Source organism: Periweissella fabalis (assembly GCF_012396505.1).
GTDB lineage: Bacteria > Bacillota > Bacilli > Lactobacillales > Lactobacillaceae > Periweissella > Periweissella fabalis.
Genome location: NZ_JAAXPN010000004.1, coordinates 1 through 115,343, shown reverse-complemented (window position 1 = coordinate 115,343; position 115,343 = coordinate 1). Strand labels below are relative to the sequence as shown.

The following is a 115,343-nucleotide window of genomic DNA, read 5'->3' as shown; positions in this document are numbered from 1 at the left end:
GGTTCTAATTCATGAATCCATTCATAGATTGTTGCCGAACTTTTTTATCTGATATTTACGCAATACCACTGAAATTGGAACATCATTTTGGTACTCAAGAATTGCGTCTAATTTTGTTTTTTGAGAAAAATACATAAGAAAACCCCCTCGATTGGATTTACTCCAATTCGAGGGGGTCAGTTCACCTAACATTTTTTGTGTATATTAAACTTCTTAGACATAATACAGCAGCAAAGTATTACCACTTATATGCTATAGCTCAGCTTATTTATTTGGTGTTGAATTGTTATTGCTGCTATTTGGCTCGTTTGCAGGCTGTTGTTCAGGTTCAGAGTTAGATTGTGATGAGCTTTGACTGTTTGGTTCGATGCTACTTGAAGAACTACTTGAGCTAATCGAACTACTTGAGCTACTTGAACTAATCGAACTACTTGAAGAGCTGCTTGAAGAACTACTTGAAGAGCTGCTTGAAGAACTATCTATATCAGTATCAGAACTAGATGATGATTCAACAGCATCAGAGTTAAATGTACTTGATGGTACAACAGGAGTACTGCTATCACTAAATGATGCATTAGCAATTTGCAGTTCACGTTGACCACCACGACTAATTACTTGAACGTTACTTGGTTTGTCCCAATCTTGAGAATCAACGTCTTGCATAGCATAGCCCATGATAGCTTTGTAGATATAAAGTGGAATATCAGACATATAACCAGGAGTAATATAATTACCTGGTTGATTTGGTTGATCATATCCTGTCCAAACTGAAAGGACAAAGTTACGATTGTAACCAGTAAACCATCGATCAGATACAGCACCCGCAGGAACATTAACATCATCAGAGTAACCAACAGTCCCAGTTTTACCAGCTTCAAAAGTGCCTGGCACATGTGCTAATTGACCTGTTCCATTTTGACCTGTCATGACGGTTTTAAGCATATCAGTAAGCATATAAGCTGTAGATGGTTGCATAACTCGTTTTGAAGAAGAGGATACATCGACGGTTTTACCATCTTGAGTAACAATTTTTTGAATAAATTCAGGCGTATGATAAATCCCATTATTACTAAACGAACCATAAATACTAGCTTCTTGAAGTGTTGAAATATCAATACCTAGTGCAGAAGATGCATATAATGGATTGTTTAAACCAAATCGTTTGATAAATGATTTCGCACGATTAAGGCCAACGGTTTGTAAAGCTTCAACTGCTGGAACGTTACGTGATTCTGCTAAAGCATTTCTAATAGTCATTGGACCAACATAATTTGGTTCAAAGTCATGAACCTGGGTATTAGTACCTGGATAGAAATACTTTCTATCTACAACGGTTCGGTATGTTGGCCAGTTTAGGTATTCAATTGCTGGACCATAATCTAAGAAAGGTTTAACAGTAGAACCAGCTGAGCGATTAGTTTGATTAGCACGGTTCAAACCAAGAGCAGCAGTTTGTTGCCGACCACCAATTTGGGCAATTACATGACCGTTATTAGGATCAGTCATTGTTAGCCCAACTTGAAGATTAGCATTTGGGAAATTAACATAATCATTAGTATTAACGACATTATAAGCTTGTTTTTGTAAATCAAGATTTAAATAAGTATGAACTTTAAGGCCATCAGTTTCTGGTTTATATCCCATTTTGGTTAATTCAGCAAGAACTGATTGTGCATATGCATCGACAATTTGCTGAGTAGCAGGTTGTGTTGCACCACCAATCGTTGGATGCTTTTTCAAAAGGCCATCAGTAACAGGTACTTGTTTAAATTGTTGTGCTTGTGTAGCACTTAGCTTGTTATTACTTACCAATGCATCTAGGACAGTGTCACGTCTTTCCTTAGCAAGGTTTGGGTTGACGTAAGGATCATAGCGTACTGGAGATTGAGGCATCCCAGCTAGAAGTGCGTATTGGGGAATTGATAGTTGGTTAAGCTGCTTACCAAAGTAATAACGAGCAGCCGTCTTCATCCCATAGACACCTTCACCCATGTAAACTTTATTAATATAAAAAGTTAAAATTTGATTTTTTGAATAATGCTTTGAAACTTGCATTGCAAGCCATGCTTCTTGAGCTTTTCGTTTAATTGTCCGATCAGATGCCGCAGTAGAAAAGACCGATAATTTAACTAATTGTTGTGTTAAAGTCGATCCACCTTGGAGACCTAATGAAGACCCTGTTATATTGGCAAAAGTAGCACCTGCAATTCGACGAATATCAATACCACCATGTTGATAAAAACGACGATCTTCAATTGCAACAACAGATTCCTTTAATTGATCCGGTATTTGGCTAGCAGTTGCATAGTTGCGTTTCTGTGACCCCATTGTCCAAATAACATGGCCGTTAGCATCTAAAAATTCTGTTGAATTACTAGATGCTAACTTGGCCTGGGTAATGACAGGAGCTGAACTTACATAATAAAAGAAAAGTAAGGTTCCAGCAACAAGCCCGATATTGAGTAAAGCAAATAATGAAATTAAAACTTTCTCCCAAGTTGCAAGTGGACGTCTTTTTTTATTAGACTGCTTGTTTTTACGAACAGTAGGTTTTTTTTTACTAGCCATTCGTGATTGTGTTTGTTGTTCCGACATATTTTTGCTCCTAAGTCTTAGTTAGATAAGCAAGGTAGACTAATTAATTTGCTGTGCAATTAATTCATCTACCGCTTTGAGATAAGGTAATTCAGGAATTAATCCCGAAGAAATAGTAAAACCATGTTCCTTAATATATTGATAAGGAATTGATTTACGGCCACCAGATTGACTTTGTTGCCAAAAAGTAATAAGGTCACTGGCAGGTAATACGAAAGATTCATTGTACACCGCAAACTTGATGATTACAAAGCCAATTCCATTTTGCTTAATAATAGCATCTAAATGTTTCACCTGATGCTCATGGAAATTAGCCAGTGGGATAGCTGATTTATTTTGCGTTTCTTTAGCATCAAAGTCAATATAAAATCCTCGATAAATCCCATTATAATCGGTTGTAGATGCTTGTGCAAAATATGCTTCGTTAATTTTAGCCGCAGAGCGTTTTGGATAAGCAACGTTAACAATATTAATTGGTGTTGGTTTTTTATGAATAACTGCAATACCACGACTTAAATAAAAGGTATTAGCTGCATTAATCGTTTCCTCAAGAGTCATTCCTCGTTTACTATGAGTAATAACTTGTGGTGAAGAATTTGAACTTTTAGGTGCGGCAAATATATTGCCATTAGGATACTTAATCATCATTCGCCCCATTTCTAATTATACCTATACCCGATTTATTATACCAAATTTACAACTAACATGTTAAATGGCAATATGCCATAATTAAATATTAAAGAACTTAGTGATTGGAGACAACTTATGACTAGACTGTGGGTAACAGGTTATCGTGCTTATGAATTAGGCATTTTTAAAAAAGACGATCCAAAAATCAAAATAATTAAATATGCTCTGAAAGCTGAATTAATTAGGCAATTTGAACAAGGTGTAGACTGGGTAATAACTGGTCCACAATTAGGAATTGAACAGTGGACTATCGAAGTTGTCAATGAATTAAAGCAAGATTATGCGGTTAAAATAGCAATGATGGCTCCATATTTAAATATTGAAAAAAATTGGAATGACGAGAAAAAAGGGCAGTTAGCAAAATTAAAAACTCAAGTCGATTATTATGCTAGTGTCTCAATGCAAGAGTATCAAAATCCAAGTCAATTAAAAGGTTATCAAAAATTTATGGTGAATCACACAGATTGTGCATTAATGATATATGATCCGGAATTTGAAGGTAAAACTAAACATGATTACGCTCTTATAACCAATTTACAAATCTCAAAAAATTATACTTGGCAAACGGTTTCATTTGATGATTTGCAAGAATTTGCTATTGCTTTTGGCGAGGAGCAAGAAAGTGATAAGAATTATTAATATTAATAGCATTTTTTAGCTAAATTTGCTAACATAAAATAGAACTGAATACGGAGGATTAATGAGATTAATGGAAAATTTGCGATTAACTCCACAAGATATTGTACGAAAGGAATTTAAGCCAAAACGTATGGGTGGTGGCTTTGATCCTACAGACGTTGATACTTTTTTGGATGAAATTATTAAGGATTACGATACTTTCAATAAAATTCAGAATGAACTAGAAGACGAAAATCGTCGCTTACGTTCACAAATTGAAGAATTAAACAAACAGTTAGCAGTGGCAGGGTCACAAAAGACAGTTACGCCACAAGCAACTGGGACAACAAATATGGATATTCTTAAACGATTAAGTAACTTAGAACGTCGAGTGTTTGGGGCGCAAGTTGATGAACAACAAAACAGTGGTTCACATTTAATTTAGTTTGTGCTATAATGTTTATTACCGTGTGAATTTCTAGTAATCGCGCATAAGTTAACTTATGTGAGGAAAGTCCATGCTCGCACAAGCTGCGATGCTTGTAGTGTTTGTGCTCGGCGAAAAAATAAACCGGGGCACCATTTATGGTGACGGCGGAAAAAACGGCTAAGGCTTTGGCTATGCCCAAGTATTCCTGAAAGTGCCACAGTGACGATGCTGATTTGGAAACGAATCAGGTGGAACGCGGTAAACCCCTCAAGCGGGAAACCCAAACATATGGTAGGGGAGCTCGGCCTAGTGAATTGAAACGATGGTCGTGTTAGTAATAATAATTACTAGAAGATAGATGATTACTACTTGCTTAATTATGCATGAAGTTAAGTGAGAACATAACGTGGCTTACAGAAATTCACATCCATGCAGCTCGCTTCGGCGGGCTTTTTTTTGTGGTAAAATAGATTTATCAAATAAATCAAATAGGAATGTAAATAAATGAATGACAAAAAATTTAATTTAATGGCGACAGCAGCGGCTGGGATTGAGGCACTAGTTGGTAAAGAATTACGTGATTTAGGCTATGATGTTGAGGTTGAAAACGGTCGCGTTCGATTTCAAGGAACAGTAAAAGATATTATTCGGACTAATCTTTGGTTACGAACAGCCGATCGAATCAAAATAGTTGTTACTGAATTTGATGCAGTTACTTTTGATGAACTTTTCGAGCAGACTAAAGCTTACAAATGGGATGAATTATTGCCATTTGATGCTGAATTTCCTGTACAAGGCCGTTCACGCAATTCTGTTCTTCACAGCGTGCCAACAGCGCAAGCGATTGTTAAAAAAGCGATTGCAAGTCAGTTGTCAGAAGAATATCATGTGCGGACAATGTTACCTGAATCAGGTTCATTATTTCAATTAGAAGTAATGATTAACAAAGATCACGTCATGATTACCCTTGATACAACAGGTGATTCACTCTTCAAGCGAGGCTATCGGACGGAAAAAGGGGGGGCACCATTAAAAGAAAATATGGCTGCTGCATTAGTAACTTTAGCCCATTGGTACCCTGATCAACCATTTGTGGATCCCGTCTGTGGTTCAGGAACGATTCCAATCGAAGCCGCACTTATTGCCCGTAATATTGCCCCAGGATTTAACCGTGATTTTGCGATTGAAAAATGGGATTGGGTTGATAAACAAATTAGTGAAGATTTACGGGCAGAAGCTGATGAAGCTGCCGATTATGATATTGAACTTGATATTACAGGATACGATATTGATGAAAATATGATCGCAATTGCTAAATCTAATGCTCTTGAGGCAGGATTAGCACAAGACATTACCTTCAAGCAGTTGGCGGCCAAAGATTGGCATACTGACAAGAAAAATGGTATTTTAGTCGCTAATCCACCATATGGTGAACGACTTCTTGATGCTGATGCAGTCCATCAACTTTATAAAGAGATGGGTCAAGTATATCGACCAATGCAGACATGGAGTAAATATATTTTGACTAGTGATTTAGAATTTGAGAAATATTATGGTGAACGTGCAACTAAAAAACGTAAATTATATAATGGTGCTTTACGGACTGACTTTTTCCAATATTGGGGCAAAAAAGAACGCAATTAAAATTTAATAGTTAACTTAAAAAAAGCGCAGAAAATTTTTTTCTGTGCTTTTTTGTCGTTATAAAAAATAGATGCGTACATTATATGAGTATAAAAAATAATAAAGGAGAACTATATATGAGCACAGTGCAAACATTTTTTAAACAAATCATTACAGAGTATTTAGAAACTAACCTTAGTGATATTTATTTTGTGCCATTAGCATCTGGAGAATATCAATTAATGATTAGAACATCCACTAAAGTCATTAAAAAAAATATACTTTCAACTGCGATGGGTTCACAATTAATCACCTATTTAAAATTTTTGGCGAATCTAGATGTTACAGAACGACGACGACCACAGACGGGACATTTTACATTATCGGATTTTGAACAAATTAATTTTCGCATTTCAACTGTGGGTGATTATCAACAAAGAGAAACTTTAGTATGCCGTTTTATTTATGAAAGTCATGCTTTAGAGCCCAGTTATTTTTTCCCTGAACAATTTAATAGGCTTATCAAAAGAACTGAACAACCCGGATTACACATTTTAGCTGGCCCAATGGGAAGTGGTAAAACAACTACAATGTATGGATTAGCACAAGCACTTGTTGAACGAAATAAAATTGTTTTGACAATTGAAGATCCTGTTGAAATTAATAATCCTAATCTAATTCAACTTCAAGTTAATGATACAGCTAATATGACGTATGCTAATTTAATAAAAAGTGGATTAAGACATCGACCAGACGTTTTTGTTATTGGTGAAATTCGTGATACACAAACCGCCCAAGCAACAATACACGCAGCATTAAGTGGTCATACAGTGTTAACTACAATTCATGCCTTATCAGCAGATAATGTGAATATGCGTTTATTAGAAATGGGTGTTAATAGGGCATATTTATCAGCCAGTTTGCAATCAATAACATATCAACGTCTATTACCTGATTTAAAATCTAACTTACGTGCGTTACAAGTACAAATTTATGGACACGATATTTGGGAAAATACAGGAGAAAAATGGCATGAAAAATTGGTGGAGGCATTGGCCGCAAATAAGATTACCACAACAACTTTTGCAAACTTCAAAACGCTTGACGCTTAAAGAACAAGTAATATTCTTTGAATTGACAGCAGATTTATTGGCCGCAGGATTTCAGTTACAAAATGCCTTAGCATTCATGACAAAATTAAAGGGAAAACGATATAAAAGTGTAGTTGAGACAATGCATAGGGACATGGCTAATGGTCAAAGTTTCGCTAACAGTATTGAGCCATTTGTTGAAATGGAGATAAGTTGGCAGCTTGAGCTTGCTGAGGCACATGGATCGTTGGCTAATACAATATCGATTATTGCCCAAAATTTACAGCAAAGATTTATCCAGCGTCGTAAATTAAAGCAATTGATGCAGTATCCGGTAGTCTTAATTGTATTGTTGATTGCTATTGGATTTTTCTTGCGCTTTTATTTTATTGAACAATTAATAAAGTTAAAAGGGGATACGATTGATGAAATGCCCATGATGCATACAGATATCTTAGTCATTACACTCTTAATTTGCTCACTAATGATGATAATTGGCTATTATTGGCTTCGCCGCTTATCAGTGCCACAAAAAATGAAGCTTTATATAAAATTACCAATTGTGAACCATATTATAAAAGAACAAGTTAGTTATCAAATAAGCTTTACAATGGCATTGCTATTACAAGCTGGACATTCATATCAAGAAATTAGCGAGTTATTTTTAAAACTACCTAATACAGTGCTACTTCACCATATTGGGGTAACTATTCAGCAAAAGAGTAATGCTGGTGAAAATATGGCAAGTTTTATTAGTGAAGTACCATATATTCCAAAGGAGTTTGCATTATTTTTTACCCGTGGCAAAACAAATATTGAAGTTGGAAATGATTTGTTGGCATACAGCAAAGTTAGTTTTCAAAGATTAATTAAAAAATATGAGCGTTTATTAGCGATGATCCAACCAATAATGTTTATTTCAATTGCAATTGGCATAGTTAGTATGTATGCAGCTATGCTATTACCAATGTATAAAATGATAGGAGAATTTAAATGAATCCAATAAATTACACACATATAAAGCGTTCTCGAGCATTTACATTACTTGAAATGACAGTAGTATTATTAATAATCGGCTTATTATTGTTACTAGTTATTCCGAATGTAAGTAAAATTAGAGATAGTGCTAGTAACTGACAAACAACGGCGATGGTAAAAATGATTCAGACACAAGTTGACTTATATGTAGCTGAAAATGGTGAAAAAATCGTCACAATGGATGATTTGGTACAACAAAATTATTTAACAGATGAACAAGAAAGGCAAGCTAGCAGTGCTAAAATTTCAATTGATAATAATAATCATGTTATGGGGCCGGCAAAAAGACCATGAAAAAGCCGGCCGTAACACTAATAGAAATGGTAGTTGTTTTAATAATTATTGCGGGGGTTAGCTTTTTTAATTATTATATCCAGCCAAAGAACGTTAAAAATGAGCAGATTCGTTTTTGGCAAACTTTAGATTTAGAAATTCGGAATGCTCAAACTCAGGCTAAAATTAATAATTATATAAATACAATTATTTTTACCCGTAAGCAAATGATAATTACAGATAATAAAATCTACGAGAAAATAATTAAATATCCCGCTACAATACAGTTGGAAAATCCGCAACCAGTAACCTTACTATTTAGTAAGCAAAATACAAATCTTGAAGTTGTAACTTTTAGTGTTATGGAAAATGGTAGAAAAAAAGAGTATCAACTCAATTTTGGGTTAGAATGGGGGGCTTATAAATTTGAACCTATACCGGCCGGCTTATATCATGATTGAATCAATGATGACATTGATTATCATTATTGTGACCATTACATGGTATCTTACTACCCATGTGCAGATGATTGAACAAATTAAGCAACAAGAGGGACACTTACAATCATTGAGGATAGAAAAAGAGCAAAGCGATGAGAAATTATACACGTATTTACAAACACAGACCAGGGTTCACACTAATTGAAGCTTGTATTGGCCTAATAATTATTGGCTTTATAATTATGATTGTAGATTTTGCAATACCAACGATAAAAAAACATCCTACTTTAAATAATCCCATTAATTTAACGTGGCAAAATATGATTTGGTCACTTGAAGAAACAAATAACGCATTTAAATGGATTGAAATAATAGATGGTGGCAAAAGTTTAAAATTAACACGCTCAGTATCATCTCGAAAAGAATATGTGTTAAAGATGACTAAGAGTACAAACGCACTGTATTTAAGTGGTGAAAATGGCGGTTATATGCCAATTGTTTTTAACGTTAAGCAAGTTATGTTCCAAGAGCGTCAACATCGTATTTGGATAAAGGTAGTCTATAAAGACGGAGGAAGTAATGAAGCTTATCTGCTACTTGAAAAGCAACGGCCGTAAGCCTGGATTTGCACTTGGAATATTAGGGATAGTCTTATTTATCCTTGCTAGTGTTCAATTATGGCAAGTCTATAACTATCAAAAACAAATTCAATTATATAAAGAAATTTCGCTAGCGTATAAAATGAAAATTGCAGAAAATGAAATCAAAATACAAATTTTATCTGGTAGTCAGCAACGTGAATTCAGCATTAAAAAAATGGATATCAAAGTGGTGAATGAAACAATTATTTTTAATATTAATAAAGCTGATCGCATTGAACACAAATTTATTCTACCACAGAGGATAGAACCATAGATTGTATGCTCTTTATGTGGTAAACTATCGAATGTAACAATTAAGTTTAAGTCAATTAAAAATTAATAAAGATAGGAGGTGCGTAATTGGAGCAAGCACAAGTCGAAGAATTATATCGAGTACTTGATCAAGCAAGTCAATTACTAGCAGAGGATTTAGATAGCTCATATCTTGAGGCGCTAATTGAAATTTGTGAAAATATTTTACAAAAAACAATTCAGGTTGAAAATAATCAACCGTCACCTAATGTCGCTGAACGTTTAAAAACGTTACTTAATGGAATAAACCTTGACAAATATAGTGCTGATGATATTCGGCGAGGGATTGGTTTAGCTTACTTAAGGGCGGTTCAAGTCGATAATATTCAAGCTACGCACCATCAAACACCTGATTCAATTGCGACTTTAGTTACTTATATTGTAGCTAAAATAGTTAAGCCAAATGTAAAGGTTGATGTGTTAGATCCGGTTGTTGGAATCGGTAATTTATTAGCAATGGTCGTAAATTATCTAAAAGAATCTAACCAGTTGGCAAGTGTTAATGGTGTTGAAATTGATGATACCTTATTGGCATTAACTGGCATAAGTTTTGATTTGCAACATATCACTAATAATTTAATCGAAGGGGATGCCCGTGATGTTGAATTACCAGTAGCTGATATTATAGTAGCTGACATTCCATTATTACATCAAACTGATGCAATCGCTGCAGACACCCAGATAATTTATGCGGCAAATAAGTCTTTAAAGCCAGCTGGAATAGCAATTTATGTTGTCCCAAATAATATCTTAGAAACTGATAATGCAGCTGATTTTTTGAGTAGACTTACACAAACTGTGTATGTCCAAGGGATTATTAAATTTGCACCATCAACATTTAAAAATGAAAAAGCAGACAAGGCACTTCTAATTGTGCAACGGCAAGGGAACAATGCTCAGCAAGCAGCACAAGTTTTGTTGGCTCAAGTTCCTGCTTTAAAAGCAAAAGATGCACTACCAAAGTTTTTCGTTGAATTAGATCAATGGATTACTACATTATAAAATTTAATTAACTAAAAGGAGCCGTAAAAATGGCAAAAACAATGGCAGTAAACGCAGGTTCATCATCTTTAAAATTTCAATTACTTGAAATGCCTGCTGAAGAAGTTATCGCAAAAGGACAAGTCGAACGAATTGGTTTAAACGATTCAATCGTAACTGTTAAATATGGTGACGGTCAAAAATTTGAAACAGTTGAAGATATTGAAGACCACGAAGTTGCCATCAAAAAGATTTTGGATGCACTTTTGGACTTGAATGTTATTGCAGACTTCGAAGATATCACTGGTGTTGGTCACCGGGTTGTTGCCGGTGGGGAATGGTTTAACCACTCAGTTGTTGTTGACGATGATGTATTGTCAAAAATCGATCGTTTAGCAGCTTACGCTCCATTACACAACCCAGCGAACGCGATGGGTATTCGGGTTTTCAAGAAACTTTTACCAAACGCCGTTTCTGTTGCAGTCTTTGATACTGCGTTCCACCAAACAATGCCAAAAGTTAACTACTTGTACGCCTTGCCATACCAATACTACACACGTTACGGTGCTCGTAAGTATGGTGCTCACGGTACTTCACACCGTTACGTTGCCGAACGGACAGCTGCTTTGATGGGTAAACCACTTGAAGATTTGAAGATCATCACTTTACACCTTGGTGCTGGTGCTTCAATTACAGCCGTTAAAGATGGTAAGTCATTTGATACTTCAATGGGATTCACACCACTTGCTGGGGTTACGATGGCTACTCGTTCAGGGGATGTTGATCCATCATTGGTTTACTACATCCAAGAACGTGAAGGCTTATCAAATGAAGAAATGTTGAAGATCCTTAACTCTAAATCAGGTTTACTTGGAGTTTCAACAATTTCATCAGATATGCGTGATTTAGAAGACGTTGTTGAAACAAATGATCACGCGGCTTTAGCAATTGATATGTTCATCAACAGTGTTGTTAAATACGTTGGTCAATACATTGCTGAAATGGGTGGCGTTGATGCGATTACCTTTACTGCTGGTATCGGTGAAAACGCTGCTAACGTGCGTGAAGCAATTACGGAACGCTTAGCTTTCTTCAACGTGGCTATTGACGCTGAAAAGAACAACGTGCGTGGAGTTGAACGTGAAATTTCAACTGACGACTCAACTGTTAAAGCATTCTTGATTCCTACTAACGAAGAATTAATGATTGCTCGTGATGTTGAAGCACTTAAAAATAAATAATTAAAAAAGCATGCATAATTGCATGCTTTTTTTATGGTTAAATATGATAAAATGAGAACATCTTAATTTAAAAGTGAGGAATCATTGTGGGAAAATATACGGAAAATGACCTTCGAGCAGTCTTAAAAGAAATTTCATTATTAGAAGAAAACCAAGCCCTTTTAGGCTGGGACTCATTAACGGGCATGCCGGAAGATGCTGCTCCATTTCGGGCTGAATTATTAAGCTATCTTGCTGGAAAAAGTTTTGCCCTTCAAACCGGCACCGAATATGCGGATATGCTGACATATTTTGAAGCACATCCAGCTGAACTTTCAGCCTTAGGGCAACAATTGGTAATTCATGAACGTAAGAAATATGACTTGAATGCGAAAATTCCTACGGCCGATTTTATTGAATATCAAAAGATTACTTCTTTAGCCCAAGATGCCTGGACTAAGGCACGCGCCGCCAAAGATTTTTCAATTTTTGCACCATACTTGGCCCAAATTATTACGTACAAAAAGCAATTTATTAGCCTTTGGGATCAAGGTAGCACGACACCATATGATGTGTTACTAGATCAATATGAACCCGGATTGACGGTTGCTAAACTTGATCAAGTTTTTGGTGAGGTAAAGGCGGGCTTAAGTGAATTACAAGCCCAATTAGCTCACGGTGAAGCACCTGACAATCAAATTCTTAGTCGATTTGTCGCTAAACAAGCCCAAAGTGATTTTTCAATGGAATTAGCCCAAAAATTAGGCTATTCATTGAAGAAGGGCCGACTTGATGATACGATTCATCCCTTTATGGAAGCAATGAATCGTAACGATGCCCGGATTACAACGCGGTGGGATGAACATGATTTTCAAATGGCCGTATTAGGAATTTTACACGAAGCTGGTCATGGATTATTTGAACAAAATATTAGCCCAGAATTTGATTACACCCCATTTGAAAAAGATATGGCTATGAGTATTCATGAGTCACAATCATTGTTTAATGAAGTTATAATAGGACGTTCAGAAGAATTTTGGTGTAATGAATATCCGTTGTTACAAGCATATACGGGTAATACGTTTGCTGATATTGATTTTGATACTTTCTATCGTGCATGGATGGTAACTAAACCAACGTTAATTCGGACCGAAGCCGATCCGTTAACGTATCCATTACACATTATTATTCGGTATGAAATTGAAAAAGCCATTTTTAATGATGATATAAACGTAGCCGATCTACCAGCTTTATGGAATGCTAAATATGCTGAGTATTTAGGAATTGAACCAACTAATGATTTAGTTGGTATTTTACAAGATATTCATTGGGCTGGTGGAGATTTTGGGTATTTCCCTAGTTATGCTTTGGGGCATTTATATGCTGCACAATTCTTTGATGCTATGAGTAAGGAATTGGATTTACCTGCAATTTTTGCTAGTAAAGACTATACACCAATTTATACATGGCGTAAGGAACATATTTGGCAATATGGTGCCTCTAAGACGCCTCAGGAAATTTTATTATTAGCATCTGGTGAAACTTTAAATCCAAAATATTGGTTAGCACTACAAACTAAAATATATAGCAAAGTTTATCGTTTAGCTTAATGTATTGCAGTACATAGTAGATATGTACTTTTGATAAAAAGCATAGTTGTGACGTAAATACTATTTAAATAAAAATTCCAGATAGAAATGATTCTCATTTCCATCTGGAATTTTTATTTTTAAAGTAGACTACCCCAAGGCACGTTGACGTAGCTTTTCAAGTTGTTGGTTATTTAAAATAAAATGGATTACTGGTACTTCAATAAACCACATGATAATTTCTTTAATTGAGCGTAATTCAACTAATTTGGTTGCTGCATTACCAGTAAGATGATAAATCATGATCAGAGATCCAGTATTAAGTAGAGTATCTGAAATTAAAAGGACCAAAAAATTAGCGATGATAACGCGTTTCCAACTTACTGTTGGTTGCTGATAGAAAAAAATACCGTAAATTAGCATTGCACAAATAGCTGACAAGGTAAAACCGATAAAAAATGGGCTCCCTTGTATTAAAGTTCCGAGATAATCATTAATAATAGCGACCATAGTTCCAAGGATAGGACCAAACCATTTTGCAATTAAAGTGATTATAATAAAAGTAAAGGCAATTTTTAGGAAACTTGTTCCAAAAGTAAAACGACTAATAACTAGTTGTAAAGCTGATAAAGTACCTAAAAGAGCAATTGCCTTGGCGGATAATTGCGGATATCCAAACGTAAATGTTTTCATTTTTGAAAACCTCCTAAAATTGGAGGGTTCCACTATACAAGAAAAATACAGTGAATGCGAATATTGCACCGCGGAAAAATCCTTCGTTTGTGGCTCACATTCCGTTTCCACAACACTTAACGCGCAATATTCTACCCTGTTTATTTGTGCATGGCACTAAGTCATTTTAACTTATATAAGTTTATAATAAAAGTTTTTCTTCTATAAAAGTTACTGAAAATGACAAACAACAAACTTGTTATTTGTCTGTTATAATAAGACATATCAATCTTTGGAGGCTTCTTAATGGCAGAACAAAGCATTATAACAATTATGCATACCAATGATATACATTCACATTTTGAAAATTGGCCTAAAATTAGACGGTATTTAACTAGTCAACAGAAAATATTGAGTCTTGGTCAAAATGGTGTTATAACGGTTGATATTGGTGATGCAATGGATTTAGTCCATCCTTTAACGGAAGCTTCAGCTGGAAAAGCTAACATTAGTTTGCTTAATGAAATAGGTTATGATGCAGTGACAATTGGCAATAATGAAGGCCTGAGTTTACAACATGATAAGTTAAAAAATTTATATCACAATGCTAATTTTCCAGTAACAGTCGCTAATATTAAAGATTTACGAACAAATGAACGTCCAACTTGGTGTCATGAGGTTATCTATAAGCAGATGCCTGATGGTACACAAGTTGCATTGATAGGAATGACTGCACCATTTGTTGAAGCATATCCTTTACGTGAATGGGGAATTGGTAAAGTAGCACCAATTCTAGCTGCTATTTTACCTGAGATTAGTGTAAAAGCAGATGTAATAATTTTATTATCGCATTTAGGTTTACATGAGGATCGACGTTTAGCGAAAATGTTTTCGTGTTTGGATGTAATAATTGGGGCACATACACACCATCGACTTGAAAATGGTGAAGTGGTCAATAACACACTGTTAGCTGCCGCTGGAAAATGGGGCCGCTATATTGGTAACATTAGTTTAGTAATAGAGAACCATCAAATAATAAGTAAGGTAGCACGGTTAGTAGAAACAGCTGATTTGCCTGAGGAGAAAACTGATTTTGGTGAGGTTGAAGCTTTATTAAATTGTGGTCTAAATCAATTAAAAACAATTAAAGTTGCCAAGCTACCAATGACTTTACGGCGAACTGATAATACATTCATGGATGCATTATTCGCAATGCTAACAGCTAAGACAGGAATAAATGCAGCTATGCTCTCGACAGGGTTAATATTAGGAGACTTACCTGCTGGGATAGTAACTAAAGCTGATTTACTAACATTATTACCACATCAAATGTATATAATGCGAACAACTTTAATTGGTAAAGAATTGAAGCGTTTATTACAAGAAATTCATAAAAATTCTGAATTTGTTAGTTCATTTGCAATGGTTGGACTTGGCTTTAGAGGAAAAGTATTTGGTGATTTGCAACTTCGTGGAATGGAAATTGATATTCAAAAGGGGCAATTAACTTACCACAATCAATTGATTGATGATAATAAAAAGTATGAATTTGTCAGTTTGGATTATTATAAATATCTACCATTTTTCCCAACAATTGAGTTAGTTGGTGAAAATAAAATCATTATGAAAAAAATGTTAAGGGAAGATTTTGCTGAATATTTGATGCAAAATTTTCCAGTTAAGTGAGGAATAATAGTGGATCGAGAATCATTAAAAATTAAAGCAGAAGAACAGATTACACAACGTGCGGCTACAACTATTTTCGAAAATATAGGAACTGATCAATTTATGGTTAATGGTTTGACCATGAATATTTTACGAAATTATCGGGATGCTTTTGATGAGTTAAAATTTAAAGCCCGTTTTAGTGATATTTTAACTAAATATGACTATATTATTGGTGATATTGCCGCTAATCAATTGCGGTTAAAAGGATTTTATGCACCCGAAAATAAGAATATGACTAAAGCTAATTCAATTGATGCATTGGAAGATTATTTATTTGAATATATTAATTTTGGGGCGCCATATTTTGTAATTCAGAATCAAAATCCAGTTATAAGTAAAACTGATTTTGAAATGGCTACTCCAAGTAATTCAACTAATCGTCGGCGCAAAAAAAATAATCGAAGTAATCATCAAAATGAAGTTTCAGTGGCCAAGGAAGTTACGCACAAGCCAACTAGTCAACGAAGAACTAGTTCACGGCCAAGTTCAGCCAATAAAAATAGTAAAAATGGAGTAGCACAAAACTCTCAAAATAGTAATAATAAAAAGTCCAACGTTGAAGGACAAACTAATAAACGTCGCCGCCGCCGGCCAAACCAACACGCTCAACGTGCTGATATTAAAGAAGTAAAAAAACCTATTGGTGATGGAGTTGGGGTCAAAAAATCTGAGGCTAATGCTAAAGTAACGACTAAAAAGCCCAATCAACGTAAACGCCACTTTACAATTCAACAGAAGAACGAAAAATAATGGATAGATGTAATTTAATATGAAAAAATATACGGGCTACCTAATTGATCTTGACGGCACAATATACCAAGGTAACAATAAAGTTGATGGGGCTAAGGAGTTTATTGAACGTTTAAAAATACATAATATTGATTATTTATTTTTGACAAATAATTCAACTAAAACTGCTCCAATGGTTGCTGAATTTTTAACGCAGGTTCATGGGATTCCAACATTGCCTAATCAAGTATATACTTCAGCAATGGCAACTGCCGATTATTTAATTAATACATTAAAATTAACAAAAGGGTCTCGAGTATATGTGATTGGTGAAATTGGGTTAAAATCAGCTTTAAGTAACGCTGGGTTCCAACTAACAGCAAAGGAGCCTGAAGTTGTAATAGTTGGATTGGATACACAAGTAAACTATCAAATGTTTGAAGATGCAACATTAGCAATACGCCGTGGGGCCAAGTACATTGCGACTAATCTAGATACTAATATTCCAAATGAACGTGGATTAATCCCAGGTGCCGGGGCATTAAATGCGCTCATTATTACTGCAACAAATGTGCAACCGATTGAAATTGGAAAACCTAGTAGTCAAATAATTGAATTAGCAATGCAACGACTAGTAAGTAGTTTTGAACAAACACTTATTGTAGGTGATAATTATGCAACAGATATCTTAGCAGGAATTAATGCGCATGTTGATACGCTACTTACGTATACGGGTATTAGTACAAAAAGCCAAGTTGCTAAGCAAACAAAAAAACCAACTTATGAGGTAGATAGTTTAAATGATTGGTACATTTAGATTTTGGCTAGGATTTGTAAACCTATTACTGTGTATCATTGCTTTGGCAATTGCAATCACAATTAATAGTACATGGTTATATTACCTTAATGTTATTTTTGGTGATTTTTTATCTTTAGTTAATTTATCAGCAAAAACGATGATGCACAACTTTCATCAACTTATGGCGTATTTAAATTTTCCGTGGATTAGTGAATTAAAAATGGATAATTTTACAGATTCAAAAGATGGTTTAGAGCATTTTCGTGAAGTTAAAAAATTGTTTTTAATCAATTATATTATTTTGCTAATTACAATAACCCCAAGCATATTATTTATTAAAAATTTATATCAAAAACAGCAGCAATGGCGTTTATTATGGCCATTACAAGCTGTTTTTGCGGTTATTTTTGTAGTAGTTACAGTGATGATTATGCAATTTAATCAATTTTTTATTACCTTTCACAAATTGCTTTTTCGTAATAACGATTGGATTTTTTACCCAGTTCAAGATCCAATTATTAATGCATTGCCTGAAAGTTATTTTAATCAAAGTTTTGGATTGTTTTTTGTATTGGTTAGTTTAGCTTTGGCTATTTTATACTGTTGGGCACAGAATTATTTTAAAAAAAGGTCCAAATAGTTTATATTAACTTAACGATGAAGAATTAAATGTGAAGGCAAAGTGGTTTGTTGCGTACTAAGATATTGATTGAATAAGTCATCTAAGTTAGTAGTAACAAAATTTTCAATAATAATACCATTTTCATCGTTGTTACTGTCAAAAATAATGGCAGAAGGATTTTTTGAAATATTGTAGTAATTAGCAAATTGCTGATTTTTAATCAATAATTTGCTAATTTCATTGTTTTGCCGTTCTTCAGCAAACATTGATAAGTCAGCACCAAGATCATTAAGAACCTGTTCAACCATCAAATCAGAATAGGTGTTTTGACGTACTAACACTTGCTCTTGCATAGCTTGTAAGAACTTTCGTGCTAGATAACGTCCCTGTGAAAGTATAGCAACAAAATCAAGACTAAGAGCATAATCAATTTGAGAAAGAATATGAGTCTCACTATCGATATTTTGATGATACGCAGCATCTGTGGTTGCCAATGTAATCAATGGCAAAATGTGATAAGAGTATTTAGTATCGAGAGTATTTAGTACTTGAGTAAGTGCTTTTTGTGATTGAAAACTTTCAAATTGCAGGGGGGTAATAAAATGAAAGACTTCTAACAAAAGGGGAACCTCCTTTGGCAAGATAACAAAATAGTAAAAATAGGGGATTATCTTGCAAAATATTACTTACTTTAGCTCAAAGCATAGTTTAGCACTGAATATGTTAATACGCTATTAATTAGTCCTACGAATTAAAAAATTTGGTATGATTGGTAAGTTTGAACATAAAAAATAGAGGTGAGAGTGCTATAATTTAAGAATGGAATTTTATAAGTAGACGAATTGGAGGCTTGCCATGATTCAAGATTGGGAAGGTTTTTTATTACCATATGAACAAGCAGTTGCTGAATTGAAGGTAAAACTACGAGGCTTACGACCTCAATTTGATCAATTAAATCAACAAACACCGATTGAGTTTGTAACGGGACGGGTTAAACCTGCTGAGAGTATTAAAGAAAAATTGATTCGCCGGCATGTTGATGAAGAGCGAATTGAACAGGATTTACAAGACATTGCTGGCTTAAGGATAATGACCCAATTTGTAGATGATATTTATCAAATTGTTCATATATTACGTCAAAGAACTGATATGAAAATTTTAGAAGAACGAGATTACGTTACTAATGCAAAACCATCAGGTTATCGATCATATCATATTGTGATTGAATATCCAGTACAATTAGTTACCGGAGAGAAAAAAATTTTAGCAGAAATTCAAGTCAGAACAATGGCAATGAATTTCTGGGCTACGATTGAGCATTCTTTAAAGTATAAAAATAATGATGGTTTCACTGATGAGATTAGTGAGCATCTGCGTACTTTAGCAACGCAAGCGTATCAAATAGATGAAGAATTAGCACAAATTCGTAAAGAAATTCAAGCTAATAAAGAAGAGGAATAGGTAAGCAGCACATGCGAGTTGGTTTATACACAAACAATAGTATTCGATCGCAACGAGTTGTAAAGAATCTGACAAGCCTATTAGCTGCCAAAAATTTACCCATAGACAATGAGTATCCAGAGGTATTGATTAGTGTTGGTGGTGATGGGACGCTATTAGGAGCATTTCAAAAATATCAAGATCAATTAGATACGATTCGATTTGTGGGTTTACATACGGGCCATTTAGGGTTCTATACAGACTGGCGCGAATATGAAATTGAAGATTTGGTGGAATCATTAGTCAATGATAAGCAACAATGTGTCAAATATCCAATTTTAGAGACAACTGTGACTTATTTAGATGGTACTAAGGATGTAAAGCTAGCTTTGAATGAAAGTATGATTAAGCGTGTTTCGGGGACTGTTGTAGCTGATGTATATTTAGGTGATGAATGGTTTGAACGTTTCCGCGGTGATGGTATGGCTATTAGTACACCAACAGGTTCAACCGCCTATAATAAAGCTATTGGCGGAGCGGTTTTACATCCAAGTTTAGCGGCTTTACAATTGGCAGAACTTGCATCAATTAATAATCAAGTATATCGTACTTTAGGTTCACCTTTAGTTACAGCTTCTGACGAAATTATTAAGATCGTACCTAGAGATTCAGATGGGTTAATATTAACATATGATCAAGATTTAATTAATTCACAAGCAGTAAAAGAGGTCGGTTATCGTATTGCCAATCAGCGTATAGCATTCGCAGAATATCGGCACATGCAATTTTGGCGGCGGGTGAATGATTCATTCATTGGCCATTTAAAGGAATAAAATAATAGGATAGAAATAATGGAATTTACATGGAAAAAAGATAACGATATTGAACAGAAAGTAAAATCATTTTTAGGTAATCATGGTGTTAGTCACCGCATGTTTTCGCAAATAAAACATAATGGCGGGGATATTTTAGTTAACGGTGTTCATGGGCGAACTGTTGATTTTCTTAAAAAGGGAGATGCAGTAACAATTATTATGCCACCTGAACTAGATAATGATATCGTAGCTACAAGTTATGGTGTATTAGATGTCTTGTATGAAGATCGTAACTTTTTAGTCGTTAATAAACCCGCAGGAATGACTACTGTTCCAGGACGAGCAGATCGAGAAGATACTTTAGTTAATCGCGTAAAAGGTCATTTAAAGCAACAAGGAGCTACTGATTTGGTTCCACACGTTGTCACACGACTAGATCGATTTACATCTGGATTGGTACTGATTGCTAAGCATCGTTTCGCACATGCAATGATGGATAAGCAACTACAAGCACATACAATGAATAAACAATATTATGCAGTAGTTAGTGGTAGGGTACCTTTAGACCATGATTTGATTGATGCTCCTATTGGAAGAATGGACGATGATTTTATTCGGCGTGAAGTTCGTGAGGATGGCCGCTCATCGCAAACAGAATATTGGGTTGAAGATCGGACGCCTGATGCAACTTTGGTGCGTATTCAATTACATACCGGCCGAACACATCAAATTCGAGTGCATTTTAGCCATTTAGGATATTCATTATTAGGTGATGACGTTTATGGAGGCCCGATTGATCGTGGAATTACACGGCAAGCGCTACATGCGTTTTATTTAAGCTTTGAAGATCCGTTTACTCATCGAGTATTAGAATTTAAAGCGCCATTGCCTGGTGATATGCAGATATTATTAGATAGAAAATAAGTTTATTATCAATATATAGAAAAATAAAATGAATATTAAATAATTTTTGTTTTTTTAAAATAATTCTTTTAAATTTTATAAATCACCATTAAAATAAGGTAATAGTCATAAAAAGGAGAATAGTATTTTGGTCGTTACGCGAGAAAAATACAAAGTCAGACTTTATCTATCGGAGCTATTTGGTGAAGAAATTGAAGTTACAGGTGTTTATCGAGTTATCGATAAACAGAAGCGAATTTTAGTCGAGGATGTCCATGACAATAAAGGCCATTTTATTTCAACACATTTGTGGTTAAAAACTAATCCGGAGTTTTATCATTATTTAGTCGGAATGAAACTTCAACGAGGATCTAAAATTCAATTACGCGGCTTTGTAGGCACATATAAACGAAGATATAAAGATGACAATGGGCATATTAGATCAACAAATTCGGATGAATATACCCTCAAAAAGATAACATTAATTGCTAGCACTATTACTGAAGACAGTGAAAAATTCATTCGACCAGAAGATTTATACTTCTACTCAGTAATTGCTGTTAACAATGGTGATGAATTTGAATTAGGAAAGTTACAAAAGTATTCTGATGCGGTTGGTTATGCGCGCCAGGCACGTAAAAAAGGACGTGTCAAAGTTCGGCCTGCAAACGGAGAAACTCGTATTAAGGCGTGGTTTGGCCGTTTACGTCGTGACCATGGCTAAGGAATTTAAATACATTTTTTGCAATTATTTTAAGTACGAATAGTAAAAAACGAGATGTCAATTGACATCTCGTTTTTTACTATTCTGATACATTAGTTTTAGTAGTTAACAACAACTGCTTAACAAACTCTTTAATTTCTTGTCTTGCGGTAGTATCAGGATATAAATTAATTTTTAGGTTTTCAACACCTTTAATCCCATGAGCTGCACTTAATGCTGTTGCAAAGCTATCAACTGCTAAACAATAGTCGGATTCGTAAAATAAATCACCTGAGCCAGCGACACCAAAAACGACGTCAGAGAGATTAATTAATGCTAGATCATCATAAAAATCTAAGCCTTCTTCAGGTAGAGCACCGTTGTCATAAGTGTAAGGCACAAGAACAACGATATCAAAATTACATAGCGTTTGAACATCGCATAATGAAATTTCTTTTTTAGTAACATTAATATTATTTTCTTGAAAATCTTTAATTATTAAATCGGCTACAGCTTCATTATTTCCTGTGATAGTAGCATATACAACAAGTGCATTTTTCATTAGATACCTCACTTAATAAATTTTTCTTGATGTTGCTGTATTATTTGATAATACGTTGTTGTTGATAATTAGCTAATTGAGGGCTTAGAATATATTCAATTTGGGTTAGCTCGGTTTGATTTCTAGCACCAACCAAAGCATAGAGTTCGTGTAATTGAGTCTGCCAAGTTAGAATCTCATCAATTAAACCATGTTCTTTTTTTGAGAGTAAGGTATGCAAGAAATGGCCAGCTACACCGGTCATTTTGGCACCTAAAATTTGGGATTTTAAAATATCTAACGGATTATTAATGCCACCAGTAGCAAATAAAGTAATATCAGTGGGACTTAATTGACCTTCAATTAAAGATTCTAAAGTAGTTTGTCCCCAATCAAGCATAAAATCATAATTAGTCTTGTGGTTACGTTGATTTTCAATTGCGGCAAAATTAGTACCACCCCGGCCACCGACATTAACATATTTAACCCCAATGGCTGCCAATTTATTTAACGTAGTTTGACTAATGCCAAAACCAACTTCTTTAACAATAATAGGTACATTAACTGAATTAACAATACTAGCAATATTATCAAGCCACATAAAATCACGATCACCCTCAGGCATGACAATTTCTTGAGCAGCATTAATATGAATTTCTAGAGCATTAGCATTGATTAAATCAACAGCAAATTGAGCATCTTGAGCACTTTTACCAGCTCCAAGGTTTGCCAATATGAAGCCATCTGGATTTAACTTACGGACCACTTCAAATGATTCATAAGAGGATTTATCTTTAAGAGTAATAGATTGACTACCAACAGCCATTGCAAGTTGAGTTTCTTTAGCCACTTTTGCTAACTGCGCATTGATTTGCCCTGTTCGAAGTGACCCCCCCGTCATTGCTTCAATATAAAAAGGGACGGGTAATTTGAAATCAGGTAAAGCAACACTAATATCAGTATCAGCAACATTGATTTCAGGTAACCCATGATGAATTATCCGCAAGTCATTAAAATTAGTATTTAGACCACCTTTACGAATATTAGCTTCCGTAATTGCTAAGTGCTCGTCTTTTCGATGTGCATGTGCAGATTCCATAATTATTCCTCACTTTCAAGCAATATAGTCGGACTGGTATAAGGTTGAAGGCTTAGCGGAGTAATCCCTGCAGCCTGCCAACTGTTAATAATTTGTTCACGATTGGCAGTTGGGGTGATTAATGTGAATCCATTATCACCAAACCCGGCACCAGAAGTTTTAGCAGCACCACCCATATTCGTTGCAATCTCAATTAAGGTTCTGAGGAGTGGAGTTTCAATTTCAATATCTGTTTGTTCACTTAAAGCTAACAAAAACTCTCGGTTCAATGCAATTCCACGATTGATATCATCAAACTGATTAGTTAATAACCCATTTAACAGCATTGATACAGCTGCATTTGATCCGGCCAAAAATTCTCGATAAGCGGTATCATCAGCATAAGAAGCGGCTTTTTTTAATAAGTTCTTAGTTTTAGCTGGTGAACCGGTCCAACCAACTAATAATTCTAAGTTAAGGGGTGTTGGAATTGATTGAATGTTTAAGTCTGGCCATTCTAAATCAACTAAAGATCCATCTAAGAGGTTATTAGTTTGTTCAGTTAACCAAGTTCGATTAGGAGAATTGTAAGAAATCCAGCCAGTATAGACACTAGTAGCAATATCACCTAACGAACCATTACCTTGAACTTGAAAATGGGCTAAGGCAGCTAGTTTATAAATTTCGAGTGCTTGGAGACTCCGATGATGAAAAGCTAAAATAGCTTTTACAACAGCAACTGTTACTGCTGCTGAACTACCAAGGCCGAGTTTGATACCATTAGTGTGATCAAGCTGACTATCGATGACTAAACTAAAATTTTCAAATGCCCATTTATGTTTTTGGAAGTAATTAAAAGTAATTTGTAAGGCCGCTGAAATAAATTCTAAATTAGGGTCAACTTGAATCATTAAATGCTCGTTAACTCGTGTCCAGTTAATCACGGCATCTAAAACTTGTGTTGAACGGATTTCACCGACAGAACTTGCGTTTATATCAGCAAAAACGAACTTATCAACAGCAACTAATATTGCTGATTGACCAGGTTCTACGACGGCATATTCACCACCGATATAGAGTTTACCAGGTACTTTGATTTGCATATTTTATTCCTTATTATAAATAACTTATTCCAGGCCCAGGTTTTGCAATTTCAACCAAGGCACTTGGAAAGTTGTTTTTGATAGCATTACTAATAATTTGTGTATCTGCGCTTTGCGAAATAATTTTAACGTTTGGACCGGCATCCATTGTAGCGTATGCTTGAATACCTTGATGTCTTAGATCTTGAATGAGGTTTAAAATATTAAGCGTATCACCGTTAAAATATGTAAAGGCAGGTTTAGCAGTGAAATTCAAGCTGTGCATTTGTAAAGCATTGTGTTCAGCTAATTCGCCAAGAGCTTGGAAATCATTATTTGTAATTGCGTGTTTCATAGCAACTAGATCAACAGCTGATTCGGCAACCCAAGTATCATAAAAAGGTGAAGTTGCAATTGCGTGTTGCATACCTTGACGGCTGCCAATTTTTTTAGGTGAACCATCTAGGACAACTGTTAACATCTGAATATCCATTGTAACATTTTCTTGAATGGGATGGGCATAAGATGTTAAATCATCTTCACCAGCAATCCATTCTGTAAAGCCACCAAAAATTGATCGAGAAGCTGATCCAGATCCGCGTCGGGCTAATCGTGAAAGATCTTTACGATTCAAATCAAGACCAGCAGCTTTACTACTAGCAGCTGCTAAAGCTGCAAAACCACTTGCAGATGATGCTAAACCGGCAGCAGTGGGCACATGATTGACACTGGTAATATTGGCATACGCTTTTATTCCAGCCATTTGCCGAACTAAATCTAAAAACTCACTTGTTTTTGTAAGAGCTTTATTTTTAATCATTGTGTTATTTAAAAAAAGTTCATCTTGTTCTAATTGATCATCAAAAAAAACCGTAGTGTCGGTATAAAATTTATCAAGAGTTAGTGACAAACTACTAGTAGTTGGGATGATTAATTCTGAGTTTTTTTTGCCCCAATATTTTATCAGCGCGATATTAGTATGCGCTCGAGCAGTAACGGCTTTATTCATTAGTAAGTTGCTCCGTATTCATTTGATTAGCAAGCGGACTAATCCAATATTCTTGGGCACCGACTTCACTTAACGCTTGAGCAATATGCTTAGCATCAGTCAAGTTTCTTGCTAGTGCGATTATACTACCACCAATTCCTGATCCGGTTAATTTGGCACCTAGTGCATTCGTATCAATCGCAGTCTTGACCAATGTTTCAAGATGGGGGTGTGATACTCCTAAAGCACGTAGGTGAGAGTGTGCTTTAGTCATTAATTGCCCTAAACCAACTAAATCTCCAGTTTGTAAGGCATCTTTTGCGGCTGTGGCTGCCTCACCAAGATTAGAAATTAGTCGGCGGGTTTTAGATGGTTCTTCATCAAATAGACGCCTTACTGCGCTAACTGCTAAACCAGTTTGGCCCATAATACCAGTGTCAGAAATGACTAAATAACCTGGAACATCAATTTTAAAAGGTGTCACTTCCTTATTTTTAATAAAGAAGATTGGATCTTCAGAGCTACTCGTGGCAGTATCAATGCCACTTGGCGAACCGTGCGTAATCGATTCTTCAATATTAGCCATTTTTAATAAGATTGTTTGATTGAGGGGCTCTTCAAATAATTGATAGAATGCCCGGATGACCGCAATTGAGGTAGCCGCTGACGAACCCATACCTCTTTCTTGAGGAATTTGGCTATTAAAGGTTAATTCAAATCCTAAGTCCTGGGCATTAAATTTTTCGAGTAAAAATACAATTAATTGGCGGACACCCTCATATGCACCAGCCAAATCAGAAAGACTACCATTATAATATCGACTTTTAATTATTTGCTGTTGATCATGACGGATAATAATTGATACAACCATATTAATATTTAAGAGCGGAATTGCAATCGCTGGTTCTCCGTAAACAACCGAATGTTCACCCATTAAAATAGCCTTGGCATGACTTTGTCCAATTGCTTTAGTTAACATAAATTTAGTTCTTCTTTCATTACTCTGAGATACATGAGCAGAGCATATTTTTAAATATTTATTATTCGTTATAGAAATAATCCTAGATTATTTTATCGCAAATTAGGAAAACTAACCACTTTTTGTGGAACGTTTCACCCAAGTTTCATGTTTTTTTTGATAAAATGTATTTATAATTGTACATTAGTACTAAATTTCAGGATGGAGAGGCAGTGTTTTGTTATTAGAAAATCAAAAATTTGCAGTTGTTGACATTGAAACAACTGGCACAAATATTAAAGATGGTGCCCGAATTATTCAAATTGGTGCAGTCATTGTACAAAACAATAAAATTATTCAAACGTTCGCCACTAATATCAACCCTGAAACAGTAATTCCGCCAGCGGTTGTTCAACTAACCGGAATTACCGACGAAGATGTTGTAGACGCACCACTTTTTAGTGATGTTTCAAAAACGCTATGGCATTTCTTACAAGATACCATATTTGTAGCACATAATATTAATTTTGATTTCCCATTTTTGGTAGCTGAGTTTAAACGTGTTGGCTTACCCACGCTTGAAATCAAAGGGATTGATACAGTTCCATTAGCACAAATTTTATATCCAACGGCACCAGGATATCGCCTAGCTGATTTGAGTCAATATCTAGCAATTAAACATCTTCAACCACACCGAGCAGATTCAGATGCACAAGCAACAGCCCGGTTGTTTATGGATCTATGGCAAGTAGCTAAAGAATTGCCATTGATAACGTTACAGACATTGCAAAAATTTTCAAGTATTTTACCTCGTGAAACAAGCATATTTTTTGACGCAATTGTAACACAAAGACAGCAAAATCCTGATAATTTGGCTTCTAATTTAGTAGTAGTTAATGATTTAGTAGTTACTAGGCCAGAGGGAAATGTAATAAAAAAGCAATCGCAGCCCAAAAGATATCCAAACACGCAACGAGCAAAAGAACAGATTTTTAAAAGTGAGATTGAATATCGCGGTGAGCAAGCCAAATTTATGAATCTAATTTATAATAATTTTTCTCATTCCAATAGTATGGCAATGATGCTTGAAGCACCCACAGGAATGGGGAAAACATTAGGCTATTTATTACCGTTTGCTTATTTAAGTCAAGCAGATCGTAAAACAGTGATTTCAGTCCCTACATTTTTATTACAAGAGCAAGTTATGCAAGTTATTGCTCAAAAATTAAAGCCAATGTTACCATTTGATATTCAAGCAGTAATGTTAAAAGGACGACAACATTATTTAGATTTGACAAAATTCCGACATATTTTATTTAGTAAAGCCCCAAATTATGCAGATCAATTTTTAAAGATGCGAATTATTGTTTGGTTGACAATTACTACTACAGGTGATTTAGACGAGATTCAGATTGGTAATCCGAATACCTTTTTTCGGCAACAAATTGCGTATACAAGCAAAGATGACATTAATGAATTTGGTGAACTAGCATTTCATGAGCGTCAACAAAGTCAAATTAAAACTGCTAATATTTTAGTAGTTAACCATGCCTTTTTAGTTCAACATGCAGAAGAGTTTGTAGAAAAACCATTTTTAATAATTGATGAGGCTCATCAATTAGCACCTAGCGTCTTAAATGTTTCTAGAAATCAGTTCTCTTTTTCAACAGCACTTCGAAGTATTACCCAAATTCAGGGGATGTTATTAAATAATCATACTCGAGATATTTTTGATATGTTTCGAGGAAGCTCAGCTAATAATGATTTATTAAAAAAGATTAGTAGTGCTTCGCAAGGTATCGCTGAAAATTTAAATCAATTGTTGATGTTGCTATATCGGCACTTTTTGTTAAATGTCCAATTAGTTACAACGCCCATAGGTTTTGAAAAGCGGATTAGTTCACAGGGAATAGTAACTTTTTTTGAACAACATGCAGATTTAATTACACGCTTACAAAATGATGTTACAGATTTAAAACTAGCATTTGCCGGTTTAAACAATATCTTTGAAATTGAAAATCAGCGTTGGTTAGTTAATGATTTTGAACAAATGACAGCTTTTCAAGCCGAGGCTAATCAACTTGAAAAGCAGTTAGAAGTTTTTTGGGAGCTTCACACGCAAGTTTTGGATAATCCGGATAAAGGGGTTTTTTGGTTAAATAGTAATTCGCAAAATCAAACAACAAATCTGATTTTAAGTAGTTCATTAATTAATACAGAAGGATTCTTTACCGAAAAGATATATCCATACTTTCAGCCACCCATTTTCGTAGGGGCGACACTTTTTAGTTCAGCACGATCACAGTATGTATTTGATCAGCTAAATTTATCAAAGGAGCATGTCAAAGTTAAACGATTTGCAGATGATTTTCCATATGAAAAGCAAGCTCAGTTAGTACTAGTTAATGATGCACCTGATCCACGACAGACTAATCAGTTCATGTATAGTGACTATTTAGCACGTCAAATTCGGCAATTACTAACTAGTGTATCTAAAAAAGCATTAATTCTATTCAATTCTTTAACAACTATAGAGCAAGTTACTAAGTTGTTGCATGCAATGCCAGAATTACATCATTTTACAATCTTAGCTCAAGGAATGAGCGGTTCAAATAGTAAAATCTTACGTAAATTTAAAGATGAAGAACGTGTAATATTATTGGGTAGTGGTGGCTTTTGGGAAGGAATTGATATGCCAAGTGATGAAGTTGAATTATTGGTCATTACACGGCTACCATTTGATAATCCTGATACGCCATTAATACAAGCTCAAAATGATTTACTTGAACAACAGCATCGAAATCCATTTTATAATTTTAGCTTACCCAAAGCGACGCTGAGGCTCCGTCAAGGTATTGGTCGAATTCTTCGGACGCCTGATGCAATCGGAATGGTCATCATTTTGGATGCACGGATTGTAAATAAAAAGTATGGTAAAACTATTGTTAATGCATTACCCAAGAATTTACCGATAGTAACAATTACAAGTGCTCAAATTAAAACAACAACTGATGAGTTTTTTAAGCGCACACTCAAATAAAATACAACATTCACATAAGGAGTGAGCAATGGCAAAAACACTTTTATTAATTGATGGTAACAGCTTAGCCTTTCGGGCTTTTTATGCAATGCATTCCCAATTGGATCGAATGAAAAATCAGGATGGTTTGCACACTAATGCATTGGTAGCATTCAATAATTTTTTAGACACATTAGTTGATCCTATGCAACCAGATTATTGTCTTGTTGCTTGGGATGCAGGTAAAACAACTTTTCGAACAGAAAAATTAGATTCCTATAAAGGAAGTCGACAATCAACACCACCTGAATTGGTAGAACAATTTCCGTATTTAAGACAATTAGTTGAATTTCATGGTATTAAATCATATGAATTACCAGGTTATGAAGCTGATGATATCATCGGTACGCTCGCTAAATTAGGGGCACAGGCTGATTTAGCGGTAACCATTGTGACAGGAGACCGTGATTTATTACAATTGGTTGATGAAAATATTACGGTTTTAGTAACCAAAAAAGGAGTTACAGAACTTGAAACATTTGATCCAGCTGCCGTAATAGAAAAATATGATGGGCTAACCGCTGAGCAAATTGTTGATATGAAAGCACTTACGGGTGACACAGCGGATAACTATCCAGGAGTTACTAAAATTGGACCAGTAACAGCAATTAAGTTACTTAAAGAATGGGATACCCTCGAAAACTTGTATGAAAACATCGAAGCTTTGAAAAAATCAAAGATGAAAGAAAATTTAATTAATGATCGACAACAAGCTTTTATGTCACAAGATTTAGCTCGTATTAGAACAAATATTGAATTACCAATTGGTATTGACGATATTAATTATCGTGATGCCGATTATGAAGGAATCATCCCGTTTTATCAAATGCTTAATTTTAAGCAACAACTTGCTAAATTACATGCTGCTGGCTATGGCAAAAATGTGAATAATATGCAGCCAAAACAAGCTGATATTAAAATGCAAGCTATCACAGAAGCAAATCTAACTGAAGTGGCAGCATTAACTGGAGAAGTAAGCTTTTATCTAGAAACAACATCTCCTAATTACCATGTTAGTGAAATGGTTGGCTTTGCAATTGGAAATGATAAGCAAGGATATTTCGTTGGCCGTAGTGTTGATTGGTTATTAACACCTGCTATTCGCGATTTATTGACCAGCTCTACTATTAAGAAAAATGTATACAATGCTAAAGCTACAATTGTTTTGTTAAATCGTTTAGGGATAACATTACAAAATATTGCAACCGATATTATTTTAGCTGCATATCTTTTGGATACAAATACCAACGTTGATGATATTAGTGAATTGGCACAACAATTCGATTACTATGATATTGAAAGTGATGAATCGGTTTATGGTAAAGGTGCTAAATTTGCGATTCCAACTGATGATGAGATTTTATTTAAACATTTGGTAAATAAAGTCCATGCAATTAATCAACTTACACCTAAAGTAATGGCTAAATTAGTTGATCACGAACAGATGCCATTATATGAAAAAATTGAATTACCATTGACCTATGTCTTAGCCCAAATGGAGATAGCAGGGATTATGGTTGACACTGAGCAATTAAAAGCACAAGGAAGTAAATTAATTGAGCGCTTAAGTGAATTAGAACAGGCAATTTATCAAAAAGCAGGTGAAGAATTTAATATTCAATCACCAAAACAATTAGGTGAAATCCTTTTTGAAAAGATGAAATTACCTATTATCAAAAAAACTAAAACAGGTTATTCAACGGCAGTTGATGTCTTAGAACAATTAGCACCAGAAGCCCCTATTGTTGAGGATATTCTTCAATATCGCCAGGTTGCTAAAATCCAGCAAACATATATTGAAGGGCTATTAAAAGTGGTTCATAGTACAGATTCAAAAATCCATACACGATATATGCAAACATTAACACAAACAGGGCGGTTATCATCAGTTGATCCTAACTTACAAAATATTCCAATTCGCTTGGAAGAGGGGCGTAAAATACGGAAGGCTTTTGTACCCAGTCATGTTGATTGGCAAATTTTTGGAGCGGATTATTCACAAATTGAGCTACGAGTCCTTGCCCATATTACTGGCGATGAACACTTACAAGCAGCCTTTAAAGAAGATGACGATATTCATGCAGCTACGGCTCGACGCATTTTTGGTTTAAGTAAAGATGAAGAAGTCGATGGTAACATGCGACGAAAGGCCAAAGCAGTTAACTTTGGAATTGTTTATGGTATTTCTGATTTTGGTTTGAGTCAAAGCATTGGAGTTTCGCGTGCTGAAGCTAAAACAATGATTGAAACTTATTTTGAACAGTACCCAGGAGTTAATGCTTGGCTAAAGAGTGTTGTGGCTGAAGCAAAATTAAATGGATATGTAGAGACATTATCTAAGCGCCGACGGTATTTACCAGAAATTAATGCTAAATCATTTAACTTACGGAGTTTTGCAGAGCGAACGGCAATGAATACACCAATTCAAGGATCAGCAGCGGATATCATTAAATTAGCAATGATTAATATGCAAAGTGCATTAAAAGACCAAGGGCTACAAGCACAAATGTTATTACAAGTTCATGATGAGTTAATTTTTGAAGCACCAACAAGTGAAATACCAATCCTTGAAGAACTCGTGCCTAAAATTATGGATTCTGCAGTAAGCTTAGATGTACCATTAAAGGTTGAAAGTCATTATGGTCCAACATGGTTTGACGCAAAATAAGAGAAAATGAGGATAACTAATGCCAGAATTACCTGAAGTTGAAACTGTACGTCGCGGACTACTACGCCTAGTTCAAAATCGGCAAATTAAAACCGTAGAGTTATTATGGCCAAAAACAATAGAAGGCGACGTGCCAATGATTCTTAAAGAACTTGCTAATCGAACTATTGAAAATATTGATCGTCGTGGTAAGTTTCTACTATTTAGACTAAGTGGTGATGCCACTTTGGTAAGTCATTTACGGATGGAAGGTAAATATAATACTGTACCAGCAGGTACACCACCTGAAAAGCATGTATGTGTTGTATTTCACCTAGATCATAATACTGATTTATGGTATTTAGATACACGGAAGTTTGGACGAATGCAATTTGTACCGACAGGATTAGAAAATCAATTGGTACCAGGAATTAAAAAAATGGGACCTGAACCGACTGAAAATGATTTAACAGTCGCGTATCTAATTGAAATTATGGCTAAATCACGTAAAATTATTAAGCCCTTTTTACTTGATCAAAGTAATCTAGCAGGGTTAGGAAATATTTATGTTGACGAAGTGCTATGGCAAACCAAAATACACCCTGAACAGCCCGTAAATACCATTACAATTGCAGAAATTACAGCTTTACGAATTAATATTATTAATGAAATTAAGCGAGCAATTCAACATCATGGAACAACCGTACACTCTTATACAAATGCATTTGGAGAGGCAGGAGCTTTTCAAAATGAATTACAAGCTTACGGACGTAATGGAGAGCCTTGTTTACGGTGTGGGACTTTAATGCAGAAAATGAAGGTTGCACAACGGGGGACTACTTATTGTCCACAATGTCAGCAAGTGCATCAATAAAAGAGGAAAAGCATGAAAATTATCGGTTTAACCGGTGGAATTGCAACTGGAAAATCAACAGTAAGTAAATATTTAGCAGATAAAAATATACCAATAATTGATGCTGATATCATCGCTCGTCAAGTGGTGATGCCAGACCGACCATTACTGGCGGAATTGGTAGCATATTTTGGTACTAATATTTTATTGCCAAATGGGGCATTAAATAGGGCAGCACTTGGTGAAATCGTATTTAATGATTCTAAACAGCTAAAAATTCTCAATAAAATGATGGATCCAGCGATTCGACAGGCTATTAAACAACGGATAAAAGAACTGAAATTAGCAGGCTATCAACTAGTATGTTTGGATGCACCAACTTTATTTGAAGCAAATTATGAAAGTACAGTTGATTACATTGTAGTTGTATATGTATCACCTGCAATCCAGATATCACGTTTAATATTGCGTGATAAACTTTCAATGAAGGCAGCAAATAAACGCATTCAAGCACAGATAAGTATTGAAGATAAAAGAAAAATGGCTGATTATGTTATTGATAATCAGGGTGAATTAGATGAAACATATCGTCAAGTTGACCATTTACTAACGATTGTCAACAGTTTGTCATAGTAAAGTTAAATTTGGTATGGTATCATATTCTAATATATTTAGTTAATTGACAATTTTATTGGAGGATATGCGTAATGGTGAAACGCGGCATGCTAATCGTCTTATCTGGACCATCAGGTGTAGGTAAGGGGACTGTCCGTAAGGCAATTTTTGAACAAGGTGGTAATGACTTTGTTTATTCAGTATCTATGACCACACGACAACCACGTGAGGGCGAAGTAAATGGCGAAGATTATTACTTTGTTTCAAAAGCAGAATTTGAGGCTGAAATTGCCAATGGTGGGATGTTAGAATATGCACAATATGTTGACAATTACTATGGGACACCATTAAAATACATTAATAAAACTCTTGATGAAGGGTATGATGTCTTTTTAGAAATTGAAGTCCAAGGGGCTATGCAAGTTCGTGAAAAGATGCCAGATGGTGTTTATATTTTCTTGACACCACCGGATTTGAAAGAATTGAAAAATCGGTTAGTTGGTCGTGGTACAGACTCAATTGAAGTAATTGATAAACGAATTGAAACGGCGATTACAGAAATTAAAATGATGCAAAACTACGATTATGCAGTTGTAAATGATGAAGTACCATTGGCAGTTGATCGAATTAAAGATATTATTCGTGCCGAACACTTAAGTGTAAACCGTGTAATGCCAGAATATACAGAAATGATTGGAGAATTAGAACGATGATTTTATACCCATCTGTTGATAAATTATTGGAAAATGTTGATTCACGTTACAAGTTAATTTCGTTAGCTTCAAAGCGGGCTCACGAACTTGAAGCTGGTGCTAAGCCAACTTTAGAACGCTTTGATTCAGTTAAATCAATTGGTCAAGCACTTGAAGAAATTGAAGCTGGTGATGTTATCATTGAGCCAGGGACTGATGCAATTGCTGAAGCTACTAAATTACGTAAAAATGGGTTTAAATAATTAATTTTTAAATCAAGTAAGGCTTACTGTATTATATGTGACGTAAAAGATTCAAAGGTAGCGATGCCTTTGAGTCTTTTTTTACGCATCAAAAGGCATTAATAAAAATATATAAGCGAAAATTTACTAAATTTATTGCATTCAAACGAACAAATTAATGAATTATTGGTAGAATAGAGATATCAATAAAAATGGGGCGTGAATAGTATGATAGAAAATGCAAAAACGACAAATCCTGAATTAATCGGAAAACTTGATGAAAAGTTGGGATACTTATCTGATCTTCGACAAGCAATTCTTGTCCAAGATGATCGCTTAGTATTCGAGTTACTTGCACGGAAAAAATATCAACAGCAAGTATTACAACAACCGGGTAAAAGTAATGATGATTTAGCAGAGATGGTAGTAAATTTAAAACCGCAATTAAGCCACTTACTTGCTAATAAATTAATTGCGTATTTATCAGTGGCATTCCCATTCTTTTATTACAAAGAAATTGATGAGGGTGTATATCAAATTTACTTTGGTAATTGGTGGGATCGTCGGAGTTTTGGATATTTAGATGTATTAGATGTTAAATTTATTTTTGATAAAACTGAATACCAAAAATTAACTGACTCTGTCGCACTTGCCAAAGAAAATAAACGTTTAAATACTGAAAAAATTACAACACTTACTAAAAACAATGAACATTTACAAGAATTAGTAGATGGCCAAAGTCAACGTGATATGCAAAAAGGTAGCTTACGAGCACAAATTGATGAGGTAACCAATACGCGTCAAGGATTATTTGCAAATACTAAGCTTAAAGAACAGCGTGATGAGTTAGTTGCGCAGCTTGAAGAACTTCAAATCCAAGATGAAGAAGCAAAAAATGCACGTACACAAATTATTGAAAACAATGATCAGATTCTATTCTATTCGAAAGAAGATACAATTTTGAGTTACGAATATAAAAGTATTGTTGAAAAATTTGGAGATTTTGATGCTTTTGAAACAGCAGTAGATAAGTTGTATACCTCATACTTAGCGACTTTGATTGCAACAGAAGAAAAGGGGGCATTTGGTGATTATGAATAATCAAACAAATTTACCTACAGGGATTTTACCAAGTCAGAGTCTAGTTGATTATAATGCTGAAATTACACAAGCTTTACAAACTGGATTTGAATTTACGGAGTTATTAAATAAAACTCTGCAGACTAGTTCCGCAAATGAGCTTTTAAGTTCAATCCAAGGCTTGATGCAATTAAATCTTGGATCTAATCAAGTTCAATTTCCACATCAATATAGTACGGCTGATTGGTTTTTATTATTTGCAACACGCCTATTAGAAATTAATGGCGTTGATGACTTTAGTCTAGCGAGTGCGCCTGATCATGAAGAACTAGGTGTTTTTCTAGCTGGAACTGGAACTAAAGTACGTTATCAATTTAGTGAAGCAACAGTTAATGGAGCATATTTTACAGAGATTGAATCCGACAAACAGCTATTTTATCTTGATTTTGCAGCTCATAAATTGACATTTAATAGCCAAGATATTATAGATTTCTTTATGGTACAACCTGTAACCAAAATTTTGCCAGCAGAAAGTGATCAAGTAATTACTATTTTACTTAACTTTGCCAATGTTTTAGCAAAAACATTAGACTTTGAAATTGACTATAGTATTTTGGAAACAAATAATGATTATGAATATGAAACAGTTAGTTTTGATTTACCAAGTCAGATTCTTGATAAACTATTCATTGCTTCAGCAACTGCTAATGTGTTGATGCAACCTGTTGAAAGTGGATTTGGGGCACGATTAGTACTTACTGATGAATTGGAAGTTCGTTTCTTGCAAAATGATAATTATCAACAGATAAATAGTAATTGGCATTTTGAGGTTATTGATGCTCAAGGTAAAGCGTCATTATTAAATGTATTGGTTAATTTTCCGTTTATCCAACGATGGTATCTTGAAAATCGGAGTATCTTAGAAATCCAACCGGCACAACCAACAATTGTAGATGATGTTAAAGTCGAAGTTTTACAGCCACGGAGTATTTAACTATGCTAGATACAAATGAGCTTTTACGAGTTTCACGTGAGTATCATCGGATTGTACCTAACATTCGTAATACCCGCTTTCGTGGTGATGATTTACGCAAAATTTGCTATGAAAATTTAGATGTATTAATTAGCAGGGTTGCAGATGACGCTGGTTGGTTTAAATTTTGGGAAATAAAACAAAATGTTGACAAGATAAAGTTACTTACAGATTATGTGAACGGGTTGGATAGTATCTTATGGTTGGCACAAGTTGAGCAATGGATGCATTTGGTCGTGATTGAAGCTGATGAGATTGCTAAATTAATTAAATTTCCACATGGTGACTTAAATAATCATTATCTTGGTTTAAAAACAATGACGTGGAACTGTTATTTAAGGCATAGTCAAGATGATTATAAACACTTGTTCAAATCGTATTTGAAATTAGGCTTAGTTGAGCTTGAATTAACGCCTGATGAAATCATGGAATGCTTTAAAAAGTGTTTTAATAGACCAAGTACTGACTTAGATTAAAAAGTTGTGGCTTATACAGACAATCACAAGGATATGTATGGTATGCTAAAATAAAGTTTATTTTTAAGACGGAGGGGTCAAGTAATGACACGAAAAGTTACAGTATTAGGTAGCTTAAATGCTGATACCATCATGCATATTGAACGGTTACCAAAGCAAGGTGAGACTATGGCAATGTATGATGCTACCACAGCCCCTGGTGGCAAGGGCGCCAATCAAGCAATTGCTGCTGCACGGATGGAAGCTAAGACAACATTTGTTGGTGCAATTGGTGATGATCAAAACGGGCAAATGTTATTGGATGCAATGATTCACGATAATGTTGATATTACTAATATTAAAAAACGTGATAATATTGGAACCGGATCTGCTTTTATCATGCTTGAAAAAGATGGCAGTAATACTATTTTAATTCATGGTGGTGCTAATCAGTCATTATCAATTGAAGATGTCAAAAGTGCAACTGATGCCATCATAAATTGTGACATATTAGTTGCCCAATTTGAAACACCATTAGCAGTTACATTAAAAGCCTTTGAAATAGCTAAACAAAATGGGGTTTTTACAATACTTAATCCTGCACCAGCTAAAACAAACATCCAACCAGAGTTACTACATTTAACAGATTTGATTGTTCCTAATGAGACTGAAGCCGAAACGATCTCTGGTATACCAGTTACAGATGAAGCGTCGATGGTTGCTAATGCACTTAAATTTCGTCAATTAGGGGTCCCAAATTTAATTATTACAGTTGGAGCGCGAGGTGCATATTATAGCACTGTTAATGGTGCTGGATTTGTACCGGCATTTAAAGTAAAAGCGATTGACACAACAGCTGCTGGTGATACATTTATTGGTACACTAGCGTCACAACTAGAGCTAGATTTAAGTAATATTGTTGATGCCGTACGTTTTTCTAATCGGGCGTCTTCGATAACTGTTCAAGGAGCTGGGGCATTACCTTCAATTCCTAAACTCACGCAAGTCAAAGCGGCTTTTGGAGAGTAATTTTTTAGTTTAAAATTAGTATTAAGTTCAGGTAATATAGAAAGGGACGAACTTTAATAAGTTCGTCCCTTTCTATATTAAACGTTATAATAAAAAATCTCGTGAAATTTGCTGATATATAGTAATCATGGCTTCAAATTGATTTAAGTCAACATATTCATCAGCTTGATGTGCGATGTTAAAAGGTCCTGGACCTAGAAGAATTGTTTCAAATGAATTTGGTGCAAGGGTAAACTCAGACGCGTCAGTGGCACCAGTAAAAACGGATAATTCAGCAGGTTGGTGAAAATTGTTAGTGACTACCGTCTTTGCTATGTTAATCAGTTTAGCATTTTTATTAGTCTTAACAGGCACGAAACTATTATCGATGGTAAGGGTTAACTGCACTTTGTGTTTTTTATTTAGTTGGTTAACTATTTGTTTTAAACGATTAGTAACAGCCTGATTATCAAAGGATGGTGTTGGTCGGATATTACCACGTAAGTATGCATCTGCTGGAACGTTATTAATTTGTTCACCACTATGAAAAATAGTAATGGTATGGGTCAATGGACCGAGAATATCATCGATTGGGGCATCGTCAAATAAGGTTACTTCAGCATTTACGAAATTAATTAAGCCACTAATAGCATTAATTCCTAGTTCTGGAATAGATGAATGGGCTTGTCGACCTTTAGCGGTAACAGTATAGTTAAATGAACCTTTATGGGCATAAACTATTTTGGCATCCGTTGGTTCACCAACAATAAGACCACTTAAATCATCAGCGTAATGCAAAGTTGTCAATTGTTGAGCACCTTGAGCACCATTTTCTTCACCAATGGTCAAAATCAAACGAACACGACCCCTTAAGGGCACATGCTTGTTAGCTAATCCGATAAATGCATAAAGCATTGCAGTAACACCTGATTTCATATCAGCAGCGCCGCGGCCATATAATTTATTATCATGTATTTCACCAGCAAAAGGTGGATATTTCCAATCGGATAAGCTACCAGGCAGGACAACATCTAAATGACCTGTTAGACCTAAAACCTTATCAGCAGTAGTGGGTCCAATCTCAGCAATTAGATTACTTCGATTCGGAGCGTATTTAATAATTTTAGATGGAATACCATGTTCAGTCAGTTTATCTTTAATTAACAAAGCTATTTGTTCTTCACGATCATTAGTAGATGGAATTTGGATAATTTTTTGTAGAAATGATACAGCTTCATGCATAAAAGCACCCCTCGTTAGAATATTTTAACTTTATTTTAATATTATTCTAATTAGGGTGGATATGCAATGCAAAAGAATAAATATTAACTAGGAGAGTAAATATGGAATTACCAGTTGCTTTTATTGAAAAATATACAGCACTCTTAAAAGAAGAAGCTCCAAGTTTCTTTGCAGCATTTGATGCACCTGTTAAGAAAGCATACCGAATTAATCCTCTTAAAGAAAATCAAGCTATTTCTGATACACCCGATGACGGTCGATTGGATTATAGTCCATTTGGACATCTTGGAAAGGTGTATGGTCATTCGATTGACCATACAACAGGGTTAGTGTATTCGCAAGAACCCAGTGCAATGTTTGTTGGTGAAGTTGCTCACCCAAGCATTGGGGAGTTTGTATTAGATTTATCTGCTGCCCCAGGTGGTAAAGCAACACATTTAGCAAGTTATTTACAACAATCAGGATTACTAGTTGCAAATGAAATTATAAAAAAACGGTCTCAAATACTAGCTGAAAATATTGAACGATTTGGGGTGAAAAATACAGTAGTAACCAATGAATCTCCGGAACGATTGAGTAAACAGTTACCGCAATTTTTTGATAAAATTATAGTTGATGCACCATGTTCAGGTGAAGGTATGTTTCGAAAAGATCCTGATGCAATGCAATATTGGGATGCCGATTATCCAGCTAAATGTGCTAGTTTACAACGTGAAATCTTAGCGGATGCGGTAAAAATGTTAAAACCCGAAGCAGAATTAATTTACTCAACATGTACTTTTGCACCAGAAGAAAATGAGCAAATGATTGCTTGGTTACTAGATACATACCCTGAATTTTCAATTTTGCCAATTAATAAGCCAAGTGGAATTGATGATGGTCGGCCAGAATGGGCTAATGGTAATCCCGAATTAGCAAAAACAGCCCGTATTTTCCCAAACCATTTCAATGGTGAAGGCCATTTCGTTGCAAAATTGAAATGGATGGCCCAAGATGTTGAGCCAGTTAAGCAAACACTTGAAAGATCAAATTTAACAGCTGATCAACTTAAGCAATGGCAAGCATTTGCAAATGATAACTTAGCAATTTCTCTTGAGGGAACGTTGTTAACCTTTGGTGATCAATTATATTGTTTACCAACTGGAATGTTGACCGTTAAAAAGTTAAGTGTTGTCCGGCCAGGGTTACACCTTGGTACATTTAAGAAAAATCGATTTGAACCAAGTTTAGCTTTGGGTCTTACGTTGCAACCACATGAAGTTAAACAACATGTGATAATTACAAAAGATGACTGGGTTAAATATGTTCATGGGGATACCGTAATGTTACCAAGTGCCCCTACAAACGGTAATGGCTGGTATCAAGTTGTCATCAATGGTAATGGATTTGGCTTTGCTAAAGTTGTTGGTCAAACGTTGAAAAATTACTATCCCAAAGGTTTACGTTTTATTTATCGTGAGCAAGCGTAGGTGAAATAAAAAGGGTGTCTGGCCAAAGGTGTTTAGATACAGTATGAAACTAAAAAACCCGATCGAATTTTTTAATTCGTCGGGATTTTTTAGTTATATGCTAATGTCTGCCTTTTGAGGCATGGCTTAGCAGCAAATTACTACTGGAAAAGAGTTGTATCACACTCCACTTAAATTCTAACGACCTTTAGTGTTTTTGTGCACTGCGTGGGTCATTAAACCACCATAAAATTTACGGGCATGCTTATCAACCGTTGGCGTAACGCTACCTTGAGACGTTGGCTGCATTGGCGTTGGTGCAACTTTTGCTTGGGCCTTTAGCTGCTTTTTAAGCGCTTTGAGCTTTTCATCAACTAACGTAAAGTTTTGTTTATTGGTATCTGGAATAATGATAATTTCTTTTGAATTAGCTTGAAAATTATCAAATGCTATCTTATGTTGTGTTTGTGCATAGAAGCGAGCAATCCGTTCAGCAGCACTTTGAGCTAATTGACTATAGTGCAACGGAGTACGATTAAAAAGTGCGATTGTTTCATCTGGATTTGCATCATTGACTAAAATGTAGTAAAAACTACCATTAAGCGTAAAAAAATCTGCATGCCAGTTGATGACATTAGAGATGTCAGTTGGTAATTGTAAATCTTTGGGTACTTTTAAGTGAGTACTTAAAAGTTTTGAACTATGAATAACGAGCATATTATTAACCTATTCTATTTTATTTAATCAGTAATAATTATAGACAAACTAAATTATAGGTCAACTATAATATCAGTAAACATACTATCAAATTGGTATTTTCTGATAATTGGTGTAATTAATTGAAACATCACAAATTCAATGTTAAACTTCTAATAATAACAATAGTTTGGAGGAAACAATATGACAGGTGGGCAAATTGCTGGTTTAATTGCGGCAATCGCATTTTTAATTTTAGTAGCATTTATTGGTGTCTTTTTACTGCGTCTAACTAAAAGTATCAGCGTTGTTACTGTTAATGTCGACCAAATATCGCATGAAGTCGAAGAAATTTTAGCCAATGCCAATGAATTATTAACTGACGTAAATGGTAAAGTTAAGACAATTGATCCAGCATTTAAGGCAGTTGGTGACTTAGGTGAATCAGTTTCTAGCTTGAATGATGCAACACGTAATTTAACAACAAGAGTGTCAGGAGTTAGTACTAGTACTAAAGGTTTTACTGGTCTAGCATTAGCATCTCGAGTTTCAAAATCAGCATTCCAAAGTTATCGTAATCACCGTAAAAGTAAAAATACCAAATAAAATTTATTAAATTTTGTAATTGGAGGAAATCAGCATGGGAAAAAAATTAGGACTTTTAACCGGTTTAGCAATTAGTGGAGCAGCGGCATTTGCTGCTTTTAAGGCACTCACCCCACAAAAACAAGAGAAGTTAATTAAAGATGCACGTGCAAAGATTGATGATTTACGAGATAATGCAATTGACTACGCTTACTATGCTACAGATTTTGTTGAAGACATGCGTGAACAATTAGAAAAACGTAAACAAGAAGATGGGCATTATAGTGATATGGTAACAAAGTCACAAGAATTAGCAGGTAAGGCTAAAGAAAAAGCACATGATGTTGTAAGTGACGTTAAAGAAAAGATAAGTGGCAGAGAAGCAATTGAGCCTACACTTGAAAATGATGATATTGATCTAGAATTATCAGCTGAAGATGTAGCTAAAAAGCCAACTTTACCAACGACTAGTGATGTTAAAGCAGTATTTAAAGATGTTAAAGTTGAAGTTTTAAAGCCTAGACAGTCTGATTCTGAAAAATAATTATTGATATTTCCTATTAAATGGTTGATTGTTAACGCAATCAACCATTTTTTAATGTTAATTTGATATAATTGTTAAGCATAACTCGGCTATTGTAACAAAGATATTCGTTTAAAGGATAATAAACTTTAGCTATAATTAATGCTGTAGACTAATTTGGGAGCATAAGAGAAAATGAAAATTGCTTATAAATCTGATATAGGAAAATTACGTAAAACGAACCAAGATTTTGTGGGGACTTTTATCAACAAATTAGGTTATAAATTTGCAGTTGTAGCTGATGGTGTGGGTGGCCAAGCTGCCGGTGACGTTGCCTCAGCGATGGCAGTATTACATTTAGGTAATCAGTGGGAATTATCCCAAATTGAGACCCCATTATCGGCTCGTGAATGGTTAATTAACCAAGTTAAAGCCGAAAATTCGGCTATTTTAGAAGCATCTGAACGCTTCCGGGATTTAAAAGGAATGGCGACAACATTGGTCGCAGTAATGATTTTTGATGATGAATTAATTTTTGCAAATATTGGTGATTCACGTGGCTATATCCTGCATAATGGTGAATTTAAACAATTGACTGTTGATCATTCTTTAGTTAATGAGTTACTACTAACCGGACAAATTTCGGAAGAAGATGCAAAATTACACCCTAATCGCAATGTGATTACGCGTTGGTTAGGTGTCGATGATGATGCAATGCTAGATGTAATTAAATATCATACAAAAGTTGGTGATATTGTGTTATTAAGTACTGATGGTTTGACTAAATTTGTTAGCGATCAAGAAATTGCTAGTATTTTACAAGAAAAAGTTTCATTAGAAGAGCGCGTAGATATTTTAATTGAACGTGCTAATAATGCTGGTGGAAGTGATAATATAACCGTTCTATTAATTGAACGTGAAGAAGAGGTAATGTGATTATGATGCCAAATCAATTAATTGGTGATCGCTACCGAATTATGCGAACTCTTGGTGAAGGTGGAATGGCAAATGTTTATTTGGCACATGATTTGATTTTAGATCGTGATGTGTCAATCAAAACTTTACGTTTAGATTTAACCAATGATGAAAAAACAAGTAATCGGTTTCGGCGTGAAGCATTAGCTGCTACAGAATTAACGCATCCAAATATTGTTGAAATATATGATTTTGATGAAGAGGATGGAATTCAATATTTAGTGATGGAATATATTGATGGGATGGACTTGAAAACTTATATTAAACGTTATTTTCCTATTCCGTTACAGCAAGTAGTTCATATCCTAAAACAAGTTTTGTCTGCTGTTAGTGCAGCACACAAGGCAGGGATAATTCATCGTGATTTAAAGCCGCAAAATATTTTAATTGATAAACAAGGTAATGCTAAAATTTCAGATTTTGGTATTGCAATGACTAATTCAGAATTAGCGATGACGCAAACTAATACTATTTTCGGTTCAGTGCACTACCTATCACCCGAACAAACACGTGGTGGAATGGCGACTGATAAATCTGATGTATATTCACTGGGAATTATTTTATATGAAATGCTAGTTGGAAAAGTACCATTTGTAGGTGAAAATGCGGTTGCAATTGCTCTGCAACATTCACAAACGCAAATTCCAAACGTGCGTGATTTTGATGAAACTATACCACAAGCACTTGAAAACATTGTTTTAAAAGCAACAGCTAAAGATCCAGTTGAACGTTATTCATCAGTTGATGCCATGTTAATCGATTTAAGAACATCATTAGATGCCGCCAGAATTATGGAGCCACGATTTGTTCCTTCAAAAATTGATAATGATGAAACACGAATTATTCCTATTGATAAGATTCAAGCGGCACGACAAAATGTAAAAGCTAAAGACATTATGGAAAATGTAGGTGCTGACTTAGAAAATGATGAGCAACATAAAGGTCCTAAAAAGCATCGTAAAAGATGGCTTTGGATAACATTAATTATAGTAATTTTGGGTAGTATTGGTGGTGCTTTTGTAATGCTACGCCATGATAATGTTGTGGTACCTAATTTGGTAAACAAGAGTCAAAGCAATGCAGTTGCATTAATCCAACAAGAAGGATTAAAGGTTGGTACAATTACAAAATCTTCTTCAGCCAGTATTGCTAATGGTAATGTTATTAAATCCAACCCAAATTCTAAGAGGGTTGTTAGTCGTGGGACAACAATTAATCTGGTGGTTTCAAGTGGCAAAAAATTACAGCGTTTCGGCGATTATACCGGTGAAATGTTTGATGATGTTTCTAAAATATTAATATTAAAGGGGTATGATATTCAGCAAAAATCACAATCTTCCAATGATGTACCAGCTGGTGAAATCATCAGCCAAAGCGTGAATGCTGATAGTAAAGTTGATCCTGAGAATACCACCGTAACCTTTGTAGTTAGTTCAGGACCACAGACGGTAACTGTGCCTGATTTCACTAATCAAGATGTAACTGTTTTTTATAATTGGGCTAATCAAAACAGCATTAAAATATTGCAACCTAATACTAATAGTTCTGAAAATGTGCCGGCTGGTAAAATAATTTCACAGACAATTCCAGCTGGTCAAACAGCTACGGTGGGAGAAACAATGCAAGTCACGGTTTCAAGTGGTAGTAATAAGCAGAAACAAGAATCAAGTACTTCAGAGGACTCTCAAAGTCAAGAAACTACCACAGCTTCAAGTAGTTCTAAAGCAATGTCAACTAGTAGCCAAAGTTCAGTAAGCGGTAACAGTAGTTCAGTTAAATAGTCCGTAGTAAAGAACTAAACCTTTGAGCGGATGTGCGAAATTATATCATTTTATGGTAAAATTTAAGTTTAGTAGCACATGGAGGTGTGACGTGGTTTCATTTTGGAAAAAAAATAACGAAATAGATGAAAATAATGAATTAGAATTGGATTTGGAACATATTCCTAAGCATGTTGCCATTATTATGGATGGTAACGGTCGATGGGCACAACAGCGACATTTACCTAGGATAGCGGGACATAAAGAGGGGATGAACACTGTTAAAAAAGTTACTAAAATTGCTAGTGATTTAGGAGTTAAAGTATTAACTTTGTACGCTTTTTCAACGGAAAATTGGAAAAGACCCGAAACAGAAGTTAGCTACTTAATGGGCTTACCAATTAAATTTTTTGATACATTTGTCCCAGAGCTGATTGAAAACAACGTAAGGGTTGAAGTAATTGGTTATATTGATCAATTACCGACAGCAACACGAGCAGCTGTTGAAAATGCAATGGAGCAAACTAAAGATAACACAGGTATGATTTTAAACTTTGCGTTAAATTATGGTGGCCGTGCAGAGATTACAACTGTTGTTCAAGAAATTGCAAGTAAGGTCCAAGAGGGAACTTTACAAGTTGCAGAAATTACAACGGATTTACTTAGCAGCTCAATGATGACAGCAAAACTTGACCAATATCAAGACCCAGATGTTGTAATTCGGACAAGTGGTGAAATTCGAATTAGTAATTTTTTGCTATGGCAAGTTGCGTATAGTGAATTTGTTTTTTTAGAAACGCATTGGCCGGATATGAATGAAATAATTTTTAAACAGGCCTTAGTCGAATATCAACAACGTAATCGGCGTTTTGGTGGTTTGAAGAAGTAAATTTAGGAGAATTATATGAAAACTCGTGTAATAACAGCGATTGTCGCGTTATTAGTCTTTGTACCTTTGCTATTTGTAGGGGGTATTCCATTAGAAATTTTGGTTGCTGTACTAGGGGTTATTGCTGTAAATGAAGTTTTAGTAATGCGCAAAAAATTACTAATTTCATTTGAAGCAATTATTAGTAATTTAGCAGTTATAGTGGCAGTTTTACCCAGTGACTACTGGTCAAATAAATTACCATTGTTACTACAGCAACAAACTTTGTTATACATTTTCTTTTTGTTGATGTTAGCACATACAGTTGTAAGTAAGAATCATTTTACGTTTGATGATGCTGCTGTAATTATTTTAGCGGTGCTTTATATTGGATTTGGGTTCCATTTCTTTATTATGGCACGAAATATGCCTGGTGGATTAACAACGTTATTCTTTGCGTTGTTAATTGTTTGGATTACTGATTCAGGTGCTTATCTTGTAGGACGTAAAATTGGTAAGCATAAATTAGCACCACGTATTAGCCCAAATAAAACTTGGGAAGGTTCAATTGGTGGTACAGTTGTGTCAATCATTATATCAGCTATCTACTTAAAATTTTTCCCACAAGCATATGACTGGTCAGTAATGATTATTATCGCTGCTCTAGCTTCTATAGCTGGACAATTTGGTGATTTAATTGAATCAGCCTTAAAACGCTTCTATAATGTTAAAGACTCTGGTAAGATTTTGCCAGGTCATGGTGGTATCTTAGATCGCTTTGATAGTCTTCTAATTGTACTTCCAGTGCTTTATCTTTTAGGGGTAATTTACTAAACCGAAAGAGGGAAAAAATTTGCATAATACACTATTAACAATTATTACGTTTATCTTTGTTTTTGGGATTTTAGTTTTTGTTCATGAATTAGGTCACTTTTTCTTTGCGAAGAAGTCAGGTGTATTAGTACGTGAATTTTCAATTGGTATGGGGCCTAAGTTAGTTGCTTTTCGACGTGGTACAACAAGTTACACTATTAGAATCCTTCCAGTTGGTGGGTATGTACGTATGGCTGGCGCACAAGAGGATGAAAGTGATGAGCTTCAGCCAGGGACAATGGTAACCATTCAAACTAATGCTGCTAATGAAGTTATACGATTAAATGCTAGTCAAAAAAAACAAACTCTATTTCAAGGTATTCCGGTGCAAATAAGTGAAGTAGATCTAGTTGATGGCTTATGGATTAAAGGCTATGAAAATGGTGATGAAACTGAAATTAAGACGTTCAATGTAAATCATGATGCAACAATAATTGAAGCTGATGGTACAGAGGTTCAAATAGCACCTAAAGATGTTCAATTTCAATCAGCAAAATTATGGCAACGAGCTTTAATCAATTTTGCTGGATCACTTAATAATTTCATATTGGCTATTGTCGTTTTTGCCATTATTGGTCTGTTGCAAGGATTTGTACCTAGCAATTCAACGACTCTAGGTCACATTGTCGATAATTCTGTTGCTCAAAAGGCAGGTTTAAAAGAAGGTGATGCAATTCAAAAAGTTGCTGATCAACCCGTTAAAAACTGGACAGAATTACAAACAATGTTACAAAGTCGGCCTGGAAAAGAAACAAAGTTAGTAGTTAAGCAAGGCTCGATGACAAAGCAGATTACATTAACACCGGCAACTATTAAAAGTAATGGTCAAAAATTTGGCCAAATTGGAGTTCAACAAGTAGTTAAACGCAATATCAGTGACCGATTGTTGTATGGCTTTAGTGGTGCATATACAACGGCTGCAAATGTTTTACATGCCTTGGCCAATTTATTCCATGGTGGGTTTAGTCTAAATAAACTGGGTGGACCAGTTGCGATATTTGCTAATACTGAACAAGCAGCAAAAGCAGGCTTTATATCAGTATTACTCTTATTGGCATTTCTAAGTATTAATATAGGAATTGTAAACCTATTGCCGATTCCAGCATTAGATGGTGGTAAATTATTGTTAAATTTTGTTGAAGCAATTCGCCGTAAGCCACTTTCTGAAGATAAGGAAAATATGGTTCAAATTGCTGGATTTATCTTCCTTATGCTATTAATGTTTGCTGTTACATTTAACGATGTAATTCGTTATTTTATTAAATAAATTAAGTTAAGGGGTATTGTTTATATGAAACAATCCAAAGTTTTTATTCCAACTGTAAAAGAAACACCTGCTGATGCGGAAGTTATTTCGCATCAAATGATGATCCGTGGAGGATATATTCGTCAAGTTACGGCTGGTATGTATGCATATTTACCACTAGCACAACGTGTAATTAATAAAATTAATACAATCATTCGCCAAGAAATGGAGGCAATTGATGCCGTTGAAATGATGACGCCAGTCGTATTGCCAGCAGATTTATGGCGTGAATCTGGTCGTTATGAAACATATGGTGCCAATTTATTCCGTTTAAAAGATCGTCATGATCGTGATTTTATTCTTGGCCCAACTCATGAAGAAACTTTAACACAATTGATTCGTGATGATATTAAGTCATACAAACGTTTACCATTATCACTTTACCAAATTCAACCTAAATATCGCGATGAAAGCCGACCACGTTCAGGTTTGTTACGTGGACGTGAGTTTATTATGAAAGATGCGTATTCATTTGCTAGTGACGAATTAGGTCTTGATAAAACTTACCGTGCTATGGAAAGCGCATATATTAATATTTTTGATCGTGTTGGTTTAGATTACCGTGTCATTGTTGGTGATGGTGGTGCTATGGGTGGTAAAGATTCTAAAGAATTTTCCGCAGTTGCTGCAGCCGGAGAAGACATTATCGCTTATTCAGATGAAAATGATTATGCAGCTAACCTTGAAATGGCAAAAGATTACTATCATAGTAATAAAGCATTGGATGTTCAAAATTCTAAAGAGGAAGTTGCAACACCTAGCATTCACACAATCGAAGAAGTTGCAGCCTTTCTTAATGTTGCACCAACTCAAATTATTAAAACCGTAGTCTTCATTGCTGATGGAAATCCAGTGGTTGCATTGGTTCGTGGTGATTATGAAGTGAATGACGTTAAATTAAAAAACTTCTTGAATGTTGATACATTAGAATTAGCTACTGAGGAAGATACACAAAAGTATTTGGGAGCTAAATTCGGTTCATTAGGTCCAGTTGGTATTAGTGATGATATTCAAATTATTGCTGATGAATTTGTACAAGATATTGTTAATGGAGTTACCGGTGCTAATAAAGATGGTTTCCACTTTACCAATGTTAATATTGGCCACGACTATCAACCAAATGATGTATTAGATATTCGAATTGCTAAAGAAGGCAATCTTGATCCATCAGGTAAAGGGCATTTGGTATTTACCAAGGGAATTGAAATTGGTCATATTTTCAAGTTAGGAACGCGTTATTCAAAAGCTCTGGGTGCGCAAGTTCTTGATGAAAATGGTCGTCAAAAAGACATCATTATGGGCTGTTATGGTATTGGTGTTTCACGGCTACTTTCAGCGATTGCAGAGCAACAAGCAGATGAAAATGGTCTCGTATGGCCAGCTGCAATTGCACCATATGATATCCATATCGTGCCAATTAACTTGAATGATGAAGATCAACAACGAGTAGCTGAAACGGTTGAAAATACATTAGTTGGAGCAGGATTTGAAGTCTTGGTAGATGATCGTAAGGAACGTCCAGGAGTTAAGTTTGCAGATTCTGATTTGATTGGTTTACCAATCCGAGTAACTGTAGGTAAAAAAGCTAACGAAAATATTGTCGAAGTAAAATTACGAAAGACAGGTGAAACAATTGAGGTTCGTGTTGAAGAAATTCAACAAACAATTGAAATCTTATTGAAATCATCTGCAAAATAAAAAGACTGTAATGTTAAGTTATCGTAGTAGTTTACTACAATAACGCATTTTAGAAGTCCAATATATTTGAAACACGAAAATAAACCCTTGAGGAAATTCTTCAAGGGTTTATTTAGTGTACTATTAAATACTTTTTGATTTTTGTTGTAGCTTTTCTTAGAAAGGTTATTAACTAATACTACGAAATTCATAGTTACTTTCATGAAAATTATGGGTTGTAATATTAGCATATGGTGAAAAGAAATAATCTTTTGATGCTTTCCAACGTTGATAAGACTGTGGATTGTTCCAAACAGTTAATATGACATAATTATTATTATCGCTTTGAGAACGCTTTAATAAGTAAATAGCATTCAAATCTGATGATTTTGGTGCTGAAAACCAACTATTAATACGCCGCTCAAAAAGATTTAAGTATTCTGGATAAACCGTGATATAGTTATAATTAAAGAATCCATGCCAATTAATACTACCAAAGAAATTCTTAACATCATAACCTACACCAGATTTAAAGACATTTATATCGCCAGTAATATCGATGAGTTGTAGGTTAGAGGTGTCAGTACCATTTGGAGCGAGTGTTACAAATTTATGATTTGGAAAATTAGTTTTAATATCATTTAAGATATCTTTTGAACCATAGGTAACAAAGACTTGTTTAAGCATGTTTAATCCTCCCTTTGGGTTATCTTTAACTTAAGTATAGTATAAAATTTATAAAAAGCGAAGAAAGAGGTTAATAATGAAGTTAACAATTATTGGTTGTTTAGGTGGATATCCAGCAAATGGGAAAGCAACAAGCTGCTTTTTATTATCAAGTCACAATTTTAATCTGTTAATTGATTGCGGGAGTGGTGCTTTACTTGCTTTACAGAAAGTCATATCTCCGTTGCAACTTGATGCAGTTGTATTAACGCATTTTCATGCAGATCATATTGCTGATGTCGGTGTATTGCAACATTTTTGGCAGTTAGCTCCGGGTGACAAAAAGGTTCCATGGCTACCAATTTATGCAAGTAATCACGACATCGAAAATTTTAATAAATTAGATTGGCCTTATTCGACAAGAAAACAGGCACTTAACTTTTCAAAACCAATGGAAATTGGACCTTTTACATTAAGTTTTTTTAAAACAAAACATCCCGTGGAAACGTATGCGGTTAGGATTAAGGAAACTGGCAATCAAAATGAGTTAGTGTATACGGCTGATACAACTATTGTTAGTGGCTTAAACGAATTTATTGATGGTGCACATACGGTTTTAACAGACACTAATTTTTTTGCAAATCAAAAGGGTCCCCGTTGGCATTTAACAACTACAGAAACAACTGACCTTGCCAATAACACGCATGTTAAACAAGTTATTTTAACCCATATTCCACCATTTGGTGACTTAGATAAGCTCAAATATGAAGTAGCAAGTAAACTAATGCCTAATATTAAACTTGATGTTGCTGATGAAGGAGCTATTTATGAACTTTAATTCATGAAAGTAGTATAAATATTTAAAAAAATATTAATAATAAGGTTTACAATTCATTAGATATGAGCTTATAATATACGTAAGTTATTAATAGTTACATCGAGATTAAACAAAATGGGGGGTAATCTTATGGTAGTAACATTATATAGTTCATCAAGTTGTACATCTTGTCGTAAAGCGCGTAGTTGGCTAGTTGATCACGATATCGATTTTGTAGAACGTAATATCTTCAAGCAACCTTTATCAAAAGAAGAAATTAAAGGGATTCTTCGATTGACAGAGGAAGGAACTGAAGAGATTATCTCGACACGTTCAAAGGTCTTTACCGACCTTAAAATTAACATCGATGATTTGACACTAAGTGCGCTGGTAGATTTAATTCAAGCAAATCCCGCAATCTTAAAACGACCAATTATGCTAGATAATCGCCGATTACAAGTAGGGTACAATGAAGACGAAATTAGGTTGTTCTTACCTAGACATGTGCGAAAAGAAGAATTATTTAAGGCACAATTATTAGATCGAATGGCTTAATTAACTAATAATATAGAATAAATAAGTTACAGTGTTTGGTCGTAGCAACCGGATACTGTAACTTTTTTACTTTATACTTAACAATATATTTAATATAATATAGTGATAGTCCAGGCGAAAGGTTGTGATAAAATGAAATGTTCCCGCCTAAGTGAACATGTTTTACAAATCACTCTTGCAGGAGATGATTTAATAAAATATGGTATAAGTGTTGTTGAAATTGTACGTGGTGAAGTCGAAATGGAGACGATTTTTGAAGCAATCTTTAAAGATCTCGATGAAGAAAACCAACAATTTGATATTAAGCAAGTTGCAATTCAATTTGAAGAAAAAAATCAAATGCAAATTTTCTTAAGTAACACAGATGATGAAAATGGTTTACAATCTTTTGTAGTTTCACGAAATTTGGAAGCGCAAAAGAAATTTTTCTCAGGTGATGACGATGTATTTGAATTAGAGAGTGCATTAAACATTGATGATAATCTTGAAGATAATTTATTTGCTGAATTAAGTCATATTGCTGCGGCAAATGAAAAAGAAGTTAATCGCAGTGTTGAAAAAGGAATTTATTCACCGGTATTTGTATTTGACGATTTCAATGATTTAGTTTTATTGGCACAAAATTTTGTTTTTGATAATGCTGTTAGTGATCTTTTTAAATACAATGATCGGTATTATTTGACTTTGGATTTTGAATACGAAAATGCTATCTCAGCAAAGGTGGCTAAAACTATGTCATATGTACTTGATTATGCTGATGTTGCTCGAAATATTACTAAACCAATGTTAATTGAGCAAGGTGAACATATTATGGACGAAGTTGCCATTGAATTACTTCGTTATTATTTTAAAGCGTAGCAATACGCTTTTTTTGTCCGCTTTTTATTATTTTACGTAAGATATTTCATAAAAAGAGGAAGAACTAGTAATGTTATATGCACTTGTTGGTAAGAAGTTAATTAGAGCAGACGAATATGTGGATAATAAGCAAGCTTTTCGATGTACCGGATGTGGCGATGCAGTTCGTTTAAGACACGGATCAGTTAATATAGCTCATTTTGCACATATTAATAAACAATGTGTTTTTGAGAACGAGGCAGAATCGTATGAGCATTTATTAGGTAAACTACAACTATATCAAATTAGTAAAATAATTGGCCAGGCCCAAGTGGAAGTAACATTTCCATCAATTAAACAAAGAGCAGATATAGTACTTAAATATAAGCAGCAAAAGTTAATACTTGAATACCAATGTAGTCCAATTAGTATTGAGCAAGTTAAGAAACGTACTCAAGCATACCAAACACTCGGTTATAAAGTTATCTGGTTACTAGGCCCTAAATATGCACAAAATAAAATAACCAAAAAATTACTTACAAAATTTAATATGCCTTTGCTAAATTTTTATAATACCAAGACACAAAAAATAACAATTAGATATAATTTTAATGTAATCGATTTTCAAAGTATCAAATCAGCCACTCGTGAACTTGACTTACAAAGATTATTAGAAGTAGTAAACGTATCTAAAAACAAATTAATTTGGCAAGATATTGTAGTCAGCGATGACCTTTTAAAACAACAAGGATTTAAAATCCAGCAATTATTAGTGCGTAAAAATCTCGAATGGCTAAAAATCCAACAAGAATGTTATCAACAAAACCACAACTTAGGTGGTATTCCTTGGATATGTCATCCTAAAAGGAGTATGCCAGTTGCTTTGAATATGTCACATATTTTATGGCGGTGTCAGTGTATTTTATTTTTGGAAAAATACACCATTGAAAGTATTATTACAACAGCATCCTTGCAACAAATTTTTATTGCTATTGGTAGATGGCTAGATGTAGATTCCCGGTTTATTAAATATGTTGTTAATCAATTTATCATCGAATTAGTAACCAATAAATTCCTAATTAGTATTAGTAAAGGCGTATTGATGCTAAATAGTCATCCAACCTGGTATCAAAATTGGCAAGTTAAAACTAATTCATTAAAATTAAATTAAAATATACGATTATTCTCATTTTATGGTAATATGTAGAGTATCGATAGAAAAATTGGAGGACGATGATGTCAGAAGTAAAGCAATTACCAACCCGTGATGAAGTTGCAGAAAGCCAAACTTGGGATTTAAGCAAAATCTTTGCAAACGATGAGGCTTGGGAACAAGCATTAAAAGGAGTTCAAGTTGAACTTCCTGAAGTAGCTGAATATGCTGGTACTTTGGCAGATTCAGCTGATCAATTATTGGCCGCAACACAAGTAATTTTAGATGTTACGCGTAAAGTTGAAAAAATTTATGTATACGCGTCAATGAAATCAGACCAAGATACTGCTAATTCAAAATATCAAGGATACAATGCCCAAGCTGGTATGCTCTGGGCGAAAGCTAGTGGGGCTATTGCCTACTTTGAACCCGAAGTATTGGCTATTGAACCAAATACTTTAAATGAATTTATTAGCAGTAACGATAAACTAAGTGCCTATAAACACTTCTTTGATAAAATTACTGAAGCACGGGGACACGTCTTAACACCGAACGAAGAAAAATTATTAGCAGGGGCTAGTGATATTTTTTCAGCTTCAGAAAATACCTTTGGCGTTTTGGATAATGCTGATTTGAAATTTGGAATTGTCCAAGATGAAGAAGGAAACGATGTTCAACTTTCAAATGGGGTTTACTCACGTCATTTGGAATCAACGAATCGTGAAGTTCGTAAACAAGCTTTCACAACGCTATATGAAAGCTATGACCAATTCCAACACACGTTTGCATCAACGTTGTCACAACACGTGCACGGTCATAATTACCTTGCAGCAGTTCATAATTATGATAGTGCACGTCAATCAGCCTTAGCTAGCAACAGTATTCCGGAAAGTGTCTTTGAAACTTTAATAGATCAAGTAAACGCTCACTTACCATTACTCCATCGATATGTGGCATTACGTAAACGCATCTTAGGAGTTGATGAATTGCACACGTATGATTTATACACACCAATTACCGGTGAAGCTTCGTTGACTTATGATTACCAAAGTGCGGTTGCGACTGCATTAGATGCGTTAAAACCCCTTGGCGATGACTATCTTGATGTAGTTCAAGAAGCATTTGATAATCGGTGGATTGATGTTGTTGAAAACAAAGGTAAGCGCTCAGGAGCTTATTCTGGTGGGGCGTATGATACTGATCCATATATCTTACTTAACTGGCAAGATAACTTAGATAACTTATTTACGTTAGTACATGAAATGGGCCACTCAGTTCACTCATATTTAACACGTAAAAATCAACCATACCAATATGGTGATTATTCAATTTTCTTAGCTGAAATTGCTTCAACGACTAATGAAAATATTTTGACGGAATACTTATTGGAACGCGAAACTGATCCTAAAGTCCGAGCCTACATCTTAAACCACTACTTAGATGGTTTTAAGGGAACGGTCTTCCGCCAAACACAATTTGCGGAATTTGAACATTGGCTACACGAAGAAGATCAGGCAGGACAACCATTGACTGCTGAGATTCTTAGTGATTTTTATGGCGACTTAAACCAACGATACTATGGTCCAGATTTAGCTTTTGATGAACAAATTGCGCTTGAATGGGCACGAATCCCACACTTTTACTACAATTACTACGTTTACCAATATGCAACTGGTATGTCAGCAGCCACAACGTTAGCTGATAATATTACACGTGGTGATGCACAAGCAGTTGAAGCATACAAAAACTACCTCAAGGCTGGTAACTCAGACTTTCCAATTGAAGTTATGAAGAAGGCTGGGGTTGATATGACACAACCAGCATACTTAGAACAAGCATTTAAAGTATTTGAAGAACGTTTAAACGAGCTGGAAGCATTGCTAGGTTAGTATATATAGATAAAAATGGCCGAAAAATATTTCGGCCATTTTTTGCGTATTTTTTATTGAGCCCCCCATTTATAAAGGGTTTTCGCTATAATAGAAAGTAATAACTTGAAAAGAGGAGATGTTACATGGATTTAAGTGAGTTTTCACAAAAATTTGGAGCAGAATCCGCTCCAAATTATCGTTTTCGTGGTGAGCCATTTAATTTGAGTTTTACACGGTATGAAAATGGTAATTGGTGCATTAATCTAGCTGAGATTATTGAAGATGATGAGCCCATGTTGGCTAATGAGCTAACAGTTCCAATAAAAGCAAAATTAGCAGATGATTTTATAGCTTTAGCTAGCAATCAAAGTGAATATTTTAAATTTTTTCTCAATAATAATATAATTGTCAAACATCCATTTTTTATGGAAAAAATTGGGCAACCTGGTGAATTACGCCCGATGCTTAATGAAGCATATCAATTAACGCCTGATTTTATTGCTTATATTGCTAAACATAGTGGTTATTATATGACGACACAACGTGACGTAAATGTCAGTTTTATTTTAAATCGCCCCACAAGTGGTTTCACGCGTCTGATTTTTGAACGAGATGTACAATTACGTGAAAATCCAGATTTGGGAGTATCGGATAGTCGTGGTAATACACATCATGATAATGATAAAACTTCTGATACTAAAACTAATGTTGAAGAACAAATGACAGCAACCGAAATTTTAGATAATTTAACTTATTCTGTAGCTGGTGATGAAGTACCGGTTGATTTAAATGTTAAGCGCTATGCCGTTGATGGTAATTGGTATGTTGACATTAGAGCGCGGGATACACAAGAAACTTTATGTATTTTAACTAATCATAGTCAAAAATTAAATTCACGTTATCAGTTGGCTATTAATGTTCAAGATGGGCCAATGATTGGTGATCAAGTCACTGAAACCTGGTTAAATGAAACTAAATTATTTAAGCATATTGATGTGCATCAAGGTAAAGCAGAACTTAATAATATTGGTTTATTAATCTTAGAGGGTCAAATTTAATGATTAATGAAGATAAAATATTTCCATTATACGATGCAAAAAAATTTGCATTATGGGCTCAACAAGATCAAGGGCTACAAATTGTCACTGACTTACATGATGCTCAATGGTTAACTATTGAGGGGACAATGTATGGAATTGCAACCGGAAAGGCTCCTGGAGAAATTCAAGCGAATATTAAAGACTATTTAGAGCAATTTCCTACTTATCGAGCATTGACCGTTAATAAAAATAATTTTTGGAGTATTGTGCACGAAGCAACTGGATTAGTACGTGTAGTACCAGAAACTGAGATTGTTCGCACAATGATTTTGCAAAAGTTGACCCCAATTCAAAAAAAAGTTATTGATGATGCAGCATTTGAATTAGAGCCATATACTAAAAATCGTCAATATTTCACTTACCTTTTGTAAGTTTAAGTGGTATAATTTTCTTGTTGACTAAGTTATCCAATATAATTTAAAAAATTTTTAAATCGATCATTGGAGTAGGTATTAATGGCAAAGAAATCAAAAATTGCAAAAGCAAAACGAATCGAAGCAACCGTTGCTAAATTCGCTACTAAACGTGCTAAATTAAAAGCATTAGGTGACTATGAAGGATTGGCAAAATTACCACGAAATGCGTCACCTGTCCGGATACACAATCGTGATATGCTTGATGGGCGGCCACATGCATATATGCGTAAATTTGGTATGAGTCGTCTTAATTTTCGACAATTAGCACATCAAGGTAAAATTCCAGGAATTCAAAAGGCGTCTTGGTAAAATTGTATTAAGATATTAGTAGAGCATGTGCTATTAAAAGATCGGTGGAAAATAAAATTTCTATCGATTTTTTTGTTTAAGATATTAGGATGCAAGGTTGATTTGGTAAAAAATAAAAAAAGTTTTTGGGCCCAAAACATTATTAAATCAACACTTTCATCAAAAATGTCTAAAAAAAATAGTTAACACCGTTGACAATAAACGATATATATAATATTCTTTCAACATCGAATATTTTCATGTTCGAAATAATTTTGGAGGATAATTATTTGCAAGTCTTAAATGCACAAGAAATTATGGACCTTATTCCAAACCGTTATCCAATTCTTTACATGGATTATGTTGATGAGATGGAACCTGGTAAATCAATTATCGCAACCAAGAACGTAACAATTAACGAACAGTTTTTCCAAGGCCATTTTCCTGGTAATCCAGTAATGCCTGGAGTGCTAATTATTGAATCATTGGCGCAAGCTGCTTCAATCCTTATTTTATCATCACCTGATTTTAAAGGTAAAACTGCTTACTTAGGTGGTGTTAACGATGCTAAATTTAAACGCATGGTTAAACCAGGGGATGTATTAAAGTTACATATTGAATTTGTAAAACAACGAGCTAATATGGGAATTGTTTCTGCAAAGGCAATGGTTGACGGTAAAGTTGCAACAAGTGCTGAGTTAATGTTTATTGTGGCACCAAATACAACTACAGCTTAAGACAAGTACTTGAGTATTTTCTTTGCATTAATTGAGGAATTGAAGTCTTATGATGAATGAATTAGCTGATTTAAATGCAAAGTTAGTAAAGATATTTAACGACGTTAGATGGGTTGAGGAGCGTAATCTTTCTCAGTCAAACTTTGCAGATTTAAGCCTTCGGGATATGCATACAATTGAAGCAATCTCGCTTGATGAAAATCAAACGGTTTCCCAAGTAGCACATACAATGTGTTTATCACCAGGCTCGATGACAAAAATTATCGACAAATTGGTCGCATTACTATATGTAAAAAGGATGCCAAGTAAAATTGACCGACGGATAACACACCTAGGTTTAACAGAAAAAGGGCAACAACTATTTTTAGAACATTTACACTTTCACCAAGCAATGGTTCAAGCTCTAACACGTGAAATGAGTGATCGTGAAATAGATGCTCTAATTCAAGGAATAATAAATGTCCAAAAATTTCTAAACCGTAAATAACCGTTTAACTCTGTGGAGAAAAATAAAAATGGCAGGAATTCGAATTCTTGAAACGGCACACTATGTTCCTGAACGTATTGTGGAAAATGAAGAATTAACGCATTACATGGATACTAGTGATGAATGGATTAGCAGTCGAACTGGTATTTCAAGGCGCCATGTGGTAACCACAGAAAATACTAGTGATGTCACTTTAAAAGTTGCACAGCAATTATTGTCTCAAGCCGACCTAGATGCAACTAAACTTGATTTTATTTTAGTTGCAACTATGTCACCAGATTATTTAACGCCTGGAGTAGCGGCCCAAGTTCAAGGAGCTTTGGGTGCTACTAATGCTTTTGCTTTAGACGTTAATGCTGCATGTGCAGGTTTTGTATATGCACTTTCTGTAGCGGATAAAATGATTGCACAAGGGCAATATGGATTAGTGATTGGTGCAGATGTGTTATCAAAGCTAATTGATTGGGATGATCGTACATCTGCTGTTTTATTTGGTGATGGTGCTGGTGGTTTCTTGGTTAAAGGGGAACCAATAAGCGCTATTCATGCAACTGATTTAGCAACGTTTGGGGTTGATAACCAAGCTATTCGGGCAGGTAAGATTGCAAATAAGAATGCCTTTGTTGGTGAAATTACACCAGCAGAACCATACTTTGCGATGATTGGTCGGGATGTATACAATTTTGCTACTCGGCAAGTACCTATATCAATTGTTAAGGCACTTAACAATTCTGGGCTAACCTTAGAAGATATTGATAAAGTCTTATTGCATCAAGCCAATGGTCGAATGGTCGAACAAATTGCCAAAAAACTTAAACAACCTTTGGATAAATTTCCAACAAATATTACCGAATACGGTAATACCTCGGCAGCATCAATCCCAATTTTAGCTGATGAATTAATTAAAAATCAAACCATTAAACGTGGCGATAAATTAGTTCTCACTGGTTTTGGTGGTGGCTTAAGCCTTGGAACAACAATTATTACTTATTAAACTAAAAAAATACATTAAATTAAAAGAGGAATTTATATTATGACTGAAGCACAAATCTTAGCAAAAGTAACTGAAATCTTGGCAGACCAATTTGATTTAGAAGCAAGCGAAATTAAGCCTGCAACTGACTTACGTAATGACATCGAATCAGATTCATTGGACATCTTTGAATTAATGAACCAAGTTGAAGATGAATTTGATATTAAGTTAGATGTTGAAGATGGCGTTCAAACTGTCCAAGATTTAGTTAACGTTATTAACGAACGTTTAAACGCTGCTGAATAATATCAAAAAAGGGGTCCTGAAAGTGAAAGAATTACATCCGTTTTACCAAGAACTCGGCCTAAAATATCCAATTTTTCAAGGCGGAATGGCCTGGGTTGCTGATGGTCATTTAGCGGCTGCAGTGTCCGAAGCTGGTGGGCTTGGTATTATTGGGTCTGGTCACTTTAATGGTGAACAAACTCGTGAGCAAATTCGAATTGCAAAATCAATTACTAGCAAGCCATTTGGAGTTAACGTAATGTTACTTAATCGGCATGTCAATGAGGTTCTTGATGCAATTATCGAAGAAGGCGTTTCAGTAGTTACTACTGGTGCCGGAAACCCAGCCAAGCACATTGATCGCTTGCACGCTGCAGGAATCAAAGTGATTCCAGTTGTGCCATCTGTAGGTTTGGCTAAAATTATGGAACGAACTGGTGTTGACGCTGTGATTGCTGAAGGGCTTGAATCAGGGGGACACATTGGTAAGTTAACAACCATGGCCTTAGTTCCACAAGTAGTTGATGCCGTTAATATTCCGGTAATCGCCGCTGGTGGGATTGCTGATGGTCGTGGCCTTGCTGCGGCACAGATGCTAGGTGCAATTGGTGTCCAAATGGGAACTCGTTTCTTAACAGCACAAGAATCAAACATTCACCGAAATTATAAAGATGCGGTCCTTAAAGCTAAAGATGTTGATACTTTAGTTACGGGATCATATGTTGGTCATGCTGCTCGAGTTCTTAAAAATAAGATGTCAAAAAACTTTATTAAATTTGAAAAAGCGGAATCCACTAAGGAAGAACCCGATATGGAAGCATTGGAACAATTAGGTAATGGTGCTTTACGAACAGCGGTTCAAACTGGGGATTCAGAACACGGTTCATTCATGGCTGGAGAAGTATCAGGAATGGTTAATGATGAGCCAACAGCAGCTGAGATTTTAAATCGTGTTTGGTCTCAAGCTAATGAATTACTTAACAACAAGTAAAAAGGAGTTTTATTAATGCCAGTTGGATTTTTGTTTGGTGGCCAAGGTGGTCAAAACGTTAACATGTCAGCTCATTTATATGAAAATTTTCCAAAGTACCGCGCAATTATTGATTTATCATCGACTGTGTTAGGTTATGATGTTTTGGCGAAATTACAAGATGAAGCAGCGTTAAAAACGACGAAGTATACTCAACCACTTGTTGTTGCGCATTCATTTGGTTTATATGAAGTTGCAAAAGATCAATTTACAGCACCAACTGCAGTGTTAGGACTTAGTTTAGGTGAATATACTGCCTTAATTGCTAGTGGTGCTTTAGACTTTGTAGATGGCTTACGTTTAGTAGCTAAACGGGGTCAATTAATGCAAGATGCAGTTGAAGCACTCCCGGGGACAATGGCTGCGGTGATGACCGAAGACTTTGCCTTAGTGGAAAATGTTTTGGCACACGTTCGCGAAAATGGCGAACAAGTTTTCCCCGCTAACTACAACAGCGGGCAACAACTTGTAATTGGTGGAAGCCCTGTTGGCGTTGAACAAGCAACCGCTGCACTGATTGAAGCCGGCATTAAACGGGTTATTCCCTTAAATGTAGCAGGAGCATTCCATACACCATTACTAGAAGCTGCTCAAGCTGATTTTGCCGATGTTTTAGCAACAATTGAATTTAAACAACCTATGTTTACCGTATTTAGTAATACCACAAAAACACCTTTTGATTTAGCAACAATTAAACAAGTATTGGTTGATCAATTAGTAAATCCAACTTTCTTTGCTCAAGATTTAGCCTTGATGGCCGAACAAGGGATTATGGAGTTTGTTGAATTTGGACCAGACAATACGTTAACTAAATTTGCCCGTAAGACGGTAAAAGATAGTGAACGTACTAGTATTTTTGATTTTGCATCATTACAAAAGGTGATGGGAGAAGAATATGCAGTTAACTGATAAAATCGTTCTCGTAACCGGTTCAACCCGTGGGATTGGCTTGGCAATTGCGCATGCATTTGCAAAAGCGGGGGCCCAAGTTATCTTACATGGCCGGAAACAACCGAGTGATGAGATTTTGGCCCAATTTGCTGACTATCAACACCAACCAGCTGTTTGTCTAGGTGATCTATCTAGTGAAGAAACGGTAACGGAATTGTTGGCAGCTGTTAAGGAAATTGGAGTTGTTGACATTTTGGTTAATAATGCCGGAATTACTGATGATAGCTTAGCGATGGGGATGAAACCCGCGCAATTTATGCATGTCATTCAAACAAATCTGATTGGGACTTTTAATTTGACACAACCAATTTTCAAGCAAATGTTGAAAAAACGGGCGGGAACAATTATTAACTTAAGTAGTGTTGTTGGGCTTGGTGGTAACATTGGCCAGGCAAACTATGCCGCAAGTAAAGCCGGTATCATCGGCTTAACAAAAACATTAGCTAAAGAAGGTGCCATGCGTGGTATCCGAGTTAATGCAATTGCACCAGGTATGATTGCGACTGATATGACCGCTGCTTTAAGTGACAAAGTACAGACAGAAATTTTAGAACAAATTCCCCTTAAACGATTTGGTGAAGCGCAAGAGATTGCACAGACAGCAATTTTCTTAGCTGAAAATGACTACATTACAGGTCAAACAATCGTGGTAGACGGTGGAATGATTGGATAGAGGTAATAAATAATGAAACGAGTTGTAATTACTGGACTTGGAGCAGTTACTCCACTTGGAAATAGTGTTGAGGAATTTACTGACGGTATCTTTAGTAGTAAGCTTGGATTCGGTGAAATTACTAAATTTGCTGATAACGAAACTGAAGTTAAATTTGTTGGAGAAGTTAAAGACTTTGATGCCAACCAATATGTTGGTAAAAAAGAAGCCAAACGGATGGATTTATTTTCACAATATGCGGTTCATGCGGCAACTGAAGCCATGAATCAAAGTGGCTTGTCAGATGCAAATATTGATAGCACTCGCTTGGGTGTCATTCTCGGTTCAGGAATTGGTGGTTTAACTACCATTCAAGAACAAGTTATTAAAATGCATGATAAAGGAATGCCCCGCGTATCACCAATGTTTGTGCCCCAATCAATCGTTAACATGGCGGCTGGTAATGTAGCATTGCGTTTTCACGCGCAAAACATCTCAACAGTTGTAGTAACGGCTTGTGCTAGTGCTACTAACGCGATTGGGGATGCTTACAATCGGATCCGTCTTGGCTATGCTGATGCTATGATTACTGGTGGATCTGAAGCGTCTGTTAACCGCATTGGGATTTCAGGGTTTGATGCTTTAAGTACATTATCACGTGCCACTGAGATTGAAGATGCTTCAATTCCATTTGATGCTAATCGGCATGGTTTTGTCATGGGTGAAGGGGCAGGAGTGCTTGTGCTTGAAGAACTTGAACACGCTCAAGCTCGTGGTGCCCAAATTTTAGGAGAAATTATTGGTTTTGGGGCAACGACTGATGCCTTCCACATGACTTCTCCTGAACCCCATGGTGAAGGGGCAACACGTGCGATGCAAGAAGCTCTACGTGATGCTAATATCCAACCAAGTGATGTTGATTACATCAATGCACATGGTACAGCAACTGGTGCTAATGATAGTGCCGAAGCACAAGCAATCGAAAACGTCTTTGGTTTGGAAAGTGGTGTGTTGACATCATCAACTAAGTCAATGACTGGTCACTTGCTTGGGGCTGCCGGTGGGATTGAAGCCGTAATTACAGCGATGAGTTTGATTAAAGGTCAATTACCCGTCAACGTGGGCTTAAAAGAAAAAGATCCAGCTGTTAAGATTCCACTTGTTGATGATTCTAATAAGCATACTGCAGCTAAAATCGCGATTTCAAATTCATTTGGATTTGGTGGTCACAATGCTGTTATTGCAATGAAACGGTGGGAAGCATAATGGAATTAGCAGATATTAAAGCATTGATTGCTGATTTTGAGGCTGGCTCAATCCGAGAATTGAACATTGAAGATGGAACATTCCATTTAGCATTAAGTAAAAACGACAATCAATCAACAGGGACATCAAGTGTAGCTACTATGCCTGCTACTGTTGCAACTCCAACAGCAGTTGCTAGCACACCTGTAGCAGTTGCAGCAGCACCAGCGGTTACTGAAAATGTTGAATATATCAAAGCTCCTCTAGTTGGTAGTGTTTACTTACAAGCTACTGAAGGTGTTGATTCATTTGTTGAAGTTGGTTCAGAAGTTAAAAAAGGTCAAACAGTTGCAATTATTGAAGCAATGAAAATGATGACCGAAATTAAGGCACCATTTAGTGGAAAAATTGCAGATGTATTAGTTAAAAATGAAGAAATCGTTGAATTTGACAAGCCATTGTTCAAAGTAGTACGCGATTAAAAATATAATGGGGTGCTCGGTGACGATCAGCCCATTTTTTTAAAAAAGAGGAAATAATTATGTCAGATGAAGTAATTTTAGATTCAGTTGCTATTCAAAAAATTCTCCCACACCGATACCCAATGTTAATGATTGATCAAGTTGTGGGACTTGAACCAGGTGTATCATGTACAGCAATTAAAAACGTTTCAGTTAACGAAGAAATTTTTGTTGGCCATTTTCCAGGAGATCCAGTCTTACCTGGTGCTTTTGTTATCGAAGCGTTGGCTCAAACAGGTGCAGTAGCCCTCCTTTCAATGCCTGAATTTGAGGGTAAGACAGCTTACTTTGGTGGTATTAAAACTGCCAAATTCCGTAAAATGTCAAAACCTGGTACACAATTACGACTTGAGGTCACTTTAGACAAAATCCGTGGTAATATTGGACAAGGAAAAGGAATTGCCTACATCGGCACAAAAAAAGCTGTTGATGCAGAATTGACCTTTGTGATTGGATAATTTGGAAGGTAAAATTAGATGTTTAAAAAAGTATTGATTGCCAACCGTGGTGACATTGCCACGCGGATGGTACGAGTATTGCGAGAAATGAACATTGCGTCCGTTGCAATTTATTCAACGGCTGATGCTGATAGTTTACATGTACAATTAGCTGATGAAGCAATTTGTGTTGGAGGTCCTAAACCAACAGATTCATACTTAAATATGAAGAACATCCTTAGTGCGGCAGTGATTACTGGTTCAGAAGCAATTTACCCAGGTTATGGCTTTTTATCAGAAAATTCAATGTTTGCACAAATGGTAGCGGATTTAAACTTGGTATTTATTGGACCTAAACCTGAAACCATTGACTTAATGGGGAATAAAGCTAATGCGCGTGAGTATATGCGAGAAGCAGGGATTCCTGTTACACCAGGGTCAAAAGGCTTTATTCATGATGCTGATGAAGCCAAAAAGGTTGCTGATGAAGTTGGATATCCAGTATTATTAAAAGCAGCAGCCGGTGGTGGCGGTAAAGGGATGCGTTTTATTGCTGAAGCAAATGAACTAGCACCTAAGTTTTTAGAAGCTCAAAACGAAGCTAAAAAAGCTTTTGGTGATGGTGCCATGTATCTTGAAAAAGTTTTGACGGATGTTTCGCATATTGAGGTTCAAATTTTACGTGATAATTTTGGTAATGCAGTTTATTTACCAGAACGTAATTGCTCACTTCAACGCAATAATCAAAAAGTACTTGAAGAAAGTCCATCTGTGGGAGTTTCTCCTGAAAAGCGTGCATATCTTGGTGAACTAGCCGTTAAAGCAGCTAATGCACTTGATTATCGTGGGACAGGGACGTTAGAATTTTTACGTGACAATAAAGGTAATTTTTACTTCATGGAAATGAATACACGAATTCAAGTTGAACACCCAGTTACTGAGATGGTTACAGGACTTGATTTGTTAAAGTTACAAATTGAAATTGCAGCAAATGAAAAATTAACTTTAACACAAGACGATATTCAAATTAAAGGCCATGCAATTGAAGTTCGTTTAAATGCGGAACAACCGGAATTAAATTTTGCTCCAAGTGCGGGACCTATTGATTATCTGTACTTACCCAATGGTGGTAACGGGGTACGAATTGATACTGATTTATTCACCGGTGCAGTTGTGCAACCATTTTATGACTCAATGATTGGTAAATTAATTGCTAGCGGAACTGATCGCAAAGAAGCATTAACTCGCTTACACAGGTTACTTGATGAGATTGTTCTTGGTGGTATTAAGAGTAACATTAATTTTCAAAAAGCATTAGTTCAAGATGAACATGTAAAAAGTGGTGCATTTAATACTAAATATCTTGAAAATAGTTTTTTACCCCAATGGTTAGCTGAGGTGAGTGAACATGAAACTGTTTAATAAAGAACATGCCATTCCCCAAGTTGATAGTAAAACGATTAACGATAAGATTCCAGATGGTTTATGGATTGAATGTCCTATTTGCCATAAAGCGATTTATCGCAGCTCGTTGACTGCTTTGAAAGTGTGTCCGGAATGTAATTACGGTTTTCGTCTAAAGGCTTATGATCGTGTTAAATTATTGACATCTTCATTTTCCGAAATTGACCATGATTTAGCTTTATCAGATCCTACATTTCCTGGCTACGCACAGAAACTTGAAAAAGCTAAGACAGCTACCAATTTGAATGAATCAATTTTAACAGGGATTGCGACCATTAAAGATACTAAATTTGCTTTAGGAATTATGGACTCAAGTTTTATTATGGGTTCATTGGGTTCGGTTACTGGAGAAAAGATCACACGACTTTTTGAAGTTGCATTAAAAGAAAAATTACCAGTAGTGCTGTTTACAGCGTCTGGTGGTGCACGTATGCAAGAAGGGATTATCTCTTTGATGCAGATGGCGAAAGTGTCAGCTGCTGTTGCAAAACACGCTCAAGCTGGATTGTTTTATATGACGGTACTTACTGATCCAACAACCGGTGGGGTAATGGCTAGTTTTGCGATGCAAGCTGACGTTATTATTGCAGAACCCCATGCATTGATTGGATTTGCTGGCCGTCGTGTGATTGAACAAACACTACATGAAAAATTACCAGCTGACTTTCAACGCGCAGAAATGTTGCAAACATGTGGCTTCTTAGATGCAATTGTTGCTCGTCAAGACTTACCAAGTACAATTAATGTGCTTATCAAGCAACATGGAGGTCAGGCGTAATGAATATTTTTAAACGTGAATTAACAGCTGCTCAAACAGTTAAGCTTGCCCGCGAAGATCGTTATACTGCACGGCAATTGATAGATGGAATTGTTAGTGACTTTTTTGAATTGCATGGCGATCGTCAAAGTTATGATGATCCATCAATTATTGGTGGTATTGGTTTCTTAGGTGAAACTCCAGTAACAATTATTGGTATTGATAAAGGACTTGAATTTGCAGAAAAAGTGCAAAAGCATAATGGTTCACCATTACCAAGTGGTTATCGTAAAGCACAACGTTTAATGGCGCAAGCAGCTAAATTTAACCGACCAATAATTACATTAATTAATACCCCAGGTGCATATCCAGGTAAGGAAGCTGAAGAAATGGGCCAGGGTCAAGCAATTGCTGAAAGCATCTTGCAAAGCATGCAGTTACCGGTTCCTGTGATTGCTATTGTTTATGGTGAAGGTGGTTCAGGTGGCGCTTTAGCGCTTGCTACTGCTAATGAAGTTTGGATGTTTGAGCATGCAACATATTCTGTATTATCACCAGAAGGTTTTGCGGCCATTTTATGGAAAGATGCAAGTCGTAGTGATGAAGCCGCTGAATTATTAGGTTTAACACCTAAGGATTTATTAAGCAATGGTGTCATTGAAAAGGTTATTCCGGATCAAAAACGTTTTGATCGATTAGCTGGAATGTTACGGACGGAATTAGTAAATACACTTACTAAATATCATAATTTAAATGGTGATTCGCTTATTGCTCAAAGAATGGAGCGATTCAATAAATTTTAGGTAAGCATGGTAAAAATCGATTATACGATAAATAATACCAATGAATCTACAAATTGAATAAATCTGTTTATTTGGTTAAGCGACTAGCTCGGGATGCGAGTTAGTCGCTTTTTTGTAGTTCAAAAGCTAATAGATGTAATAACAGTCAAGCTATGATTAATTTAGTGGGTGACCTTGCATTTTGATATTTAAATGTTTTAAAAAGCATCCAAAAAAACTACCTAACTATAAAGCTAAGTAGTCTGGTTGCAATAATTCAATTTTTAAGGCGAAAAGGTATACTATCGACTTTAAAGGTTTTGAGAACGTCACTTTGAATGTTCAAGATAACAATCTTTTGTCCTAGCTTAATCAAAGGCAAATTGTGGTTTAAAGCGTTTAAAGAGCATGTTGATGACAAGACCTAATATAATAGCAATCCAAAGAATATTACTAATTAAATTTAAGTTATGATATAAGGGTGTTAATTTTGGTAGTAATTTGATTTGAATTTGCTTAGCAGGTGTGTTAAATTCTAGCGTTCCACGTTTTGAAACCGTATATGATGTTTTTTTGCCATTCACAAACATCGTATATTGATTAGCATAATTTAAGATGGGTAAATCTAGATTAACATGTACTTTTTGACTTACAACGTTGATAGTAACAACATTATTACGTTGCTTAGGTTGACCGACAAGATGAGCTTGATTATTAGGGCTCAAAACTTGTTGCATTAAAATAGATTGCATGAACGGCACACTTTTTTGTGGCCAATAGTCAGTAGTTTTATACGTCAAATTTACTGTGTTAGCCATGGCCTCTAAGCTATCATAATTATAAATTTGCGTACCTTTAGGTCTTTGTGCATGGTGGGTAATCATTGCGGCAACCGTTTCTTTTGTAGGAACAACTAACGAGACAGCTGAGCTTCGATATATAGTTACAATATTAGCGTAGGTTGAGAGTTGAACCGCCAATATTGAAGCAATTGCGACACACAGTGGTATAAAATAATTGATTTTAAGTTTTTTGTGTATCAAATTAACCAAATGACCATAGATATAGGCTAGTAGTAGAGCAACGAATATTGAATTGAGGCCAATGAATCGCCATGGAAATTGAATTACCTTTATAAAACTATTATTAAAAATTGCCCATGGGAAAATATTTGTTGCAAGCATTGAAATAGAAATAGTAATGATAAAAATAAATTTATAAATAGGTGCAAATTTATTAAAATTCAGTATGCCATATATAAATACAAAAATGAAAAAAATACCTAATGATAAAGCAATTTGATTAGCCAAACTATTGGTTATTAATTGAGCGTAGCTAATGACATTATTAAAGGGTAATTTTTCTACAGTTGGTTGATGAATCAATTGATGTAATTTAAATAAATTAATAATAAATGGCATATTTAAAATTAACATAATAAGATATGCACAAAATATTTTCCAAGTTTTTACAACAATTTGCTGTTGACTAATACAAATTACAGCGATCCAAATTAAGGCCAAAATAAGTGTGATTAGCAATACTGATAATACGTGAACTGCAAGTACACCCGCCAAACCTAGTGCCAGCATGAACATACCTTGAATACTATTGAACTTCATTATCTTGTAAAAGCCAACTAAGATTAATGGCATAAGAAAAATTGCAGTCCATTCACCAATATCAAAGCGAGTGACAATATTTGACAATTGATAATTTGATAGACCAAAAGCAAGTGCAAAAATTATAGCTTGGCCTTTATAATTATTAAAGGCTAAAAATGAATGGTAAGCAATTAAAAAGCCAACGAATAAGATAAAGAATATCCCGACATAATAGCTGGTAATGAGATTATGGGTGAAGAAATTAAAAAACAAAAAAATATATAAAATTTTATTTGGATAAAAATTTTGTACGGCCGATCCAATATTACCGAAAGTATTAAAACTATATAAATTGCTAGGATTATTGTGTTGTGAAAAATCTGCATTAAATTCTAAAATTCTACTGAATATAAATGACGAATCATCACCAATAAACATAGTTCCATGGTGTGCTAAAACAAAGACGGTAATAAATGAAACTAATAAAAAAAGTAAATAGCTAAAGCTTATTTTTAATTTTGACAAAGTATTCTTTTCCTCTCTGAATATTTAAATATAATAACATATAGATAATAAAAATTGAATATTATACACGATTGTAAATAACGTATAATATTATAAAAATAATTTAAAATCTTGCCTTACAGACAATTTGTAGTATGATACAGATATATTAGAACATTATAATTTAATCTGTACTATTTTGGAGGAAACTATTATGCCACAAGCAAAAGTTGAAAGTTTTGAACTTGATCACACAGCAGTTAAAGCACCTTATGTCCGTAAAATTATTGTTGAAAATGGACCAGTTGGTGATAAAATTACCAACTTTGATTTACGCTTAGTACAACCAAATGAAGAAGCAATTGGTATGGCAGGATTACATACAATTGAACACTTACTGGCCGGATTGTTACGGACTCGAATTGATGGAGTCATTGACTGTTCACCATTTGGTTGTCAGACTGGATTTCATCTAATCATGTGGGGTGAACAAGATAATACAGAAGTGGCTAAAGCTTTAAAATCAGCTTTAGAGGAGATTGCAAATGTAGTAACTTGGGATGATGTTCCAGGTACCTCAATTGAAAGTTGTGGTAATTACAAAAATCATAGCCTTTTTAGTGCTAAAGAATGGGCTAAGTTAATTTTGTCACGTGGAATCTCAACAGATCCATTTGAGCGTAAAGTAATTTAAAAAAGCAAATCAAGATAGGAAGTTACGTTTTCCTATCTTGATTTGCTTTTTAATTGTTTAGTTTTTGAAATAATAGCTTTGATATTAGCGAAATAAACCAACTTAATATAATGCCAAATACAATACCAATTGCTAAATTATGCGTTATAACAACTATTATAATTGTTACAAGCATAACCATTACTTCAGATATCGTTAACTTTTGCATCTTAATCAACTTAAGCGATGCCCAATCAAAAGTAGTAAAGGCAACTGTAATCATAATTCCGATTAGAGCTCCTGTAGGGATTTGGGCCATTAAGCCTTTTAGAAAAACAATCATTACAAGTAATGTAACACTAGCAGTTAATGTTGAAAACCGTTGACGGCCACCCGATTTAACGTTAATTACTGCTTGGCCAATCATTGCACAACCTGCCTGCCCACCCAAAAATCCAGTCACTATATTGGCTAATCCTTGCGCTTTAGCTTCCCGTTGACTGTTACCTTTAGTTTGCGTTAGTTGGTCAATAAGTGGAAGTGTCAATAAAGATTCCGTCAACCCCACAATTGCTAATGCTACAGCTACGGGGAATATAATTTTTAAACTATGGAAACTCCACGGAATGTTTGGCAGCCCTGGATGTGGGAAGCTAGTTGATAGATTCCCCAAATCCCCAACAGTTTGTAGCTGAATTGGTAATAGGGCCGTTACAGCTGTCATTAATACGATAACTATTAATGCCGGTGGGATTACTTTTGTTATTTTAGGTAGAATATACATTAGAATAATCGTAGTGATAACCATAATATAAGTTGCTATATTTTGGTGCGGTAGTTGTTGTAATTGAGCTAATAAAATTAAAATCGCTAAAGAATTAACAAACCCCATCATAATTGGCTTAGAGACATATTTTACAACTTTATGAATACCTAAATATCCTAAAAATAGCTGAATAAAGCCAGTTAAAACAGTGGCTGCAAGCATGTATTCAAGGCCGTAATATTTAATTATAGTTACTAAAACAAGTGCCATCGAACCAGCTGCCGCGGAGGTCATGGCTGGCCGACCACCAATAAATGAGGTTACAAACGACATGATGATAGCTGCATAAAGAGCATTAATGGGGTTAATACCAGCAATAATTGCAAAGCCAATGACTTCTGGTATTAAGGCAATTGCAGTGACTAAGCCGGCGAAAAAATCGCTTCTAAGATTTGATAACCATTCAGTTTTTGAGATGCTAAACAACATAAGTTACTCCTGTATCCTTAATAGTTACTAGTTTTTTCAATAATACGTTAGTTAAAATAAACTTTAATACAAGAAAAAATAGCGAAATTCTATTGAAATTTTTAGTTTCATTAGTATTTCGCATATTTTTTAGAAATATTAAAAATTTAAGTACAAATCAATAAATCATACTTTCTTATAAATTGCTATTCTGTAATTGAAACATTACTTTCCGTTTGGACTTTGATTAGTACAATTTGCTTTTTTGAATCGACTTCAAAATTAGCTTCAGCTACAACTGGCATGGCTTGTTCAATTTGTTGGGATAAAAAACCTGCTTCAAGATTAAAATCAGGTTGTGTAGGGTTAGCTAAGAAACGATTTTTAACAAAATCACCACTTAACTGCCATATTTGTTGATTCCCTTTTTCAGAAAGTTTTGTAAGTTCGCCAAAACCAGCGTTTAGAAAGAAGATTGTCATTTCTTGATCAAGTGAGACTTGATAAGTCCGTGCTAAATTTTTCCCTGCCCAGTATGAAATGCTGGACGTATCTTCTTGTAAAATACCTGGAATGAGTATATCTCGTAACAAGTTGATAGCAAATGGAGTAGGGGTTCCAGTTGCACCAACTAAATTATCATAAGTGTGCGCGTCCATCGAATTCTCCCAATAATTAATAAATATAATTTTAGCAAAAATTAGTTCATATTGTTAGCTAAAATAGTTAAGAAATGCTAATAACGATTAATTAATAACTTGAAATAAAAAATCGCTAAAAATAGTTTTGATTAAAGTATAATATAATTAATAACATCATGATTAGAGGTAAAAAAATGACAGCACAAGCAATTGGTTATATTGATTCAGGTATTGGAGGCATTACGGTCGCTCGTGAAGCGCTTCGTCAATTACCACATGAGGTTGTATATTACGTAGGTGATACAGCAAGAATGCCGTATGGTCCTCGTCCAAAAGAAGAAGTGTTAAAATACACTTGGGAGTTAGTTGATTTTCTTGTAAAAAAAGACATTAAAATGCTTGTAATAGCTTGCAATACAGCAACTGCTGCTGCGTTACCAGATTTACGTGCAAAGTTAGATATTCCCGTGATTGGTGTTATCGCACCTGGAGTTCGCGGGGCATTTCGGGCAACACATAATAAAAAAATTGGTGTCATCGCCACTGCCGGAACAGTTAAATCGCAAGCCTATGCCAATGCTTTGCGACATAAAGATAATTCCGTATCAGTTTCGCAATTAGCATGTCCAGAATTTGTCGAGATTGTTGAAGCTAATCAGTCTGACTCAGTAACGTCTAAGCAAGTTATTGCGGACAAATTAACATATTTTGCTGATAAGGATATTGATACATTGGTATTAGGATGTACACATTTTCCATTATTGGATACGACAATTACTAATGTTATGGGGGAGAAGGTTACTTTAGTAAATTCAGGTGCGGTGGCAATTGAAAATGTTTCAGCAATGCTTGATGAATTAAATATTAGTAATACTAATCCAATTGATCGTTCCAAAGATGAATATTATACAACTGGAGATGTTGCGAAATTTCACACTTTAGCAAGTCGTTGGTTGCAAAATGACAATTTAAATGTACGACACTTAACAATAACTACTACTGGTCTTAAATTGGAGGATTAATTATAGTATGACAGATAAGAAAATTATTTTGGCAACTAATAACGCTGGGAAGTTAAAGGAATTTAAAACACTATTGGCACCAAAAGGAATTGAAGTATTAGGTTTAAGTGATCTTGATCAACATATTGAAATTGCTGAGACAGGAACTACTTTTGCTGAGAATGCACTTATTAAAGCAAAAACAATTGCTAATTTAATGCAAACATATCCAGTTATTTCCGATGATTCTGGCTTGATGGTTAAGCCATTGAATGATGAACCTGGTATTTATTCTGCACGCTATGCTGGTGATCATGATGATGCGGCTAATATTAAAAAGTTACTCGGCAAGCTTGGTGATTTATCATTTGAAGACCGCAAAGCACGTTTTCATGCTACAATTGCAGCGGTTAAACCCAATGGACAACAATTAGTTGTCAGTGGTGAGGTTGAAGGTTATATAACATTTGAAGTTCGTGGAATTGGTGGCTTCGGATATGATCCCATTTTCTTTTCACCTGAATTAGGTAAAACCTTTGGTGAGGCAAGTGCACAAGAAAAGAAACTTATTAGTCATCGCCGACGAGCTATTGATGCCTTCTTAGAGCAATTTGATGAATGGTGGACAGCGTAATGAAATATTTATTTATTAGCGATGCACATGGAGATCGTGAAATTTTAGTGAAAATTTTTTCGGCTAACAAGGACCAAGTTACACAAATATTTTATAATGGTGATTCTGAATTAGCATCAAACGATGAGGTTTTTAACAATGTCATCACCGTTGCAGGGAATATGGATTTTGATCGGAAATACGAAATGAGTAATCATTACCAAACTAAGGAACAAAGTATTTTTCAAACGCACGGTCATTTATTTGGTGTTAATTATGCACTGACTAAATTAATATTGGCAGCCAAACAAGTAAGTGCTCAAATTGTAACTTTTGGGCATACCCATCAACTTGGGGTTGAAATGATCGATAATATGTTAATCATCAATCCAGGTTCAATAAGTCAACCACGAGGACAATATGCATACTTGGGTGGAACATATGCGATTGTGACAGTAACTGGGCTTACATATGATGTCCAATATTATGATCGTCAAATGATGGCAATCGCAGATTTGCATTTTATATTTAACGTAACAATATAGTGTTACCAATGGAGCGGTCTAATCAAGGTATTGGATCGCTTTTTGATTAAAAGGTAACCATTTGTATAAGACTTGGAGGAAAATATGGCCTTAGAATTTTTATATGGTGAAGCTCAATATGATCATCGACAAGCACTTTTAGAAACTATTAAACAGCGTATAACCACCCAAGCTAATCTACAAGCATTTTACTTGGTACCTAACCATATTAAGTTTGATGCTGAAGTTGACGTGTTGACACGCTATGGAAAATTAAAGCATGATGATATACAAGTAATTGCTGAAAGCCAACTGCAAGTTTTTTCAATTTCACGCTTAGTTTGGTATTTTATGGCTAATACCGCAGTATATCAACGTGAACGAATCAGTAGTACTGGTCTATTTATGCTAATACGACAAGCATTAACAACCGCAGCTGATGAATTAATTTTGTTTCAAAGATTAGGTCAAAAGCCGGGCTTTATTGATCAACTCGCTAATCAAATTAGTGAGTTACGCTTGTCACAAATTACAGCTCAAGATATGGCAGAATTATTACCAGCTACAAGTGCCGACTATGAATTAAATGCCAAAATGCATGATTTAACAATTATTATGAGTTTGGTAGAACAGCAAGTCGCTAATAAAATAATTACGAATACTGATTTATTAAATACTTTTGCAGATTGGTTAGCAACGGCTAATCTTAGTGGGATGCAATTTTATTTCGAAGGGTTTTCTTCATTTACTATCCCCGAGCGGCGGGTGTTAGAAATGTTGATTTTAAAAGCAGATGTCAGCATAGCGTTAGTAACTGATAATCTGACAATTAATCCAACTGGTGATTTATTTAAACGTACTAAAACATTAATACAAGAATTGACGAGTTTTGCCAAGTTACACGGGATTGATGTCACTAAACAATTGGTTAATCAGCATCGTTGCTTGAATGCTGGTATCAAAGCATATGAACGTATCTGGATTGATAGCCATAAGACTGGCCAATTAGTATATGGTACTCAAGCCGAAAAGCAAGCTGCTCAACAAGCAATCAAGGTATTTGCTGCCGATTCGCTGCAAACTGAGGTTGAACAATTTGCCCGATTGATTCGACAAAAAGTACAAGCAGATACAAGTTATCGTTATCGTGATTTTCTAATTGTTGCTCGTGATTTAAACCAATATCAAACTATGATTGCACCAATCTTTAAAAGATATGATATTCCCATTTTTACTGATTTGGATTTTGCAATGACTAACCATCCATTGGTTGAATTTATTCGTTCATTATTGGCATTATCAGTGACTAATGATTTTCAATATTATTCATTAATGCGATTATTAAAAACCCAATTATTACGGCCGACTTCGATGAACGAAGAGCAATTTCGGCAAGCCTTAGATGTGACAGAAAATTATATCCTTGCTTTTAATCCACGGCGCTCAGAATGGATGAGTAATGAAGATTGGGTATATACAAAATCAAGTGGCAGTGAAGATGATTGGCAACTGATTTCAGCAGATGCTGAAATTAATCAAAAAATTAATAGTATTCGGACATTTGTTACAGGTGCTCTAACTGATATTCGGCAAGCTTTAGGTAAGGTTCAAACTAATCAAGAGGCGGTTACTACGTTATACAATTGGCTAGAAGAATATGGTGTTTTAAATGTTCTAAAGGAATGGCGGCAAAATGCCTTAAATAATCAAGATTTAATTCAAGCTAAGCAACCGGAAGAAGTATGGCAAATGTTAATTCAAACATTTGATGAAATTGTTGAATTAATGGGGAATCAGTCATTTGAAATTAAGGCGTTTACAGATATGTTAGGCGCTGGTTTTAGTGGCGCTAAATTTGCAGGTATTCCAGCGGCAATTGATAAAGTTCAAATTTCAGAAATGGGAATTACACAAAATGATAACTATCGAGTTGTTATGGTTCTAGGTGGGACCCGACTTAACCTACCAGCACAATTGCAAAATCATAGTTTATTGAATGATCAAGATCGAATCGACTTTGAAAAATATCGCACGATACTAGATAAAGAACTTTATTTACGCGATACAAGTCGTGAACAAATGGCAGCAGAACCATTATTAGCATACTTGAGTTGGACTCGTGCTAAAGATAGTTTGATTTTAAGCTATCCAGTTCAAAATACAGATGGTCAAATTCAAAAAATATCACCATATATTGCACGCTTGATTAAAGCTTTTGAATTACCAATTAAATCATTAAGTAGTCAACCTAAGTTGGCCCTTGCTGGAAAAGATTGGTATCAATTTATTGGGACACCACGCTCAACATTGAACCATATTGGAAGTATTAAACGAAAGGCACATAATGAAAAACAGCTTTTACCAAGTAGTTGGCAAGCACTTGAAAATTATATTCGCAAAGTTGAGCCACTCGCAGATAAAATTTTTGCAGCAGTCAATTATACTAATCAAAGTGAGCAATTATTACCAGAAATTGGCCAACAACTATTTGGTGAAACATTAAATGTCTCAATTTCACAACTCGAAAAGTATTATCAAAATCCATTTGCATATTTTTTGGAGTACGGCTTACGGTTAAGGGAGCGGCCTGTTTTTGAATTAAGTGCGGCCGATACTGGCCAATTTTATCATGCAGTATTAGATCAGGTTATGAAAGTCTTAATTGATCAGCATAAAAAACCTGGGCAAGTACCAATTGCTGAACTACAAGGATTGGTTCGTCAAGAATGTGAACAAATTTTGGCAGATCCGGCGTTTAAAATTTTAAAAAGTTCTGCGCGGCTACAATTTATCCAAAGCCAACTAATTAATACTTTAGTCCAAGTTTTTGGTAATTTAGCACACGCTAGTAATTTAGATAATAGCCGACCTTTTGAAACAGAGGTACCATTTGGTTTCCGCCGTGGTGAAAATGATTGGGAGCCCCTTGAATTTATTCTAAATAACGGTCGCAGAATGCGAGTTCGTGGGAAAATTGACCGTATTGATACTGATATTGTACAACAAGATCTATTTGTTAATGTAATTGATTACAAATCTGGTGAGAAGAAATTCAATTATCGAGATGCATATTACGGTTTAGCTTTACAATTATTAACTTACTTAAATGTTGTTAAAGCAAATGCCAATAAATTCAAGCAAAATATTAATTTAGGCGGTGCGTTATTTGCCCATATCGATAATCCAAAAATTAAATTGAATGATCTTGATGGACAAATTGATGATGTTTTATCAGTTGCTAGTCTGGATTTAATTAAGGCTAAACGAACTCTAAGTTTTAAATATAATGGCTTACTGATTAAAGATGAGGATTTTTTGTTATCGCTTGATGATGAAATTCAAGAAGATCGTAAAGCTAAACATTATAATTTCAGCTTTAATACCAAACAACAGTTGAACAAAACGGGTGATTTAATTTTACCAGAGGACTTAGAATTACTTTTAGCCCATAATATCGATAATTTAAAAGCTGCCGGTGAAGCAATTTTAGCTGGTAGATTCCCGATTGAACCAGTTCGTTGGAGTAATCAAAAAACAGCTTTACAGTATTCACCTTATAAGCCGATAATGAGCTTTGATGCATTAATTGATAATAAATATAATCAGCTAAATAGCTTAAAAGCAAGTGATGTTTTGGCTCTTTTAGCAAAAGAACAAGAGGAGCGTGGAAATGCCTGAATTCACATCTAATCAAAAAGCAGCCATTAAGCATGCTGATCATAATATTTTAGTATCAGCATCGGCCGGATCTGGTAAAACAACAGTATTAGTTGAACGAGTTATTCAAAAATTATTAAGTACTGATAATCCGGTTAGTTTAGATCAATTATTAATTGTAACGTTTACAGATGCTGCAGCAAAGGAAATGCGTGATCGAATTGAGGTTGCATTAAAAAAAGGCATAAGTGAAGCTAGTCAAGAACCGATCGACAATGAACGGTTACAAGCATTACAAGAGCAGTTGCTAATTTTACCAACTGCAAACATCTCAACGCTACATGCATTTGCATTACGCTTAATCGAACATTATTATCACGTAATTGATCTAGATCCGCAATTCCGTTTGTTGGCAGACACTGCAGAAGCCGAAATGATGCAAAACGAAGTCTTGACGAGCTTATTTGAAGATTTGTATGCTAACGAAGAATATTTTCCAGAATTAGTACAGTTATTTGGGAAAAAAGGTGACGAGGGCATAACGGAAGCGGTACTACGCTTGTATAATTTTGCTAATGCACGTGCGGATATGGATGCGTGGCTTGATAATTTAGCACAACGCTATGTTATTACTGATAGCTATACACAATCAGCTTTTTACCAAAAGCAATTACGGCCATTAATCTTACCACGACTTGAACGAGCAAAAGCTAGTTTACAAGCTGCTTTTGCCGAAGTTGATGCATATAGTGACGACAAAAGTGCTAAAAAGCGTGCCGAGTTTATTGCTGGTGAAATCATCCAAGTTAATGACTTACAAATCAAATTCAATGATCCCACAAGTACTTGGGATGAATTACGTCAGATGTTTAATGCTCTTGAGTGGCGAGCCATTGCAGGGCGTAGTTCCAAAGATACTGATGAGTTAGTCAAAGTAGCCTTGGAGCGAGCTAAAAATTATCGTGAACAGGCTAAAGAACAACTACAGGCGCTTAAAGACAGTTATTTCTTATTAGATGAAACAAGTCTGTTGGCGGTTACTAACAAAGTAGCTAAGGCAACTGATCATTTAGTTACTATTGTTAAAGCTTTCAATACACAATTTAGTGCGTTTAAGCGTCAAAAACAAGTTCTTGATTTTAGTGATCTTGAACATTTTGCATTACAAATTCTACAAGATGAAGCAACTGCTAAAACACTCCAAGCTCGTTATCGTGAGATTATGGTTGATGAATACCAAGATATTAATCCACTACAAGAGACATTATTAACGAGTTTAAGTAATGGAAAAAATATGTTCATGGTGGGGGATGTTAAGCAATCAATTTATGGTTTTCGCTTAGCTGATCCAAGTTTATTCATGGCCAAGTATCAAGCATATAAACCTTGGAAAGATGAAAATCAACCGGCCCCAATAAATGAACGAATTATTTTACCTGAAAATTTCCGTTCCCATAAGAATGTTACTAATTTTACTAATATGATTTTTACTCAGATTATGAATCAGACACTTGGTGATTTGGATTATGATGGCAGTGCTAAATTAGTGTATCAAGCTAAAATTTATGAAGAAGTTCCGCCGGTTGCAGAATTACTAATCTATCTAGATCAAGACGAAGAAGGTCAAGCTAAAACAGTACCTTCTTCTGATGATTTTGATACTAATGATACGCCTGAAGAATTAAATAATGATAAGACTAGTGCACAACTTTTGATTATGGCTGAAAAAATTAAAAATTTAGTTTTAAACGGTGGTCAGCGATTTGATAAAGAGTCACAACAAATGGTTAATGTCCATTGGGGAGATATTGCTATTTTGGAGCCAACACGCAAAATGAATTTAAAATTGGTGGAAATTTTTAAAGCAGCTGATATCCCAGTGGTAGTTAATGATGCTGATAATTACTTTCAAACTGTTGAAATCAATATTATGTTGAGTCTATTACAAATCATTGATAATCCTAATCAAGATATTCCTTTGGCAGCTGTTCTACGTTCACCAATTGTTGGCCTTGGTGAAAATGATTTGGCCCGATTACGTACTCAGGATATGCAAGGTAATTTTTATGTTGCAGTTACCAAGTTTATGCAAGCATATGCTGATAGCACAAATATTATTACTGATCCAGCAATGGCTGCGATTTATGAAAAATTAGCACCTTTTTTTGCTCAATTCAAAGTTTGGCGGCAATTAGCCACCCAAAATCAATTAGTGGACTTAATTTGGCGTATTTATGAAGAAACTGGTTATTTTGAATATGTTGGTGGGATGCCATCAGGAATTCAAAGACAAGCTAATTTACATGCGTTATATGAGCGGGCTAAGACGTTTGAAACAAGTAGCTATATTGGCCTATTTAGTTTTATTCAGTATATCGAGCAATTACGTAAAAATGAGAAAGATTTGGCATCAGCAGCTGTTGATACTAGCGAAAACGCTGTTCAAGTAATGACTATCCACGCATCTAAAGGGCGAGAGTTCCCAATTGTTTTCCTTCTTGACGCAACGCATCAGTTTAATGTGTTAGACTTAAATAAAGGACTATTGATTGATGATCAAGCTGGGGTTGCCTTGCCATATTTGGAGCCAACTCAACGATTACAAATTGATTTACCACAACAAGCATATATTAAAGATTTAGCCAAGCGACGGGCTTGGGCTGAAGAATTACGAGTGCTTTACGTAGCGCTTACACGAGCTGAACAACAGTTATATTTAGTAGGTGCCTATAATAGTAATAAGCAACTACAAAGTCGATGGGGGGGGAGTAATCATCAAGAAACAATGTTTATTGATGATTTAACTCGTTTAGGCGTAAATAATTTTATGGATTTGGTGGGCTTGGCCTTATTAAGGCATCCTAATTTCCCTCAAGAATTATTTACTGACATAGAAATAAAAAGTCTTCCTGCACTCAAAGATGATCATAGTCAATTTATAGTCCACACATATGATCGGTCACAAGTGTTAGCATTAACTACTAGTCAAGTTGGTACTGAAAGTATTACCACACAAACACAAGCTCTTGAAATAGATGTTGATGACGCACAAAAGGTTGCTAAAGCTCAAGCAATTATGGCATATCAATATCCACATCAAATAGCCACACAAACAACTGCTTATCAAAGTGTTAGTGAAGTTAAACGATTATTTGAAGATCCAGATAATTTAGACACAATGCAGATTAAGTTGACAGCCGATGGTTTTGCCAAAGCTAATCGATTTGTTGATGAAAATTTTGCAAAGCCCAAATTTCTGGAGCATGCTACAAAACCAAGTAGTTTGGCAGTTGGTTCAGCAACGCACTTGGTATTACAAGCTCTTGATTTACAGCAAGTAGTTGATAAAACCGCCATTTTAGCATGTATTAATCATCTGGTAACTCAAGGTGCAATACTTGAAGAAGTGGCAAAGCAGATTAATACTCAAGCATTGGTGCAGTTGTTTACCACACCATTTGGTAAATTATTAATACACCAAGCAAATACAGTAAAACGTGAACAACCGTTTAGTATGTTAATGTACGCACATGAATTATATCAAGGATATACAGGAGGTGAGGAACGGGTATTGATTCACGGTATTATGGATGGATATGTTCTGACAGAAGCTAATGAAGTGATATTGTTTGATTACAAAACGGATTTTGTTCCTAAAGGACAAGTCGATGTTTTAATCGAACGCTATCAGGGGCAACTCAATCTATATGCAGTTGCTCTTGCAAAGATAATGAAACGACCAGTAGATAAGAAATACATCGTCTCATTAGCACTTGGGCAGGTCATTGAAGTGCCATAAATGAAATCTATTTTCAGTTGTTACAGATAAGTATAATGCTCAATTTTTGATTAAATAAGAGAGAAAAAGTAGCTGCTATACACATCAATAACTTGAATTGGAGGATATAAACATGGCTTTAAAAGGACATAAAGTAGTTGTAATTGGAGATGGTGCCGTTGGTTCAGCCTATGCATTCGCAATGGTCCAACAACAATTAGCTGAAGAGTTGGTAATTATCGATGTTTTCAAAGAGAAAACAGAAGGTGATGCTTTGGATTTAGAAGATGCGACTGTTTTTACAGCTCCCAAAAATATTTATAGTGGTGATTATTCAGATGCCCATGATGCTGAATTAGTAATAATTACAGCTGGTGCACCACAAAAGCCAGGTGAAACAAGGCTACAATTAGTCGATAAAAATTTAAAAATTATGAAGTCAATTATTGAACCCCTAATGGCTTCAGGATTTAATGGAATTATCGTTGTGGCTGCTAACCCTGTTGATATTATGACATATGCTGCTCAAAATTTTCGGGCTTATCAAAGGACCGTGTTTTTGGTTCAGGAACATCTCTTGATACCTCAAGGCTACGAGTAGCACTCGGTAAACAATTTAATGTTGATCCACGCTCGGTTAATGCTTACATCTTAGGTGAACATGGAGATTCTGAGTTTGCTAATTATGATGAGGCTGATATTGGTGGCCGGCCACTAAAATTATTTGCTAATGAGGATAATTTATCGACTGAAGACCTTGAACAAATTTTATATCAAACAGCCCATAAGGCTTACGAGATTATCAATCGTAAAGGGGCTACTTATTATGGTATTGCAACTTCACTTGCACGGATTAGTAGGGCCATATTACGCGACGAACATGCAGTGTTACCAGTTGGAGCTTATTTAAATGGCCAGTATGGTTTAAATGATATCTATATTGGGACACCAGCAGTGATTGGTGCCCAAGGGATCATTAAGGTAATTGAAGTACCGTTGTCAGATGTTGAATATGAACGGATGCAGGCCTCAGCTAAGACACTAAAAAATATTACTAAAGATGCCTTTACAAAGCTATAAATTATTAATTCAAAATTTATAGCCTATAACAATAAAATTAATTCAAATCTTTGGATTAATGAGTTAGAATAAACTTATCCAAAAGAATTCTATTGCAAAGCGTACGTTGTAGGCTTCTTCGGATTATTTACACAAATAAAAAGCCCTAGACTTGAGCAATCTAGGGCTTTTTGTGTAATCTAAAGATTGAAACTTAGCTTACGCTGACATCAATGATTTCAACGTCCATGCTTGCACCATTTGGAAGTGGCACACTAACCTTATCACCAATTTTATGGCCATCAAGTGCCTTAGCGATTGGTGATTCATTTGAAATCTTACCACTTAAAGGATCAGCTTCAACCGCACCAACGATTGAATAAGTTTCAGGTTCTTCATCTGGAAGTTCCTTGAAAGTTACATTCTTACCAATTGAAACTTCATCAGATGCAATGGCATCGCTATCAATGATAACGGAGTATTGCAACATATTTTGAAGGGTCTTAATACGACCTTCAACAAAGGCTTGTTCATCCTTTGCTGATTGGTATTCTGAGTTTTCGGATAAATCACCGAATGAACGAGCAATTTGAATCCGTTTGGTAATCTCACCACGTTTATTGGTAATCATATCATTTAATTCTGCTTCAAGCTTTTCCTTACCATCAAGGGTCATTGGAAATTGTTTATCTTCAGCCATGAGTTTCACGTCCTTTTCTAAATATAGCAAGATTAATGTAGCATGCAAACGATGTCATGACAAGCCCCTTTTATGGTTTTAGCCTAAATTAGGTGATAATTAAACTAATTCAAAGCCTTTATAGCAAGTGCTAGATTAACTATTTTTCTAAAAATAAGATTGTGCTATACTGACATGAGAGAGATTGCAGGATATGTTAATGAAAGTAGGCCGAATAGATGCAATTGACGATTACAGATCAGGCAAGCAAGTGGTTTCGAAACGAAATGGATTTGGCACCAGGAAATGGGGTCCGTTTCTATGGTAAAACTTATGGGGCAACCAATGTCCATAAAGGTTTTTCAGTCGCAATGTTGCGAGATGATTATCCTAATAAGCCCGTTATTTTAGTTGAAAAAGATGGTATTAATTATTACGTTAATGAACGTGATGAATGGTTATTTAATGATTATCATCTCACTGTAAATGTTAATGATGATGAAATTGGGCCAGAGTATAACTTTAGTTAATAATATGATGTAATCAACAAAAAACATGATGAATCAATGGGGATAATTAAATGAATTTAGATGAATATTTAGCAATGCAAGCAGAAATTAATCCAAATTATGAAGCTGAACTCAAATTGGTTCAAGAAAAGCATGCAATTTACACAGAGGCTACTAAACGACCTCGAGCACGTAAGCGTTTATTAATTAAGCTTTTAGATGCTGAGATTGTACGAGAAACAAAAAAATAAACTGGCCACGATTTATTAGGCGTAAATGGAGGAATTAGATGGTTTTTGCAGCAGCAGATGATCGATACGAAAAGCTCCCATACCGGCGAGTTGCAGACACGGGGATGATTTTACCAACATTGTCATTTGGATTATGGCGTAATTTAGGCGATGAAAAACCGCTAAGTAATTCACGTGAAGTAATTTTGAAAGCATTTGATAATGGAATTTTTTCATTTGATAATGCTTCTAACTATGGGCCAACTGCAGGAAGTGCAGAAGAAACTTTTGGTGCGGTATTTGAAAAAGACTTAAAACCGTATCGAAATGAGTTAGTAATTACTACTAAAGCTGGTTTTCATATGTGGCCAGGTCCATTTGGCGAATTCACTTCAAAAAAGACAATGGTTCAAGCTCTGGATTTATCATTAAAGCGAATGCATTTGGATTATGTTGATATATTCTATGCACATCGGTTTGATCCAGAAACAAATATCCGTGAAGTTGCTGAAAGTATGGATTTATTAGTGCGACAAGGTAAGGCTTTATATGTGGGTGTTTCAAATTATACAACTGAGCAATTTAATGCCATTGCTGAAATATTTTCAGAACTTGGAACGCCGTTTGTTGGTAATCAAGTGTCTTATAACATGTTAAATCGTGAAATCGAAACTGATGGTTTGTTGGAAGCTGCAGAAAATCATCATGCAGGCGTAATTGCCTATGGCCCATTAGCAGAAGGCTTGTTAACAGATCGCTATCTTAATGGCATTCCTTCAGATATGCCATTACATTGGTCAAATAAGTTAATGCTTGATCAAGTCCCAGAGCAAGTTGTTTCTAAGTTAAATGCTTTAAACGACTTAGCTCATGCACGCGGACAACAATTATCACAGTTAGCACTAGCGTGGCTACTTAAAGATGATCGAGTACCATCTGTGATTATTGGAGCATCAAGTGTGAATCATTTATTAGACAATGTTCGTTTTAGCGATAATATGACATTATCTGATAGTGAAATTAAAATAATTGATGATATTTTATCTGGAAAATAATCGAAAAAGTGGCCCTAGGCTGCTTTTTTGTTTTCTAGCCAGATATAGGAATTAGAGAAAAGGGTTACGACGTGAGTTTAAATAAACAGGAATTATTTGTTAAGTTACTTGAACAAATCAATTTAGCAGACAGGGATCATTCAATTTATCAAGACGCTCGAATTGAAAGTGTGATAGTACATGAAATTTCAGAAACTTGGGAATTTAATTTTGCAACACAAGACTTATGGGCAGTACCAGTGTTAACGCAATTTATTGTTAATTTACAAGCAGCCTTTAGTAAGATTGCCAAAGTCAAATGGAACTTTATTTTAGATAACCCGATACAATCCAATCATGACCTAGTGATGGCATATTGGCCGTTTGTAGCTCAATTTGCGGAATTGTCAGGTGGCATGCAACAGATGATAGTTGATGCAACTACAATTGAGCACGGACAAAAGTTACAACTTAAAGTACAAAATAAAATTGCAGCAAGTTATTTTAAACAAACAGGAATTGCTGCAATTAGTGATGCTTATCGTCGTTTAGGTATTAATAACATAAATTTTGAAGTCTTAGTTGACTTGGAACTAAATGAAGCAACCACGCAACAATTACGTGAAGCACAAATGCAAAAAGAACGTGAAATTGCACAGCAAGCTCAGGCAAAAATGAGCTCAATTGGTGCAAATGGTGACGTCAAATTATCGCTAGGACGTCGAATTGCTGATGATGCAGAAATTACACAAATGATTGATATTAATCAAGAAGAACGTTCAGTAGTGGTTGAAGGATATATCTTTGATTCTGAAGTACGTGTATTAAGATCAGAGCGGCAATTATTATCACTTAAAATAACGGATTATTCAAGCTCGTATTTAGCTAAGAAGTTCTCACGAGATGATGACGACACAAAATTCTTTGATAATATTAAGCCGGGAATGTGGGTTCGAATTCGTGGATCAGTTCAAGAGGATACTTATCAGCATGATTTAGTGATTAATATTTATGATATTCAAGTTGTTGAACATGAAAGTCGTAAAGATACTGCTCCAGAAGGAGATAAACGAGTTGAATTGCATGTACATTCAAATATGTCAGCAATGGACGCAACAAATAATATTGGTGATTTTGTTAAACAAGCTAGCAAGTGGGGCCATCAAGCAATAGCAGTAACAGATACAACTGGAGTACAGGCTTTTCCAGATGCCTTTGCAGCAGCTAAGAAAAACGATATAAAAATGCTATATGGGTTTGAAGGCAATCTCGTTAGTGATGGTGCAGAAATTGGGATTAATCCTAAACATGTTGCACTAGATGATGCAAATACGGAATATGTTATTTTTGACGTTGAAACAACAGGTCTATCAGCGATTTATGATAAGGTAATTGAATTATCAGCTGTAAAGATGATTAAAGGTAATGTTGTTGCAGAGTTTGAAGAATTTATTGATCCTGGTTTCCATTTGTCAGAAACGACAACTAACTTGACATCAATTACTGATTCAATGGTACAAGGCTCAAAAACTGAAGCACAAGTATTTCGTGAATTTCGTGAATTCTACGGAGATGCAATTCTTGTTGGACACAATGTTACATTTGATTTGGGATTTATGAACACGGGTTATGACCGTCACGGTATGGAACCAATTAACAATCCAGTTATTGATACCTTAACGTTAGCACGATTTTTGTATCCAGAATTAAAAGGTTATCGCTTAAATACTTTAGCCAAAAAATTTGGTGTTAATCTTGAGCATCATCACCGGGCCATATTTGACTCGGAAACAACTGGTAAGTTAAACATGTTGTTCTTACAAGATGCTAAAGAAAAATATAATATAACATTTCATGATCAATTAAATGAACATATGACAGATAATGATTCGTGGAAACATGCTCGGCCAAATCACGTTTCAATCTTAGCTAAAACTCAAGCTGGTCTTAAAAATATGTTCAAACTAATTTCAACTTCTAATATCAGTTATTTTTATCGTGTACCACGGATTCCGCATTCATTGTTAAATGAATATCGTGAAGGCCTCCTAATTGGGACAGGAGATAGCACTGGGGAAGTTTTTGAAGCAATTATGCAAAAAGGAATGACCAAAGCTAAGGAGTTAGCACGGTATTATGATTATATTGAAGTGCAGCCTAAAGCAGCGTATGCTCCATTAATTGAAAGTGAATTAATTGCTGATGAAGCTAAATTAGAAGATATTATTTCTAATTTAGTTCAAATCGGACATGAACTTGATATTCCAGTAGTAGCAACTGGGGATGTGCATTATCTTAATCCTGAAGATCGTGTCTATCGTGATGTGATTGTTAAATCTCAAGGTGGTGCTAATCCGCTTAATCGAACAACACTTCCAGATCTGTATTTTAAGACAACCGATGAGCTTTTAAATGAATTTAGTTTCTTAGGGCCAGAGGTCGCACATGAGATTGTGATTGATGCACCAAATGCATTGGCAAATATAATTGAAGATATCAAACCATTAAAAGATAAACTGTATACGCCAAATATGCCTGGTGCTGATGAAGAAATTGAACGGCGAACGTATGCAACGGCATGGGATTTATATGGTAAGCCATTACCAGATGTTGTCCAAAACCAAATTGATAAAGAATTAAAGTCAATTATTTCTAATGGATTTTCAGTTATCTACTTAATTTCGCAACGATTAGTTGCAAAATCTAATAAAGATGGATATTTGGTTGGCTCACGAGGATCTGTTGGTTCATCAGTTGTGGCAACATTTATTGGAATCACGGAAGTTAACCCATTACCACCACATTATCGTTGTACTGAATGTAAACACAGTGAATTCTTTACTAAGGGGGAATATGAATCGGGATTTGACTTACCTGATAAAGATTGTCCAAATTGTCATATTCGAATGGTTGGAGATGGTCAAAATATTCCGTTTGAAACGTTCCTTGGTTTTAAAGGGAATAAAGTACCCGATATTGATTTGAATTTCTCAGGCGATTATCAACCCATTGCACATAACTATACTAAAGTTATGTTTGGAGAGAATAATGTTTTCCGAGCGGGGACGATTGGAACGATTGCTGATAAAACTGCCTTTGGATACGTTAAAGCATACGAACGAGAATCAGAGATAGAGTTACGCTCGGCTGAGGTTGAACGTTTAGCTAAAGGTGCAACAGGGGTTAAGCGAACTACAGGCCAACACCCAGCTGGAATATTAGTTGTGCCTGATTATATGGATATTTATGATTTTACACCTATTCAATTTCCTGCTGATGATGTTAATGCAACGTGGAAGACAACCCATTTTGATTTCCACTCAATTCATGATAATATCCTAAAAATTGATATTTTAGGACATGATGATCCAACGATGATTCGTACGCTCCAAGATATGTCCGGAATTGATCCACATACAATCCCAATGGATGATCCAGGCGTGATGAGTTTATTTTCAGGGACTAGTGCCTTAGGAGTTAGTCCTGATGCGATTTATTCCAAGACAGGGACTTTGGGAATTCCTGAGTTTGGAACACGATTTGTTCGTGGTATGTTAGAACAAACTCATCCAAAAAACTATTCTGAGCTATTACAAATTTCCGGCCTATCGCATGGGACTGATGTATGGCTAGGGAATGCAGATGAATTGATTAAAGATGGTACGGCAACGATTGCTAACGTTATTGGGACCCGTGATAAAATCATGACTGATTTAATCAACTATGGGATGGAATCTGAATCAGCCTTTCAAATTATGGAAAAGGTTCGTAAAGGTAAAGGAATTAGTGATGAATACCAAGCTGAAATGCGTGCAGCTGGGGTACCAGAATGGTACATTGATTCATGTTTGAAAATTAAATATATGTTCCCCCGAGCCCACGCTGCGGCTTATGTTTTAATGGCCTTACGGGTGGCATATTTTAAAGTTTACTTCCCAACGTTGTACTATAGTGCTTATTTCTCAGTGCGAGCAGATAGTTTTGATGTAGTAGCGATGGCCAATGGTAAGGATAGTGTTAAAGCTGCTATTAACGAACTTTACAAAATGGGTAATGATGTTACTGCTAAAGATAAAGAAACATTAACTGTTTTAGAATTAGCTAATGAAGCTTTAGAACGTGGTTTGAAATTTGCTATGGTGGATTTAGAAAAATCAGATGCATTGGATTGGTTGATTGAAGGTAATACATTGATTGCTCCTTTCAATGCTTTGCCAGGGCTGGGTGATAATGTTGCGAAACAAATTATTGCAGCCCGAGCCGATCAGGAATTCATTTCAAAAGAAGATCTAAAATTACGTGGTAAAGTGTCATCGACTTTGATTGAATTTATGACTACCCATCATGTATTAGATGGTTTACCTGATGAAAATCAATTATCATTGTTTGATTTTTAAAATAAAAAGAAGTATTAGAAAAGTCCGACAATTTTGATAAATAAAATAGTAGTAAAAATCCCAGAGAAATTTGTTTCCCTGGGATTTTGTGTATATTGAACTTTTGAAAAACATTTTACAAATTACTACTAAAATTAATTTAGCTATATTCCTTTTTTTAATTACGCTTACGCTTAATTATAGAAAAACTAATTGAGTATATTAGCGCAAAAAAGCTAATTAGACTGCCAATAATTAAAAATGGCGGTGTATATTTAAGTGTAACAGTATGGTGGCCAGTAGTTAATGGTATCGCAATGAACATGTTTGCGACGGTTTTAGTTGCTGTTGGTTGACCGTCGACAATAGCGTGCCATCCTGGGATTTGAGGGATGGTAGTCATTAATAATTGATCTGAATGTGGAATTTCAATATCACCACTAATCTTACGTTGGCTAAAATGAGAAACTTGCCAAGTGTGTGCCTTAAGTTGTTGGGTTTGTGCCTTTAGTAAGGGTGCATTTAATTCATACAAATTAACATCTTGCAACCATAATGTTGATTTCTTTAATGTGAAAACTAAGGTTTGCGGTTGATGTTGGGCCATATTAGTTAAGTTAAGGACAATAGGTGCTTTAAATGCATCATTAGTATGCAAAATACGACCATTCAAAGTGATGCTAACGACATCTGGAGTCAAATTGGGTCCCAATGTTAAGTAATAAGGGTTATTGTCTTGTGGAATAAACGTAGCAGTTAAAGTGGTTGGTTTAACTAGATTTTTAGGCGTTAAGAACGCACCATTAACACTTTGTGGGCGATTTGTATTAGTTGTATTAAAGTTTAAAAATGGTAATTCAGTAAACAACGTTTGATTTGGTTGACCAACTAAATTATTCCAAATAGTTGTTTGATTTACTAATGGATTACCATTTTTTAGATGTGTCTTAAGAGCTGCAGAATTAGCAGCAAAACCTAGTGGTAGTGCATTAGGATTTTTATAAATTGTAACATTTGCAGTTTCTGCATGAAATAAATCGCTAATCAAATCAGGCCGTTGTGTATTTTGCATCCGTGCTGGTGCACCTTGTACGGTTGCAAAGTGTGTTGAAGCGTCTAAAAAATATTTAAAACCGAGTAGATTATCAGTTAAGACAGTACCATTATAATACGTAGCATAATTATCGCCATTAGGATTACCAATTAATCCCATAAAGTCACTAGTCTTTTTTGAAAATGATGAGCTAAATGCTGAACCACCAAAGTAATCTTGCATGAAGGGGTCACCTTTTGTACGTGAATAGGTTTGACCAACTCGGAAAAAATGTTTAGTTGTGTCTGGAAGCGTAGCAAGTGCCTTGTGGGTTGCCTTAACCTCAGTTTGATACTCTGTTTTAGTAAGATAACTAAAGTTATTGAGACACCAAATAGCATTTGTGCTAACCTCGGTGATAGTTAATAATAAAACAAGCCAAGGCCAAATTTTGATACGTGGTGCAAGTAATAATATTAAAGCTAAGAGTGCAAAAGTTGCTCCTACTAATATTTGAGGCCAACTCATAAAATTAGTTTTATTAAATGTAAAGGCGACAATGATAAAAGCACTAGCAAAAAGCCCAGTTAATACGACAAAAGGTTTGAACTTTAAAGGCTCAAAAGAGTTCAAGCTAGTTGCTGATAACCAAAGTAACCAAAATGACCACAAAAAGCTAAAGCGATATGGGTACCAGACAGGAAATTGTAAACCATGCCAAAATAAATCTAATGGTGCTAAGAACATAGAACTAAATAAAAACAGGGTTATCAAGCCAGCAATTAAGCGATTTTGCCAACGAAAATTTCGATTAAGAAAATATAAAATTGCCCCGAAAACACCCACGCTTGCAATAAAGATATTTGGTTGTCCTGTTGGCATTTGGTCAAAATTAAAGCTCCCAACAAACATTTTACTAAAGAAAAATAACGGATTGTATTCAATCCACTTGCCGATAGTAGTTTGATTATATTGGCCTTTACCTTGAGTTAATTGAAAAAAGGTTGGTAATAAGACTACCGCTGCTAAGGCAACACTTAGTAATGAACCATTAACGAAGCGGATGAAAGATTGTCTAATAGTTACCCATTGAAAAGGTTCGCGTGAATTAGTCCAAATCCAGTAGAGGATTAGAAAAAGAGCTACCATGTATGCCATGTAATAATTAATAATTAAACTTAATGTGAACGGTATGACATAATATCGGTATTTACCGGTTGTTAATAATTTTTCAAGACCATAGATGATTAAAGGTAGTAAAATTAAAATATCTAGCCAGAGTAAGTTTAATTGATATGACACCATCCATCCCATTAGGGCGTACATGAGACCAAATGTTGTTGCTAGCCAGCCAGTTTGCCAATGCATCTTGCGAACCACCCATGCCATTGAGAGACTTATTAGACCGTATTTCAATAAGGTTAATATTAAAATTCCAGTAGGAAGAATTTTGGGTGGGAAAAATAATAAAATTAAGTTTAAAGGACTCATTAGATAGTAGGTCCAAATTCCTAACATATCACCACCAAGGGCATTGCTAAAAGAATATAACAAGGTTGCTGGATGGTGTAATATCGTGTTGCGCATCAGGGCAAACATATCTACGTATTGCTGGCCTAGATCAACTGTTAAAATGGTTGAGTTCCCAAAAGGCATCATATGACGAGTTACAAAATAAGAACCCATTATGATAACTGGTAGCCAAAAAGCTAACCATAACGGTAAAGTTTTGACACTGAAATATTTTTTCATGTTCGATTTTAATGTTCCTTTTTTTGTTTTAAGTTAAGATAACTTTACCATAAAAAATTAAAACAACGTATAAGACCATCACTGAATACACTTCAGTATGTTACAATAAATAACGTTAAATGCTATCAGATAGTGATTTGATATCAGGTATAAGAAAAAATAAAATTTAAAAATTGCACAGTATGGTGTGTGATTTAATTGGTGGGAGATACATGGAAAATCGTTTTACACGCCGAGCGCGTAAGAAAAAAGGCTATCGTTCAGATTTGCCATTTCGGTTAAATTTGATTTTAGCAGTCGTGTTTGGTTTATTTGCGGCATTGATTGGTCAATTGTATTATTTACAAGTCTCAAAAGGGGCATTCTTTGTAGCAGATGTTAATCGAACTGATACATTAGTTGAGACAACTAATGTTCAACGGGGGATGATTTATGATTCAACTGGACAAGTGTTGGTTGGAAATAAAGCCTCAAAAGCAATTTCATATACAAAAGGGGTCAATGTCTTAAGTAGTCAAATGTATGACACTGCCAATCGTTTAAGTAAGTATTTAAATGTTGATACATCACAACTTGCGCAACGTAGTGTAGCTGATTATTTACTAGCAGATGATAAAACAACTAAAGAAATAAATGCTCGGATAAAAAACTTTAAAGATCTATCGCCAAATGCGCAATATAAAGCCGAATTGAATGAAGTTTTTAATCATCCAAAGCGTTATGAGTTAACACCCGAACAGCAAAATGCAGCGATGATTTTTCAAAAGATGACCGGAGCTTATCAACTATCAACTACTTATATTAAAGAAGGTGGGGTTAGTGATGAGGCTATCGCTCAGATTGGTGAACATTTAAGCTCGATGCCAGGTATTACCATCTCAACTGCTTGGAAACGTGATTATCCACAAGGAAAATCAATTCAAGCCGTTATTGGAACGGTTTCTTCAGAAAAAGTAGGGTTACCAGCTGAAAACTTAAACGTGCTACTTAGTAAAGGTTATTCACGAAATGATTCTGTTGGACAAAGTTATCTTGAAAAGCAATATGAACCAGTATTGAAAGGTACAAAAGGGCAGACAGAATTTGAAACCGCATCAAATAATAAAATCTTAAATGCTGTTGAAGGTTATCCTGGTCGAAAAGGTGATAATTTAGTATTGTCAATCAATGCAAAATTCCAAGCGGCTATGGAAGATACTTTACGTAAAAATCTTTCTGGTGGATTAACATCTGGAGCTTATGCTGTAGCAATGAATCCATATACTGGTGGAATTTATGGTATTGCTGGGGTAAATCGCGATCCTAAAACTGGTAAAGTCACATCAAATGCTTTGGGTGCAATTAATCAATCAATTGTTATGGGATCGGCAGTAAAACCAGCTATGGTTACTGGTGGTTTGAAGTTAGGTGTTATTACACCAAATAATAATGTAATTAGCGATCAACCAATTAAAATAGCTGGAACTGCCCCAATGAGTTCTGATTGGAATAAAAATGGTGTGGTACCAATTACCGCACAAACAGCATTAGCACTATCTTCAAACTCGTATATGATGCAATTGGCATTACGCGAAGGTGGTGTTCAATATCATCCAGGGATGGGATTGAAGAATCTTAATCCAGATTTATTCACGATTATGCGAAATAACTTTAATTTATTTGGTTTAGGTGTTAAGACAGGAATTGACTTACCAGGTGAGTCTGCAGGGATTGTTGGGCCAAGTACCCGTGCTGATTTAGGTAAAGCTTTAATGGAATCATATGGTCAATATGATGCATATACTGTCTTACAATTGGCACAATATGTTTCAACGATTGCTAATGGTGGTTATCGGATGCAACCACATGTTGTCCAATCTATTATGTCATCTAACTCCCAGGGTAAATTAAGTAATTTACAAACAACAATTCAACCAAAAATCTTGAATTCAGTTGGTTGGACACCTGCACAAAGAGCAGTTGTTACAGAAGGAATGCAACAAGTTGTTGCTGGTCCAAATCCTCGCCGTACAGGGCAAGCTTTACAAAAAGTTACTCCAACTCCATATGCAAAAACGGGGACAGCAGAAACTTTTACTGACGGGCAACCAACGTTGACATTAAGTTTAATTACTTATATTCCGGGTTCAAATATCGCAATTGCCTTGGCTATGCCTAGTGGACCACAATCTAACTTTGGGTCAAACTTGAATATTAATATGGCAATTGATATTTATGATGCGTACTTCAAGTATGTTGAAGATAAATCAACTGTTGCAGGATACACACCTAGTGAAGGCGAAAATCAAGAAAAAACAATTAGTACTAGTAATTGATTTTGATATCTGGTATTATAGTTTGAGTTGAGGGAGCGTGTGCTAAGAGATTAGCCACCCCCCTAGATTTATTGAGAAATTAATACTGGAGGGTTTTGACATGCGCATTAACATTACTTTAGAATGTACTGAATGCGGTGAACGCAACTACTTGTCAAATAAGAACCGTCGGAACAACCCTGACCGTCTTGAAGTTAACAAGTACTGCCCACGTGATCGTAAGGTTACTTTACACCGTGAAACTAAGTAATTTAATTTACTAACAAAAAAGTACAATGAGTTTACTCATTGTACTTTTTTTGTCTTATTTATGGTAGGTCATAAATGACCAATGAATCTCAATAGTTTTGTTGGTTGATTTAATGTGGCGTGCTATAATATGTAATACCAAAAAATTTATTATGAAAAGAGGTTTACCGTTTTGGAACCTGGTCCGTCTTATTTAATTAATGTTGTTGTCATTGTATTAGTGTTAATGTTAGCCGTTTTATTCACGCTAACTGAGTATGCATTAGTACGTGTACGAGTTAGTGCCTTGCGTGCTCTTAAAGAAGGGCGTAATGGTTCAACACGTTTAATTGATGCTGCAATTCATATGACTGAAAATTTAACTGAGTATCTTTCAACAGCCCAAGTAGGGATTACTTTAACAAGTCTTATTCTTGGGTGGATTGGGGAAGTTACGATTGCTGATGCAATTGTTGCTACTGGAATTCTACCAGCAAATGTTGCGCAAGGTATTTCGTCAATTATAGCTATTTTATTATTTACAGTGATTCATGCTGTGTTTACTGATTTAGTGCCTAAAAATATTGCGATTGCTGATCCAGTTAAAATTTTGTTGTTTATTGTACGACCTGTACGTTTCTTCCATATTGTGTTATACCCTTTGATTTTTATTTTAGATCGAACTGCCAATCTGTTTACACATTTACTTGGCTATCCAACGGCTGCAGATGAAGATATTTACTCTCAAAATGAAATTTTATCGTTATCTAAAAACGCGGCTAAGGCTGGGGAATTGGATGAAGAGGATCTAACTTTTATGGAGCGCGCTTTTGATATGAATGATAAAGTGGCGGTAGATATTATGGTCGATCGAACATCAATGTGTGTGGTTGATGTAGATACGACTATTCACGAAGCACTTGAAATATACATTCAAGAACGTTATTCACGGTTACCAATTATCGCAGATGGTGATAAAGATAAAGTTATCGGATACGTGTATACTTATGATTTAATCCGTCAGGGACGTATTAATGATTCAGAGCCAGTTGTTAAAATTATGCGTGATATTCCTGCTGTACCAGAAAATATGGATGTTCACGATGTCCTTAAGGTGATGGTTGCTAAACGTGCCCCAATTACAATTGTTGTTGATGAATACGGTGGAACTTCGGGATTAATTACTGATAAGGATATTTATGAAGAATTATTCGGTTCTGTTCGTGATGAAATTGACGACGTAGCGGATGATTATATTCAGAAGTTAGGCAATTACAAATATAAAGTAAGTGGTAAAGTTTCACTTTATGATTTGGAACGTTATTTTGACGTGAATATTAAAGATTTTGAAGAAGATGAAGCAGTTACTCTGACAGGTTATGTACTTAATCATGAGCCAGATTTTCGCACTGGCGATGTAATGCATGTGGCCAATTTTGAAATTAAAGCCTTAGATTACGATAATGCGTACATTAATGAGTTTGAAATTACAAAGTTAGCGCCAGAAATCAACGAAGATATTGAAGAGTAATTTAAAAAGGATGGTAAGTTTATAAACTTACCATCCTTTTTATTTTTGTTGTAAAGAATGTTTTGTTATTGTAAAGTCTTTTATAAAAGTTCATTTTTAGCACTTTTAAATTTAAATTTTTTTAAAAAAGTCCGTAATTTTCCAAATAAAATTCCTGAATTTATAAAAAATGTACATAAAACACGAACTATACACTTGCTAAGTTATAAATGTTAGGGTATGCTATTAGAGGTTTGTTATTCAATAGATATTGATGAAGAGGTATATATATAATGGCTGGAATTGTTGTTGTTGGAAGTCAATGGGGTGATGAAGGAAAAGGTAAAATTACTAATTTCCTGGCCCAAGATGCAGATGTAATCGTTCGTTACCAAGGTGGAGATAATGCTGGACACACGATCGTGTTTAACGGTCAAAAGTTCGAATTGCGTTCAATTCCATCAGGTATTTTTGACGATGATAAACTTGCAGTTATTGGGAATGGATTTGTGTTAAACCCACAATCTGTCCTTGAAGAACTTGCATACTTAAATTCACAAAATGTGAAAACTGATAATTTACGGATTTCAGATCGAGCACAAGTCTTGTTCTCATACCACAAGTTAATTGATGTCTTACAAGAAGAAGCAAAAGGTGATGATAAAATCGGAACGACTGGTAATGGTATCGGACCTGCGTACACTGATAAATACGCACGGGTTGGTATTCGCGTTTGTGATTTACTTGATCGTGATGTTTTATCAAAACGGTTACACGCCGTGGTTAGCCAAAAGAATGAACTATTAACAAAAATTTATAACCATGCACCAATTGATGCGGATGCATTAGTCGAAGAATACTATGCTTACGGTCAAGAATTGAAGCAATACGTCACTGATACAGCTTACTTAGTTGATGAAGCCTTTCGTGCCGGTAAAAAAGTTTTATTTGAAGGTGCCCAAGGGGTTATGCTTGATGTCGACCATGGTACTTACCCATATGTAACGTCATCTAACCCAATCGCTGGTGGGGTGACGACTGGGGTTGGGGTTGGTCCAACAAATATTACCGATGTTGTTGGAGTTGCTAAAGCATACACTTCTCGTGTTGGTGAAGGTCCTTTCCCAACTGAATTGCTTAATGAGACTGGTGATCACATTCGTGAAGTTGGTCATGAATATGGAGTTGTTACTGGCCGTCCACGTCGGATTGGTTGGTTTGATTCTGTTGTAATGCGTCACTCTGCCCGGGTGTCAGGTTTAACTAAACTTTCAGTTAACTGTATTGATGTGTTAACTGGTATTGAAACATTAAAAATTGCGACCGCTTACGAACTTGATGGCAAAGAAATTAAGTACTACCCAGCAAGTTTTAAAGATTTAGAACGAGTAACCCCAATCTATGAAGAATTGCCAGGTTGGACAGAAGATATTACTAGTGTTACAAAACGTGAAGACTTACCTAAAAACGCCCAAGCTTACTTGAAGCGAATTGAGGAATTAGTTGGTGTTGAAATTGCAACCTTCGCAGTTGGTCCTGATCGGGATCAAACTAACGTATTATTAAATGTTTGGACAGGAGAAAAGTTTTAATGATTGATCGTTATTCACGCCCAGAGATGAGTGCCATTTGGTCACTTGAAAATCAGTATGCAAGTTGGTTAGAAGTTGAAGCAGCCGTCGTTAAAGGATGGGTTGAAGAAGGCCATATTCCTGCAGCCGACTATGATAAAATTCGTGCCAATGCAACTTTTAGTGTTGAACGTATTGCCGAAATTGAAGCAGTTACGCGCCATGACATGGTCGCATTCACACGCAATGTTTCTGAATCATTAGGTGATGAAAAGAAATGGATTCACTATGGTTTAACAAGTACAGACGTCGTCGATACAGCGCAAGCATTACGCTTAAAGCAAGCTAATGCCATTATCTTAGCTGATTTAATTAAGTATCGCGATGTCGTTGCTGAAATGGCACTTAAGTACAAAGACACTGTTATGATGGGGCGGACACATGGAGTGCATGCGGAACCAACTACTTTTGGTTTAAAAGTCGCTCGTTTTTATGCCGAAGCCGTTCGCAATATTGAACGCTTTAAAACTGTGGCGGCGGCTGTTGAGACTGGTAAACTTTCAGGAGCTGTAGGAACATTTGCTAATGTTCCTCTTGAAGTTGAAGAAGTTGCAATGAATGAACTCGGTTTAAAACCAGCTTTAATTGGGTCACAAGTTTTACCACGTGACTTACATGCAGACTATATTAATACTCTGGGCTTGATTGCGACAAGTCTTGAAAACTTTGCTACGGAAATTCGTAGTTTACAACGTTCTGAAATTCATGAAGTTGAAGAAGGTTTTGGTAAAGGCCAAAAAGGTTCTTCAGCTATGCCTCATAAACGTAATCCTATTGGTTCAGAAAATATTTCTGGCTTGGCTCGGGTTGTGCGTGGCCACATGGTAACCGGGATGGAAGATATTACGCTCTGGCATGAACGTGATATTTCACACTCTGGTGCGGAACGAATTATTTTAGGTGATACCACCATTCTTGTTGATTACATGCTTCACCGCTTTACTAGTATTTTAGAAAACTTAGCCGTTTTCCCAGACACGATGTTAGCTAATATGGATCGAACTTACGGTTTGATTTACAGTCAACGACTCTTATTGAAATTAATTGACGCTGGTTTAAGCCGTGAAGCTGCTTATGACACTGTACAACCAATGACTGCCAAATCATGGGACGAGCAAGTACAATTCCGTCCTTTGGTTGAAGCAAATGCAACTGTGCAAGAATACTTGAGCGCTGATGATATTAATGACGCTTTTGATTACAGTTACCACTTGAAGAATGTTGATGCAATCTTCAAACGCGTTGGTTTATTAGATTAACCACAAAAGGATTATAAATAATGGATATTCAAATTGATCGCGTAATTATGGATGAAGATCAAATTCAAGCAGCGGTAAAAAAAGTTGCTGGAGAAATTCGTCGAGATTACGTCGGTAAACGCCCTGTAATGGTACCTATCATGAAAGGAGCGGTTGTTTTTACGGCTGACTTACTCCGTGAACTTAGCGACATTGAATTTGATTTTGACTATGTTGATGTTTCAAGTTATGCTCATGGTGAATCAACAGGCGAATTAAAAGTTGAAGTCAATGTTCGTAAAGATATTACCAATCGTGACGTGATTTTGATCGATGAAGTTATCGATACTGGTTTAACAGTTGATTTCTTAATTAAGGAATTTACTAAATTGGGTGCAAAATCTGTTAAAACAGTGGTTGCCGTCGATAAAAAGGCTGGGCGTAAAATTGAAATTGAGGCCGATTACGTTGGGGCCGATGTTCCTAACGAATATTTACTCGGTTATGGGATGGATTTAGACGGTTCACACCGATTTCTTCCACAAATTGTCGCCATTAAAGCTTAATGTAAGAATATTTGTGGCATAACTATTTTTATATAGTAATTTGCGACCAAAATATGGCTCAAAGGTGTAATATATAGAAAAATCTCAGGAGAAATTTATTTTTTTCTGAGATTTTTGTTAGTTTCTTCTCAATACTGGCCAGTCTTTAGTATGCTACTATTAAAATACATTCTTGGCTTGTACCGTACTCATATTTCGTTATAATATATTATATTAAAAAAATGAGGTGATATTAAGATGGCATTTACACAAGTAGCCCAATTAACAGGTGATACTGATACTTACGAAATTAGTCCCCAAATTAAAAAATATGCATTGATGGATACAGGATTTGTACAACAAGCAAATGGTTCATTTCAATTACTACGCCAACTTGAAACTTCTAAGGCATTTGCTGATTCATTTAAGTTAAAAGTCGTTGTTAACGCAGAATTAACTGGTTTTAAGATTAAAGTTGTTAACGCCAAGGGGACGGCCGTCATTAATATTTTTAATCACCAAAATTCAGCGGCCTTAAAAGAACAATTTGGCTATTTTGTTGATGAATTGATTGCCCGCGATATTTTAATTCGTAAATAAACTAATTTTTTGCTTTTAAATGATTTCAAAAGCTTAAAAAAATGGTATTATATTAGTTAGTAAACAAGTCATAATTAGAACTGAAATTAGAGACGTTTTGGATGGTGAAAAAAACGCAGATCAATTATTGATGCTCTTACGATGATTGTCCTAGCAATAGGACCGTTACTCAGCGTTAACGAGTATTTAAGAGGTAATCGATTTAGATCGTTGCAAGTAGAGTGGTACCACGTGGATAGCGTCTCTACATGCGATGGTCTTTTTTTATTCTATTTTTTGAAAGTGAGACATTTTTAACATGAAAGAATTATCATCAGCCGAAATTCGGTCAATGTTTCTTAAGTTCTTTGAAAGTAAAGGACATAGTATTGAACCTTCCAAGTCATTAGTACCAGTTGATGATCCAACTTTACTTTGGATTAACTCTGGGGTAGCCACTTTGAAGAAGTATTTTGATGGCTCAGTTGTTCCAAATAACCGTCGAATTACTAACGCTCAAAAGTCAATTCGAACTAACGATATTGAAAACGTGGGCCACACTGCGCGTCACCACACTTTATTTGAAATGATGGGTAATTTCTCAATTGGAGACTACTTTAAAGAAGATGCTATTCCATGGGCGTGGGAATTATTAACATCCCCTGAATGGTATGCTATGGATCCAGAAAAATTATACATTACCGTTTATCCAGAAGATACTGAAGCAAAAGAAATTTGGCTTAAAACTGGTGTGCCGGCAAGTCATATCTTTGATGTTGCGGACAACTTTTGGGATATTGGCCAAGGTCCTTCAGGTCCCGATTCAGAAATTTTTTATGACCGTGGTGAAGAATTCTTAGATATTCCGGCTGATGATCCTGAAAATTACCCTGGTGGTGAAAATGAACGTTACTTAGAAATTTGGAACATTGTCTTTTCACAATTTAACCACACGCCTGAAAATACTTATGAAGAGTTACCACATAAGAATATTGATACCGGGATGGGGCTTGAACGGGTGGTTTCAGTATTCCAAAATGCTAAGACAAACTTTGAAACAGATTTATTTATGCCAATTATTAAAAAGGCTGAAGAACTTGGTGACGGCGTTAAATACGGTGATTCACCAATTACGGATATTTCATTCAAAGTTATTGCCGATCACGCTCGGGCGGTAACCTTTGCGATTTCTGATAGTGCCTTGCCTTCAAATGAAGGTCGGGGTTACGTTATTCGTCGTTTACTCCGCCGTGCTGTATTACACGGTCGCAAACTAGGCATTAATGGTGCATTCTTAACGCAATTAGTGCCAGTAGTTGGTCACATCATGGAATCTTACTATCCTGAAGTTTTAGCCAATGCTGAATACATTGAAAGTGTTGTTTTAGCTGAAGAAAAACGCTTTAATGAAACTTTATCAGATGGCTTAAAGATGTTAAACGATGTGATTGCAAATGTTAAATCATCTGATAGTGATGTTATTGCTGGTAAGGTGGCCTTTAAACTTTACGATACATATGGTTTCCCATATGAATTGACCGAAGAATATGCGGATGACGAAGGTTTGAAAGTAGATCGGGCTGGCTTTGATGCAGAAATGCAAGCCCAACGTGAACGTGCCCGTGCTGCCCGTAGCGATGCTAAATCAATGGGCGTGCAAAACCCATTATTAACAGACTTACACACGGAATCTAAATATGTTGGTTGGACAACTGAAATCGTTGAAGACGCGCAATTAGCTGATATTATTGTTGATAATGAATTGGCCGATACAGTGCGTACTGGTCAAACGGCCGATGTTATCTTTACGCAAACACCATTCTATGCGGAAATGGGTGGTCAAGTTGCTGACCGTGGCCAAATTTTGACGTTAGCTGGTGAAGTTGTTGCGGAAGTAACTGATGTCCAAAAAGCTCCCAACGGCCAACACATTCACTCATTAAATGTTTTAGCTGACATGAAGAAGGGTGAACACTATCAATTAGTAGTTGATCACAAATTCCATGAATTAGTTTCTAAAAACCACACTGCAACCCACATGCTTGACCAAGCGCTACGTAATATTTTAGGTGGCCACACGAGCCAAGCGGGTTCATTAGTTACACCGGATTACCTCCGTTTTGACTTCTCATACAACGGGGCCGTTCCAGCTGAAAAGCTTGATGAAATTGAAGCACTTATTAATGAAAAAATTGCCGAAGCTTTACCAATTTCATGGATTGAAACGGATATTGAATCAGCGAAGAAACTTGGGGCCGTAGCCGTCTTTACGGAAAAATATGGTGAAAAAGTCCGCGTGGTTTCAATTGGTGATTTCAATGCTGAATTTGATGGTGGAACACATGCTAATAACACGAGCGAACTTGGCTTATTCAAGATTGTAAGTGAATCAGGAATTGGTGCGGGTATCCGTCGGATTGAAGCAGTCACAGCTAACGTGGCCTTTAAATTGACGAAGGAACACGAAAATCAATTAGTGCAAATTGCTAATGCCGTGAAAGCACCACAATTAAAAGATGCTCCTGAAAAGGTCTTGGCATTACAAGCTCAAATTAAAGAATTAGAACGTCAAGTAACTAGTTTAGAAGCTAAAATTGCTAATTCAGCTGCTGCTAATATTTTTAATGATATTAAAACATTGGGAACGCACTCAGCAATTATTAGCCAAGTTGAAGTTTCAGGAATGGAACAGTTACGGGCAATTGCTGACCAATGGAAAGAAAATGCGAGTTCCGATGTGTTAGTATTAATTGCCAAAACTGGTGAAGACAAGGTTAACTTAATTGTTGCGATGAGTAAGCCAGCCATTGCAACTGGTATCAAGTCAGGTGATTTAATTAAAGCGATTGCACCATTAGTTGGTGGTAACGGCGGTGGTCGGCCTGACTTAGCCCAAGCCGGTGGTAGTAACCCAGCTGGAATTGCCGATGCCTTAGCAGCAGCAACTAGTTGGTTAAATGAACACTAATAGATAATTGCTTTAATAGATGTTAAATGCCAAGTTTTAGGTATTTATTGTATACATGTTCTTTGTTTACGTATACAATGTTCATAGTAACGTTTTAGTCTGGAGGTAGCTATATGAGTTCATTAGACGAGACAACATTCTTTGATTTTGGTAATGTACAACCAATTGATGTACATGATACGCTTCAAACGGTTTACAATGCTTTGGAAGCCAAAGGATATGACCCAATCAACCAAATTGTTGGTTATCTTATTTCTGGTGATCCTGCGTACATCCCACGTTTGAATGATGCCCGAAATCTTATCAGAAAGCACGAGCGCGATGAAATTATCGAAGAGCTTGTGAAGAGTTATTTAAATAAATGAGTCGATTATTAGGTTTAGACGTTGGTTCCCGTACCGTTGGAGTAGCAGTCAGTGATATCATGGGATGGACTGCCCAAGGGGTTGAAATTATTCGAATTGATGAAGATCAAAAAGAATTTGGAATTGAACGCATGAAAGAGCTTGTTGCGGAATACAAACCAGGGGGATTTGTCCTTGGATTGCCTAAAAATATGAACAACACGCTTGGTCCTCGGGCCGAAGCAGCCCAAGCATATGGTGATTTATTAGTAGAAACATTTGGTTTGCCAATTGATTTTATTGATGAACGCTTAACAACGGTTGAAGCTGAACGGATGTTGGTTGAAGAAGCTGATACATCACGTAAAAAGCGGAAACAAGTTATTGATAAGTTGGCTGCAAGTTTAATTTTGCAAAATTACTTAGATGCAAATGGTAAATTAACGAAAGTATGAGGTATGCCCTATGGCTGAAGAACCACAAGAACAACAAATCACACTAGTAGATGAAGATGGAACAGAAACTTTATTCAACGTCCTCTTCACATTCACATCTGATGAATACAACAAGTCATACATCTTGCTTTATCCAGAAGGTACTGAAGATGACCAAGAAGTAGATATCCAAGCCTTCTCATTTAACCCTGATGAAGATGGTGAAGCTACTGAAGGTGATTTACAAGCAATTGAAGATGACGCTGAATGGGACATGGTTGAAGAAGTGTTGAACACTTTCTTAGATGATGATGGTAACTTTGAAGCTTAATGTACCGTTTCTAGTGGTCAAAATTTGATTTTTAGAATAAAAAAGACTGGTAGATTCGATTTTGAGTCGCCGGTCTTTTTATTTAAAGAGAACGAGGAAAATACAGAATGCATACGTACGCTATTACTATACTTAATCAAACTTTTATTGGTGATCAACCTGAACCATTTTTTGATGTAGTTACTTTTTTAGCTGAATTATCAGAAAATCAAACCCAAGATATTGTGTATTTGAAAAAACTAGCAACTGAGACACAATTAATGCCTAATTATGATGATGGTAGTGGACAAATGGTTACAGAAAAAGTTGCTAAAATCTTAGATGTCTATGAATTAATTGATGAAGTTCAATTTGAAGGTAATCCCGAAGTTAATAGTCGGCAAATTGTACCAGCTAAACCGATGGATTTAGACCAATTTTTAGCAACCTTTTATAGTGATTATGTTTATGAAGATGATTTTAAAGATTAACAATACGAACATGGGCGAACATTAGTTTGAAAAACCTTATTTTTTCAAGTATAATAGGCAATAACTAGAATTTGAGGAATAAGGGGTGATACAATGGCACGTGGCGAAAGTAAACAAATTGAGGTTTTACGATTTATTTACGAAAAACAAACCCAAAAAGGCTATCCGCCAACAGTTCGTGAAATATGTGAGGCGGTTGGTTTAGCCTCGACGTCAACGGTACATGGTCATATTGTGCGATTGCAAACCAAAGGGTATCTACGTAAAGATAGTACAAAACCACGGGCAATTGAAATTACCGATGAAGGTTTAGATATTTTAGGAATTTCAAGTAACCCAGGCCAAATTCCAGTAGTTGGTTTAGTAACTGCTGGTACACCGATTTTAGCGGTTGAAGAGCAAGCAACTGAATTTTTCCCATTACCAGCTGATTTATCAGCTTATGACGGCGATTTATTTATGTTGAATGTAACAGGAACGTCAATGATTAATATTGGGATTTTAGATGGTGATCAAGTGATTGTTCGTAAACAAAATCAAGCTGATAATGGTGATATAGTGGTTGCCTTGACTGATGAGGATGAAGCGACTGTAAAACGCTTTTTCCGTGAAAGTGGACATTTTCGTTTGCAACCAGAAAATGATACAATGGAACCAATTATATTGGATACAGTGACAATTTTAGGAAAAGTTGTGGGCTTGTATCGTAATTCAGTATACTAACAAGGTAGGTAGTTACATTGGAACGAGAACAATTACGTCAGCGGATTAATGAGTTATCCGCAAAACATAAAGCAGAAGGTTTAACTGCAGAAGAAGAAGTTGAACGTCAAGCCTTACGTGAAGAGTTTTTAGCTAATTTTAGAGAAGCTTTTCGATCACAAGTAGAAATGATGCAACTTTTTGATAAAGCTGGAAATGAAGTTACACCTGATAAGGTTAAAGATATTCAACGCAAGAAGGGGCTACGCGACGATTAACCCTTTTTTTCTAAAGCAGAATAAAGTAAACTAAATATATTACAAATATTGAGGAGTTAGCTTACATGTCATTCTTAGCTGTTGTTTTAATTATTTTAGCGCTTGTAATTGGATTTGTGGGTGGTTTCTTTGCCGCTCGTAAATACATGGAAAATTACTTGAAGAACAATCCACCAATTTCTGAAGAAATGGTGCGTTCAATGATGATTTCAATGGGTCAATCACCTTCACAAAAACGTTTGAAACAAGTGATGGCTTCAATGAAGAATCATACTAAATAATAAAAAAGCCGGCTGATGAATTTATTTTCATTAGTCGGCTTTTTGTATGCTATTCTTTTGTTACTTTAGGTTTGGGGTCAACGTATTTGAAACTTGGATCTAAATCATAGTCAAGTTTATCAAAAGATGTTTGTAATTTTTGGGTAAAAGCATTGATGTTTTCATTATCAAGTTTTTCACGTCGTTCAACATAAATTGGATCACCAAACATAATTGAGACATTATTACGTTTGAAAAGTTGTGAAAATTTGACAGGGCCTTGATATACTACAGGGACAACCGGACGACCAGATAGTTTAGCAATCATCATCGTGCCAGCCTTTAACTCACTGCTATGCCGAGAACCAGTTGGGAATATAATTAATCCTAGATCTTCACTTTTAAGATTTTTTACAGGAGTCTTAATTGCAGAAGGCCCTGGGTTTTGCCGATCAATTGCGAAGGCATTGGCATGAACTAAAATCCAGCGTAAAATGGGATTTTTGAATAACTCAATTTTAGCCATGAAACTAAACTTAAGCGGTGCACCAGCAACTGCAAAAAACAACGGATCCCACCAAGTGCGATGGGGGCCAGCTAAAATGAAAGTTCCTGCTGGAAGTTTATGGTGGTTGTAAATTTTGGTTTTACCATTAATAATAAAAAGTAGAAAACGGACGATTATCCGTGCAATAGAATAAAACATTATCTTGGAGCTCCTTTAAAAAACTTTTATACTTTTTAAGTATGCAAAATTCAGCTCCTTAAAGCAAGTAGGGAAATTTTTATGACAAAAGTACACTTAAAATCTGACGAACGAATTGATCAATTATTTAGTCAAAATATTCAAATAATTCAAAGTGCTAGTGTTTTTGCTTTTTCATTAGATGCCGTTTTATTGGCACATTTTGCTAAAGCACCTAAAGGCGGACGCGGGCATACAGTTGATTTATGTGCCGGAAACGGTGCAATTGGCCTTTTTTACTCGCAAAAAAGTATCGGGAATATTACAGAAGTTGAATTGCAACCGCGCTTAGCTGACATGGCAACTCGTTCAATTATGCTAAATAATTTAGAAACTCGAATAAATGTGCTAAACATCGATTTAGCAGATACGTTAAGTTATATCAAAAGTGGAACGGTTGAAACGGTATTATGTAATCCACCTTATTTTTTAAGTAGTGAAACATCTCAAAAAAATCCTAATGAACACTTGGCCATTGCTCGACATGAAATTACGACAAATTTGGATACTGTTTGTCAAGTGTCTAGTCGATTATTGAAAGATAATGGCAAGTTATTCATGGTTCACCGTCCCGATCGCTTAGTTGATGTTTTACTTGCAATGCAAGCTGTTCGAGTAGCACCAAAACGTATTCAATTTGTACATCCAAAAGTGGGTAAGGAAGCTAATATAGTTCTAATTGAAGCAATCAAAAATGGTAAGAGTGGTGGAGTGAGGGTGTTAGATCCGCTAACCGTATACGACATCGACGGCCATTATACGCCAATGATTAAGCAGGTGTTATATGGAGAATGATAAAGCTTATTATATGTATGTAATTTTAACAGCAGATAATATGCTATATACAGGTTTCACAGACAATGTTGCTCGCCGATTTGCAACCCATCAGCAATATAAAGGGGCAAAATTTACAAAAATTAAAAGTAAACATCCACTAAGATTGATTTACCAAGAAGTTTTTGATAATAAACATGATGCACTTTCAGCTGAATGGCATTTTAAACATCAAACTCGTGCTAAAAAAGAACAATATTTACGTAGTCATGGTGTCAAAATTTAAAATAAAAAGTAGCTAATTTTTACTTGCATCGACTAATTATATTTGGTAATATATTAAACGGTGTTAAAACCAATTCACACCTTAATCAATGTCGACTGGGTTGCGAGCGATCGTCCAGCTACAAATGCGATTAGGGGAGGAATAAACAAACTTTTGGAGGAATAACTCATGGCAGTTATCTCAATGAAGCAATTGCTCGAAGCCGGTGTCCACTTTGGTCACCAAACTCGTCGCTGGAACCCTAAGATGAAAGAATTTATCTTTACTGAACGTAACGGTATCTACATCATCGACTTACAAAAGACTGTAAAACTTGTTGACCAAGCTTACAACTACGTACGTGACGCTGCTAAAGACGGTGCCGTTGTATTGTTTGTTGGTACTAAAAAGCAAGCCCAAGACGCTATTGCTGAAGAAGCAAAGCGTGCTGGTCAATTCTACATCAACCACCGTTGGTTGGGTGGTACTTTGACAAACTGGAATACTATTCAAGCGCGTATCGCACGTTTGAAGGAACTTAAAGCTATGGCTGAAGATGGTACTTTTGATCGTCTTCCTAAGAAAGAAGTTGCTTTACTTGTAAAGCAAACTGCTAAGCTTGAAAAGTTCTTGGGTGGTATCGCAGATATGCCTAAGATTCCTGATTTGTTATTTGTTGTTGACCCTCGTAAGGAACAACTTGCTGTTCAAGAAGCACACAAGTTGAACATTCCAATCGTAGCTATGGTTGATACTAACGCCGACCCAGATGACATCGATGTTAAGATTCCTTCTAACGATGATGCTATCCGTGCCGTACGTTTGATCACTGCTAAGATGGCTGACGCAATCATCGAAGGTAACCAAGGCGAAGACCAAGTTGATGAAAACTCATTTGGTGCTGATGATTCAGTTGAATCAATCGAAGAAATCGCTGCCGTAGTTGAAGGCGACAACGCTGAAAAGTAATTAAATGTTTAGAGTAGGCTGTCACAATAGTTTTGCTAGATTAATCTGGCTAACCTGTGGTAGTCTATTTTTTTGAAAAAAAGTAGCTTTCTGGCTTTTTTTAACTGCTATTTTGGCAGATTTAAGGTACAATTAAAAAAGATAATAATTATTGATAATAACGATTTTAAGGAGATTTAATAACTCATGGCTATTACTGCTACTCAAGTTAAAGAATTACGTGAAAAAACAGGTGTTGGTATGATGGACGCCAAAAAGGCGCTTGTCGAAGTTGATGGAGACATGTCAAAAGCTATCGACTTACTCCGTGAAAAGGGTATGGCTAAGGCTGCTAAGAAGGGTGACCGGATTGCTGCTGAAGGTATGACTTATGTTGCTGTTAAGGATAACGCCGCAGCTATCGTTGAATTAAACTCTGAAACTGACTTCGTTGCCGGTAACAAAGAATTTAACGACTTATTACACGCTGTTGCTAACGCAATCGTTGAGTTCAAACCAGCTGATGTTGAAGCTGCTTTAGAACTCAAAGTTAGCGATTCAGAAACTCTTAACGACATGATTATCCACACTACTCAAATTACTGGTGAAAAGATTACTCTCCGTCGTTTTGTTATCGTTGAAAAAGAAGCTTCACAAAGCTTTGGTGCGTACTCACACATGGGTGGCCGTATTTCATCACTTGTATTGCTTGATGGTGCCGATGCTGAAACTGCTAAGGATGTTGCAATGCACGTTGCGGCTATTAACCCACAATTCGTTTCACGTGACGAAGTGCCTGCAGATGTTGTAGCACATGAAAAAGAAGTTCAAATGAACGCTGAAGATATGGCTGGTAAGCCAGAAAACATCAAGGAAAAGATTGTTGAAGGTCGTTTAAACAAGTTCCTTGCTGAAATCTCATTAGCAGATCAACCATTTGTTAAAGATGGTGACCAAACGGTTGCTAAGTACGTAGAATCAAAGAACGGTTCATTAAAATCATTCATCCGTTACGAAGTGGGTGAAGGTATGGAAAAGAAAAACACTGACTTCGCTGCTGAAGTTATGGGCCAAATTAACTAATTTTAATAAGTTAGTTATTTAAAAGAGGCGCGCATTCGGGCGCACCTCTTTTTTTTAAGAAAAATGGGACGTTAAAGAGATTTACTAAAGGAGCATTAATACGAATGAGTGAAGTTAAATATAAACGTGTTTTAATGAAGTTAAGTGGGGAAGCCCTCGCTGGTGATCAAGGACGTGGAATTAATCCTATTTTTGTGAAGCAGGTGGCAGAAGAAATCAAAGAAGTACATGATTTAGGTGTTGAAATTGCTATCGTTGTTGGTGGTGGTAATATGTGGCGTGGAGAAGCAGGTGCTGAGCTTGGAATGGAGCGTTCGCAAGCTGATTATATTGGAATGCTAGGAACAGTTATGAATGCTTTAGCATTACAAGATAGTCTTGAAAATCTAAACGTACCAACACGTGTCCAAACTTCAATTGAAATGCGTCAAATTGCTGAACCATATATTCGTCGTAAAGCTGTTCGCCATCTTGAAAAGAATCGAATCGTTATTTTCGCTGCAGGTACAGGTTCACCTTACTTTTCAACTGATACTACGGCAGCTTTGCGGGCAGCTGAAATCAATGCAGATGCAATTTTGATGGCGAAAAATGGGGTTGATGGAGTTTATTCCGCTGACCCACGTACTAACCCTGAAGCCGAAAAGTTTGATACATTAACACATTTGGATATCTTAAATAAGGGTCTTCAAGTTATGGATTCAACTGCAAGCTCATTATCAATGGATACAGATATGCCATTGATTGTTTTTAACTTTAACGAACAAGGAAATATTAAACGTGTAGTTGAAGGTGAAAATATCGGAACTACTGTTAAAGGAGATAAATAAAGATTATGGCAAATGCAATTATCACTGATGCTCAAGCACGCATGGAAAAAGCGGGTGAAGCACTCCAACGTGAATTACAAAATATTCGTGCAGGTCGGGCCAATGTTGGTTTATTAAACCGTGTTGAAGCTGAGTACTATGGAGCGATGACACCACTTAATCAAATGGCCTCAATTCAAGTTCCTGAAGCGCGAGTGCTTTTAATTACACCATATGATAAATCAGCTTTGGATGCAATTGAACATGCGATTTATGCTTCGGATTTAGGATTGACACCGTCAAATGATGGGACATCAATTCGCCTAGTAATTCCTCAATTGACTGAGGAACGTCGTAAGGAATTAGCAAAAGATGTGAAGGGTGAAGCTGAAAATGCAAAAGTTGCGGTTCGTAATGTACGACGTGACGCGATTGACACTCTTAAAAAGCAACAAAAGGCGAATGAAATTACAGAAGATGATTTGCATGATTTAGAAGATCAAGTACAAAAAGCAACTGATGCTGCGGTTAAAAATATTGATGCAATTGCCAAAGATAAGGAACAAGAATTGTTAACTATCTAGTTTTGAGAATTGCATTTAAAAAGCGATTTATTAGTACTCAAAAACGAGTATTAATAAATCGCTTTTTTATTTATTTAACTTATGTAAACATAAATTATTATTTAGTTGAGTTATGTTTCTTATTTAAAATAAAATTAAAAAAATAATATATTTATGATTTTTTTGAAAAAATCAACTAATAAGATTGGCATATTTATTGGAATTTCCAATTAATTTAATTTTTTTTTGAAAAATTAAAAAAATATGCTGATTTTTACATAAGATATCCCAAGTTTGCGAAAAAAAAATTAGTTTGTATTTTTGATGCAATAATTAATGCATGTTCTAAAATAAATTTACTGTGGGGGATTTTTTATGTCCAAGAAGAACAATTATTATAAATTAATGCATGAAACAAAGTATGAACACTTTAAAATGTATAAGGCTGGTAAGCAATGGTTTGTTGCCGGTATGTCATTATTTGGGGGTGTGTTAGGAGCAAGTGCGGTGGGTACGCAAGTCGCGCACGCCGATATTTCTAACGGAAATAGTGATACTGCAAAAGAAGTTGATCAAGGGGCGGTGCTGGCCACGCAACAAACGGCCACAATTCCTGCTGCATCAACAAGTACTTCAGCAGTAAATACTAGCACTAGTCAAAGTACTTCGACTTCTGAAAGTTTATCTAAGAGTATTTCAGAAAGTATCTCAACAAGTACTTCAGCTACTAATGCAAGTACAAGTAAGAGTGCATTAGCTAACAGCACTTCAAATGCATCAACAAGTATTTCAGAAACAAGCACAAGTACATCAGATGCATCAACAACTAGTACAAGTACATCAGAAGCGTCAACAAGCACATCAACAACTAGTACAAGTACATCAGAAGCGTCAACAAGCACATCAACAACTAGTACAAGTACATCAGACGCATCAACTAGTTCAAGTAAAGCAGCAACCAGCACTAAAGGGTCTGCTTCAACTTCTAACTCACTTACAAACAGTACGACTGTTGATGAAGTAGCAGCTAACAAAACCGCTACTGCATCAGCACAAAAAGCATTAGCTCTTGCATTGCCTAAAAATGCAACAGTTACTGTTGATGCAACAACTCACGAATTGAGTATTGTATTAGCAAATGATCAAACACCAAGCACTGCGATTTTAAATGCTGCCCAAGCATATGCAGAAGCCAATGGTTTGGTTGTTAATTTTAACCACCGCACAGTTGCAGATACTACTACCACTAAACCTACTAACTTTGGTGATTACAAGAGTTCAGTACTTACATACTTGAATCAAAATAAATTAGCAACACAAGCACAAATTAACTCTGCACAATTCCAATCAGTATTAGCTAATAGTTACAAGAGCTTCTTAGCACAACCAAAACAACATGATGCTGTTGCGGCTAGTGGAATACCAGGGCCAATGCAAACACCATCAGATCCAGCAATTTGGTTTCTTGTGTATTTAACTGGTGGATTTACAACATCACCAAAACAAGTTACGAATACAATTGTTAACACGAGCACAACCGTGAAAGCATCGTTTAGCCGATCAGCTTTTGAATTCATACTTGGACAGTCTCATTATACATGGTACATGTATAACCCTACTACAAAAAAATGGGACATAGCACCAAATGATAACAAAGCGACACAGCCTTCTATACTAAATTTAAATCCGATTGGAGATTTAGTATATACACCCACCCAAACAGGGACTTATTATTTCCAATTAAAAAACAATGTTAGCGGATTAATTTATAATTTAAATTATTACTCACAGGTTATTCAAGTTAATGTCTTTGACAAATCTCAAAATGCAACGAAAATTACTACTAATGTTGATCAAAGTTACTTGTATTACAACGGTCAACAAACACAAGCAAATGCTAATGTTGGTAATGGTACAGGTGACGTTAAATGGACTTCAGATAATGAGTCCCTTGCAAAAATTGATTCTGTAACTGGGGTGATTACGGCCAACAACGCAAAGCAATCAGGGGTTGTAACATTTACAGCAACTATTACAAATCCAGATGGCAAAACACTTTCAAGTAAAGTGCAAGTAAAAGTCGGTGGAGGATTGGATAACCAAACTGTAACAGCTGGTTCAACCGCAACGTTCCCAATCCAAGGTACTGTTGCACCTAAAAATGCAACGATTGTTTATCAATGGTATCAAGTTGGAGCAGGATCATTTGGTAGTAACAAACTATTAACTGATCAAACAGGATCAACATTAGTATTGAACAATGTTGCACAAACTGCTAACGGTACACAATACTATGCTATTATTAAAGTTACACCTATTGATTCTAAGGGTAAAGCTGGTGATACTTCATCTTTCCAAACTAATACAGCTACCTTGACAGTTGTTTCTAATACACCAACAAACTCAACTTCAATCTCAAATAGTACATCACAATCAACCAGTAGTAGTACTTCTATTCCAACAAGTACATCAAAGGTTGTAAGTGATAGTGATTCTATGAGTACTAGTGATTCTACCTCACAAAGTGATAGTACTCTTGCACCTTCACGCTCAGCGAGTGCATCATTGTCAGATTCAGAATCAACAAGTACTTCAGAAGTTAAGTCAACTTCAATAAGCACTTCAGTATCTGACTCAGAATCAACATCAACAGTCGATTCAGCGTCAACAAGTGCTTCAGAAGTTAAATCAACATCATTGAGCACTTCAGTATCAGATTCAGAATCAACATCAACAGTCGATTCAGATTCAGCATCAACAAGTACTTCAGAAGTTAAGTCAACTTCAATGAGTACTTCAGTATCTGACTCAGAATCAACATCAACAGTCGATTCAGATTCAGCATCAACAAGTACTTCAGAAGTTAAATCAACATCGTTGAGTACTTCAGTATCAGATTCAGAATCAACAAGTGCTTCAGAAGTTAAATCAACATCATTGAGTACTTCAGTATCAGATTCAGATTCAGCATCAACAAGTGCTTCAGAAGTTAAATCAACATCATTGAGCACTTCAGTATCAGATTCAGAATCAACATCAACAGTCGATTCAGATTCAGCATCAACAAGTACTTCAGAAGTTAAGTCAACTTCAATGAGTACTTCAGTATCTGACTCAGAATCAACATCAACAGTCGATTCAG

111 protein-coding genes, 1 other RNA gene, 1 pseudogene and 1 riboswitch are annotated in these 115,343 nt (G+C 35.6%); of the genes and pseudogenes, 95 read left to right on the top strand and 18 right to left on the bottom strand.

Annotation, left to right across the window (positions count from 1 at the left end):
* Positions 1–264: 264 nt before the first annotated feature.
* Positions 265–2,595 carry a PBP1A family penicillin-binding protein gene (locus HF964_RS05335; protein ID WP_168722028.1) on the bottom strand — a complete coding sequence of 777 codons (2,331 nt, stop codon included), beginning with the start codon at positions 2,593–2,595 and terminating at the stop codon, positions 265–267.
* Positions 2,596–2,634: 39 nt separating this feature from the next.
* Entirely contained in the window at positions 2,635–3,243 is a 609-nt protein-coding gene (gene recU, locus HF964_RS05330) for a Holliday junction resolvase RecU (RefSeq protein WP_168722027.1), read from the bottom strand.
* 117 nt (positions 3,244–3,360) lie between these two features.
* Here recU and HF964_RS05325 point away from each other — a divergent pair, with 117 nt between their 5' ends.
* From HF964_RS05325 to HF964_RS05260, 14 genes are all read left to right on the top strand, one after another.
* On the top strand, positions 3,361–3,924 hold the full coding sequence (locus HF964_RS05325; protein WP_168722026.1) for an SLOG family protein: 564 nt from the start codon (positions 3,361–3,363) through the stop codon (positions 3,922–3,924).
* 70 nt (positions 3,925–3,994) lie between these two features.
* Positions 3,995–4,348 (top strand): cell division regulator GpsB, encoded by a 354-nt coding sequence (gene gpsB, locus HF964_RS05320; protein WP_168722050.1) that lies wholly within the window; start codon positions 3,995–3,997, stop codon positions 4,346–4,348.
* A gap of 28 nt (positions 4,349–4,376) precedes the next feature.
* Positions 4,377–4,752, top strand: an RNA gene (gene rnpB / locus HF964_RS05315) — RNase P RNA component class B.
* Between the two features lie 85 nt (positions 4,753–4,837).
* On the top strand, positions 4,838–5,977 hold the full coding sequence (locus tag HF964_RS05310; protein ID WP_168722025.1) for a THUMP domain-containing class I SAM-dependent RNA methyltransferase: 1,140 nt from the start codon (positions 4,838–4,840) through the stop codon (positions 5,975–5,977).
* 116 nt (positions 5,978–6,093) lie between these two features.
* Positions 6,094–7,068, top strand: coding sequence for a competence type IV pilus ATPase ComGA (gene comGA, locus HF964_RS05305; protein WP_168722024.1), 975 nt, complete (start codon positions 6,094–6,096; stop codon positions 7,066–7,068).
* Positions 6,989–8,044 (top strand): type II secretion system F family protein, encoded by a 1,056-nt coding sequence (locus tag HF964_RS05300; RefSeq protein ID WP_168722023.1) that lies wholly within the window; start codon positions 6,989–6,991, stop codon positions 8,042–8,044. Before comGA ends, HF964_RS05300 begins: the two co-directional genes overlap by 80 nt.
* Positions 8,041–8,184, top strand: coding sequence for a prepilin-type N-terminal cleavage/methylation domain-containing protein (locus tag HF964_RS09985; RefSeq protein ID WP_168722022.1), 144 nt, complete (start codon positions 8,041–8,043; stop codon positions 8,182–8,184). The genes HF964_RS05300 and HF964_RS09985 overlap by 4 nt, the downstream gene beginning before the upstream one ends.
* A 21-nt stretch (positions 8,185–8,205) precedes the next feature.
* Entirely contained in the window at positions 8,206–8,379 is a 174-nt protein-coding gene (locus tag HF964_RS09980) for a hypothetical protein (protein ID WP_168722021.1), read from the top strand.
* Positions 8,376–8,819 (top strand): hypothetical protein, encoded by a 444-nt coding sequence (locus tag HF964_RS05285; RefSeq protein ID WP_168722020.1) that lies wholly within the window; start codon positions 8,376–8,378, stop codon positions 8,817–8,819. Before HF964_RS09980 ends, HF964_RS05285 begins: the two co-directional genes overlap by 4 nt.
* A gap of 131 nt (positions 8,820–8,950) precedes the next feature.
* Positions 8,951–9,415, top strand: a complete 465-nt coding sequence (locus HF964_RS05280) for a ComGF family competence protein (protein WP_168722019.1) — start codon at positions 8,951–8,953, stop codon at positions 9,413–9,415.
* Positions 9,378–9,713, top strand: a complete 336-nt coding sequence (locus tag HF964_RS05275; RefSeq protein ID WP_168722018.1) for a hypothetical protein — start codon at positions 9,378–9,380, stop codon at positions 9,711–9,713. The genes HF964_RS05280 and HF964_RS05275 overlap by 38 nt, the downstream gene beginning before the upstream one ends.
* Positions 9,714–9,799: 86 nt before the next feature.
* Positions 9,800–10,753, top strand: coding sequence for a class I SAM-dependent methyltransferase (locus HF964_RS05270; protein ID WP_168722017.1), 954 nt, complete (start codon positions 9,800–9,802; stop codon positions 10,751–10,753).
* Positions 10,754–10,782: 29 nt separating this feature from the next.
* Positions 10,783–11,973 (top strand): acetate/propionate family kinase, encoded by a 1,191-nt coding sequence (locus HF964_RS05265; protein WP_168722016.1) that lies wholly within the window; start codon positions 10,783–10,785, stop codon positions 11,971–11,973.
* Positions 11,974–12,059: 86 nt separating this feature from the next.
* Complete coding sequence (locus tag HF964_RS05260) at positions 12,060–13,562, top strand: carboxypeptidase M32 (RefSeq protein WP_250786647.1); 1,503 nt, start codon at positions 12,060–12,062, stop codon at positions 13,560–13,562.
* A 129-nt stretch (positions 13,563–13,691) separates the two neighbouring features.
* On the opposite strand, the gene HF964_RS05255 is transcribed toward HF964_RS05260, so the two are convergent.
* On the bottom strand, positions 13,692–14,234 hold the full coding sequence (locus HF964_RS05255; RefSeq protein WP_168722015.1) for a folate family ECF transporter S component: 543 nt from the start codon (positions 14,232–14,234) through the stop codon (positions 13,692–13,694).
* A gap of 46 nt (positions 14,235–14,280) precedes the next feature.
* A riboswitch (THF riboswitch) is annotated at positions 14,281–14,375 on the bottom strand.
* Positions 14,376–14,519: 144 nt separating this feature from the next.
* On the opposite strand from HF964_RS05255, the gene HF964_RS05250 reads away from it, so the two are divergent.
* Genes HF964_RS05250 through HF964_RS05235 form a run of 4 tightly spaced genes read left to right on the top strand, consistent with a single transcriptional unit; the run spans position 14,520 to position 18,109 of the window.
* Positions 14,520–15,899 (top strand): bifunctional metallophosphatase/5'-nucleotidase, encoded by a 1,380-nt coding sequence (locus HF964_RS05250; protein ID WP_168722014.1) that lies wholly within the window; start codon positions 14,520–14,522, stop codon positions 15,897–15,899.
* 9 nt (positions 15,900–15,908) lie between these two features.
* Positions 15,909–16,691, top strand: a complete 783-nt coding sequence (locus HF964_RS05245; protein WP_168722013.1) for a YutD-like domain-containing protein — start codon at positions 15,909–15,911, stop codon at positions 16,689–16,691.
* 19 nt (positions 16,692–16,710) lie between these two features.
* Positions 16,711–17,487 carry a TIGR01457 family HAD-type hydrolase gene (locus HF964_RS05240; protein ID WP_168722012.1) on the top strand — a complete coding sequence of 259 codons (777 nt, stop codon included), beginning with the start codon at positions 16,711–16,713 and terminating at the stop codon, positions 17,485–17,487.
* Positions 17,471–18,109 carry a TIGR01906 family membrane protein gene (locus HF964_RS05235; RefSeq protein WP_168722011.1) on the top strand — a complete coding sequence of 213 codons (639 nt, stop codon included), beginning with the start codon at positions 17,471–17,473 and terminating at the stop codon, positions 18,107–18,109. Before HF964_RS05240 ends, HF964_RS05235 begins: the two co-directional genes overlap by 17 nt.
* Before the next feature lie 11 nt (positions 18,110–18,120).
* Here the strand turns inward: HF964_RS05235 and HF964_RS05230 are convergent, their stop codons facing one another.
* Entirely contained in the window at positions 18,121–18,711 is a 591-nt protein-coding gene (locus HF964_RS05230; protein WP_168722010.1) for a DsbA family protein, read from the bottom strand.
* A gap of 235 nt (positions 18,712–18,946) precedes the next feature.
* Here HF964_RS05230 and HF964_RS05225 point away from each other — a divergent pair, with 235 nt between their 5' ends.
* The 4 genes from HF964_RS05225 to HF964_RS05210 all read left to right on the top strand — a co-directional run bounded on the left by HF964_RS05225 (position 18,947) and on the right by HF964_RS05210 (position 21,973).
* A complete protein-coding gene (locus tag HF964_RS05225) occupies positions 18,947–19,552 on the top strand; it encodes a GTP pyrophosphokinase (protein WP_168722009.1) in 606 nt (201 codons plus the stop codon).
* An 11-nt stretch (positions 19,553–19,563) separates the two neighbouring features.
* Positions 19,564–20,364 carry an NAD kinase gene (locus HF964_RS05220; RefSeq protein ID WP_168722008.1) on the top strand — a complete coding sequence of 267 codons (801 nt, stop codon included), beginning with the start codon at positions 19,564–19,566 and terminating at the stop codon, positions 20,362–20,364.
* Between the two features lie 18 nt (positions 20,365–20,382).
* Positions 20,383–21,270: an RluA family pseudouridine synthase gene (locus HF964_RS05215; RefSeq protein ID WP_168722007.1), complete on the top strand. Its 888-nt coding sequence runs from the start codon at positions 20,383–20,385 to the stop codon at positions 21,268–21,270.
* A 127-nt stretch (positions 21,271–21,397) separates the two neighbouring features.
* The gene (locus HF964_RS05210) at positions 21,398–21,973 is read left to right on the top strand and encodes a hypothetical protein (RefSeq protein ID WP_168722006.1); all 576 of its coding nucleotides are present in this window, start codon (positions 21,398–21,400) and stop codon (positions 21,971–21,973) included.
* Between the two features lie 79 nt (positions 21,974–22,052).
* Here the strand turns inward: HF964_RS05210 and HF964_RS05205 are convergent, their stop codons facing one another.
* The 5 genes from HF964_RS05205 to mvk are packed head-to-tail and all read right to left on the bottom strand — an operon-like array spanning position 22,053 to position 26,620.
* On the bottom strand, positions 22,053–22,514 hold the full coding sequence (locus HF964_RS05205) for a flavodoxin domain-containing protein (protein WP_168722005.1): 462 nt from the start codon (positions 22,512–22,514) through the stop codon (positions 22,053–22,055).
* A gap of 40 nt (positions 22,515–22,554) precedes the next feature.
* A complete protein-coding gene (fni, locus tag HF964_RS05200) occupies positions 22,555–23,595 on the bottom strand; it encodes a type 2 isopentenyl-diphosphate Delta-isomerase (RefSeq protein ID WP_250786649.1) in 1,041 nt (346 codons plus the stop codon).
* A complete protein-coding gene (locus HF964_RS05195) occupies positions 23,595–24,674 on the bottom strand; it encodes a phosphomevalonate kinase (RefSeq protein WP_168722003.1) in 1,080 nt (359 codons plus the stop codon). Before HF964_RS05195 ends, fni begins: the two co-directional genes overlap by 1 nt.
* 13 nt (positions 24,675–24,687) lie before the next feature.
* A complete protein-coding gene (gene mvaD, locus HF964_RS05190; RefSeq protein ID WP_168722002.1) occupies positions 24,688–25,662 on the bottom strand; it encodes a diphosphomevalonate decarboxylase in 975 nt (324 codons plus the stop codon).
* The gene (gene mvk, locus HF964_RS05185; RefSeq protein ID WP_168722001.1) at positions 25,655–26,620 is read right to left on the bottom strand and encodes a mevalonate kinase; all 966 of its coding nucleotides are present in this window, start codon (positions 26,618–26,620) and stop codon (positions 25,655–25,657) included. The genes mvaD and mvk overlap by 8 nt, the downstream gene beginning before the upstream one ends.
* A 217-nt stretch (positions 26,621–26,837) precedes the next feature.
* Here mvk and HF964_RS05180 point away from each other — a divergent pair, with 217 nt between their 5' ends.
* The 10 genes from HF964_RS05180 (at position 26,838) to rbsK (ending at position 38,324) form a co-directional block, all read left to right on the top strand.
* Positions 26,838–29,639 (top strand): helicase C-terminal domain-containing protein, encoded by a 2,802-nt coding sequence (locus HF964_RS05180; RefSeq protein WP_168722000.1) that lies wholly within the window; start codon positions 26,838–26,840, stop codon positions 29,637–29,639.
* A gap of 28 nt (positions 29,640–29,667) precedes the next feature.
* The gene (gene polA, locus HF964_RS05175) at positions 29,668–32,346 is read left to right on the top strand and encodes a DNA polymerase I (protein ID WP_168721999.1); all 2,679 of its coding nucleotides are present in this window, start codon (positions 29,668–29,670) and stop codon (positions 32,344–32,346) included.
* A 19-nt stretch (positions 32,347–32,365) separates the two neighbouring features.
* A complete protein-coding gene (mutM, locus tag HF964_RS05170) occupies positions 32,366–33,199 on the top strand; it encodes a bifunctional DNA-formamidopyrimidine glycosylase/DNA-(apurinic or apyrimidinic site) lyase (protein WP_168721998.1) in 834 nt (277 codons plus the stop codon).
* Between the two features lie 12 nt (positions 33,200–33,211).
* On the top strand, positions 33,212–33,811 hold the full coding sequence (gene coaE / locus HF964_RS05165) for a dephospho-CoA kinase (RefSeq protein ID WP_168721997.1): 600 nt from the start codon (positions 33,212–33,214) through the stop codon (positions 33,809–33,811).
* 74 nt (positions 33,812–33,885) lie between these two features.
* Positions 33,886–34,506, top strand: a complete 621-nt coding sequence (gene gmk, locus HF964_RS05160) for a guanylate kinase (protein ID WP_168721996.1) — start codon at positions 33,886–33,888, stop codon at positions 34,504–34,506.
* The gene (gene rpoZ / locus HF964_RS05155; protein WP_168721995.1) at positions 34,503–34,748 is read left to right on the top strand and encodes a DNA-directed RNA polymerase subunit omega; all 246 of its coding nucleotides are present in this window, start codon (positions 34,503–34,505) and stop codon (positions 34,746–34,748) included. The genes gmk and rpoZ overlap by 4 nt, the downstream gene beginning before the upstream one ends.
* A gap of 207 nt (positions 34,749–34,955) precedes the next feature.
* On the top strand, positions 34,956–35,828 hold the full coding sequence (locus HF964_RS05150; RefSeq protein ID WP_168721994.1) for an exonuclease SbcC: 873 nt from the start codon (positions 34,956–34,958) through the stop codon (positions 35,826–35,828).
* A complete protein-coding gene (locus HF964_RS05145; RefSeq protein WP_168721993.1) occupies positions 35,821–36,801 on the top strand; it encodes a hypothetical protein in 981 nt (326 codons plus the stop codon). Before HF964_RS05150 ends, HF964_RS05145 begins: the two co-directional genes overlap by 8 nt.
* 2 nt (positions 36,802–36,803) lie before the next feature.
* A complete protein-coding gene (locus HF964_RS05140; RefSeq protein ID WP_168721992.1) occupies positions 36,804–37,316 on the top strand; it encodes a hypothetical protein in 513 nt (170 codons plus the stop codon).
* 84 nt (positions 37,317–37,400) lie between these two features.
* A complete protein-coding gene (gene rbsK, locus HF964_RS05135; protein ID WP_168721991.1) occupies positions 37,401–38,324 on the top strand; it encodes a ribokinase in 924 nt (307 codons plus the stop codon).
* Between the two features lie 84 nt (positions 38,325–38,408).
* On the opposite strand, the gene HF964_RS05130 is transcribed toward rbsK, so the two are convergent.
* Positions 38,409–39,545 (bottom strand): ArgE/DapE family deacylase, encoded by a 1,137-nt coding sequence (locus HF964_RS05130; protein WP_168721990.1) that lies wholly within the window; start codon positions 39,543–39,545, stop codon positions 38,409–38,411.
* A 101-nt stretch (positions 39,546–39,646) separates the two neighbouring features.
* Between HF964_RS05130 and HF964_RS05125 the strand changes: the two genes are divergently transcribed.
* Complete coding sequence (locus HF964_RS05125) at positions 39,647–41,014, top strand: RsmF rRNA methyltransferase first C-terminal domain-containing protein (RefSeq protein WP_168721989.1); 1,368 nt, start codon at positions 39,647–39,649, stop codon at positions 41,012–41,014.
* Between the two features lie 177 nt (positions 41,015–41,191).
* Here HF964_RS05125 and HF964_RS05120 read toward each other — a convergent pair whose 3' ends face one another.
* On the bottom strand, positions 41,192–41,710 hold the full coding sequence (locus HF964_RS05120; RefSeq protein ID WP_168721988.1) for a hypothetical protein: 519 nt from the start codon (positions 41,708–41,710) through the stop codon (positions 41,192–41,194).
* Positions 41,711–41,893: 183 nt separating this feature from the next.
* On the opposite strand from HF964_RS05120, the gene HF964_RS05115 reads away from it, so the two are divergent.
* From HF964_RS05115 to HF964_RS05080, 8 genes are all read left to right on the top strand, one after another.
* Entirely contained in the window at positions 41,894–42,295 is a 402-nt protein-coding gene (locus tag HF964_RS05115; RefSeq protein WP_168721987.1) for a DUF948 domain-containing protein, read from the top strand.
* A gap of 34 nt (positions 42,296–42,329) precedes the next feature.
* On the top strand, positions 42,330–42,818 hold the full coding sequence (locus HF964_RS05110) for a hypothetical protein (protein ID WP_168721986.1): 489 nt from the start codon (positions 42,330–42,332) through the stop codon (positions 42,816–42,818).
* Positions 42,819–42,992: 174 nt separating this feature from the next.
* On the top strand, positions 42,993–43,733 hold the full coding sequence (locus tag HF964_RS05105; RefSeq protein ID WP_168721985.1) for a Stp1/IreP family PP2C-type Ser/Thr phosphatase: 741 nt from the start codon (positions 42,993–42,995) through the stop codon (positions 43,731–43,733).
* 2 nt (positions 43,734–43,735) lie between these two features.
* A complete protein-coding gene (gene pknB / locus HF964_RS05100; RefSeq protein WP_168721984.1) occupies positions 43,736–45,553 on the top strand; it encodes a Stk1 family PASTA domain-containing Ser/Thr kinase in 1,818 nt (605 codons plus the stop codon).
* 91 nt (positions 45,554–45,644) lie between these two features.
* Complete coding sequence (locus HF964_RS05095) at positions 45,645–46,421, top strand: isoprenyl transferase (protein ID WP_338091082.1); 777 nt, start codon at positions 45,645–45,647, stop codon at positions 46,419–46,421.
* Between the two features lie 15 nt (positions 46,422–46,436).
* A complete protein-coding gene (locus HF964_RS05090) occupies positions 46,437–47,234 on the top strand; it encodes a phosphatidate cytidylyltransferase (RefSeq protein WP_168721982.1) in 798 nt (265 codons plus the stop codon).
* Between the two features lie 19 nt (positions 47,235–47,253).
* Positions 47,254–48,540 (top strand): RIP metalloprotease RseP, encoded by a 1,287-nt coding sequence (gene rseP, locus HF964_RS05085; RefSeq protein WP_168721981.1) that lies wholly within the window; start codon positions 47,254–47,256, stop codon positions 48,538–48,540.
* 24 nt (positions 48,541–48,564) lie between these two features.
* Complete coding sequence (locus HF964_RS05080) at positions 48,565–50,277, top strand: proline--tRNA ligase (RefSeq protein ID WP_168721980.1); 1,713 nt, start codon at positions 48,565–48,567, stop codon at positions 50,275–50,277.
* Between the two features lie 168 nt (positions 50,278–50,445).
* On the opposite strand, the gene HF964_RS05075 is transcribed toward HF964_RS05080, so the two are convergent.
* A complete protein-coding gene (locus HF964_RS05075) occupies positions 50,446–50,943 on the bottom strand; it encodes an antibiotic biosynthesis monooxygenase family protein (RefSeq protein WP_168721979.1) in 498 nt (165 codons plus the stop codon).
* Between the two features lie 76 nt (positions 50,944–51,019).
* Between HF964_RS05075 and HF964_RS05070 the strand changes: the two genes are divergently transcribed.
* From HF964_RS05070 to accA, 21 genes are all read left to right on the top strand, one after another.
* Complete coding sequence (locus HF964_RS05070; RefSeq protein WP_168721978.1) at positions 51,020–51,760, top strand: MBL fold metallo-hydrolase; 741 nt, start codon at positions 51,020–51,022, stop codon at positions 51,758–51,760.
* A gap of 129 nt (positions 51,761–51,889) precedes the next feature.
* Positions 51,890–52,294: a transcriptional regulator SpxA gene (gene spxA / locus HF964_RS05065; RefSeq protein ID WP_168721977.1), complete on the top strand. Its 405-nt coding sequence runs from the start codon at positions 51,890–51,892 to the stop codon at positions 52,292–52,294.
* 132 nt (positions 52,295–52,426) lie between these two features.
* Positions 52,427–53,152: an adaptor protein MecA gene (locus HF964_RS05060; RefSeq protein ID WP_168721976.1), complete on the top strand. Its 726-nt coding sequence runs from the start codon at positions 52,427–52,429 to the stop codon at positions 53,150–53,152.
* A gap of 70 nt (positions 53,153–53,222) precedes the next feature.
* Complete coding sequence (locus tag HF964_RS05055) at positions 53,223–54,302, top strand: competence protein CoiA (protein ID WP_168721975.1); 1,080 nt, start codon at positions 53,223–53,225, stop codon at positions 54,300–54,302.
* Between the two features lie 65 nt (positions 54,303–54,367).
* Entirely contained in the window at positions 54,368–56,173 is a 1,806-nt protein-coding gene (pepF, locus tag HF964_RS05050) for an oligoendopeptidase F (protein ID WP_168721974.1), read from the top strand.
* 125 nt (positions 56,174–56,298) lie between these two features.
* A complete protein-coding gene (locus HF964_RS05045; protein WP_168721973.1) occupies positions 56,299–57,213 on the top strand; it encodes a hypothetical protein in 915 nt (304 codons plus the stop codon).
* Entirely contained in the window at positions 57,213–57,626 is a 414-nt protein-coding gene (locus HF964_RS05040; protein ID WP_168721972.1) for a hypothetical protein, read from the top strand. The genes HF964_RS05045 and HF964_RS05040 overlap by 1 nt, the downstream gene beginning before the upstream one ends.
* Before the next feature lie 84 nt (positions 57,627–57,710).
* The gene (rpsN, locus tag HF964_RS05035; RefSeq protein WP_168721971.1) at positions 57,711–57,980 is read left to right on the top strand and encodes a 30S ribosomal protein S14; all 270 of its coding nucleotides are present in this window, start codon (positions 57,711–57,713) and stop codon (positions 57,978–57,980) included.
* A 239-nt stretch (positions 57,981–58,219) separates the two neighbouring features.
* Positions 58,220–58,696, top strand: coding sequence for a 3-hydroxyacyl-ACP dehydratase FabZ (fabZ, locus tag HF964_RS05030; RefSeq protein ID WP_168721970.1), 477 nt, complete (start codon positions 58,220–58,222; stop codon positions 58,694–58,696).
* A gap of 49 nt (positions 58,697–58,745) precedes the next feature.
* Positions 58,746–59,183 carry a MarR family winged helix-turn-helix transcriptional regulator gene (locus HF964_RS05025; RefSeq protein WP_168721969.1) on the top strand — a complete coding sequence of 146 codons (438 nt, stop codon included), beginning with the start codon at positions 58,746–58,748 and terminating at the stop codon, positions 59,181–59,183.
* A 28-nt stretch (positions 59,184–59,211) separates the two neighbouring features.
* Complete coding sequence (locus tag HF964_RS05020) at positions 59,212–60,177, top strand: beta-ketoacyl-ACP synthase III (RefSeq protein WP_168721968.1); 966 nt, start codon at positions 59,212–59,214, stop codon at positions 60,175–60,177.
* 39 nt (positions 60,178–60,216) lie between these two features.
* Positions 60,217–60,462, top strand: a complete 246-nt coding sequence (locus HF964_RS05015; RefSeq protein ID WP_168721967.1) for an acyl carrier protein — start codon at positions 60,217–60,219, stop codon at positions 60,460–60,462.
* A gap of 16 nt (positions 60,463–60,478) precedes the next feature.
* A complete protein-coding gene (locus HF964_RS05010; RefSeq protein ID WP_168722048.1) occupies positions 60,479–61,432 on the top strand; it encodes a nitronate monooxygenase in 954 nt (317 codons plus the stop codon).
* 15 nt (positions 61,433–61,447) lie between these two features.
* Complete coding sequence (locus tag HF964_RS05005; protein WP_168721966.1) at positions 61,448–62,380, top strand: ACP S-malonyltransferase; 933 nt, start codon at positions 61,448–61,450, stop codon at positions 62,378–62,380.
* A complete protein-coding gene (locus HF964_RS05000) occupies positions 62,367–63,095 on the top strand; it encodes a 3-oxoacyl-ACP reductase family protein (RefSeq protein ID WP_168721965.1) in 729 nt (242 codons plus the stop codon). The genes HF964_RS05005 and HF964_RS05000 overlap by 14 nt, the downstream gene beginning before the upstream one ends.
* A gap of 12 nt (positions 63,096–63,107) precedes the next feature.
* Positions 63,108–64,340, top strand: coding sequence for a beta-ketoacyl-ACP synthase II (gene fabF, locus HF964_RS04995; RefSeq protein ID WP_168721964.1), 1,233 nt, complete (start codon positions 63,108–63,110; stop codon positions 64,338–64,340).
* The gene (accB, locus tag HF964_RS04990) at positions 64,340–64,801 is read left to right on the top strand and encodes an acetyl-CoA carboxylase biotin carboxyl carrier protein (RefSeq protein ID WP_168721963.1); all 462 of its coding nucleotides are present in this window, start codon (positions 64,340–64,342) and stop codon (positions 64,799–64,801) included. Before fabF ends, accB begins: the two co-directional genes overlap by 1 nt.
* Positions 64,802–64,860: 59 nt before the next feature.
* Positions 64,861–65,298, top strand: coding sequence for a 3-hydroxyacyl-ACP dehydratase FabZ (gene fabZ / locus HF964_RS04985; protein WP_168721962.1), 438 nt, complete (start codon positions 64,861–64,863; stop codon positions 65,296–65,298).
* Between the two features lie 18 nt (positions 65,299–65,316).
* Positions 65,317–66,699, top strand: a complete 1,383-nt coding sequence (locus tag HF964_RS04980; protein ID WP_168721961.1) for an acetyl-CoA carboxylase biotin carboxylase subunit — start codon at positions 65,317–65,319, stop codon at positions 66,697–66,699.
* On the top strand, positions 66,686–67,519 hold the full coding sequence (locus HF964_RS04975; protein WP_168721960.1) for an acetyl-CoA carboxylase carboxyltransferase subunit beta: 834 nt from the start codon (positions 66,686–66,688) through the stop codon (positions 67,517–67,519). Before HF964_RS04980 ends, HF964_RS04975 begins: the two co-directional genes overlap by 14 nt.
* A complete protein-coding gene (gene accA, locus HF964_RS04970; protein WP_168721959.1) occupies positions 67,519–68,301 on the top strand; it encodes an acetyl-CoA carboxylase carboxyltransferase subunit alpha in 783 nt (260 codons plus the stop codon). Before HF964_RS04975 ends, accA begins: the two co-directional genes overlap by 1 nt.
* 347 nt (positions 68,302–68,648) lie before the next feature.
* Here accA and HF964_RS04965 read toward each other — a convergent pair whose 3' ends face one another.
* A complete protein-coding gene (locus HF964_RS04965; RefSeq protein ID WP_168721958.1) occupies positions 68,649–70,409 on the bottom strand; it encodes a hypothetical protein in 1,761 nt (586 codons plus the stop codon).
* 193 nt (positions 70,410–70,602) lie between these two features.
* Here HF964_RS04965 and HF964_RS04960 point away from each other — a divergent pair, with 193 nt between their 5' ends.
* The gene (locus HF964_RS04960; protein WP_168721957.1) at positions 70,603–71,082 is read left to right on the top strand and encodes an S-ribosylhomocysteine lyase; all 480 of its coding nucleotides are present in this window, start codon (positions 70,603–70,605) and stop codon (positions 71,080–71,082) included.
* Positions 71,083–71,131: 49 nt separating this feature from the next.
* Here HF964_RS04960 and HF964_RS04955 read toward each other — a convergent pair whose 3' ends face one another.
* Both HF964_RS04955 and HF964_RS04950 read right to left on the bottom strand, forming a co-directional pair.
* A complete protein-coding gene (locus HF964_RS04955) occupies positions 71,132–72,316 on the bottom strand; it encodes a SulP family inorganic anion transporter (protein WP_168721956.1) in 1,185 nt (394 codons plus the stop codon).
* A 185-nt stretch (positions 72,317–72,501) separates the two neighbouring features.
* Positions 72,502–72,954, bottom strand: coding sequence for a YslB family protein (locus tag HF964_RS04950; protein WP_168721955.1), 453 nt, complete (start codon positions 72,952–72,954; stop codon positions 72,502–72,504).
* A gap of 176 nt (positions 72,955–73,130) precedes the next feature.
* On the opposite strand from HF964_RS04950, the gene racE reads away from it, so the two are divergent.
* The 6 genes and pseudogenes from racE (at position 73,131) to HF964_RS04920 (ending at position 83,589) form a co-directional block, all read left to right on the top strand.
* Complete coding sequence (gene racE, locus HF964_RS04945) at positions 73,131–73,958, top strand: glutamate racemase (RefSeq protein WP_168721954.1); 828 nt, start codon at positions 73,131–73,133, stop codon at positions 73,956–73,958.
* A gap of 7 nt (positions 73,959–73,965) precedes the next feature.
* Positions 73,966–74,571: an XTP/dITP diphosphatase gene (locus tag HF964_RS04940; RefSeq protein ID WP_168721953.1), complete on the top strand. Its 606-nt coding sequence runs from the start codon at positions 73,966–73,968 to the stop codon at positions 74,569–74,571.
* Entirely contained in the window at positions 74,571–75,095 is a 525-nt protein-coding gene (locus HF964_RS04935; protein ID WP_168721952.1) for a YfcE family phosphodiesterase, read from the top strand. The genes HF964_RS04940 and HF964_RS04935 overlap by 1 nt, the downstream gene beginning before the upstream one ends.
* 84 nt (positions 75,096–75,179) lie before the next feature.
* A complete protein-coding gene (locus tag HF964_RS04930; protein WP_168721951.1) occupies positions 75,180–78,752 on the top strand; it encodes a PD-(D/E)XK nuclease family protein in 3,573 nt (1,190 codons plus the stop codon).
* A complete protein-coding gene (addA, locus tag HF964_RS04925; protein WP_168721950.1) occupies positions 78,745–82,530 on the top strand; it encodes a helicase-exonuclease AddAB subunit AddA in 3,786 nt (1,261 codons plus the stop codon). The genes HF964_RS04930 and addA overlap by 8 nt, the downstream gene beginning before the upstream one ends.
* Positions 82,531–82,642: 112 nt before the next feature.
* A pseudogene (locus tag HF964_RS04920) lies at positions 82,643–83,589 on the top strand (L-lactate dehydrogenase).
* Positions 83,590–83,782: 193 nt separating this feature from the next.
* Here HF964_RS04920 and greA read toward each other — a convergent pair.
* Positions 83,783–84,268, bottom strand: coding sequence for a transcription elongation factor GreA (gene greA / locus HF964_RS04915; RefSeq protein ID WP_168721949.1), 486 nt, complete (start codon positions 84,266–84,268; stop codon positions 83,783–83,785).
* Between the two features lie 218 nt (positions 84,269–84,486).
* Between greA and HF964_RS04910 the strand changes: the two genes are divergently transcribed.
* From HF964_RS04910 to HF964_RS04895, 4 genes are all read left to right on the top strand, one after another.
* On the top strand, positions 84,487–84,777 hold the full coding sequence (locus HF964_RS04910; RefSeq protein WP_168721948.1) for a HesB/YadR/YfhF family protein: 291 nt from the start codon (positions 84,487–84,489) through the stop codon (positions 84,775–84,777).
* Between the two features lie 50 nt (positions 84,778–84,827).
* Positions 84,828–85,007: a hypothetical protein gene (locus HF964_RS04905; RefSeq protein WP_168721947.1), complete on the top strand. Its 180-nt coding sequence runs from the start codon at positions 84,828–84,830 to the stop codon at positions 85,005–85,007.
* 38 nt (positions 85,008–85,045) lie between these two features.
* The gene (locus tag HF964_RS04900) at positions 85,046–86,041 is read left to right on the top strand and encodes an aldo/keto reductase (RefSeq protein ID WP_168721946.1); all 996 of its coding nucleotides are present in this window, start codon (positions 85,046–85,048) and stop codon (positions 86,039–86,041) included.
* 71 nt (positions 86,042–86,112) lie between these two features.
* Positions 86,113–90,417 (top strand): PolC-type DNA polymerase III, encoded by a 4,305-nt coding sequence (locus HF964_RS04895; protein ID WP_168721945.1) that lies wholly within the window; start codon positions 86,113–86,115, stop codon positions 90,415–90,417.
* Positions 90,418–90,574: 157 nt separating this feature from the next.
* Here HF964_RS04895 and HF964_RS04890 read toward each other — a convergent pair whose 3' ends face one another.
* A complete protein-coding gene (locus HF964_RS04890) occupies positions 90,575–93,181 on the bottom strand; it encodes a YfhO family protein (RefSeq protein WP_168721944.1) in 2,607 nt (868 codons plus the stop codon).
* A 212-nt stretch (positions 93,182–93,393) separates the two neighbouring features.
* On the opposite strand from HF964_RS04890, the gene HF964_RS04885 reads away from it, so the two are divergent.
* From HF964_RS04885 to HF964_RS04815, 15 genes are all read left to right on the top strand, one after another.
* Positions 93,394–95,496 (top strand): peptidoglycan D,D-transpeptidase FtsI family protein, encoded by a 2,103-nt coding sequence (locus HF964_RS04885; RefSeq protein WP_246220250.1) that lies wholly within the window; start codon positions 93,394–93,396, stop codon positions 95,494–95,496.
* A gap of 100 nt (positions 95,497–95,596) precedes the next feature.
* Positions 95,597–95,746: a 50S ribosomal protein L33 gene (gene rpmG, locus HF964_RS04880; RefSeq protein ID WP_168721942.1), complete on the top strand. Its 150-nt coding sequence runs from the start codon at positions 95,597–95,599 to the stop codon at positions 95,744–95,746.
* A gap of 171 nt (positions 95,747–95,917) precedes the next feature.
* Positions 95,918–97,255, top strand: coding sequence for a hemolysin family protein (locus HF964_RS04875; RefSeq protein ID WP_168721941.1), 1,338 nt, complete (start codon positions 95,918–95,920; stop codon positions 97,253–97,255).
* Positions 97,256–97,527: 272 nt separating this feature from the next.
* A complete protein-coding gene (locus HF964_RS04870; RefSeq protein WP_168721940.1) occupies positions 97,528–98,826 on the top strand; it encodes an adenylosuccinate synthase in 1,299 nt (432 codons plus the stop codon).
* A complete protein-coding gene (purB, locus tag HF964_RS04865) occupies positions 98,826–100,124 on the top strand; it encodes an adenylosuccinate lyase (RefSeq protein WP_168721939.1) in 1,299 nt (432 codons plus the stop codon). The genes HF964_RS04870 and purB overlap by 1 nt, the downstream gene beginning before the upstream one ends.
* Before the next feature lie 20 nt (positions 100,125–100,144).
* Complete coding sequence (locus HF964_RS04860) at positions 100,145–100,669, top strand: phosphoribosyltransferase (protein ID WP_168721938.1); 525 nt, start codon at positions 100,145–100,147, stop codon at positions 100,667–100,669.
* Positions 100,670–100,906: 237 nt separating this feature from the next.
* Positions 100,907–101,248, top strand: a complete 342-nt coding sequence (locus HF964_RS04855) for a DUF1831 domain-containing protein (RefSeq protein WP_168721937.1) — start codon at positions 100,907–100,909, stop codon at positions 101,246–101,248.
* Between the two features lie 298 nt (positions 101,249–101,546).
* On the top strand, positions 101,547–104,195 hold the full coding sequence (alaS, locus tag HF964_RS04850) for an alanine--tRNA ligase (protein WP_168721936.1): 2,649 nt from the start codon (positions 101,547–101,549) through the stop codon (positions 104,193–104,195).
* Positions 104,196–104,308: 113 nt separating this feature from the next.
* Entirely contained in the window at positions 104,309–104,560 is a 252-nt protein-coding gene (locus HF964_RS04845; RefSeq protein ID WP_168721935.1) for an IreB family regulatory phosphoprotein, read from the top strand.
* Positions 104,557–104,994, top strand: coding sequence for a Holliday junction resolvase RuvX (ruvX, locus tag HF964_RS04840; RefSeq protein WP_168721934.1), 438 nt, complete (start codon positions 104,557–104,559; stop codon positions 104,992–104,994). Before HF964_RS04845 ends, ruvX begins: the two co-directional genes overlap by 4 nt.
* Before the next feature lie 10 nt (positions 104,995–105,004).
* Positions 105,005–105,304 (top strand): DUF1292 domain-containing protein, encoded by a 300-nt coding sequence (locus tag HF964_RS04835; protein WP_168721933.1) that lies wholly within the window; start codon positions 105,005–105,007, stop codon positions 105,302–105,304.
* Positions 105,305–105,411: 107 nt separating this feature from the next.
* The gene (locus tag HF964_RS04830) at positions 105,412–105,774 is read left to right on the top strand and encodes a hypothetical protein (protein WP_168721932.1); all 363 of its coding nucleotides are present in this window, start codon (positions 105,412–105,414) and stop codon (positions 105,772–105,774) included.
* Between the two features lie 93 nt (positions 105,775–105,867).
* Complete coding sequence (lexA, locus tag HF964_RS04825) at positions 105,868–106,497, top strand: transcriptional repressor LexA (protein WP_168721931.1); 630 nt, start codon at positions 105,868–105,870, stop codon at positions 106,495–106,497.
* 17 nt (positions 106,498–106,514) lie between these two features.
* On the top strand, positions 106,515–106,754 hold the full coding sequence (locus HF964_RS04820) for a DUF896 domain-containing protein (RefSeq protein ID WP_168721930.1): 240 nt from the start codon (positions 106,515–106,517) through the stop codon (positions 106,752–106,754).
* Between the two features lie 65 nt (positions 106,755–106,819).
* Positions 106,820–107,035 (top strand): YneF family protein, encoded by a 216-nt coding sequence (locus HF964_RS04815; RefSeq protein ID WP_168721929.1) that lies wholly within the window; start codon positions 106,820–106,822, stop codon positions 107,033–107,035.
* Between the two features lie 49 nt (positions 107,036–107,084).
* Here HF964_RS04815 and HF964_RS04810 read toward each other — a convergent pair whose 3' ends face one another.
* Positions 107,085–107,720, bottom strand: a complete 636-nt coding sequence (locus HF964_RS04810; RefSeq protein ID WP_168721928.1) for a lysophospholipid acyltransferase family protein — start codon at positions 107,718–107,720, stop codon at positions 107,085–107,087.
* A gap of 81 nt (positions 107,721–107,801) precedes the next feature.
* Here HF964_RS04810 and HF964_RS04805 point away from each other — a divergent pair, with 81 nt between their 5' ends.
* The 7 genes from HF964_RS04805 to HF964_RS04775 all read left to right on the top strand — a co-directional run.
* The gene (locus HF964_RS04805; RefSeq protein WP_168721927.1) at positions 107,802–108,554 is read left to right on the top strand and encodes a tRNA1(Val) (adenine(37)-N6)-methyltransferase; all 753 of its coding nucleotides are present in this window, start codon (positions 107,802–107,804) and stop codon (positions 108,552–108,554) included.
* Positions 108,544–108,819: a GIY-YIG nuclease family protein gene (locus tag HF964_RS04800; RefSeq protein WP_168721926.1), complete on the top strand. Its 276-nt coding sequence runs from the start codon at positions 108,544–108,546 to the stop codon at positions 108,817–108,819. Before HF964_RS04805 ends, HF964_RS04800 begins: the two co-directional genes overlap by 11 nt.
* A gap of 168 nt (positions 108,820–108,987) precedes the next feature.
* Positions 108,988–109,767 (top strand): 30S ribosomal protein S2, encoded by a 780-nt coding sequence (gene rpsB, locus HF964_RS04795; protein ID WP_168721925.1) that lies wholly within the window; start codon positions 108,988–108,990, stop codon positions 109,765–109,767.
* Positions 109,768–109,953: 186 nt separating this feature from the next.
* Positions 109,954–110,829, top strand: coding sequence for a translation elongation factor Ts (gene tsf / locus HF964_RS04790; protein ID WP_168721924.1), 876 nt, complete (start codon positions 109,954–109,956; stop codon positions 110,827–110,829).
* A 104-nt stretch (positions 110,830–110,933) separates the two neighbouring features.
* On the top strand, positions 110,934–111,659 hold the full coding sequence (gene pyrH, locus HF964_RS04785) for a UMP kinase (RefSeq protein WP_168721923.1): 726 nt from the start codon (positions 110,934–110,936) through the stop codon (positions 111,657–111,659).
* Positions 111,660–111,664: 5 nt separating this feature from the next.
* A complete protein-coding gene (gene frr / locus HF964_RS04780; RefSeq protein ID WP_168721922.1) occupies positions 111,665–112,222 on the top strand; it encodes a ribosome recycling factor in 558 nt (185 codons plus the stop codon).
* A 354-nt stretch (positions 112,223–112,576) separates the two neighbouring features.
* On the top strand, positions 112,577–115,343 hold a 2,767-nt coding region (locus HF964_RS04775), incomplete at its 3' end, for a KxYKxGKxW signal peptide domain-containing protein (RefSeq protein WP_168721921.1).

Coding starts and splice junctions, on each gene's coding strand:
- HF964_RS05040 (WP_168721972.1), top strand. CDS start 57,213: ATGATTAATGAAGATAAAATATTTCCATTATACGATGCAAAAAAATTT.
- HF964_RS09985 (WP_168722022.1), top strand. CDS start 8,041: ATGAATCCAATAAATTACACACATATAAAGCGTTCTCGAGCATTTACA.
- HF964_RS05275 (WP_168722018.1), top strand. CDS start 9,378: ATGAAGCTTATCTGCTACTTGAAAAGCAACGGCCGTAAGCCTGGATTT.
- HF964_RS05240 (WP_168722012.1), top strand. CDS start 16,711: ATGAAAAAATATACGGGCTACCTAATTGATCTTGACGGCACAATATAC.
- HF964_RS09980 (WP_168722021.1), top strand. CDS start 8,206: ATGATTCAGACACAAGTTGACTTATATGTAGCTGAAAATGGTGAAAAA.
- HF964_RS04800 (WP_168721926.1), top strand. CDS start 108,544: ATGGAGAATGATAAAGCTTATTATATGTATGTAATTTTAACAGCAGAT.
- frr (WP_168721922.1), top strand. CDS start 111,665: ATGGCAAATGCAATTATCACTGATGCTCAAGCACGCATGGAAAAAGCG.
- pknB (WP_168721984.1), top strand. CDS start 43,736: ATGATGCCAAATCAATTAATTGGTGATCGCTACCGAATTATGCGAACT.
- pyrH (WP_168721923.1), top strand. CDS start 110,934: ATGAGTGAAGTTAAATATAAACGTGTTTTAATGAAGTTAAGTGGGGAA.
- HF964_RS04810 (WP_168721928.1), bottom strand. CDS start 107,720: ATGTTTTATTCTATTGCACGGATAATCGTCCGTTTTCTACTTTTTATT.
- HF964_RS04900 (WP_168721946.1), top strand. CDS start 85,046: ATGGTTTTTGCAGCAGCAGATGATCGATACGAAAAGCTCCCATACCGG.
- rpmG (WP_168721942.1), top strand. CDS start 95,597: ATGCGCATTAACATTACTTTAGAATGTACTGAATGCGGTGAACGCAAC.
- fabZ (WP_168721962.1), top strand. CDS start 64,861: ATGTCAGATGAAGTAATTTTAGATTCAGTTGCTATTCAAAAAATTCTC.
- HF964_RS04855 (WP_168721937.1), top strand. CDS start 100,907: ATGGCATTTACACAAGTAGCCCAATTAACAGGTGATACTGATACTTAC.
- greA (WP_168721949.1), bottom strand. CDS start 84,268: ATGGCTGAAGATAAACAATTTCCAATGACCCTTGATGGTAAGGAAAAG.
- ruvX (WP_168721934.1), top strand. CDS start 104,557: ATGAGTCGATTATTAGGTTTAGACGTTGGTTCCCGTACCGTTGGAGTA.
- HF964_RS05225 (WP_168722009.1), top strand. CDS start 18,947: ATGATTCAAGATTGGGAAGGTTTTTTATTACCATATGAACAAGCAGTT.
- HF964_RS05285 (WP_168722020.1), top strand. CDS start 8,376: ATGAAAAAGCCGGCCGTAACACTAATAGAAATGGTAGTTGTTTTAATA.
- racE (WP_168721954.1), top strand. CDS start 73,131: ATGACAGCACAAGCAATTGGTTATATTGATTCAGGTATTGGAGGCATT.
- rbsK (WP_168721991.1), top strand. CDS start 37,401: ATGACACGAAAAGTTACAGTATTAGGTAGCTTAAATGCTGATACCATC.
- HF964_RS04885 (WP_246220250.1), top strand. CDS start 93,394: ATGGAAAATCGTTTTACACGCCGAGCGCGTAAGAAAAAAGGCTATCGT.
- fabF (WP_168721964.1), top strand. CDS start 63,108: ATGAAACGAGTTGTAATTACTGGACTTGGAGCAGTTACTCCACTTGGA.
- HF964_RS04940 (WP_168721953.1), top strand. CDS start 73,966: ATGACAGATAAGAAAATTATTTTGGCAACTAATAACGCTGGGAAGTTA.
- HF964_RS04845 (WP_168721935.1), top strand. CDS start 104,309: ATGAGTTCATTAGACGAGACAACATTCTTTGATTTTGGTAATGTACAA.
- HF964_RS04835 (WP_168721933.1), top strand. CDS start 105,005: ATGGCTGAAGAACCACAAGAACAACAAATCACACTAGTAGATGAAGAT.
- coaE (WP_168721997.1), top strand. CDS start 33,212: ATGAAAATTATCGGTTTAACCGGTGGAATTGCAACTGGAAAATCAACA.
- HF964_RS04960 (WP_168721957.1), top strand. CDS start 70,603: ATGCCACAAGCAAAAGTTGAAAGTTTTGAACTTGATCACACAGCAGTT.
- spxA (WP_168721977.1), top strand. CDS start 51,890: ATGGTAGTAACATTATATAGTTCATCAAGTTGTACATCTTGTCGTAAA.
- pepF (WP_168721974.1), top strand. CDS start 54,368: ATGTCAGAAGTAAAGCAATTACCAACCCGTGATGAAGTTGCAGAAAGC.
- HF964_RS05055 (WP_168721975.1), top strand. CDS start 53,223: ATGTTATATGCACTTGTTGGTAAGAAGTTAATTAGAGCAGACGAATAT.
- HF964_RS05310 (WP_168722025.1), top strand. CDS start 4,838: ATGAATGACAAAAAATTTAATTTAATGGCGACAGCAGCGGCTGGGATT.
- HF964_RS05015 (WP_168721967.1), top strand. CDS start 60,217: ATGACTGAAGCACAAATCTTAGCAAAAGTAACTGAAATCTTGGCAGAC.
- HF964_RS04905 (WP_168721947.1), top strand. CDS start 84,828: ATGAATTTAGATGAATATTTAGCAATGCAAGCAGAAATTAATCCAAAT.
- HF964_RS05000 (WP_168721965.1), top strand. CDS start 62,367: ATGCAGTTAACTGATAAAATCGTTCTCGTAACCGGTTCAACCCGTGGG.
- tsf (WP_168721924.1), top strand. CDS start 109,954: ATGGCTATTACTGCTACTCAAGTTAAAGAATTACGTGAAAAAACAGGT.
- HF964_RS05280 (WP_168722019.1), top strand. CDS start 8,951: ATGAGAAATTATACACGTATTTACAAACACAGACCAGGGTTCACACTA.
- rpoZ (WP_168721995.1), top strand. CDS start 34,503: ATGATTTTATACCCATCTGTTGATAAATTATTGGAAAATGTTGATTCA.
- HF964_RS05195 (WP_168722003.1), bottom strand. CDS start 24,674: ATGCAAATCAAAGTACCTGGTAAACTCTATATCGGTGGTGAATATGCC.
- mvk (WP_168722001.1), bottom strand. CDS start 26,620: ATGTTAACTAAAGCAATTGGACAAAGTCATGCCAAGGCTATTTTAATG.
- rpsB (WP_168721925.1), top strand. CDS start 108,988: ATGGCAGTTATCTCAATGAAGCAATTGCTCGAAGCCGGTGTCCACTTT.
- HF964_RS05005 (WP_168721966.1), top strand. CDS start 61,448: ATGCCAGTTGGATTTTTGTTTGGTGGCCAAGGTGGTCAAAACGTTAAC.
- HF964_RS05250 (WP_168722014.1), top strand. CDS start 14,520: ATGGCAGAACAAAGCATTATAACAATTATGCATACCAATGATATACAT.
- fabZ (WP_168721970.1), top strand. CDS start 58,220: ATGTTCGAAATAATTTTGGAGGATAATTATTTGCAAGTCTTAAATGCA.
- HF964_RS05220 (WP_168722008.1), top strand. CDS start 19,564: ATGCGAGTTGGTTTATACACAAACAATAGTATTCGATCGCAACGAGTT.
- HF964_RS04930 (WP_168721951.1), top strand. CDS start 75,180: ATGGCCTTAGAATTTTTATATGGTGAAGCTCAATATGATCATCGACAA.
- HF964_RS04860 (WP_168721938.1), top strand. CDS start 100,145: ATGGATATTCAAATTGATCGCGTAATTATGGATGAAGATCAAATTCAA.
- HF964_RS05080 (WP_168721980.1), top strand. CDS start 48,565: ATGAAACAATCCAAAGTTTTTATTCCAACTGTAAAAGAAACACCTGCT.
- HF964_RS05205 (WP_168722005.1), bottom strand. CDS start 22,514: ATGAAAAATGCACTTGTTGTATATGCTACTATCACAGGAAATAATGAA.
- HF964_RS05070 (WP_168721978.1), top strand. CDS start 51,020: ATGAAGTTAACAATTATTGGTTGTTTAGGTGGATATCCAGCAAATGGG.
- polA (WP_168721999.1), top strand. CDS start 29,668: ATGGCAAAAACACTTTTATTAATTGATGGTAACAGCTTAGCCTTTCGG.
- HF964_RS05150 (WP_168721994.1), top strand. CDS start 34,956: ATGATAGAAAATGCAAAAACGACAAATCCTGAATTAATCGGAAAACTT.
- HF964_RS04950 (WP_168721955.1), bottom strand. CDS start 72,954: ATGGACGCGCACACTTATGATAATTTAGTTGGTGCAACTGGAACCCCT.
- HF964_RS04890 (WP_168721944.1), bottom strand. CDS start 93,181: ATGAAAAAATATTTCAGTGTCAAAACTTTACCGTTATGGTTAGCTTTT.
- mvaD (WP_168722002.1), bottom strand. CDS start 25,662: ATGAATAAAGCCGTTACTGCTCGAGCGCATACTAATATCGCGCTGATA.
- HF964_RS05115 (WP_168721987.1), top strand. CDS start 41,894: ATGACAGGTGGGCAAATTGCTGGTTTAATTGCGGCAATCGCATTTTTA.
- HF964_RS05075 (WP_168721979.1), bottom strand. CDS start 50,943: ATGCTTAAACAAGTCTTTGTTACCTATGGTTCAAAAGATATCTTAAAT.
- purB (WP_168721939.1), top strand. CDS start 98,826: ATGATTGATCGTTATTCACGCCCAGAGATGAGTGCCATTTGGTCACTT.
- HF964_RS04870 (WP_168721940.1), top strand. CDS start 97,528: ATGGCTGGAATTGTTGTTGTTGGAAGTCAATGGGGTGATGAAGGAAAA.
- accB (WP_168721963.1), top strand. CDS start 64,340: ATGGAATTAGCAGATATTAAAGCATTGATTGCTGATTTTGAGGCTGGC.
- HF964_RS05090 (WP_168721982.1), top strand. CDS start 46,437: ATGAAAACTCGTGTAATAACAGCGATTGTCGCGTTATTAGTCTTTGTA.
- HF964_RS05265 (WP_168722016.1), top strand. CDS start 10,783: ATGGCAAAAACAATGGCAGTAAACGCAGGTTCATCATCTTTAAAATTT.
- HF964_RS04955 (WP_168721956.1), bottom strand. CDS start 72,316: ATGTTGTTTAGCATCTCAAAAACTGAATGGTTATCAAATCTTAGAAGC.
- HF964_RS05335 (WP_168722028.1), bottom strand. CDS start 2,595: ATGTCGGAACAACAAACACAATCACGAATGGCTAGTAAAAAAAAACCT.
- comGA (WP_168722024.1), top strand. CDS start 6,094: ATGAGCACAGTGCAAACATTTTTTAAACAAATCATTACAGAGTATTTA.
- accA (WP_168721959.1), top strand. CDS start 67,519: ATGAATATTTTTAAACGTGAATTAACAGCTGCTCAAACAGTTAAGCTT.
- HF964_RS05215 (WP_168722007.1), top strand. CDS start 20,383: ATGGAATTTACATGGAAAAAAGATAACGATATTGAACAGAAAGTAAAA.
- HF964_RS05235 (WP_168722011.1), top strand. CDS start 17,471: ATGATTGGTACATTTAGATTTTGGCTAGGATTTGTAAACCTATTACTG.
- gpsB (WP_168722050.1), top strand. CDS start 3,995: ATGGAAAATTTGCGATTAACTCCACAAGATATTGTACGAAAGGAATTT.
- HF964_RS05300 (WP_168722023.1), top strand. CDS start 6,989: ATGAAAAATTGGTGGAGGCATTGGCCGCAAATAAGATTACCACAACAA.
- HF964_RS04910 (WP_168721948.1), top strand. CDS start 84,487: ATGCAATTGACGATTACAGATCAGGCAAGCAAGTGGTTTCGAAACGAA.
- HF964_RS05140 (WP_168721992.1), top strand. CDS start 36,804: ATGCTAGATACAAATGAGCTTTTACGAGTTTCACGTGAGTATCATCGG.
- mutM (WP_168721998.1), top strand. CDS start 32,366: ATGCCAGAATTACCTGAAGTTGAAACTGTACGTCGCGGACTACTACGC.
- rpsN (WP_168721971.1), top strand. CDS start 57,711: ATGGCAAAGAAATCAAAAATTGCAAAAGCAAAACGAATCGAAGCAACC.
- HF964_RS04805 (WP_168721927.1), top strand. CDS start 107,802: ATGACAAAAGTACACTTAAAATCTGACGAACGAATTGATCAATTATTT.
- HF964_RS05020 (WP_168721968.1), top strand. CDS start 59,212: ATGGCAGGAATTCGAATTCTTGAAACGGCACACTATGTTCCTGAACGT.
- HF964_RS04975 (WP_168721960.1), top strand. CDS start 66,686: ATGAAACTGTTTAATAAAGAACATGCCATTCCCCAAGTTGATAGTAAA.
- HF964_RS05120 (WP_168721988.1), bottom strand. CDS start 41,710: ATGCTCGTTATTCATAGTTCAAAACTTTTAAGTACTCACTTAAAAGTA.
- HF964_RS04980 (WP_168721961.1), top strand. CDS start 65,317: ATGTTTAAAAAAGTATTGATTGCCAACCGTGGTGACATTGCCACGCGG.
- HF964_RS05110 (WP_168721986.1), top strand. CDS start 42,330: ATGGGAAAAAAATTAGGACTTTTAACCGGTTTAGCAATTAGTGGAGCA.
- alaS (WP_168721936.1), top strand. CDS start 101,547: ATGAAAGAATTATCATCAGCCGAAATTCGGTCAATGTTTCTTAAGTTC.
- HF964_RS04935 (WP_168721952.1), top strand. CDS start 74,571: ATGAAATATTTATTTATTAGCGATGCACATGGAGATCGTGAAATTTTA.
- HF964_RS05145 (WP_168721993.1), top strand. CDS start 35,821: ATGAATAATCAAACAAATTTACCTACAGGGATTTTACCAAGTCAGAGT.
- HF964_RS05060 (WP_168721976.1), top strand. CDS start 52,427: ATGAAATGTTCCCGCCTAAGTGAACATGTTTTACAAATCACTCTTGCA.
- HF964_RS05045 (WP_168721973.1), top strand. CDS start 56,299: ATGGATTTAAGTGAGTTTTCACAAAAATTTGGAGCAGAATCCGCTCCA.
- HF964_RS05125 (WP_168721989.1), top strand. CDS start 39,647: ATGGAATTACCAGTTGCTTTTATTGAAAAATATACAGCACTCTTAAAA.
- gmk (WP_168721996.1), top strand. CDS start 33,886: ATGGTGAAACGCGGCATGCTAATCGTCTTATCTGGACCATCAGGTGTA.
- HF964_RS05255 (WP_168722015.1), bottom strand. CDS start 14,234: ATGAAAACATTTACGTTTGGATATCCGCAATTATCCGCCAAGGCAATT.
- HF964_RS04815 (WP_168721929.1), top strand. CDS start 106,820: ATGTCATTCTTAGCTGTTGTTTTAATTATTTTAGCGCTTGTAATTGGA.
- HF964_RS05325 (WP_168722026.1), top strand. CDS start 3,361: ATGACTAGACTGTGGGTAACAGGTTATCGTGCTTATGAATTAGGCATT.
- HF964_RS05025 (WP_168721969.1), top strand. CDS start 58,746: ATGATGAATGAATTAGCTGATTTAAATGCAAAGTTAGTAAAGATATTT.
- addA (WP_168721950.1), top strand. CDS start 78,745: ATGCCTGAATTCACATCTAATCAAAAAGCAGCCATTAAGCATGCTGAT.
- HF964_RS04830 (WP_168721932.1), top strand. CDS start 105,412: ATGCATACGTACGCTATTACTATACTTAATCAAACTTTTATTGGTGAT.
- lexA (WP_168721931.1), top strand. CDS start 105,868: ATGGCACGTGGCGAAAGTAAACAAATTGAGGTTTTACGATTTATTTAC.
- HF964_RS05130 (WP_168721990.1), bottom strand. CDS start 39,545: ATGCATGAAGCTGTATCATTTCTACAAAAAATTATCCAAATTCCATCT.
- HF964_RS05105 (WP_168721985.1), top strand. CDS start 42,993: ATGAAAATTGCTTATAAATCTGATATAGGAAAATTACGTAAAACGAAC.
- recU (WP_168722027.1), bottom strand. CDS start 3,243: ATGATGATTAAGTATCCTAATGGCAATATATTTGCCGCACCTAAAAGT.